The sequence below is a fragment of the Bacillus sp. 1735sda2 genome (assembly GCF_024159245.1).
GTDB lineage: Bacteria > Bacillota > Bacilli > Bacillales > Bacillaceae > Bacillus > Bacillus pumilus_O.
The window spans coordinates 1-115,343 of record NZ_JAMYWZ010000001.1 but is presented as its reverse complement, the minus strand read 5'-3'; the positions used below and the strand labels follow the sequence as shown (position 1 = coordinate 115,343).

Annotated in this window: 92 protein-coding genes, 16 tRNA genes, 12 rRNA genes, 1 other RNA gene, 2 pseudogenes and 1 other annotated feature (1 of these 124 running past the window's edge); of the genes and pseudogenes, 7 read left to right on the top strand and 116 right to left on the bottom strand. The window is 43.0% G+C overall.

Annotation, left to right across the window (positions count from 1 at the left end; all coding sequences use genetic code 11):
* The 72 genes and pseudogenes from ispF to metG all read right to left on the bottom strand — a co-directional run.
* On the bottom strand, window positions 1-32 hold the 5' end (the start) of the coding sequence (gene ispF / locus NKR21_RS00615) for a 2-C-methyl-D-erythritol 2,4-cyclodiphosphate synthase (protein ID WP_012008689.1). 445 nt of this gene lie to the left of the window's left edge; 32 of the gene's 477 nt are visible here — the first part of the coding sequence; it begins with the start codon at window positions 30-32; the stop codon falls past the left edge of the window.
* 3 nt (window positions 33-35) lie between these two features.
* Window positions 36-725 carry a 2-C-methyl-D-erythritol 4-phosphate cytidylyltransferase gene (gene ispD / locus NKR21_RS00610; protein WP_012008688.1) on the bottom strand — a complete coding sequence of 230 codons (690 nt, stop codon included), beginning with the start codon at window positions 723-725 and terminating at the stop codon, window positions 36-38.
* Window positions 726-738: 13 nt separating this feature from the next.
* A complete protein-coding gene (locus tag NKR21_RS00605) occupies window positions 739-1,839 on the bottom strand; it encodes a PIN/TRAM domain-containing protein (protein WP_012008687.1) in 1,101 nt (366 codons plus the stop codon).
* 153 nt (window positions 1,840-1,992) lie between these two features.
* Complete coding sequence (disA, locus tag NKR21_RS00600) at window positions 1,993-3,072, bottom strand: DNA integrity scanning diadenylate cyclase DisA (protein ID WP_144458035.1); 1,080 nt, start codon at window positions 3,070-3,072, stop codon at window positions 1,993-1,995.
* A gap of 2 nt (window positions 3,073-3,074) precedes the next feature.
* Entirely contained in the window at window positions 3,075-4,454 is a 1,380-nt protein-coding gene (gene radA, locus NKR21_RS00595) for a DNA repair protein RadA (protein WP_034620767.1), read from the bottom strand.
* A gap of 93 nt (window positions 4,455-4,547) precedes the next feature.
* Complete coding sequence (clpC, locus tag NKR21_RS00590) at window positions 4,548-6,983, bottom strand: ATP-dependent protease ATP-binding subunit ClpC (protein ID WP_003216969.1); 2,436 nt, start codon at window positions 6,981-6,983, stop codon at window positions 4,548-4,550.
* Window positions 6,980-8,071, bottom strand: coding sequence for a protein-arginine kinase McsB (mcsB, locus tag NKR21_RS00585; RefSeq protein WP_012008685.1), 1,092 nt, complete (start codon window positions 8,069-8,071; stop codon window positions 6,980-6,982). Before mcsB ends, clpC begins: the two co-directional genes overlap by 4 nt.
* A gap of 4 nt (window positions 8,072-8,075) precedes the next feature.
* A complete protein-coding gene (gene mcsA, locus NKR21_RS00580) occupies window positions 8,076-8,633 on the bottom strand; it encodes a protein-arginine kinase activator protein McsA (RefSeq protein ID WP_034665655.1) in 558 nt (185 codons plus the stop codon).
* Window positions 8,634-8,647: 14 nt separating this feature from the next.
* Complete coding sequence (locus NKR21_RS00575) at window positions 8,648-9,112, bottom strand: CtsR family transcriptional regulator (RefSeq protein WP_003217184.1); 465 nt, start codon at window positions 9,110-9,112, stop codon at window positions 8,648-8,650.
* A gap of 176 nt (window positions 9,113-9,288) precedes the next feature.
* Window positions 9,289-9,404 (bottom strand): 5S ribosomal RNA (rrf, locus tag NKR21_RS00570).
* A 61-nt stretch (window positions 9,405-9,465) separates the two neighbouring features.
* Window positions 9,466-12,396, bottom strand: a 23S ribosomal RNA gene (locus NKR21_RS00565).
* A gap of 182 nt (window positions 12,397-12,578) precedes the next feature.
* A 16S ribosomal RNA gene (locus tag NKR21_RS00560) occupies window positions 12,579-14,127 on the bottom strand.
* Between the two features lie 171 nt (window positions 14,128-14,298).
* Window positions 14,299-14,374, bottom strand: a tRNA-Ala gene (locus NKR21_RS00555).
* An 8-nt stretch (window positions 14,375-14,382) separates the two neighbouring features.
* Window positions 14,383-14,459 (bottom strand) — tRNA-Pro (locus tag NKR21_RS00550).
* Between the two features lie 7 nt (window positions 14,460-14,466).
* Window positions 14,467-14,543: transfer RNA gene (locus NKR21_RS00545), tRNA-Arg, on the bottom strand.
* A gap of 10 nt (window positions 14,544-14,553) precedes the next feature.
* Window positions 14,554-14,639 (bottom strand) — tRNA-Leu (locus tag NKR21_RS00540).
* Between the two features lie 12 nt (window positions 14,640-14,651).
* Window positions 14,652-14,723, bottom strand: a tRNA-Gly gene (locus NKR21_RS00535).
* 30 nt (window positions 14,724-14,753) lie between these two features.
* Window positions 14,754-14,836 (bottom strand) — tRNA-Leu (locus NKR21_RS00530).
* Between the two features lie 8 nt (window positions 14,837-14,844).
* Window positions 14,845-14,920: transfer RNA gene (locus NKR21_RS00525), tRNA-Lys, on the bottom strand.
* A 37-nt stretch (window positions 14,921-14,957) separates the two neighbouring features.
* A tRNA-Thr gene (locus NKR21_RS00520) sits at window positions 14,958-15,033 on the bottom strand.
* 33 nt (window positions 15,034-15,066) lie between these two features.
* Window positions 15,067-15,142, bottom strand: a tRNA-Val gene (locus NKR21_RS00515).
* 784 nt (window positions 15,143-15,926) lie between these two features.
* Window positions 15,927-16,042: ribosomal RNA gene (gene rrf, locus NKR21_RS00510) — 5S ribosomal RNA — on the bottom strand.
* 61 nt (window positions 16,043-16,103) lie between these two features.
* Window positions 16,104-19,034 (bottom strand): 23S ribosomal RNA (locus NKR21_RS00505).
* Between the two features lie 182 nt (window positions 19,035-19,216).
* A 16S ribosomal RNA gene (locus NKR21_RS00500) occupies window positions 19,217-20,765 on the bottom strand.
* The 16S, 23S and 5S rRNA genes sit together here with 9 tRNA genes alongside, the layout of an rRNA operon.
* Window positions 20,766-21,108: 343 nt before the next feature.
* Window positions 21,109-22,608 (bottom strand): lysine--tRNA ligase, encoded by a 1,500-nt coding sequence (gene lysS, locus NKR21_RS00495; RefSeq protein WP_012008682.1) that lies wholly within the window; start codon window positions 22,606-22,608, stop codon window positions 21,109-21,111.
* A 90-nt stretch (window positions 22,609-22,698) separates the two neighbouring features.
* Window positions 22,699-23,700 (bottom strand): tRNA dihydrouridine synthase DusB, encoded by a 1,002-nt coding sequence (gene dusB, locus NKR21_RS00490; protein ID WP_012008681.1) that lies wholly within the window; start codon window positions 23,698-23,700, stop codon window positions 22,699-22,701.
* Window positions 23,693-23,926, bottom strand: a complete 234-nt coding sequence (locus NKR21_RS00485; RefSeq protein WP_012008680.1) for a helix-turn-helix domain-containing protein — start codon at window positions 23,924-23,926, stop codon at window positions 23,693-23,695. The genes dusB and NKR21_RS00485 overlap by 8 nt, the downstream gene beginning before the upstream one ends.
* The gene (folK, locus tag NKR21_RS00480) at window positions 23,878-24,381 is read right to left on the bottom strand and encodes a 2-amino-4-hydroxy-6-hydroxymethyldihydropteridine diphosphokinase (protein WP_012008679.1); all 504 of its coding nucleotides are present in this window, start codon (window positions 24,379-24,381) and stop codon (window positions 23,878-23,880) included. Before folK ends, NKR21_RS00485 begins: the two co-directional genes overlap by 49 nt.
* On the bottom strand, window positions 24,378-24,740 hold the full coding sequence (gene folB / locus NKR21_RS00475; RefSeq protein ID WP_041815098.1) for a dihydroneopterin aldolase: 363 nt from the start codon (window positions 24,738-24,740) through the stop codon (window positions 24,378-24,380). The genes folK and folB overlap by 4 nt, the downstream gene beginning before the upstream one ends.
* Window positions 24,733-25,590 carry a dihydropteroate synthase gene (folP, locus tag NKR21_RS00470; RefSeq protein ID WP_144458107.1) on the bottom strand — a complete coding sequence of 286 codons (858 nt, stop codon included), beginning with the start codon at window positions 25,588-25,590 and terminating at the stop codon, window positions 24,733-24,735. Before folP ends, folB begins: the two co-directional genes overlap by 8 nt.
* A gap of 10 nt (window positions 25,591-25,600) precedes the next feature.
* Window positions 25,601-26,449 carry an aminodeoxychorismate lyase gene (gene pabC / locus NKR21_RS00465; protein ID WP_012008676.1) on the bottom strand — a complete coding sequence of 283 codons (849 nt, stop codon included), beginning with the start codon at window positions 26,447-26,449 and terminating at the stop codon, window positions 25,601-25,603.
* Entirely contained in the window at window positions 26,446-27,039 is a 594-nt protein-coding gene (gene pabA / locus NKR21_RS00460) for an aminodeoxychorismate/anthranilate synthase component II (RefSeq protein ID WP_012008675.1), read from the bottom strand. The genes pabC and pabA overlap by 4 nt, the downstream gene beginning before the upstream one ends.
* Before the next feature lie 13 nt (window positions 27,040-27,052).
* Window positions 27,053-28,471, bottom strand: coding sequence for an anthranilate synthase component I family protein (locus NKR21_RS00455; RefSeq protein ID WP_012008674.1), 1,419 nt, complete (start codon window positions 28,469-28,471; stop codon window positions 27,053-27,055).
* Between the two features lie 124 nt (window positions 28,472-28,595).
* Window positions 28,596-29,519, bottom strand: a complete 924-nt coding sequence (gene cysK / locus NKR21_RS00450) for a cysteine synthase A (protein WP_012008673.1) — start codon at window positions 29,517-29,519, stop codon at window positions 28,596-28,598.
* A 77-nt stretch (window positions 29,520-29,596) separates the two neighbouring features.
* Window positions 29,597-30,499 carry a peptidyl-prolyl cis-trans isomerase gene (locus NKR21_RS00445; protein WP_224925996.1) on the bottom strand — a complete coding sequence of 301 codons (903 nt, stop codon included), beginning with the start codon at window positions 30,497-30,499 and terminating at the stop codon, window positions 29,597-29,599.
* A gap of 52 nt (window positions 30,500-30,551) precedes the next feature.
* Window positions 30,552-31,427 carry an Hsp33 family molecular chaperone HslO gene (hslO, locus tag NKR21_RS00440; protein ID WP_012008671.1) on the bottom strand — a complete coding sequence of 292 codons (876 nt, stop codon included), beginning with the start codon at window positions 31,425-31,427 and terminating at the stop codon, window positions 30,552-30,554.
* Window positions 31,428-31,442: 15 nt separating this feature from the next.
* Window positions 31,443-32,219 carry a type III pantothenate kinase gene (locus NKR21_RS00435; protein WP_144458105.1) on the bottom strand — a complete coding sequence of 259 codons (777 nt, stop codon included), beginning with the start codon at window positions 32,217-32,219 and terminating at the stop codon, window positions 31,443-31,445.
* Between the two features lie 163 nt (window positions 32,220-32,382).
* A complete protein-coding gene (ftsH, locus tag NKR21_RS00430) occupies window positions 32,383-34,287 on the bottom strand; it encodes an ATP-dependent zinc metalloprotease FtsH (RefSeq protein WP_012008669.1) in 1,905 nt (634 codons plus the stop codon).
* Window positions 34,288-34,382: 95 nt separating this feature from the next.
* Window positions 34,383-34,922 (bottom strand): hypoxanthine phosphoribosyltransferase, encoded by a 540-nt coding sequence (gene hpt / locus NKR21_RS00425; RefSeq protein WP_003217950.1) that lies wholly within the window; start codon window positions 34,920-34,922, stop codon window positions 34,383-34,385.
* Window positions 34,919-36,341 (bottom strand): annotated as a pseudogene (gene tilS / locus NKR21_RS00420) (tRNA lysidine(34) synthetase TilS). Before tilS ends, hpt begins: the two are co-directional and overlap by 4 nt.
* Window positions 36,342-36,437: 96 nt before the next feature.
* Window positions 36,438-37,442, bottom strand: a complete 1,005-nt coding sequence (locus NKR21_RS00415) for a protein kinase domain-containing protein (RefSeq protein WP_144458103.1) — start codon at window positions 37,440-37,442, stop codon at window positions 36,438-36,440.
* Window positions 37,426-38,160: a vWA domain-containing protein gene (locus NKR21_RS00410; RefSeq protein WP_003217969.1), complete on the bottom strand. Its 735-nt coding sequence runs from the start codon at window positions 38,158-38,160 to the stop codon at window positions 37,426-37,428. The genes NKR21_RS00415 and NKR21_RS00410 overlap by 17 nt, the downstream gene beginning before the upstream one ends.
* A gap of 76 nt (window positions 38,161-38,236) precedes the next feature.
* The gene (spoIIE, locus tag NKR21_RS00405; protein ID WP_144458101.1) at window positions 38,237-40,720 is read right to left on the bottom strand and encodes a stage II sporulation protein E; all 2,484 of its coding nucleotides are present in this window, start codon (window positions 40,718-40,720) and stop codon (window positions 38,237-38,239) included.
* Window positions 40,721-40,993: 273 nt separating this feature from the next.
* Window positions 40,994-42,349: an IS1182-like element ISBpu1 family transposase gene (locus NKR21_RS00400; protein ID WP_253602405.1), complete on the bottom strand. Its 1,356-nt coding sequence runs from the start codon at window positions 42,347-42,349 to the stop codon at window positions 40,994-40,996.
* 104 nt (window positions 42,350-42,453) lie between these two features.
* Window positions 42,454-42,525: transfer RNA gene (locus tag NKR21_RS00395), tRNA-Glu, on the bottom strand.
* A gap of 26 nt (window positions 42,526-42,551) precedes the next feature.
* Window positions 42,552-42,625 (bottom strand) — tRNA-Met (locus tag NKR21_RS00390).
* Window positions 42,626-42,801: 176 nt separating this feature from the next.
* Window positions 42,802-43,200 carry a S1 domain-containing RNA-binding protein gene (locus NKR21_RS00385; RefSeq protein WP_003217901.1) on the bottom strand — a complete coding sequence of 133 codons (399 nt, stop codon included), beginning with the start codon at window positions 43,198-43,200 and terminating at the stop codon, window positions 42,802-42,804.
* Window positions 43,201-43,282: 82 nt separating this feature from the next.
* On the bottom strand, window positions 43,283-43,657 hold the full coding sequence (locus NKR21_RS00380) for an FtsB family cell division protein (protein ID WP_088000700.1): 375 nt from the start codon (window positions 43,655-43,657) through the stop codon (window positions 43,283-43,285).
* An 18-nt stretch (window positions 43,658-43,675) separates the two neighbouring features.
* Window positions 43,676-44,314: a spore cortex biosynthesis protein YabQ gene (gene yabQ / locus NKR21_RS00375; RefSeq protein ID WP_144458099.1), complete on the bottom strand. Its 639-nt coding sequence runs from the start codon at window positions 44,312-44,314 to the stop codon at window positions 43,676-43,678.
* Complete coding sequence (yabP, locus tag NKR21_RS00370; RefSeq protein ID WP_003217974.1) at window positions 44,311-44,619, bottom strand: sporulation protein YabP; 309 nt, start codon at window positions 44,617-44,619, stop codon at window positions 44,311-44,313. Before yabP ends, yabQ begins: the two co-directional genes overlap by 4 nt.
* Before the next feature lie 62 nt (window positions 44,620-44,681).
* Entirely contained in the window at window positions 44,682-44,954 is a 273-nt protein-coding gene (locus NKR21_RS00365; protein ID WP_144458097.1) for an RNA-binding S4 domain-containing protein, read from the bottom strand.
* Window positions 44,951-46,435 (bottom strand): bifunctional methyltransferase/pyrophosphohydrolase YabN, encoded by a 1,485-nt coding sequence (yabN, locus tag NKR21_RS00360; protein ID WP_144458095.1) that lies wholly within the window; start codon window positions 46,433-46,435, stop codon window positions 44,951-44,953. Before yabN ends, NKR21_RS00365 begins: the two co-directional genes overlap by 4 nt.
* Window positions 46,425-48,026, bottom strand: coding sequence for a putative polysaccharide biosynthesis protein (locus NKR21_RS00355; protein ID WP_144458093.1), 1,602 nt, complete (start codon window positions 48,024-48,026; stop codon window positions 46,425-46,427). The genes yabN and NKR21_RS00355 overlap by 11 nt, the downstream gene beginning before the upstream one ends.
* A gap of 194 nt (window positions 48,027-48,220) precedes the next feature.
* Window positions 48,221-48,757, bottom strand: coding sequence for a stage V sporulation protein T (gene spoVT / locus NKR21_RS00350; protein ID WP_003217990.1), 537 nt, complete (start codon window positions 48,755-48,757; stop codon window positions 48,221-48,223).
* Window positions 48,758-48,896: 139 nt separating this feature from the next.
* Window positions 48,897-52,430, bottom strand: a complete 3,534-nt coding sequence (gene mfd / locus NKR21_RS00345) for a transcription-repair coupling factor (protein WP_144458091.1) — start codon at window positions 52,428-52,430, stop codon at window positions 48,897-48,899.
* 67 nt (window positions 52,431-52,497) lie between these two features.
* Window positions 52,498-52,728 carry an anti-sigma-F factor Fin gene (gene fin / locus NKR21_RS00340; RefSeq protein ID WP_003217967.1) on the bottom strand — a complete coding sequence of 77 codons (231 nt, stop codon included), beginning with the start codon at window positions 52,726-52,728 and terminating at the stop codon, window positions 52,498-52,500.
* Between the two features lie 55 nt (window positions 52,729-52,783).
* Entirely contained in the window at window positions 52,784-53,350 is a 567-nt protein-coding gene (gene pth, locus NKR21_RS00335) for an aminoacyl-tRNA hydrolase (protein WP_012008658.1), read from the bottom strand.
* 139 nt (window positions 53,351-53,489) lie between these two features.
* Window positions 53,490-54,116 carry a 50S ribosomal protein L25/general stress protein Ctc gene (locus tag NKR21_RS00330; RefSeq protein ID WP_012008657.1) on the bottom strand — a complete coding sequence of 209 codons (627 nt, stop codon included), beginning with the start codon at window positions 54,114-54,116 and terminating at the stop codon, window positions 53,490-53,492.
* Between the two features lie 137 nt (window positions 54,117-54,253).
* Window positions 54,254-55,207, bottom strand: a complete 954-nt coding sequence (locus NKR21_RS00325; RefSeq protein ID WP_003217907.1) for a ribose-phosphate diphosphokinase — start codon at window positions 55,205-55,207, stop codon at window positions 54,254-54,256.
* A 22-nt stretch (window positions 55,208-55,229) separates the two neighbouring features.
* Window positions 55,230-56,600, bottom strand: a complete 1,371-nt coding sequence (gene glmU, locus NKR21_RS00320) for a bifunctional UDP-N-acetylglucosamine diphosphorylase/glucosamine-1-phosphate N-acetyltransferase GlmU (protein ID WP_119124314.1) — start codon at window positions 56,598-56,600, stop codon at window positions 55,230-55,232.
* Between the two features lie 198 nt (window positions 56,601-56,798).
* On the bottom strand, window positions 56,799-57,095 hold the full coding sequence (gene spoVG, locus NKR21_RS00315) for a septation regulator SpoVG (RefSeq protein WP_008357439.1): 297 nt from the start codon (window positions 57,093-57,095) through the stop codon (window positions 56,799-56,801).
* Window positions 57,096-57,320: 225 nt separating this feature from the next.
* On the bottom strand, window positions 57,321-57,698 hold the full coding sequence (ridA, locus tag NKR21_RS00310) for a 2-iminobutanoate/2-iminopropanoate deaminase (protein WP_012008655.1): 378 nt from the start codon (window positions 57,696-57,698) through the stop codon (window positions 57,321-57,323).
* A gap of 36 nt (window positions 57,699-57,734) precedes the next feature.
* Window positions 57,735-58,568, bottom strand: a complete 834-nt coding sequence (gene purR, locus NKR21_RS00305; RefSeq protein ID WP_003217919.1) for a pur operon repressor — start codon at window positions 58,566-58,568, stop codon at window positions 57,735-57,737.
* A gap of 55 nt (window positions 58,569-58,623) precedes the next feature.
* On the bottom strand, window positions 58,624-59,493 hold the full coding sequence (gene ispE / locus NKR21_RS00300; protein ID WP_144458089.1) for a 4-(cytidine 5'-diphospho)-2-C-methyl-D-erythritol kinase: 870 nt from the start codon (window positions 59,491-59,493) through the stop codon (window positions 58,624-58,626).
* 146 nt (window positions 59,494-59,639) lie between these two features.
* Entirely contained in the window at window positions 59,640-59,825 is a 186-nt protein-coding gene (locus NKR21_RS00295; RefSeq protein WP_012008653.1) for a small, acid-soluble spore protein, alpha/beta type, read from the bottom strand.
* A 162-nt stretch (window positions 59,826-59,987) separates the two neighbouring features.
* A complete protein-coding gene (gene veg, locus NKR21_RS00290) occupies window positions 59,988-60,245 on the bottom strand; it encodes a biofilm formation stimulator Veg (protein ID WP_003217979.1) in 258 nt (85 codons plus the stop codon).
* Between the two features lie 214 nt (window positions 60,246-60,459).
* Complete coding sequence (gene yabG, locus NKR21_RS00285; RefSeq protein WP_034665700.1) at window positions 60,460-61,344, bottom strand: sporulation peptidase YabG; 885 nt, start codon at window positions 61,342-61,344, stop codon at window positions 60,460-60,462.
* A gap of 130 nt (window positions 61,345-61,474) precedes the next feature.
* Entirely contained in the window at window positions 61,475-62,353 is an 879-nt protein-coding gene (gene rsmA, locus NKR21_RS00280; RefSeq protein ID WP_012008651.1) for a 16S rRNA (adenine(1518)-N(6)/adenine(1519)-N(6))-dimethyltransferase RsmA, read from the bottom strand.
* Entirely contained in the window at window positions 62,346-62,906 is a 561-nt protein-coding gene (gene rnmV, locus NKR21_RS00275; RefSeq protein WP_012008650.1) for a ribonuclease M5, read from the bottom strand. Before rnmV ends, rsmA begins: the two co-directional genes overlap by 8 nt.
* Window positions 62,907-63,066: 160 nt before the next feature.
* The gene (locus NKR21_RS00270) at window positions 63,067-64,269 is read right to left on the bottom strand and encodes a G5 and 3D domain-containing protein (protein WP_144458087.1); all 1,203 of its coding nucleotides are present in this window, start codon (window positions 64,267-64,269) and stop codon (window positions 63,067-63,069) included.
* A 244-nt stretch (window positions 64,270-64,513) separates the two neighbouring features.
* A complete protein-coding gene (locus NKR21_RS00265) occupies window positions 64,514-65,281 on the bottom strand; it encodes a TatD family hydrolase (RefSeq protein ID WP_144458085.1) in 768 nt (255 codons plus the stop codon).
* A gap of 81 nt (window positions 65,282-65,362) precedes the next feature.
* Window positions 65,363-67,363: a methionine--tRNA ligase gene (metG, locus tag NKR21_RS00260; RefSeq protein WP_144458083.1), complete on the bottom strand. Its 2,001-nt coding sequence runs from the start codon at window positions 67,361-67,363 to the stop codon at window positions 65,363-65,365.
* A 520-nt stretch (window positions 67,364-67,883) separates the two neighbouring features.
* Here metG and NKR21_RS00255 point away from each other — a divergent pair.
* Window positions 67,884-68,174, top strand: coding sequence for a transition state genes transcriptional regulator AbrB (locus NKR21_RS00255; protein WP_087975202.1), 291 nt, complete (start codon window positions 67,884-67,886; stop codon window positions 68,172-68,174).
* Between the two features lie 45 nt (window positions 68,175-68,219).
* Here the strand turns inward: NKR21_RS00255 and rsmI are convergent, their stop codons facing one another.
* The 25 genes from rsmI to tadA all read right to left on the bottom strand — a co-directional run bounded on the left by rsmI (window position 68,220) and on the right by tadA (window position 87,287).
* Window positions 68,220-69,098, bottom strand: a complete 879-nt coding sequence (rsmI, locus tag NKR21_RS00250; protein ID WP_144458081.1) for a 16S rRNA (cytidine(1402)-2'-O)-methyltransferase — start codon at window positions 69,096-69,098, stop codon at window positions 68,220-68,222.
* Complete coding sequence (locus NKR21_RS00245; RefSeq protein WP_144458079.1) at window positions 69,076-69,372, bottom strand: GIY-YIG nuclease family protein; 297 nt, start codon at window positions 69,370-69,372, stop codon at window positions 69,076-69,078. The genes rsmI and NKR21_RS00245 overlap by 23 nt, the downstream gene beginning before the upstream one ends.
* Complete coding sequence (locus NKR21_RS00240) at window positions 69,359-70,102, bottom strand: tRNA1(Val) (adenine(37)-N6)-methyltransferase (RefSeq protein WP_012008644.1); 744 nt, start codon at window positions 70,100-70,102, stop codon at window positions 69,359-69,361. Before NKR21_RS00240 ends, NKR21_RS00245 begins: the two co-directional genes overlap by 14 nt.
* Window positions 70,103-70,157: 55 nt before the next feature.
* Window positions 70,158-70,511, bottom strand: a complete 354-nt coding sequence (gene yabA / locus NKR21_RS00235) for a DNA replication initiation control protein YabA (protein ID WP_003217957.1) — start codon at window positions 70,509-70,511, stop codon at window positions 70,158-70,160.
* Window positions 70,512-70,525: 14 nt separating this feature from the next.
* Window positions 70,526-71,353, bottom strand: a complete 828-nt coding sequence (gene ricT / locus NKR21_RS00230) for a competence/sporulation regulator complex protein RicT (RefSeq protein WP_012008643.1) — start codon at window positions 71,351-71,353, stop codon at window positions 70,526-70,528.
* A 2-nt stretch (window positions 71,354-71,355) separates the two neighbouring features.
* Entirely contained in the window at window positions 71,356-72,345 is a 990-nt protein-coding gene (gene holB, locus NKR21_RS00225) for a DNA polymerase III subunit delta' (protein WP_088000677.1), read from the bottom strand.
* 11 nt (window positions 72,346-72,356) lie between these two features.
* Complete coding sequence (locus NKR21_RS00220) at window positions 72,357-72,797, bottom strand: YaaR family protein (RefSeq protein ID WP_088000675.1); 441 nt, start codon at window positions 72,795-72,797, stop codon at window positions 72,357-72,359.
* Between the two features lie 12 nt (window positions 72,798-72,809).
* Window positions 72,810-73,139, bottom strand: a complete 330-nt coding sequence (locus NKR21_RS00215) for a cyclic-di-AMP receptor (RefSeq protein WP_012008640.1) — start codon at window positions 73,137-73,139, stop codon at window positions 72,810-72,812.
* 79 nt (window positions 73,140-73,218) lie between these two features.
* Entirely contained in the window at window positions 73,219-73,857 is a 639-nt protein-coding gene (tmk, locus tag NKR21_RS00210; protein ID WP_088000673.1) for a dTMP kinase, read from the bottom strand.
* Complete coding sequence (locus NKR21_RS00205; protein WP_088000671.1) at window positions 73,854-75,263, bottom strand: aminotransferase class I/II-fold pyridoxal phosphate-dependent enzyme; 1,410 nt, start codon at window positions 75,261-75,263, stop codon at window positions 73,854-73,856. Before NKR21_RS00205 ends, tmk begins: the two co-directional genes overlap by 4 nt.
* 77 nt (window positions 75,264-75,340) lie before the next feature.
* The gene (locus NKR21_RS00200) at window positions 75,341-76,399 is read right to left on the bottom strand and encodes a toxic anion resistance protein (RefSeq protein WP_041815084.1); all 1,059 of its coding nucleotides are present in this window, start codon (window positions 76,397-76,399) and stop codon (window positions 75,341-75,343) included.
* A gap of 19 nt (window positions 76,400-76,418) precedes the next feature.
* On the bottom strand, window positions 76,419-77,033 hold the full coding sequence (locus NKR21_RS00195; RefSeq protein WP_012008636.1) for a 5-bromo-4-chloroindolyl phosphate hydrolysis family protein: 615 nt from the start codon (window positions 77,031-77,033) through the stop codon (window positions 76,419-76,421).
* 158 nt (window positions 77,034-77,191) lie between these two features.
* A complete protein-coding gene (locus tag NKR21_RS00190) occupies window positions 77,192-77,383 on the bottom strand; it encodes a sigma factor G inhibitor Gin (protein ID WP_012008635.1) in 192 nt (63 codons plus the stop codon).
* Between the two features lie 171 nt (window positions 77,384-77,554).
* Window positions 77,555-77,670: ribosomal RNA gene (rrf, locus tag NKR21_RS00185) — 5S ribosomal RNA — on the bottom strand.
* A gap of 61 nt (window positions 77,671-77,731) precedes the next feature.
* Window positions 77,732-80,662: ribosomal RNA gene (locus tag NKR21_RS00180) — 23S ribosomal RNA — on the bottom strand.
* Between the two features lie 98 nt (window positions 80,663-80,760).
* A tRNA-Ala gene (locus NKR21_RS00175) sits at window positions 80,761-80,836 on the bottom strand.
* Between the two features lie 14 nt (window positions 80,837-80,850).
* Window positions 80,851-80,927, bottom strand: a tRNA-Ile gene (locus tag NKR21_RS00170).
* A gap of 95 nt (window positions 80,928-81,022) precedes the next feature.
* Window positions 81,023-82,571, bottom strand: a 16S ribosomal RNA gene (locus NKR21_RS00165).
* Window positions 82,572-82,892: 321 nt separating this feature from the next.
* The gene (locus NKR21_RS00160) at window positions 82,893-83,156 is read right to left on the bottom strand and encodes a pro-sigmaK processing inhibitor BofA family protein (RefSeq protein WP_012009068.1); all 264 of its coding nucleotides are present in this window, start codon (window positions 83,154-83,156) and stop codon (window positions 82,893-82,895) included.
* 66 nt (window positions 83,157-83,222) lie between these two features.
* Entirely contained in the window at window positions 83,223-83,447 is a 225-nt protein-coding gene (locus NKR21_RS00155; RefSeq protein WP_003218088.1) for a YaaL family protein, read from the bottom strand.
* Between the two features lie 18 nt (window positions 83,448-83,465).
* On the bottom strand, window positions 83,466-84,062 hold the full coding sequence (gene recR / locus NKR21_RS00150; protein ID WP_003218094.1) for a recombination protein RecR: 597 nt from the start codon (window positions 84,060-84,062) through the stop codon (window positions 83,466-83,468).
* Window positions 84,063-84,077: 15 nt separating this feature from the next.
* A complete protein-coding gene (locus NKR21_RS00145) occupies window positions 84,078-84,401 on the bottom strand; it encodes a YbaB/EbfC family nucleoid-associated protein (RefSeq protein ID WP_008342011.1) in 324 nt (107 codons plus the stop codon).
* Between the two features lie 26 nt (window positions 84,402-84,427).
* Window positions 84,428-86,140, bottom strand: a complete 1,713-nt coding sequence (gene dnaX / locus NKR21_RS00140) for a DNA polymerase III subunit gamma/tau (RefSeq protein ID WP_144458534.1) — start codon at window positions 86,138-86,140, stop codon at window positions 84,428-84,430.
* 329 nt (window positions 86,141-86,469) lie between these two features.
* An RNA gene (gene ffs, locus NKR21_RS00135) (signal recognition particle sRNA large type) lies at window positions 86,470-86,734 on the bottom strand.
* Between the two features lie 76 nt (window positions 86,735-86,810).
* Complete coding sequence (gene tadA / locus NKR21_RS00130; protein WP_012009066.1) at window positions 86,811-87,287, bottom strand: tRNA adenosine(34) deaminase TadA; 477 nt, start codon at window positions 87,285-87,287, stop codon at window positions 86,811-86,813.
* Between the two features lie 79 nt (window positions 87,288-87,366).
* Between tadA and NKR21_RS00125 the strand changes: the two genes are divergently transcribed.
* The 4 genes from NKR21_RS00125 to NKR21_RS00110 all read left to right on the top strand — a co-directional run bounded on the left by NKR21_RS00125 (window position 87,367) and on the right by NKR21_RS00110 (window position 90,627).
* A complete protein-coding gene (locus tag NKR21_RS00125; protein WP_144458533.1) occupies window positions 87,367-87,921 on the top strand; it encodes a cysteine hydrolase family protein in 555 nt (184 codons plus the stop codon).
* A 99-nt stretch (window positions 87,922-88,020) separates the two neighbouring features.
* Window positions 88,021-89,268, top strand: coding sequence for a glycosyl hydrolase family 18 protein (locus NKR21_RS00120; RefSeq protein ID WP_236832378.1), 1,248 nt, complete (start codon window positions 88,021-88,023; stop codon window positions 89,266-89,268).
* 79 nt (window positions 89,269-89,347) lie between these two features.
* Window positions 89,348-89,971: a deoxynucleoside kinase gene (locus tag NKR21_RS00115; protein ID WP_012009063.1), complete on the top strand. Its 624-nt coding sequence runs from the start codon at window positions 89,348-89,350 to the stop codon at window positions 89,969-89,971.
* The gene (locus NKR21_RS00110; protein ID WP_012009062.1) at window positions 89,968-90,627 is read left to right on the top strand and encodes a deoxynucleoside kinase; all 660 of its coding nucleotides are present in this window, start codon (window positions 89,968-89,970) and stop codon (window positions 90,625-90,627) included. Before NKR21_RS00115 ends, NKR21_RS00110 begins: the two co-directional genes overlap by 4 nt.
* 88 nt (window positions 90,628-90,715) lie before the next feature.
* Here the strand turns inward: NKR21_RS00110 and NKR21_RS00105 are convergent.
* The 5 genes and pseudogenes from NKR21_RS00105 to pdxS all read right to left on the bottom strand — a co-directional run bounded on the left by NKR21_RS00105 (window position 90,716) and on the right by pdxS (window position 94,959).
* Window positions 90,716-90,808, bottom strand: a tRNA-Ser gene (locus tag NKR21_RS00105).
* Window positions 90,809-90,936: 128 nt separating this feature from the next.
* Window positions 90,937-91,272, bottom strand: a pseudogene (locus NKR21_RS21320) (methyl-accepting chemotaxis protein); the annotation flags it as partial.
* A 597-nt stretch (window positions 91,273-91,869) separates the two neighbouring features.
* Complete coding sequence (serS, locus tag NKR21_RS00095) at window positions 91,870-93,144, bottom strand: serine--tRNA ligase (RefSeq protein WP_012009060.1); 1,275 nt, start codon at window positions 93,142-93,144, stop codon at window positions 91,870-91,872.
* A gap of 49 nt (window positions 93,145-93,193) precedes the next feature.
* Window positions 93,194-93,410, bottom strand: a binding site (T-box leader).
* 53 nt (window positions 93,411-93,463) lie between these two features.
* Window positions 93,464-94,054 (bottom strand): pyridoxal 5'-phosphate synthase glutaminase subunit PdxT, encoded by a 591-nt coding sequence (pdxT, locus tag NKR21_RS00090; RefSeq protein WP_144458532.1) that lies wholly within the window; start codon window positions 94,052-94,054, stop codon window positions 93,464-93,466.
* 20 nt (window positions 94,055-94,074) lie between these two features.
* Entirely contained in the window at window positions 94,075-94,959 is an 885-nt protein-coding gene (gene pdxS, locus NKR21_RS00085) for a pyridoxal 5'-phosphate synthase lyase subunit PdxS (RefSeq protein ID WP_088004198.1), read from the bottom strand.
* A 245-nt stretch (window positions 94,960-95,204) separates the two neighbouring features.
* On the opposite strand from pdxS, the gene pdxR reads away from it, so the two are divergent.
* Complete coding sequence (pdxR, locus tag NKR21_RS00080; protein ID WP_144458531.1) at window positions 95,205-96,683, top strand: MocR-like pyridoxine biosynthesis transcription factor PdxR; 1,479 nt, start codon at window positions 95,205-95,207, stop codon at window positions 96,681-96,683.
* A 39-nt stretch (window positions 96,684-96,722) separates the two neighbouring features.
* Here pdxR and NKR21_RS00075 read toward each other — a convergent pair whose 3' ends face one another.
* Both NKR21_RS00075 and guaB read right to left on the bottom strand, forming a co-directional pair.
* On the bottom strand, window positions 96,723-98,048 hold the full coding sequence (locus NKR21_RS00075) for a D-alanyl-D-alanine carboxypeptidase family protein (RefSeq protein WP_144458530.1): 1,326 nt from the start codon (window positions 98,046-98,048) through the stop codon (window positions 96,723-96,725).
* Window positions 98,049-98,208: 160 nt separating this feature from the next.
* Window positions 98,209-99,675, bottom strand: coding sequence for an IMP dehydrogenase (gene guaB / locus NKR21_RS00070; RefSeq protein WP_144458529.1), 1,467 nt, complete (start codon window positions 99,673-99,675; stop codon window positions 98,209-98,211).
* A 121-nt stretch (window positions 99,676-99,796) separates the two neighbouring features.
* Here guaB and NKR21_RS00065 point away from each other — a divergent pair, with 121 nt between their 5' ends.
* A complete protein-coding gene (locus NKR21_RS00065) occupies window positions 99,797-100,765 on the top strand; it encodes a YaaC family protein (RefSeq protein ID WP_088004192.1) in 969 nt (322 codons plus the stop codon).
* An 11-nt stretch (window positions 100,766-100,776) separates the two neighbouring features.
* Here NKR21_RS00065 and rrf (NKR21_RS00060) read toward each other — a convergent pair.
* From rrf (NKR21_RS00060) to dnaA, 12 genes are all read right to left on the bottom strand, one after another.
* A 5S ribosomal RNA gene (gene rrf / locus NKR21_RS00060) occupies window positions 100,777-100,892 on the bottom strand.
* A gap of 61 nt (window positions 100,893-100,953) precedes the next feature.
* Window positions 100,954-103,884: ribosomal RNA gene (locus tag NKR21_RS00055) — 23S ribosomal RNA — on the bottom strand.
* Between the two features lie 98 nt (window positions 103,885-103,982).
* A tRNA-Ala gene (locus tag NKR21_RS00050) sits at window positions 103,983-104,058 on the bottom strand.
* A gap of 14 nt (window positions 104,059-104,072) precedes the next feature.
* Window positions 104,073-104,149, bottom strand: a tRNA-Ile gene (locus NKR21_RS00045).
* A gap of 95 nt (window positions 104,150-104,244) precedes the next feature.
* A 16S ribosomal RNA gene (locus tag NKR21_RS00040) occupies window positions 104,245-105,793 on the bottom strand.
* A 410-nt stretch (window positions 105,794-106,203) separates the two neighbouring features.
* Complete coding sequence (gene gyrA, locus NKR21_RS00035) at window positions 106,204-108,705, bottom strand: DNA gyrase subunit A (RefSeq protein WP_144457388.1); 2,502 nt, start codon at window positions 108,703-108,705, stop codon at window positions 106,204-106,206.
* 232 nt (window positions 108,706-108,937) lie between these two features.
* Window positions 108,938-110,854: a DNA topoisomerase (ATP-hydrolyzing) subunit B gene (gene gyrB / locus NKR21_RS00030; RefSeq protein WP_041816108.1), complete on the bottom strand. Its 1,917-nt coding sequence runs from the start codon at window positions 110,852-110,854 to the stop codon at window positions 108,938-108,940.
* A 57-nt stretch (window positions 110,855-110,911) separates the two neighbouring features.
* Complete coding sequence (gene remB, locus NKR21_RS00025) at window positions 110,912-111,157, bottom strand: extracellular matrix regulator RemB (protein ID WP_041815080.1); 246 nt, start codon at window positions 111,155-111,157, stop codon at window positions 110,912-110,914.
* 17 nt (window positions 111,158-111,174) lie between these two features.
* The gene (recF, locus tag NKR21_RS00020) at window positions 111,175-112,287 is read right to left on the bottom strand and encodes a DNA replication/repair protein RecF (protein WP_012008631.1); all 1,113 of its coding nucleotides are present in this window, start codon (window positions 112,285-112,287) and stop codon (window positions 111,175-111,177) included.
* Window positions 112,288-112,303: 16 nt separating this feature from the next.
* The gene (yaaA, locus tag NKR21_RS00015; protein ID WP_041815077.1) at window positions 112,304-112,519 is read right to left on the bottom strand and encodes a S4 domain-containing protein YaaA; all 216 of its coding nucleotides are present in this window, start codon (window positions 112,517-112,519) and stop codon (window positions 112,304-112,306) included.
* Window positions 112,520-112,669: 150 nt separating this feature from the next.
* Entirely contained in the window at window positions 112,670-113,806 is a 1,137-nt protein-coding gene (dnaN, locus tag NKR21_RS00010) for a DNA polymerase III subunit beta (protein ID WP_041815072.1), read from the bottom strand.
* A 196-nt stretch (window positions 113,807-114,002) separates the two neighbouring features.
* A complete protein-coding gene (gene dnaA / locus NKR21_RS00005) occupies window positions 114,003-115,343 on the bottom strand; it encodes a chromosomal replication initiator protein DnaA (RefSeq protein WP_012008628.1) in 1,341 nt (446 codons plus the stop codon).

Here is a 115,343-nt window from a genome sequence, read left to right as displayed (position 1 = left end):
TGTACATCAAAGCCTTGTCCTATTCTCAACATGATCTAGTACCCTCTTTCCGCATCCATAATTGCCTTGGCAACCAATAAATCATCCGGTGTCGTCAGCTTAATATTGGTATAATCTCCTTGGACAATATACACGTTTTCACCATGTAATTGTTCCACAAGACTGGCGTCGTCTGTTCCAAGGAAACCGGTCCGCTCTGCATATTCATGCGCCTCTTTTAAAATAGAATGACGAAAAGCTTGTGGGGTCTGGACTGCCCACAAGCTCTGACGTTCAATGGTTTGTTCCACTTTGCCTTCTTGAACGCGTTTGATTGTGTCTTTCACTGGTACCGCTACAACCGCGGAGCCCTTTTCAATCGCTGCTTTAACGAGCAAGTCAATCTGTGTATGCTTAATAAAAGGCCTTGCCCCATCATGAACAAGCACGATGTCTGCATCTTTCACAGCCTTTAATCCTTCGTATACACTTTGCTGACGTTCCTCACCGCCGTTGACAAGTGAAACAGGCGTTTGAAACGCGTGTACCTTGAGAAGCCTTTCAAAGTCTTGACGCTCCTCTTCATTGATCGCTAGGATCATGCGTTTGCACTGAGCATGAGCGTCAAACACCTTTAGTGTATGAATAATGACCGGCATTCTTTTCAGCTCAATAAAAAGCTTATTGCGGCCGGCCTTCATTCGTTTCCCCTGCCCCGCAGCCGGAATAACTACTTCATAATACATGTTCGTTCTCCCTTTAGAGCGCCTTCTCCAGAAGTTTTGGCTTCGCAAAAATCATTCTTCCAGCAGCAGTCTGCAGCACACTTGTGACGAGCACATCGATGTCTTTTCCAATGTAATTGCGTCCTTCTTCGACCACAATCATCGTACCGTCATCTAAGTAAGCAACACCTTGGTTATGCTCTTTCCCATCTTTAATGACCTGTACCTTCATTTCTTCCCCAGGCAGCACAACCGGTTTCACCGCATTGGCTAGATCATTGATGTTTAACACTGCTACTTTTTGAAGTTCGCATACTTTATTTAAATTAAAATCATTTGTCACAACAACACCTGAAGTTAATTTAGCGAGCTTCACAAGCTTGCTATCAACCTCTTGAATGTCTTCAAAGTCACCCTCGTAAATTTCAACTTTGATATCTAATTCTTTTTGAATACGATTTAAAATATCAAGACCTCTTCGGCCTCTATTTCTCTTTAATACATCAGAAGAGTCTGCAATATGCTGTAATTCCTCGAGCACAAATTGAGGAATGACCATGACGCCTTCTAAGAATCCAGTTTGACAAATATCTGCGATTCTTCCATCAATGATAACACTTGTGTCTAAAATTTTCAGCTTTTTATCTTCTATTTCAGGTTCATCATCAGCTGCTCCTTTTTTCTTGGTGACCTTTGCAGATCGAGAGAACAGCCCCATCATTTCATCCTTCTTCTTAAACCCTACCTGAAATCCAAGGTATCCTAAAAAGAAAGCCAGGAAAATCGGAATAATGGTACCAAAAATATGATATGGGATATTGTTTAGCGGAATCACGTTTACAATAAGATATGCTAGAATAAGTCCAAATACTAATCCGAAACTTCCAGAAATAAGATCAGGAAGAGGCGCCTTTAATAGAGAATCCTCGATCCATTTCACCCAATTAACCACATAACCTGTGCACCATTTGCCGATGATTAAGAACACAGCGGCTCCTATTAGTGCTGAAGAGTAAGCATTTGTAATGAAAGGTATGTCCTTTACATTTAACAGCAGAAATAACTCTGGAATGATAAAAATCCCTACAACTGCACCAAAAATGATAAAAAACGCCTGAACGATTCTTTTTAACATACCTTCACCTCCTTTATTATTCATCTGTCAATCCACCCTCACCTGACATTGATATATGTTTAAGTTTCCTATCGTGTTCAACAGAAAACAAAAGCATCATTAATATACCCATATTCATCCATTTTTAACCGTATTGAGAGAAAATTTCTCTTCTTACAGCTGTCGATCGATATAATGTTTTTCTTGCAACCTTTTTAATCCTTTTTTTATCTTTTTCGCTCTTACTTCTCCAATTCCTTCTACTTCATCCAAATCTTGTACATCCGCTTCCATAATTCGATCTAACACACCGAATGCTTCAACCACGTTTTCGACGATTGGCATAGGCAGTCTAGGGATTTTGTGAAGCAATCTGTAACCTCTTGTGTACACATATTCGTCAATATTTGTAGAAGCTGGATAGCCTAGTAACTTGTACAGAATGGAATCATCTAAAAGCTCAAAGCTAGACATATCTTGGAGCTGTTTAAGCAGAACATATGAATCTTTAATCTTTTCTTTCACGTAATCTTTAATAAATAAAGCCGCTTCCTGCTCCATATCTGTAATCAGTTCATTGACTTGCAGACGGATCAAATGTCCTTCAGTTCCAAGCTCTTTGATATACATATTGATTTCATTTTTGATTCTAAGCACCATCTCGTAACGATGCAGCACGGATAATACATCACCAAAGGTCACAAGCTCTTCAAATTCCAGGGCGCTTAACGCAGAAATGGCGTGATCTAAAATGGTTTTATATTTCTCAAGTGTTTGTATGGCTTGGTTAGCCTTCGTTAAAATAAAGCCAATATCTTTCAGCGTGTAACGACGATTTCCTTGGTATAAGGTAATGACGTTCCTCCGTTCAGAAATTGCAATGATTAAACAGCCAGTCTGCTTCGCTACACGTTCAGCAGTACGGTGCCTCATGCCCGTTTCCGATGAATGGATGGTCGCATCTGGCATAAGCTGTGTATTCGCATACAAGATCTTTTGACCAGAATCGCTTAAAATGATGGCTCCATCCATCTTCGCCAATTCATATAAGTGTGCTGGGGAGAAGGCAGAATTAATGTGAAATCCTCCATCGACAACACTCTTCACTTTGTCGTTATAACCAACAACAATTAGCCCGCCAGTATTGGCCCTCAGGACGTTTTCGATCCCAGCCCGAAGAGGTGTCCCTGGTGCCACAAACTGTACGATATCTAAGAGATCGAGTTCTCTCGCTCCTTTTTTCTCTTTTTCCATTTCTATGATCCCCCTAGTGAAATTCGAAGTGCCTCCGCTACATTTTCTACACCGACTAACTCAATCCCTCTCGGCTTTTTCCATCCATCTATATTTGCCTGAGGAATAAACATTCGTTTAAATCCTAGTTTCGCAGCTTCCTGCACACGCTGTTCAATTCTTGATACTCTTCTGACTTCTCCCGTCAGGCCGACCTCTCCTATAAAGCAATCCGCTTGATGCGGCGCTGCGTCTTTAAAGCTTGATGCAATGCTGACCGCAATGGCCAAGTCAATTGCTGGTTCGTCAAGCTTCACACCGCCTGCGACCTTTAAATACGCATCCTGGTTTTGCAGAAGCAGTCCAACACGTTTTTCTAAAACCGCCATGAGTAGTGACACTCGATTATGATCAAGACCAGTGGCCATTCTACGCGGATTTCCGAAGCTTGTCGGTGAAATTAATGCTTGTATCTCGACTAGAACAGGTCTTGTTCCTTCCATTGAGGCAACGACACACGAACCCGATACACCTGCCGAACGTTCTTCTAAGAAAATTTCGGATGGGTTTAATACTTCCGTGAGCCCTTCCTCTCTCATTTCAAAAATCCCTAGTTCATTCGTCGAGCCAAATCGGTTTTTCACCGCACGTAAGATACGAAACGTATGATGACGCTCGCCTTCAAAATAAAGAACCGTGTCCACCATATGCTCTAAAAGACGTGGGCCTGCGATCGAGCCTTCTTTGGTCACGTGACCAACGATAAAAATTGGAATCCCATTTGTCTTTGCAATCTTCATCAGCTGTGCTGTACATTCTCTCACTTGAGATACAGACCCAGGAGCTGACGTAATATCGCTTTGATAAACGGTTTGAATCGAATCCACCACGACAAAAGCGGGTTTCATCTCTTGTATAGCAGACGTTATATACTCCATATCGGTTTCAGCCAAAACATGTAAAGAGGTGCTTTTTATGCCGAGGCGGTCCGCTCTTAGCTTCGTTTGTTTAATGGACTCCTCACCAGATATGTATAATACATTCTGATTTTTATCTGAGAGCTGTGCTGATACTTGTAATAATAAAGTGGACTTCCCAATCCCAGGATCTCCGCCAATGAGAACAAGAGAGCCTTTGACAATTCCACTTCCTAATACTCGATTAAATTCTTCTAAATTCGTTTTGATTCGGGGTTCATCTGATGTTTCAATTGCAGATATAGGTGAAGGTTTTTGAATGGTTTGAACAGAATGGTTAAAAGCGCTTCGACGGTTTGCTGGCTCTTTACGAACGACCTCTTCTGTCATACTGTTCCACGTGCCGCAGCCTGGACATTTCCCCATCCATTTGGCTGACTCATAACCGCACGATTGGCATATAAATTTTGATTTCGTCTTAGCCATAGATTGAAGAATACAACTCCTTATACTGGTCAGAAAATAAGTAAAGGGAGGCATACAGCTTACTGGTATGCCTCACACTTTTGTCTTACTATATTAGTTCGTAGCAGCCGTCGTTTTTACGACAATTTCTCCATCTTCCACATCTAATACAATTTGTTGACCTTTTTCAATATTACCCTTCAGAAGCTCCTCAGAAAGTCGATCCTCCACATGCTTTTGAATCGCTCTTCTTAACGGACGCGCACCGTACTCAAGGTCTACACCTTCATCAGCAATCTTCGCTTTTGCTGCTTCTGTCAATTCAATTGAAAGGTCTTGTTCTTTTAATCGTTTCGTCAATTGATCAGACATGAGAGACACAATCTCTTTTAGATGTTTCTTTTCAAGTGAATGGAAGACAATGATTTCATCAATACGGTTGATGAATTCTGGTCTGAACGCACGTTTCAACTCGCCCATCACTTTGCCTTTCATATCCTTGTAATTTTGACCTTCATCCTGCACGTTAAAGCCAACATATTTATTTCGCTTCAGTTCACTAGCTCCAACGTTGGATGTCATGATCAAAATCGTATTTCTAAAGTCAACAGTACGCCCTTTAGAATCAGTCAGACGACCATCTTCTAATACTTGAAGTAAGATGTTGAATACATCTGGATGCGCCTTTTCAATCTCGTCTAAAAGCACAACAGAATAAGGTTTTCTTCTCACTTTTTCAGTCAGTTGTCCGCCTTCTTCATAGCCAACATAGCCAGGAGGTGACCCAACAAGTCTAGATGTAGAGTGTTTCTCCATGTATTCTGACATATCAATACGGATCATCGCTTCTTCATCACCGAAAATAGACTCTGCGAGTGCTCTTGCAAGCTCCGTTTTACCAACCCCTGTTGGGCCTAAGAAGATAAATGAGCCAATTGGACGTTTTGGATCTTTTAGTCCAGCACGCGCACGTCTCACAGCTTTTGCTACAGCGACAACTGCTTCATCCTGCCCAATTACACGAGAATGGAGTAATTGTTCCATATTTAGAAGCTTATCTGTTTCGGTTTGGGCAATTTTTGAAACAGGCACTCCCGTCCAGCTAGAGACAACCATTGCGATATCATCCACTGATACCTCTGAATTCTCCTGTCCTTGCTTTTCTTTCCAAGATTTCTTTGTGACCTCTACCTTTTCACGCAGACGCTGCTCTGTATCGCGAAGAGAAGCTGCTTTTTCAAATTCCTGACTTTGAACAGCCGCATCTTTTTCCTTGCGTACTTCATCCAGCTTTTGCTCTAGTTCTTTTAGGTTAGGCGGTGTTGTGAAAGAACGTAAGCGGACTTTCGAACCTGCCTCATCAATTAAATCAATCGCCTTATCTGGAAGGAAACGATCAGAAATATAACGGTCAGACAGCTTCACTGCCGCCTCAATCGCTTCATCTGTAATGGACACACGGTGATGTGCCTCATAACGATCTCTAAGTCCTCTTAAGATTTGAATACTCTCATCAACTGATGGCTGATCTACTTGAATTGGCTGGAAACGTCGTTCAAGCGCAGCATCCTTTTCAATATATTTACGGTACTCATCTAATGTTGTCGCCCCGATACATTGAAGCTCTCCACGTGCTAAGGATGGTTTTAGAATATTAGATGCGTCAATCGCACCCTCTGCTCCACCAGCACCAATCAGTGTATGAAGCTCATCAATGAAGAGAATGATATTTCCTGCCTGGCGAATTTCGTCCATGACTTTTTTCAAACGATCCTCAAATTCACCACGATATTTTGTTCCCGCTACAACGGTTCCCATATCAAGCGTCATCACTCGTTTATCGCGTAGAATTTCAGGCACTTCATTATGAATAATTTGCTGTGCAAGACCTTCAGCGATGGCTGTTTTACCAACACCAGGCTCACCAATCAGCACCGGGTTGTTTTTTGTTCTTCTGCTTAGGACCTCAATGACACGCTGAATTTCTTTGCTTCGTCCAATGACAGGGTCCAAGCTGTCTTCTTTCGCAATCGCTGTTAAATCTCTTGCTAAGCTATCTAATGTTGGGGTATTTGCATTGCTGTTAGAGCCAGCGGCAGATGCACCTGTTTCATTACTGCCAAGCAGCTGCAGGACTTGCTGACGTGCTTTATTTAAGCTCACACCGAGGTTATTTAAAACGCGGGCTGCTACACCCTCTCCCTCGCGAATAAGACCTAAGAGAATATGTTCTGTCCCTACATAGGAATGACCGAGCTTTCTTGCTTCATCCATTGAAAGCTCAGTGACCTTCTTCGCTCTAGGCGTATAATGAGGAATAGCTTGAGACACCTCTTGCCCTCTTCCAATCAAGCTTTCGACTTCTTTTTGGATTTTATCTGAAACAAGGCCCAGTGCTTCTAACGCTTTTGCGGCGATGCCCTCACCCTCACGTACTAGACCAAGTAAAATGTGTTCAGTACCAATGTTCTTATGGCCTAGGCGAATGGCTTCTTCTTGTGCAAGTGCTAATACCTTTTGAGCTCTTTCAGTGAATCTTCCAAACATCATATCGTTTCATCCTCCTGTCCATTCCTATGCATTTCTAAACGCAGTCTTTCTCTAATAATTGCTGCTCGTTTTATGTCTCGTTCATTTGGCTCCAAAGCTCCTCCAGAATATTGTTGAAGAAAGCCAGGCTGTGTCAAAATCATGAGTTCATTCAGTATATTACTTGAAAGCCCCTTAATGATACCTAAATCAATTCCAAGGCGCACATCTGACAGACATTTTGCTGTTTCCTTTGATTCAATCATGCGACAATTGGACAAAATCCCTAAGGACCGGTACACTCTGTCCTCAAGTTCAATCTTAGATGTTTGATATAACGCTTTTCGTGCAGATCGCTCTTGTTCAATAAGCTGCGCGGTCACGCTATTTAAATCATCTACAATATCTTCTTCTGATTGACCAAGTGTCATTTGATTTGAAATTTGAAAGATGTTCCCTATTGCTTCGCTGCCTTCACCATAAATTCCTCTGACTACAAGACCTAATTGATTAATCGCAGGAATAATCCGATTCATTTGTCTTGTGAGGGCTAAAGCGGGTAAATGCATCATGACTGATGCCCTAATACCTGTACCTACATTCGTTGGACAGCTTGTTAAGTATCCTCGCTTTTCAGAAAATGCATAATCCACTTGCTCCTCAATCCAGTCATCTATCTGGTTAGCTGCTTTTAATGCATTGGCTAGTTGGAATCCTGGGAATAAGCATTGGATCCGAATATGGTCTTCTTCATTCAGCATCACACTGATTTCCTCATTTTCAGACAGCAAACAACCGCCAAATCTTGATTCTGCTAAGTTTGGGCTGATCAAATGCTTTTCAACAAGTACCCTCTTTGCTAAAGGCTGCGTTTCATTCATTCGAATTAGAACAAAGTTTCCGATGTCCTTCACTTCCTGGCTAGCAAACTTTTGCTCGAATTGCTGGAGAACAGCTTGAGCCTCTTCCTGAGAAAACTGAGTTGGGAAACGAACATGCTCTAGGTTGCGTGCTAGCCTGATTCGACTGCTTAGAACAATGTCACTTTCGGGTCCTTTTTGTTTCATCCATTGACTTAAAGCGTCTTGAATAAAATGCTGGAGCGACATGTTGTTAATCTCCCTCCCTCTGCTGAGATTGCTCATGCTCTAATGCACGAATTTGATCTCGAACTTCCGCTGCTTTTTCGAACTCTTCTTGTTCAATTAACTGCTTCAGTTCTTGCTGCATCAACTCAAGTTTCCGGCGCACATGAAGACTGCCGGCAATCCGTTTAGGCACCTTTCCATTATGGACTGTATTTCCACTATGGACTTTCCGTAAAACAGGGTTCAAATACTGGTCAAACGAACGATAGCATTCTGCACAGCCAAAACGGCCTGTTTTTCTGAATTGTTGAAAGGTTAAGCCACACTTAGGACATTGATCCACTTCTCTTGCTTCTTGAAAAATAGATGATCCCTTATTCGCACTTGTCGTAAAGCTAGGATCAATATTCAATAAACCCGATAATAAGTTGTGAATAGAGAAACCTTGGTTTCCACTCATAGCATATGAATCACTGTTTTCTTTTGCACATTGTTCACATATGTGCATTTCTTGTTTTTCTCCATTTATAACTTTCGTAAAGTGAAAAGTGGCTGGTCTCTCATTGCATTCTTGACAAATCAATCTTTTCACCCGCTTTACTTTAATTTCAAAGCATTTAACATCGCTTTCATCATCCGAGCCCGCAATTCATCACGTTCAGGTAAATCAATGTGCAAAACAGAACGGTCCATGACACTGATCATCATCTTTGCTTCTCTTTCAGATAAAATGTTATTTTCGACAAGACGCATGATGATATGATCAGAGGCAGCCTGTGATAAACGATGATATATTTGGGAAATAATATTGTTCAATAAGTCGACTTCATCATTCATTTTGACTTTAATGATGCGGATATAGCCACCGCCGCCACGCTTACTTTCAACGATGTAGCCTCTCTCGCTCGTAAAGCGTGTATTGATAACATAGTTAATTTGTGAAGGTACGCATTGAAACTTATCTGCAATTTCATTGCGCTTAATTTCTAATATTTCTCGACCATTCTGATCCAAGACTTCTTTCAAATACTGCTCGATGATATCAGAAATATTTTGTGCCACTCCGCCTCCTCCTCCATTGACTTTGACTATATTTGACTTTAATCTTACTATAAATTTTTTCGGTCGATTTTTCAAGATAATCGCTCAACTAAGAATATTATTTCCACATTTATATGGTGTCAAACCTCTTAAAAACACAAAAAGACCAGTTCCAAATGGAACTGATCCTTATACAAGCTTGGCGGCGTCCTACTCTCACAGGGGGAGACCCCCAACTACCATCGGCGCTGAAGAGCTTAACTTCCGTGTTCGGTATGGGAACGGGTGTGACCTCTTCGCTATCGCCACCAAACCTGATGGAGAGAATGTTCTCTCAAAACTAGATAACAATGTTCAAACTTCACAATAGAATATAGGTTAAGTCCTCGATCTATTAGTATCTGTCAGCTCCACGTGTCACCACGCTTCCACCTCAGACCTATCAACCTGATCATCTTTCAGGGATCTTACTTCCTTGCGGAATGGGAAATCTCATCTTGAGGGGGGCTTCATGCTTAGATGCTTTCAGCACTTATCCCGTCCGCACATAGCTACCCAGCGATGCCCTTGGCAGAACAACTGGTACACCAGCGGTGCGTCCATCCCGGTCCTCTCGTACTAAGGACAGCTCCTCTCAAATTTCCTGCGCCCGCGACGGATAGGGACCGAACTGTCTCACGACGTTCTGAACCCAGCTCGCGTACCGCTTTAATGGGCGAACAGCCCAACCCTTGGGACCGACTACAGCCCCAGGATGCGATGAGCCGACATCGAGGTGCCAAACCTCCCCGTCGATGTGGACTCTTGGGGGAGATAAGCCTGTTATCCCCGGGGTAGCTTTTATCCGTTGAGCGATGGCCCTTCCATGCGGAACCACCGGATCACTAAGCCCGACTTTCGTCCCTGCTCGACTTGTAGGTCTCGCAGTCAAGCTCCCTTGTGCCTTTACACTCTGCGAATGATTTCCAACCATTCTGAGGGAACCTTTGGGCGCCTCCGTTACATTTTAGGAGGCGACCGCCCCAGTCAAACTGCCCACCTGACACTGTCTCCCTGCCCGATAAGGGCAGCGGGTTAGAAGGTCAATACAGCCAGGGTAGTATCCCACCGATGCCTCCACCGAAGCTAGCGCTCCGGTTTCCAAGGCTCCTACCTATCCTGTACAAGCTGTACCAACATTCAATATCAGGCTGCAGTAAAGCTCCACGGGGTCTTTCCGTCCTGTCGCGGGTAACCTGCATCTTCACAGGTACTATAATTTCACCGAGTCTCTCGTTGAGACAGTGCCCAGATCGTTGCGCCTTTCGTGCGGGTCGGAACTTACCCGACAAGGAATTTCGCTACCTTAGGACCGTTATAGTTACGGCCGCCGTTTACTGGGGCTTCAATTCGCACCTTCGCTTACGCTAAGCGCTCCTCTTAACCTTCCAGCACCGGGCAGGCGTCAGCCCCTATACTTCGCCTTACGGCTTCGCAGAGACCTGTGTTTTTGCTAAACAGTCGCCTGGGCCTATTCACTGCGGCTTCTCGGGGCTTTAACACCCTAAGAAGCACCCCTTCTCCCGAAGTTACGGGGTCATTTTGCCGAGTTCCTTAACGAGAGTTCTCTCGATCACCTTAGGATTCTCTCCTCGCCTACCTGTGTCGGTTTGCGGTACGGGCACCTCTCACCTCGCTAGAGGCTTTTCTTGGCAGTGTGGAATCAGGAACTTCGCTACTAAATTTCGCTCGCCATCACAGCTCAGCCTTCACGGGAAACGGATTTGCCTATTTCCCAGCCTAACTGCTTGGACGCGGATATCCAATACCGCGCTTACCCTATCCTCCTGCGTCCCCCCATTGCTCAAATGGTGAGGAGGTGGTACAGGAATATCAACCTGTTGTCCATCGCCTACGCCTTTCGGCCTCGGCTTAGGTCCCGACTAACCCTGAGCGGACGAGCCTTCCTCAGGAAACCTTAGGCATTCGGTGGACGGGATTCTCACCCGTCTTTCGCTACTCATACCGGCATTCTCACTTCTAAGCGCTCCACCAGTCCTTCCGGTCTGACTTCACAGCACTTAGAACGCTCTCCTACCACTGTTCGTTAGAACAGTCCGCAGCTTCGGTGATACGTTTAGCCCCGGTACATTTTCGGCGCAGAGTCACTCGACCAGTGAGCTATTACGCACTCTTTAAATGGTGGCTGCTTCTAAGCCAACATCCTGGTTGTCTAAGCAACTCCACATCCTTTTCCACTTAACGTATACTTTGGGACCTTAGCTGGCGGTCTGGGCTGTTTCCCTTTCGACTACGGATCTTATCACTCGCAGTCTGACTCCCAAGGATAAGTCATCGGCATTCGGAGTTTGACTGAATTCGGTAACCCGGTAGGGGCCCCTAGTCCAATCAGTGCTCTACCTCCGAGACTCTTACCTTGAGGCTAGCCCTAAAGCTATTTCGGAGAGAACCAGCTATCTCCAGGTTCGATTGGCATTTCACCCCTACCCACACCTCATCCCCGCACTTTTCAACGTGCGTGGGTTCGGGCCTCCATTCAGTGTTACCTGAACTTCACCCTGGACATGGGTAGATCACCTGGTTTCGGGTCTACGACCACGTACTCATGCGCCCTATTCAGACTCGCTTTCGCTGCGGCTCCGCATCTTCTGCTTAACCTTGCACGGGATCGTAACTCGCCGGTTCATTCTACAAAAGGCACGCCATCACCCTTTAACGGGCTCTGACTACTTGTAGGCACACGGTTTCAGGATCTATTTCACTCCCCTTCCGGGGTGCTTTTCACCTTTCCCTCACGGTACTGGTTCACTATCGGTCACTAGGGAGTATTTAGCCTTGGGAGATGGTCCTCCCGGATTCCGACGGAATTTCACGTGTTCCGCCGTACTCAGGATCCACTCTGGAGAGAACAACATTTCAGTTACAGGGCTGTTACCTTCTTTGGCGGGCCTTTCCAGACCTCTTCGCTTATATCGTTCCTTTGTAACTCCGTATAGAGTGTCCTACAACCCCAAGAGGCAAGCCTCTTGGTTTGGGCTGTTCCCGTTTCGCTCGCCGCTACTCAGGGAATCGCATTTGCTTTCTCTTCCTCCGGGTACTTAGATGTTTCAGTTCCCCGGGTATGCCTTCTCATACTCTATGTATTCAAGTATGGATACTACTCCATTACGAGCAGTGGGTTTCCCCATTCGGAAATCTCCGGATCAAAGCTTGCTTACAGCTCCCCGAAGCATATCGGTGTTCGTCCCGTCCTTCATCGGCTCCTAGTGCCAAGGCATCCACCGTGCGCCCTTTCTAACTTAACCATTTCTTACTTTAGAAAGAATCACTATGTGTGATGAACTTTGCATTGCATTCAATGTGAATGTATTACTTATTGTTATCTAGTTTTCAAAGAACAATCCTGTCTCGCTAGAGACATGTTTTGAAGGAATGATCCTTCAAAACTAAACAAGACGAAAACGCACGCTGCTCCATATATCCTTAGAAAGGAGGTGATCCAGCCGCACCTTCCGATACGGCTACCTTGTTACGACTTCACCCCAATCATCTGTCCCACCTTCGGCGGCTGGCTCCATAAAGGTTACCTCACCGACTTCGGGTGTTACAAACTCTCGTGGTGTGACGGGCGGTGTGTACAAGGCCCGGGAACGTATTCACCGCGGCATGCTGATCCGCGATTACTAGCGATTCCAGCTTCACGCAGTCGAGTTGCAGACTGCGATCCGAACTGAGAACAGATTTATGGGATTGGCTAAACCTTGCGGTCTCGCAGCCCTTTGTTCTGTCCATTGTAGCACGTGTGTAGCCCAGGTCATAAGGGGCATGATGATTTGACGTCATCCCCACCTTCCTCCGGTTTGTCACCGGCAGTCACCTTAGAGTGCCCAACTAAATGCTGGCAACTAAGATCAAGGGTTGCGCTCGTTGCGGGACTTAACCCAACATCTCACGACACGAGCTGACGACAACCATGCACCACCTGTCACTCTGTCCCCGAAGGGAAAGCCCTATCTCTAGGGTTGTCAGAGGATGTCAAGACCTGGTAAGGTTCTTCGCGTTGCTTCGAATTAAACCACATGCTCCACCGCTTGTGCGGGCCCCCGTCAATTCCTTTGAGTTTCAGTCTTGCGACCGTACTCCCCAGGCGGAGTGCTTAATGCGTTAGCTGCAGCACTAAGGGGCGGAAACCCCCTAACACTTAGCACTCATCGTTTACGGCGTGGACTACCAGGGTATCTAATCCTGTTCGCTCCCCACGCTTTCGCTCCTCAGCGTCAGTTACAGACCAGAGAGTCGCCTTCGCCACTGGTGTTCCTCCACATCTCTACGCATTTCACCGCTACACGTGGAATTCCACTCTCCTCTTCTGCACTCAAGTTTCCCAGTTTCCAATGACCCTCCCCGGTTGAGCCGGGGGCTTTCACATCAGACTTAAGAAACCGCCTGCGAGCCCTTTACGCCCAATAATTCCGGACAACGCTTGCCACCTACGTATTACCGCGGCTGCTGGCACGTAGTTAGCCGTGGCTTTCTGGTTAGGTACCGTCAAGGTGCGAGCAGTTACTCTCGCACTTGTTCTTCCCTAACAACAGAGCTTTACGATCCGAAAACCTTCATCACTCACGCGGCGTTGCTCCGTCAGACTTTCGTCCATTGCGGAAGATTCCCTACTGCTGCCTCCCGTAGGAGTCTGGGCCGTGTCTCAGTCCCAGTGTGGCCGATCACCCTCTCAGGTCGGCTACGCATCGTCGCCTTGGTGAGCCATTACCCCACCAACTAGCTAATGCGCCGCGGGTCCATCTGTAAGTGACAGCCGAAACCGTCTTTCATCCTTGAACCATGCGGTTCAAGGAACTATCCGGTATTAGCTCCGGTTTCCCGGAGTTATCCCAGTCTTACAGGCAGGTTACCCACGTGTTACTCACCCGTCCGCCGCTAACATCCGGGAGCAAGCTCCCTTCTGTTCGCTCGACTTGCATGTATTAGGCACGCCGCCAGCGTTCGTCCTGAGCCAGGATCAAACTCTCCGAGGTATGCAGGATGCATATCACACATGCGTTGCTACACGATGTAGCGAACTTAGCATGTGATCACATCCTGCCTCGTCAGCGTTTGACTGACTACCTATGAAACATCATAGGATTTTTTATAAAAACTCGAATTAACAGGTACGTTTTGTCTTGTTTAGTTTTCAAAGATCATATTGGTGGAGCCTAGCGGGATCGAACCGCTGACCTCCTGCGTGCAAGGCAGGCGCTCTCCCAGCTGAGCTAAGGCCCCATAAAAGATGGTCGGGAAGACAGGATTCGAACCTGCGACCCCTTGGTCCCAAACCAAGTGCTCTACCAAGCTGAGCTACTTCCCGATCTTAATGGCGCGCCCGAGAGGAGTCGAACCCCTAACCTTTTGATCCGTAGTCAAACGCTCTATCCAATTGAGCTACGGGCGCTTATTTATAATGCCGAGGGCCGGACTTGAACCGGCACGGTAGTCACCTACCGCAGGATTTTAAGTCCTGTGTGTCTGCCAATTCCACCACCCCGGCGTGGATGGTATAAGCGGAAGACGGGATTCGAACCCGCGACCCCCACCTTGGCAAGGTGGTGTTCTACCACTGAACTACTTCCGCATTACAGGATTTCTTTATTTTATTTGGCAATGCGGGTGAAGGGACTTGAACCCCCACGTCATAAAGACACTAGATCCTAAGTCTAGCGCGTCTGCCAATTCCGCCACACCCGCATGAAACATGGTGAGCCATGAAGGACTCGAACCTTCGACCCTCTGATTAAAAGTCAGATGCTCTACCAACTGAGCTAATGGCTCGCTTTAAAAGCGACTTGTCTATCTTACCATATGAAACTGGTGCCGGCAAGAGGACTTGAACCCCCAACCTACTGATTACAAGTCAGTTGCTCTACCAGTTGAGCTACACCGGCTTTATCTATCCTAACATTATGTAAGAATAAATATGGTGGAGGATGACGGGCTCGAACCGCCGACCCTCTGCTTGTAAGGCAGATGCTCTCCCAGCTGAGCTAATCCTCCATATTGTGTTGTCATTTCGAATGTCTCTCGATCCGACAAATAGTATTATATAACGATAAGATATTGTTTGTAAAGACTTTTTTAAAATAATTTTTGAATTTATTTTAATGTTGTTTTTTTCATCTTTTCGTTAAGGTACCTAAAGAAGTTTACCACTTGTTTCATCATTTTAAAAGTCTTTTTTGCATTTTTTTATGTTTTTTTGTTAAAAAGCGCTCTAATAAAGCTTTGTTGGTGTGAAATGACCCTATTCATGTTTTTTATACGCGTGTTTTATTCAATATATCTTCTCATACAAATCATCTAAAAAAGGGATTCTTTTGTTATTTTATTTTTCTGAGAAATCATTTTTATGTAAAAACATACGTAAATGATGCTGTTAGTTACGATCTTCATATTAAAGTGTTACTGGGGTAACAAGTTAGTTGTTGATTCTTTCTTGTTCTTGCTTAGAGCGGGCGTAAAAATTAACTGGAGGTGCTCTATGCTCTTTGGCGATACTCGGTTATCTAGTGTAACTCTAAACAGTCCTCTTTATCTGACTGACAAAGAAAATTTTATTGGCTGCTTTCTATATCTTCATCCTAAACACAATTGAATGATCCACCCAAACAACAACTGCGTTGTTCATTTAAAGCACATGTAAGTGAGACAAACGGAAGGATTACTGATCAATGAGTCTTACTACATCATCACTTCTCATTTTGCACAGCCATTAATATAGAATTGATTTTTTCAAAAACACAAAAAAGACCAGTTCCAAATGGAACTGATCCTTATACAAGCTTGGCGGCGTCCTACTCTCACAGGGGGAGACCCCCAACTACCATCGGCGCTGAAGAGCTTAACTTCCGTGTTCGGTATGGGAACGGGTGTGACCTCTTCGCTATCGCCACCAAACCTGATGGAGAGAATGTTCTCTCAAAACTAGATAACAATGTTCAAACTTCACAATAGAATATAGGTTAAGTCCTCGATCTATTAGTATCTGTCAGCTCCACGTGTCACCACGCTTCCACCTCAGACCTATCAACCTGATCATCTTTCAGGGATCTTACTTCCTTGCGGAATGGGAAATCTCATCTTGAGGGGGGCTTCATGCTTAGATGCTTTCAGCACTTATCCCGTCCGCACATAGCTACCCAGCGATGCCCTTGGCAGAACAACTGGTACACCAGCGGTGCGTCCATCCCGGTCCTCTCGTACTAAGGACAGCTCCTCTCAAATTTCCTGCGCCCGCGACGGATAGGGACCGAACTGTCTCACGACGTTCTGAACCCAGCTCGCGTACCGCTTTAATGGGCGAACAGCCCAACCCTTGGGACCGACTACAGCCCCAGGATGCGATGAGCCGACATCGAGGTGCCAAACCTCCCCGTCGATGTGGACTCTTGGGGGAGATAAGCCTGTTATCCCCGGGGTAGCTTTTATCCGTTGAGCGATGGCCCTTCCATGCGGAACCACCGGATCACTAAGCCCGACTTTCGTCCCTGCTCGACTTGTAGGTCTCGCAGTCAAGCTCCCTTGTGCCTTTACACTCTGCGAATGATTTCCAACCATTCTGAGGGAACCTTTGGGCGCCTCCGTTACATTTTAGGAGGCGACCGCCCCAGTCAAACTGCCCACCTGACACTGTCTCCCTGCCCGATAAGGGCAGCGGGTTAGAAGGTCAATACAGCCAGGGTAGTATCCCACCGATGCCTCCACCGAAGCTAGCGCTCCGGTTTCCAAGGCTCCTACCTATCCTGTACAAGCTGTACCAACATTCAATATCAGGCTGCAGTAAAGCTCCACGGGGTCTTTCCGTCCTGTCGCGGGTAACCTGCATCTTCACAGGTACTATAATTTCACCGAGTCTCTCGTTGAGACAGTGCCCAGATCGTTGCGCCTTTCGTGCGGGTCGGAACTTACCCGACAAGGAATTTCGCTACCTTAGGACCGTTATAGTTACGGCCGCCGTTTACTGGGGCTTCAATTCGCACCTTCGCTTACGCTAAGCGCTCCTCTTAACCTTCCAGCACCGGGCAGGCGTCAGCCCCTATACTTCGCCTTACGGCTTCGCAGAGACCTGTGTTTTTGCTAAACAGTCGCCTGGGCCTATTCACTGCGGCTTCTCGGGGCTTTAACACCCTAAGAAGCACCCCTTCTCCCGAAGTTACGGGGTCATTTTGCCGAGTTCCTTAACGAGAGTTCTCTCGATCACCTTAGGATTCTCTCCTCGCCTACCTGTGTCGGTTTGCGGTACGGGCACCTCTCACCTCGCTAGAGGCTTTTCTTGGCAGTGTGGAATCAGGAACTTCGCTACTAAATTTCGCTCGCCATCACAGCTCAGCCTTCACGGGAAACGGATTTGCCTATTTCCCAGCCTAACTGCTTGGACGCGGATATCCAATACCGCGCTTACCCTATCCTCCTGCGTCCCCCCATTGCTCAAATGGTGAGGAGGTGGTACAGGAATATCAACCTGTTGTCCATCGCCTACGCCTTTCGGCCTCGGCTTAGGTCCCGACTAACCCTGAGCGGACGAGCCTTCCTCAGGAAACCTTAGGCATTCGGTGGACGGGATTCTCACCCGTCTTTCGCTACTCATACCGGCATTCTCACTTCTAAGCGCTCCACCAGTCCTTCCGGTCTGACTTCACAGCACTTAGAACGCTCTCCTACCACTGTTCGTTAGAACAGTCCGCAGCTTCGGTGATACGTTTAGCCCCGGTACATTTTCGGCGCAGAGTCACTCGACCAGTGAGCTATTACGCACTCTTTAAATGGTGGCTGCTTCTAAGCCAACATCCTGGTTGTCTAAGCAACTCCACATCCTTTTCCACTTAACGTATACTTTGGGACCTTAGCTGGCGGTCTGGGCTGTTTCCCTTTCGACTACGGATCTTATCACTCGCAGTCTGACTCCCAAGGATAAGTCATCGGCATTCGGAGTTTGACTGAATTCGGTAACCCGGTAGGGGCCCCTAGTCCAATCAGTGCTCTACCTCCGAGACTCTTACCTTGAGGCTAGCCCTAAAGCTATTTCGGAGAGAACCAGCTATCTCCAGGTTCGATTGGCATTTCACCCCTACCCACACCTCATCCCCGCACTTTTCAACGTGCGTGGGTTCGGGCCTCCATTCAGTGTTACCTGAACTTCACCCTGGACATGGGTAGATCACCTGGTTTCGGGTCTACGACCACGTACTCATGCGCCCTATTCAGACTCGCTTTCGCTGCGGCTCCGCATCTTCTGCTTAACCTTGCACGGGATCGTAACTCGCCGGTTCATTCTACAAAAGGCACGCCATCACCCTTTAACGGGCTCTGACTACTTGTAGGCACACGGTTTCAGGATCTATTTCACTCCCCTTCCGGGGTGCTTTTCACCTTTCCCTCACGGTACTGGTTCACTATCGGTCACTAGGGAGTATTTAGCCTTGGGAGATGGTCCTCCCGGATTCCGACGGAATTTCACGTGTTCCGCCGTACTCAGGATCCACTCTGGAGAGAACAACATTTCAGTTACAGGGCTGTTACCTTCTTTGGCGGGCCTTTCCAGACCTCTTCGCTTATATCGTTCCTTTGTAACTCCGTATAGAGTGTCCTACAACCCCAAGAGGCAAGCCTCTTGGTTTGGGCTGTTCCCGTTTCGCTCGCCGCTACTCAGGGAATCGCATTTGCTTTCTCTTCCTCCGGGTACTTAGATGTTTCAGTTCCCCGGGTATGCCTTCTCATACTCTATGTATTCAAGTATGGATACTACTCCATTACGAGCAGTGGGTTTCCCCATTCGGAAATCTCCGGATCAAAGCTTGCTTACAGCTCCCCGAAGCATATCGGTGTTCGTCCCGTCCTTCATCGGCTCCTAGTGCCAAGGCATCCACCGTGCGCCCTTTCTAACTTAACCATTTCTTACTTTAGAAAGAATCACTATGTGTGATGAACTTTGCATTGCATTCAATGTGAATGTATTACTTATTGTTATCTAGTTTTCAAAGAACAATCCTGTCTCGCTAGAGACATGTTTTGAAGGAATGATCCTTCAAAACTAAACAAGACGAAAACGCACGCTGCTCCATATATCCTTAGAAAGGAGGTGATCCAGCCGCACCTTCCGATACGGCTACCTTGTTACGACTTCACCCCAATCATCTGTCCCACCTTCGGCGGCTGGCTCCATAAAGGTTACCTCACCGACTTCGGGTGTTACAAACTCTCGTGGTGTGACGGGCGGTGTGTACAAGGCCCGGGAACGTATTCACCGCGGCATGCTGATCCGCGATTACTAGCGATTCCAGCTTCACGCAGTCGAGTTGCAGACTGCGATCCGAACTGAGAACAGATTTATGGGATTGGCTAAACCTTGCGGTCTCGCAGCCCTTTGTTCTGTCCATTGTAGCACGTGTGTAGCCCAGGTCATAAGGGGCATGATGATTTGACGTCATCCCCACCTTCCTCCGGTTTGTCACCGGCAGTCACCTTAGAGTGCCCAACTAAATGCTGGCAACTAAGATCAAGGGTTGCGCTCGTTGCGGGACTTAACCCAACATCTCACGACACGAGCTGACGACAACCATGCACCACCTGTCACTCTGTCCCCGAAGGGAAAGCCCTATCTCTAGGGTTGTCAGAGGATGTCAAGACCTGGTAAGGTTCTTCGCGTTGCTTCGAATTAAACCACATGCTCCACCGCTTGTGCGGGCCCCCGTCAATTCCTTTGAGTTTCAGTCTTGCGACCGTACTCCCCAGGCGGAGTGCTTAATGCGTTAGCTGCAGCACTAAGGGGCGGAAACCCCCTAACACTTAGCACTCATCGTTTACGGCGTGGACTACCAGGGTATCTAATCCTGTTCGCTCCCCACGCTTTCGCTCCTCAGCGTCAGTTACAGACCAGAGAGTCGCCTTCGCCACTGGTGTTCCTCCACATCTCTACGCATTTCACCGCTACACGTGGAATTCCACTCTCCTCTTCTGCACTCAAGTTTCCCAGTTTCCAATGACCCTCCCCGGTTGAGCCGGGGGCTTTCACATCAGACTTAAGAAACCGCCTGCGAGCCCTTTACGCCCAATAATTCCGGACAACGCTTGCCACCTACGTATTACCGCGGCTGCTGGCACGTAGTTAGCCGTGGCTTTCTGGTTAGGTACCGTCAAGGTGCGAGCAGTTACTCTCGCACTTGTTCTTCCCTAACAACAGAGCTTTACGATCCGAAAACCTTCATCACTCACGCGGCGTTGCTCCGTCAGACTTTCGTCCATTGCGGAAGATTCCCTACTGCTGCCTCCCGTAGGAGTCTGGGCCGTGTCTCAGTCCCAGTGTGGCCGATCACCCTCTCAGGTCGGCTACGCATCGTCGCCTTGGTGAGCCATTACCCCACCAACTAGCTAATGCGCCGCGGGTCCATCTGTAAGTGACAGCCGAAACCGTCTTTCATCCTTGAACCATGCGGTTCAAGGAACTATCCGGTATTAGCTCCGGTTTCCCGGAGTTATCCCAGTCTTACAGGCAGGTTACCCACGTGTTACTCACCCGTCCGCCGCTAACATCCGGGAGCAAGCTCCCTTCTGTTCGCTCGACTTGCATGTATTAGGCACGCCGCCAGCGTTCGTCCTGAGCCAGGATCAAACTCTCCGAAAAAGTACAAAACCGAAGTTTTGTTTTTCGTCAGCGTTTGACTGACTACCTATGAAACATCATAGGATTTTTTATAAAAACTCGAATTAACAGGTACGTTTTGTCTTGTTTAGTTTTCAAAGATCATTTTCGTTATCGCTCGTAAGCGACTTTAATATCTTAACATTTCGTATCGGTTAAAGTCAAGAAGTTTTTTCGATTTCTTTTTTTAACCTCGTTGCTGTTTTGCGGCAACGAATAATAATATACCATCTTGATTCTTTCCTTGCAATAGTTTTTTTAAAAAAAGTTTCATTTCATGAAAAATAAAAAGCGCCATAGTTAAAATGGCGCTTTAATTGGTGTATTAGCGGTTTCTCATTTGCGGGAAAAGCAGTACATCTCTGATTGATGGAGAATTTGTTAATAGCATGATTAACCGGTCGATACCGATTCCTAGTCCGCCTGTTGGAGGCATACCATATTCTAATGCTTCAACAAAATCGTCATCCATTAGATGCGCTTCGTCATTTCCTTCTTCACGTTCTTTTAATTGAGCTTCAAATCGTTCTCTTTGATCGATTGGATCGTTTAGTTCTGTGAATGCATTAGCATGCTCACGGCGTACGATAAATAGCTCAAAGCGATCTGTGAAGCGAGGGTCTTCAGGATTTTTCTTAGCTAATGGAGAAATCTCCACTGGATGTCCGTAAATAAATGTAGGCTGTACCAATGTTTCCTCCACTTTTTGCTCGAAGAACTCATTGATGATATGACCTACCGTCATATTTTTCGTAATTTCAATTCCGTGGTCAGCTGCATGCTGCTGCGCTTCTTCTACAGACATCTCCTGCCAGAAGTCTACACCAGTTGCTTCTTTGACTGCTTCAACCATATGGAGTCTCTTCCATTCAGGCTTCAGATCAATTTCATCTTCTCCGTATTGAATAGTGGTTGTTCCTAGTACCTCTTCGGCAATATGAGCAATCAGGTTTTCAGTTAGGTTCATGATGTCTTTGTAATCTGCGTAAGCTTCGTAAAGCTCGATCATAGTGAATTCTGGGTTATGACGAGTTGATACACCTTCGTTACGGAATACACGACCAATCTCGTATACCTTCTCTAGACCACCGACAATAAGGCGTTTTAAGTGAAGTTCAATCGCAATACGCATATAAAGTGGCATATCCAGTGCATTGTGATGAGTAATGAAAGGACGTGCTGATGCACCACCAGGAATGCTGTGCATTGTTGGTGTTTCAACTTCTAGGTATCCTTTAGAATCTAAGTATCTTCTCATAGATTGGATGATCTTGCTTCGCATGATGAACGTCTGCTTACTTTCTGGATTTACAATCAGGTCAAGGTAACGCTGACGATAGCGTTGTTCGACATCTTTAAGTCCATGATATTTGTCAGGAAGCGGGCGAAGTGCTTTTGTGAGAACCTCAAAGCTAGTCGCTTTAATAGAAAGTTCGCCTACATTCGTTTTAAATACTGTTCCTGTTACACCGATAATATCGCCTAGGTCTGAGCTTTTGAATAATTCATAAGCTTCTTCTCCTACACTATCTTTACGAACGTAGATTTGGATTTGTCCTTCTAAGTCTTGGATATGCGCAAAGCCAGCTTTCCCTTTTCCACGCTTTGTCATCATACGTCCAGCGATCGTTACTTGTGCAGACTTTTCTTCTAAGTCTTCTTTAGAAAACTCATCGTATTCAGCAATAATTTGTGCAGATTGATGAGAACGGTCATATCGTTCACCGAACGGATCGATACCTTCTTCTCTCATTTTATTCATTTTGTCACGTCTGACCTGGAATTGGTCATTTAATTCTTCGTTATTAAGCCCTTCATTACTCATTTATATCACTCCAATAATGTATTTTGCAGAGAAAAGCAGAAAAACTGCCAGTACATGCACTAGCAGTGAGCTACAAAAAGAAAGATAGTTTTATCCTACTTTTATACTTTGAAGCTCTTTTGCCTCGGCTTCGATCGTAAAGTCATCAAGAACTTGTACAAGCTCCGCTCTCGTTTCACTTTGATTGATTTGATTTCTCACGTCCGCATTGCCTCGGACACCTTTTAAGTACCATGCTGCGTGCTTTCTCATTTCTCTGACAGCCACATGCTCCCCTTTTAGATCAATAAGTCTGTCTAAGTGAAGCTTACACACTGACATCTTCTCACGTACGTTTGGCTCTTCTTTCAGTTCACCCGTTTCTAAATAATGAACTGTTCGATAGATCATCCACGGGTTTCCTAGTGCCGCTCTTCCGATCATGACAGCATCTGCACCCGTTTCATCAAGCATACGTTTTGCATCCTGAGGGGTTTTGACATCTCCATTGCCGATGACAGGAATGGAAACAGATTGTTTGACCTCTTTTATAATATCCCAATTTGCTGTTCCTTCGTACATCTGCACACGTGTCCGTCCGTGAAGTGCAACTGCTTGTCCACCTGCTCGTTCAACAGCACGTGCATTGTCGATAGCGAAGATATGATCTTCATCCCAGCCCATTCTCATTTTCACGGTAACAGGTTTATCTACAGCATCTACAACAGCTGAGACCATTTCATAAATTTTGTTTGGATCAAGCAGCCATTTCGCTCCTGCATCACATTTCGTAATCTTCGGCACAGGACAGCCCATGTTGATATCAATAATGTCCGCTGTGGTATTCTGGTCTACAAACTTTGCCGCTTCAACGAGAGTGTCTTTTTCTCCTCCAAATATCTGAAGGCTCAAAGGCTTTTCCCGTTCATCAATGTATAGCATACCCATTGTTCTTGCATTGTTGATCAGGATCGCCTTATCACTGACCATTTCAGCGCAGACTAAACCTGCTCCAAATTCTTTCACTGTCAGTCTGAAGGCGGAGTTGCACACACCAGCCATAGGTGCGAGCACCACTTTGTTTTTAATGTCGATATCTCCGATTTTAAACATCATTTCCCCTCCTTTCTTCTTCAAGATTTGGTGAAAGTTCTTCCACCGTTATATTTAAAGCATCTGCTATTTGACCAACCAATTGGTTTGTTGGTAATCGATTGCCCCGCTCAATTTCTCCTAAGACAGAGACAGAGATGCCAAGTCTTTTCGCGAACCCTTCCTGAGTATACCCTTTTAGCTTTCGGTATGCACGAATTCTTCTACCCCACACGTCTTTTTCCATATGCTTACACCTTCTTGGTCTGTTACGGCATTTATTTGTACTTCGCCGATTTCCGGGCAAATCTCACTCATCGGAACGAGAACGAATAAACGTTCGTACATTCTAGGATGTGGCACTACGAGCTGTTCTGTTTCAATATTTTCACGATTATAAAGTAAAATGTCAAGGTCAGCCGTTCGTGGTCCCCATCTCACTTCTCTCGTTCTGCCTAACTCTTGCTCGATTTTCTGAGTAAGTGCCAGTAATTCATTTGGACGAAGCGAGGTGGAAATTTTCACAGCCATATTTAAAAAGTCATCTTGGTTTTCGTAACCTACAGGTGTTGTTTCATATATAGAAGAGATCGATTCTACTTGAACCTCTGGATGTTCGTGTAGTTTTTTGACGGCTTCTTTTAAATAAGTTTCCTTTTTCCCTATGTTCGAACCTAAAGCAATGTATGCGGTATTGTTCATGCGCGCGATCTCGTCATTTCAATGGCAACGGACTGATAGTGTCCTGGAATTGGCGGATCTGGTTTAATCACCTTCACAGTGCATTCCTGAACTGTCAGAAAGTCCTTTAACACTTGGCTTGCAATTCTTTCTGTTAGTGTTTCAACGAGGTTGACTGATTCACCCTCTACAATGCTTTTGCAGATTTGGTAGAGCTCCGCATAATTGATGGTCTCATTGAGGTCATCAGTTTGTCCGGCTTTACTTAAATCAAGTGAAGCTGTTAAATCCACGCGGAACCGCTGTCCTAATTTATTTTCTTCTGCAAATACGCCATGGTAGCCGTAAAATTCCATTCCATTTACATATACTTTATCGATGATAAGCGCCTCCCTTATTCAGCATGGCATCCATCATTTTTGCCATTCTTGCGATTTCTTTTACATCATGTACCCGAACCATCGCACTGCCTTTTTGAATTCCAAGGCAGACCGTCGCCCCCGTTCCTTCAGTACGCTCTTCCGGTGGCAGGTCTAAGACAGCTCCGATGAATCGTTTTCGAGATGTAGCTAAGAGCAGTGGATACCCGAGCTGACAAAAATGTTCAAGCTCATTCATGACCATCAGGTTGTCCTCTTTATTTTTCGCAAACCCTACACCTGGGTCTAATATGATCATGTCATCACGGACACCCGCTTGTTTTGCAATTTGAACACTTTCATTCAAATCTGCGATCATATCTGAAATTAGATGTGTGTAATTTCGTTCTGGCCGATTGTGCATTAAAATAATTGGCACATTGTGCTTCGCTGCTACGTGCGCCATTTGAGGATCTGCCTTCGCTCCCCATACATCATTAATGATGGAAGCTCCAGCTTTCACTGCTTCATCTGCTACATGAGCTTTATACGTATCAATAGAAATTGGAACATCCAATTCTTTTGTGATCTTTTCGATGACGGGAATGACTCTTGAAAGCTCTTCTTGTTCTGAGACAAATGCCGCTCCTGGGCGAGTCGATTCTCCGCCTATATCAATGATATGTGCCCCGTCCTCTATCAGCTGTGCTGCATGAGCCAGCGCTTTATCCACTTGATTAAACTTTCCTCCATCTGAAAAAGAGTCAGGTGTGACATTTAAAATGCCCATGACCAATGTCTTTTCTTCATAACTAAGGGTGTGGTGCTTGGCTTGTATGACTTTAGGCTGCTTTATCACTTGTTGTGTCATTGTGGTCCACCTACTCTTTATAATCTAGACGTTCTTTTGTATATTGAGTTCTCAATTTTGTTGAGAAGATTCTGCTGTTATGGGAAAAGGAGATGTCTCCTATACTTCTGAAAGGCACAATCCCTTGAACAGAATTGGTCATCCATGCCTCATCAGCTGATAGCAAATGGGAGACTGGATATCGCCCTACTTTTAGTGAAGCCTCCATCGTTTGGAGTGTTTCGATACAATATCGTCGAGTAACCCCATTTAAAATGCCTGTATCAAGTGATGGTGTATACATCACATCGCCTTTTCGCCAAAATACATTGGAGGTAATTCCTTCTGCCACATCATTTTCTTTTGTTAAAAAGATACCTTCTACCTTCGGATCATTTCCCACTTCTCTTTTCGCGAGCAGGTTGTTCATATAATGGTGAGACTTGAGACGCCTCGAACCTTCCGGGGTATTTCTCCTCGTTTGAAGAATAACTCCCTGTTTCTCATCTAAAACAGATTCGGGCCGGAATGGAGAGATCATGACAAACACGACAGGTTCTTCATAAGGATCGGCAGAAAATCCATTGCCCCTGCCCGCGGATACATTGAAGCGAATTCTCGCATGACCGCCGGCTATGTCGTTTTTATTTAGTAAAGTATGAATGATGTCGAGTACAAATGGTTTCTCTATTGTGGATTCGATGCAAAGGTCACGCAATGATTGATTGAGCCTTTCAAGGTGCCAATCTAACAGAAAGACTTGTCCTGCCAGGCTGGTAAATGTTTCGAATACACCGATGCCATATAGAAAACCATGATCAAAAGGAGAAAGAGTCGCGTCTTTCTCCTCTATATACTGACCGTTCAGATAAATGATCATGCGTTTACTTCATGCCCCTTTTTACGATAGGTTTCAATGAAATTTTTAAGCATTTCTTTTCCGAAGGACGTCATAATCGATTCAGGATGAAACTGTACACTTTCAATTGGCAGCTCTTTATGGCGAATGGCCATGAGCTCGCCTTCTTTTGTGCTGGCTGTTGCGTCAAAGCACTCTGGCAGCGTCTCGTTTTTGACAATTAATGAATGATATCTCGTTGCGACAAGCGGATTTTGGAGTCCAGTGAAGACACCTTTTCCGTCATGTTCAATCTCTGACGTTTTACCATGCATTAAGCGTTCAGCACGAACGACATCCCCTCCAAAGACTTGCGCAATGGATTGATGTCCTAGGCATACACCGAAAATCGGAATACTTCCCGCAAAGTGCTTGATTGCTTCCATACTAATTCCCGCTTCATCAGGACTGCATGGTCCTGGAGAAATCATGAGAAAATCAGGCTTGAGTTCTTCAATTTCTTGAATGGTTACTTGATCATTCCGTTTCACGATCAATTCTTCTCCAAGCTCACCTAAATACTGGACCAGGTTGTACGTAAATGAATCATAATTATCAATCATTAATATCATGCTCTGCTCACCTCTAACTCAAAATAGTCTCTTCTTTGCTCAACTGTAATGCTTTTTTCACTGCATAGGCTTTTTTAATCGATTCTTTGTATTCGTGCTTTGGTACAGAATCGATGACAATCCCAGCACCCGACTGCATAAAGGCTTTGCCTTCAGTGCAGTACGCCGTACGAATGACGATGTTAAAGTGCATATCTTGATTGAATCCAAACCAGCCTATAGATCCAGTATAAAGCCCACGCCTTGTTGGCTCAAGCTCTTCTATGATTTCCATTGTTCTCACCTTTGGAGCACCTGTAATTGTGCCTCCTGGGAATACGGCTCTCATGACATCTACTGCATCACAATCATCACGCAGTTCCCCCTGTACGTTGGATACAATGTGCATTACGTGTGAATATTTTTCAATCGCCATAAATTCGTTCACTCTTACTGAGCCATAAGTGGACACGCGTCCAAGGTCATTCCGCTCAAGATCCACGAGCATCACATGCTCCGCGCGTTCTTTTTCATTTTCAATGAGCTCTTTTGCCAGCGCGTGATCCTCAGCCTCGTCTTTGCCTCTTGATCTTGTACCCGCAATCGGTCTTGTTTCTAGTTGAGTTCCCTTTTTCTTAATCAACAGCTCTGGAGATCCACAAACAATCTGGAAATCAGGCGTGTGCAAATAAGACATATAAGGGGATGGATTGACTTGACGTAACGTTTTGTATAATTCATACGGATGTGTGTGGAGCTGTTCATCTTGTCTGATGGATAAATTCACTTGGAACACATCACCGCTTGCGATATATTGCTTAATCTTCTCTACTGCTTCTCCAAAGGTTTCTTCGGTAAAAGGCGCTGCTGGTACAAATTCTACAGAAGGTTCATGAACAGGTGATTGCACTGATTCATTTGCAGAGCTTGTCCACTTTTGCTTTAAATCTTCGAGTCTTTGATGAGTGTCACTCACAGGTTCCGCTCCCTCTGTGTGAGTAATCAGCCACAGCATGTTTTCTTCATGATCAAAGACCGCAACATCATTAAACACGAGAAAATAAAGATCTGGTGTTTTCAGGTCATCAATGGACAACATCTTAAAATGCTCAATATATCTAGCATAATCATAGCTTAAAAATCCAATCGCCCCGCCTTGAAAATCAGGGTATTCCTCATTCGTTTCAGTTTGAAGGGTTTGGAACCAATCCGTAAACGCTCTGAATGGATCACCTTCTTTGAACAGCACCTCATCTTGATAATGGATGGTTGTCATCCCGTCTTTACCCTTCGCTTTAGCAATTGGGTGAATACCAGCAATGCTGTAGGAACCACCGCGAGCACTTTCAAGCAGAACATGGTGTGTTACGCCAGCAGTTAATTGTTCGTATCTTTTCAAGAATGCATCTTTCGTAAAAGGAATTTTGATGCCCATCGGCCTGCGTTGTGTCATGTTATCATCCTTTTTCATTTTCATTAATCTTATTGTAATGCAATCCAATTTATTTAGAAAATAGTATTTGCTTTCCATCTACAAATTTCATAAAAAAACCCCAGCAAATGCTGGGGTAATTGGTTTAATCGAATTGATAAAGAGGTGTGCTGAGGTAACGCTCCCCATTACTTGGGATGATTGCGAGAACCTTTTTCCCTTTACCAAGTTTCTTCGCTGTTTGAAGTGCTGCATAAATGGCTGCTCCTGAAGAAATACCGCCAAGGATTCCTTCCTCTTTCGCTGCTTTTCTTGCAAGCTCAAATGCATCTTCGTTTTTCACTTGGATAATACCATCGTATACTTCCGTGTTCAAGATGGAAGGAATAAAACCTGCTCCAATCCCTTGGATTTTATGCGGGCCTGGCTTTCCGCCTGATAATACAGGTGAATCTGTCGGCTCTACCGCATAAAGCTGAATTGATGGGATGGCTTCTTTTAAGACTTCACCAGCACCTGTAATTGTGCCGCCCGTCCCAACACCTGCAATAAATGCATCAAGCTCGCCGTCAAACTGTTCAAGAATTTCTTTTCCTGTCGTACGACGGTGAATCTCTGCATTGGCTTCGTTGCTAAATTGCTGAGGCATGAAGTAACCGTGCTCTTCTGCCAATTCTTCTGCCTTTTTGATGGCGCCTTTCATTCCTTCTGCACCCGGTGTTAATACAAGCTCTGCACCATAAGCGCGTAAAAGGTTGCGACGCTCCTGACTCATTGTGTCTGGCATCACTAGAATGGCGTTAATTCCTTTAGCTGCCGCTACCATTGCAAGACCGATCCCAGTGTTTCCGCTTGTTGGTTCAATGAGCGTGTCGCCGGCTTTTAAAGTACCTTTCGCTTCAGCATCTTCGATCATCGCTAACGCAATACGATCTTTTACACTGCTGCCCGGGTTCATATATTCAAGTTTCAAGTAGACATCCGCACTGTCTTCATCTACTAAACGGTTTAATTTAACGACTGGTGTATTTCCTATTAGTTCAAAAACTGAATTTGCAATACGAGCCATCACTAACACCTCTATCTCCGAGTAATTTTATTGTATTAATATTAAATTATCAATTTCGAAAAATTTTGTCAATGCTTTTAGTCCTGCTCGCCATCGTAAAACCATGTGACTTTTGCTTCTTTCCACAGGGTTTTGACATTCGCCTTTTCACCTAGATCTTCCATGGCAATCTGCCTTTTGATCTGATTTTTGACTTCTTCATACGAGAAGGAGCGGCCATCTAATTTTTCTTTCAATTGAATAATGGCATACCCGTTTTTGGTCTCGATCGGTTCTTTTGTCCATTCATCTGGCTGAAGCTTTTGAGCTTCTTGTATGTATAGGGCTGGGATACTTTCTTGTTCTTCTGTCACAAACCCAAGATCTCCGCCATATGGAGAGGTGTAGCGGTCAATGGAGCGTTCAGCTGCCACCGCTTCGAAGCTAGATCCGCCTTTCAGATCCTTCAATACATTTTCAGCTTCGCCTTTTGTCTTCACGACGATATGACGAATACGGTATGAATCATCATATTGATATAAGTCCTTGTTTTTTTCATAAAAGGATTTCGCTTCTTTTTCAGAAACGACAGCATCTCTCGTTAAAAGCTGCTCTAATAAAATTTGATAACGAATCTGTTCTGTCCAGTCCTTTTCACTCGTATGTCCATCTTCGTAGAAATTATTAGATACTGCTTTAAGCATCAACAATTCACGATTGATTTCTTTTGAGGACACCTCAAGCTTGTTTTCTTTCGCAAGCTGATTAACCACCTTTTGATTAATCATTTGCTCAAGTGTTGCCTTTCCATAGCGGTCTTCCATCTTCTTTAACCATTCTTGACGTGTCACCTTTTCTTTTCCAATCGACGCAATTTCTTCACCGCTCTTCCCGTTTGAAGAAGCCTGTGACATTTGCGACTTTGTTAATACATATGCAATAACAACGGCATTGATCATAAGCAACACGAGAATAAATGTCCATACCACTCTTGCTTTCAGTCTCATCTTTCGTCTCCTTTCCATTCTAAAAAGAAAACCCGCTGCTTAGAGCTTAGCGGGTTATTTCTTCACGTAGCTCTTCTAGCTCTTCTTTTGTAAATACATACGTTTCGTTACAAAAATGGCATTGAGCTTCTGCTTGTCCGTCTTGTTCAATCATATCGTCAATTTCGGCTTTCCCTAGGCTGATAATGCCATTAGCAAAACGTTCTTTTGAGCAGTTACAAGAGAATTCGACAGGTACAGTTTCTAAAATTTGAGGTTTTTCTCCGAGTACTTCTTCTAAAATTTCTTCTGGTGTCATCCCTTTTTCAATGAGTTTAGAAATGGGTTCAATGGTTGAGAGACGCTTTTCTAATCTTTCAATGACAGCATCTTCTGTTCCAGGCAGCAATTGAATGATGAAACCGCCAGCTGCAAGAATCGAGTTATCTGGATTGACGAGAACCCCTACACCTACAGAAGAAGGCACTTGCTCAGAAGAGACAAGATAATAAGTGAAGTCATCTCCAATTTCGCCTGAAACGATCTCCGTTTGTCCTGTAAAGTGATCTTTCAGCCCGATATCTTTCACAACACTTAACGTTCCAGATGTCCCGACTGCACGTCTAACATCCAGTTTGCCATGTTCATTTAGGTCAAAGTGGACTTGTGGATTTGAGACATATCCGCGCACCTGGCCCTTTGCGTTTCCATCAGCAATGATGGCACCGATTGGTCCACCGCCTTCAATTTTGACCGTTAATTTATTTTCACCTTTCAGCATAGCACCCATCATGACTGTGGCAGTCATTGTTCTGCCAATCGCTGCTGATGCTGTTGGCCATGTATGGTGTCTTCTTTGTGCTTCGTTGATTGTATCTGTTGTGTTTGCAGCATATGCTCGAACTTTTCCGTCATATGCTAACGCTTTAACTAAGTAATCCATTCGATTTTAAACCTCCTATAATACACCGACACGATTACGTTCATAAATGAGTTGAAGTCCCTTTAATGTTAAGAACGGATCGACAATATCAATGCAGTCTGATTCATTTCCAATCAATGTCGACAAACCGCCTGTTGCAATGACTTTCGGTGTTTGTTTCGCTTGCTGCTTCATCCGTTTCACTATTCCCTCGACTTGCCCAACATATCCATAAAGGATGCCAGATTGCATCGCACTAATGGTGTTTTTTCCAACAATGTGATCTGGACGGACAATTTCAATTCTCGGCAGTTTTGCCGCTCTTGTATATAAAGCCTCTGTTGAGATGGTAATACCAGGTGCAATCGCCCCACCCATGTATTGTTTTTGTTCATTGATATAGCAGTAGGTTGTCGCTGTACCAAAGTCTACGACAATGAGCGGTGCCCCATAAAGGTGAATCGCCGCTACGGCATTCACAATTCGATCAGCCCCGACTTCCTTTGGATTGTCACACATAATGTTTAATCCAGTCTTCATTCCAGGCCCTACAATTTGGGGAGTTATGTGAAAGTGCTTCTCGCACATTCTTTCTAATGCAAACATCATTGGCGGGACAACAGACGATATGATAATGCCTTCTATTTGGTCAAACATTAGGCCGACATAATCAAATAAAGACCTAATGGCCATACCAAATTCATCTTCTGTTTTATGACGGCTTGTTTCAATTCGCCAATGGTAGTTTAGATCGCCATTATGATAAACACCTAAAACGGTATTTGTGTTCCCTACATCTATCACCAGTAACAACTTCATCACCACTTTGAATAGTTTCTCAAAAAGAGCATTTTTCGACTTTCTATCATACCATACACGAATTGAGTTCCATTTGTAAACAATTCGAAACCGATCCATTCAGGAATTGAAATAAAAAAAAGCTGCCGGTGATCCCGGCAGCTTTCACAGAAGGAGATTAGATCTCCTCGTCTTCTTCTTTTTTCTTAATGTTTACTTTCACATCATCATTTTTCTCTTCGTCATCTGCGTATACACGCTCTGGAAGCTTTCCAGTTTCGTAAAGAGATTTAATTTGCTCAGCATCTAATGTTTCAACTTCTAGAAGAGCTTGTGCGATAATTTCTAACTTATCTTTATTCTCAGTGAGAATTTGTTTCGCACGTTCGTAGCTTTCCTTGATGAAACGCTGAACTTCTTGGTCAATTTCGTAAGCGATCGCTTCACTATAATTCGGCTCGTTGTTGAAATCACGGCCAAGGAATACTTGACCTCCTTGTGCTTGACCGAATTGTAGTGGACCAAGTTTATCAGACATACCGAACTCTGTGACCATTCTTCTTGCAATGCCAGTTGCACGCTGGAAGTCGTTATGAGCGCCTGTACTTACTTCGCCAAACGTAATTTCCTCTGCAACACGACCGCCGAGCAAGCCGACAATTTTATCAAGAAGCTCAGGCTTCGTTTGGAAATAACGGTCTTCTCTTGGAAGCATGACCGCATATCCGCCTGCCTGACCACGAGGAACGATCGTTACTTTATGCACCATGTCCGCTTCGTCTAGGATAAGACCAATGACAGTATGACCTGCTTCATGGTACGCCACGATATTACGTTCTTTCTTCGAAATGACACGGCTTTTCTTCGCCGGTCCAGCGATAACACGGTCAGTCGCTTCGTCGATATCACGCATATCAATTTTCTTTTTGTTATGACGGGCAGCAACAAGTGCTGCTTCGTTTAGTAAGTTCTCAAGATCTGCTCCAGAGAACCCAGGTGTTCTGCTTGCAATGGCTTTCAAGTTCACTGTGTCATCAAGCGGTTTGTTTTTCGCATGAACCTTCAGTACTTCTTCACGGCCAATGACATCTGGGCGGTCAACCGTAATTTGACGGTCAAAACGTCCCGGACGCAGCAATGCAGGATCTAGGATATCTGCACGGTTTGTCGCAGCGATGATAATAATACCTTCGTTCGCACTAAAACCATCCATTTCAACAAGAAGCTGGTTAAGCGTTTGTTCACGCTCGTCATGACCACCGCCAAGACCTGCTCCACGCTGACGACCCACTGCATCAATCTCATCAATAAAGATTAAGCATGGTGCATTCTTTTTCGCATTTTCGAATAAATCACGTACACGTGATGCACCGACACCGACGAACATCTCGACGAAGTCAGAACCACTGATGCTAAAGAAAGGAACGCCTGCTTCTCCAGCAGATGCTCTCGCAAGCAATGTTTTACCTGTACCTGGAGGTCCTACTAGTAAAACCCCTTTAGGAATTCTTGCGCCAAGCTCCGCGAATTTACGTGGATCCTTCAGGAATTCAACCACTTCTACAAGTTCTTGCTTTTCTTCATCTGCACCGGCAACATCTTTAAATTTCACACGTTTCTTCTCTTCTGTGTAAAGCTTCGCCTTACTCTTACCAAAGTTCATGACACGGCTTCCACCGCCCTGAGCTTGGTTCAATAAGAAGAAGAACAGGATAAAGATGATGATGAACGGAATGATGGTTGTCAGAACTTGCAGCCATCCATTTGTTTCAGGTGCTGGTTCTACTTTTACATCTGTATTCTTCAGTGCACTGTAAATCTGGTCAACACCTTGACCATCTGGAACATGGGTAATGAAGTATTCATCTTTCTTCGCGCCATCTAATTGACCACGAATTTCATAAACCCCTCTTACAGGCTGAATGGAGATACTCTCCACTTTTCCCGCACTTAGATTTTGCGAAAATTTGCTGTAAGACATGTTCTCAGGCTTTTGATTAGGGGATCCTAACCAACTGACTACCCCTATCACAAGTAATAAAATAAGTATATAAAAAATCGTATTACGAAAAACCCGATTCATTCCTTACCTCCTCCCACAGTAAGCACAACTATGTTCAATAGTATCATAGAAAATCATTCCAATACAACCAATAACCTCATGTATACGCATGCCGATTAGCCCTCGTAAACAGATGGTTTTAACACTCCAATATACGGGAGGTTTCGGTAACGTTCAGCGAAATCCAATCCATAGCCGACAACAAATGCATCTGGTACTTCAAATCCAACATAATCTGCTTTGATGTCTGCTTTACGACCACTTGGTTTATCAAGCAATGTCACAATTTTTATGGAGTTTGCTTTACGGTATCGGAAAAGCTCTACCAGATAGCTCAAAGTTAACCCACTGTCGATGATATCTTCCATAATTAAAATATCTCTTCCTTCAACAGAAGTATCTAGATCTTTAATGATCTTTACTTCTCCTGAAGATACGGTAGATTTTCCGTAGCTAGATACATCCATAAAATCAAGTTCTAAATATGTATCAATGTGTTTGATCAGGTCTGCCATGAATGGAAGAGCCCCTTTCAAAACACCAATAGCCAGGGGAAATTTACCATCATAATCGCTGGTTAATGTTGCACCCAGTTCCTTCACTTTTTGCTGGATCTCTTCTTCTGAGATCAAAACCTTTTCAATATCTTGTTTCATGCTTTTGCTTGCCCCCTACAAATTTTCATGCTGTCTATATTGTAATACAATGAGATCGCTGTTTGTCATATCAATTTCTTCAAAAACGGATTTTTTCAGACCTGGGATCCAGATGATTTGATGATCCGAGTCAGTGACGATCGGCCAGCTGTCTCTTTCTGCAAGAGGCACTTTTTTATCAATAAATATATCCTTCACCTTTTTTGATCCATTCATCCCTTTAAGTTTGATTCGATCACCATTTTTTCGTGAGCGAATGATCAAAGGGAAACGAACACGATCTTTTTGAAGCAAGAAAAAATGGTTTCCGTTCCGTGCATCCTTCGGAACATGATTTGATACCACGATAGACTGCCCATTTGGAAGGAAAAGCTCCTCTCCAACCTCACCCTTTAAGTGAAGAGCATAAGACTGGTCTAGTACAAGCGATCGTTCAAAGGTAAACATACAGTAATCATAAGATTTGACAGCTTGTAAACCTTTTGGCAAATCTAATGATCCAGACGGTTGTTCAGTATGAGATAACCAGTCCAAAGTCCCTAGAATATGCTGGTTTGAAAACGCTGATTGAGTGTTTTCATAAAGATAGTTTAATATTAGTTGAATGCCTCTTCTTTGTAAAGGCAAAGGCAGGTCAAGCAAAGGCTTCGTTTTAATCTTAATTTGCTTAGGCGATTGATTCGTTATCACTTGGTTCATTTGTTCCTTTGTTAATGCCTGCAAGTATTGCTCATCTTCAGTCAGCATGTCACTTACAAACTGAAAGCTTTCATGTACATGAGGTGCCTCTTCTTTTAACACGGGAAGAATGTGTCTTCTTATCCGGTTTCTCAAGTAGTCATCTGTGTGATTACTTTGATCAATGACATAGGGAATATGTGCTTGTTCACAAGCGGTCAGCACGTCATCCTTGGAATATCCAATGAGCGGCCGAATCAGCCACCCATCTTGATAAGGACGTTTTGCTTGGATACCGGCGAGACCTATTCCAACAGTCCCTCTCGCAAGCCGCATCATCATTGTTTCTACTTGGTCGTCCCCATGATGTGCAAGCGCTATAAATTGAGCTTTATATTGCTCCATCAATTGACGAAAGAAAGCATATCTGCACTCTCTTGCAGCTGCCTGTTTGTTTAAGTGGTTTTCTTTTGCATATTGGGTAACTTGTATTCGGGCCGATTCAAAAGGAATTCCTTGCTCCTTGCAGTATGCCTCAACAAATGCCAAATCAGCAAAGGATTCTTCTCCTCTGAACATGTGATCTACATGGGCTGCAATCAGCTGAAAGGAATCTTTGCGACGTTTGTTTAGTTCGTGCAGTAAAAGCATGGAATCTGGTCCGCCAGAAACCCCGACAATGACTGTCGTATTTTCAAGGTAAACATCATGTTTTTTCAAAAATGATTCAATTCTATTCACAACTTCCTCCTCACAAAGAGCAGGTAATTTAAAGATATACATATCCTATCACTTTCAGTAGCTCCAAGCAAAGATGAAGCCTGCTTTTTTACAGGTCTATAGCAGGAACAAAACGACATATGCACAGTAAAGAGCAAGTACACTGCACACGATAAGAATCGTTTCAAAAAGCCCACCTGATTTTTTGCGAACTTGTGTTCTTTTTGCTACTACTCTCGATCGTGAAGTCACCTGTTGGTTTTGTTGAGTAGCTGGCCTTTGTCCATTTTTTTGCTGTTGCTTCTTTTGACTCGCTTTTCTTGAAGCGATCAGCTGGCCTTCTTTCAGCATCGCACTCTTCATTGCCGCCGCTGATTGATATTTACCTTGTAGAGCAGCCTTTAATACCCTTTCATATCGCTTTAATAAAGGATGTCCTTCAATGGCTCTGTAAAGCTGCTTTTCCGGTTCTACTCCTTTTTTGAATTCTTTCTTATACGCACAATTCACCATCACCATGCTTAAGGCAAATAGATCATAGGATGGTTCTGCCTTTCTTGTACCGAATCCCCAATAGCCTCGATCAAAAAACTCTGTATATTCCTTGATTGCTCTGCCTGCTTTTGTCGTTCCCCCTACATCAATGCACCGGATCGCGGCTGGGGGACCTGACACGATGAGATTGTCTGGCTTCAAGTCACCAAAGATCCACCCTTCTTGATGTAAATGAGCTAGGTTAGATAAAAGCTGAACCATTAAAACGACGATCCACTCATCACCTTTTTGTTTGACAAAATCAAGCAGTAATGGGCCTCTGACATACTCCATCACATAAAAGGAACGCTTTTGAAGCATGCCGGGATAAATCGCATCATCCATATCATAAAAAGAAGGCCCCATGGTTTTCACAGGAGCCTTAGAAAAGGATTTTAATACATTGACTTCAGATGCAATGAGCATACTGTCATCACTCACTTTAAGGGCTACTTGACCATTTGGCGATTCGGCTAGATAGACAATACCGTTCGCCCCTTTTCCCAGCTCTTTTACAATGCGGTAATGATGGTGATGCCATTTCCCTTGAATCACCGTGCCTAACGGAATGTTAGAAACCGAATTCATCATGCTCTTCCTTTGCTTCAAGCAGCCCTTTACGCGAACGAACTGATTTGAAATGCTGGAGTGCTTCTCGAAGCGCTGGTCCAGTTGGGGTGATTCCCCCCGTGGTCAGTTTCGGGAAAATAGATGATAGTGAATCGAATCGAGGCGTCCAATTCAACACAATTTCAGCATCTGAGTTTTTCCCGGGAAATATACACATTCCAAACTGATTTTCACCAATTCTTGAATTTAAACTAATGGAGAGATCAATGAGTGCTTCTTTAACGGTCGGAAGCTTCGGTTTCATACTTGCACTTGTATCAACAAGCACAAGCACTTGAAGATGAACCGTCTCTCCTAACTCATCAACTACTTCCATCACTTCCCCACGCTTATCAGGCGGAAGCTCTTCAATTTCAGTATCCTTGCCAAGTATTTGCTGCAATTCTTTATTCACAACACCTTGCAAGGTTTGTGTCATCGCTTTTTTTGTAACCATTTGTACCGTTTGAGATAACTGCTGGACGTAGACCACTTGATGAATGCCTCCACCTGCGAGAGCAATTCCTTCAACTTCTTTCATTGCTTCATGATCGTGTCTGTTTTCCTCCATAATGCCAATAACATTGACTGTAATCCCTTGTTCCTTTGCCAATGAGGCAATCGCAAGTGGATCTTCCCCGTGATTTGAGCAGCCATCTGTAATCAATAAGATTTGGTTTACGTGACCTTTTCGCATCTTCATTCCTCCTGGGATCGTACTGAATGCTTTATATCCCCATCATCGCCAGAAGAAATTCATATTATACGATATTTCAAGAAATCTCTTGTTTCTCAAGATAGAATGTACCTGTCGGAATGGATGCCCATTTAGGCGTATTGTGATCAAGCCTGATGACAACAACCGTCATATCGTCATCGATTTGACCCGATCTTGTTCGAATGACCTCTTCCATTAATAAATCAGCAATCTCTTGCGGATCTTCTGTTTTAAAGCTTTTCATTTTGCGCTTCACCCAGAGATCATGATTTTCAATATGCTTTGGTCCTTCAAAGATGCCATCGCTCATCATAATCAGCAGATCTCCTGCCTTCATCTGTTCACTCACAACCTCCACTTCAAATTCATCAATAATCCCAATCGGTAAATTACTCGCTTGTACCTTCATCACCTGATCACCCCGTTTAATAAAGCTGGGTGTTGAACCGATCTTAAGGAATTTACAGCTCGCATCCTGTAAATCAATAATGGATAAATCTAATGTTGAATAGATTTCATCTGTCGTTCGTAAAGATAAAATACTATTAATGGTTTTAATCGCTACTTTTTCATTGATACCTGAAGCTAATATTTTTTCTAACAGCTTAATCGTTTCATTGCTTTCAAAGTGAGCCCTTGCTCCATTACCCATCCCATCACTAATAGCTGCAGCATATTTGCCCGCACCCAGCTCCATCATGCTGTAGCTGTCTCCAGACACTAACCCTCCGCCTTTCGCTGCATGCGCTACGCCTGTAGCTACTCGATATGACTTTGCAGAGCCAAATACAACGTGACAATAGCCTGTTGGGTGCTCTGCACACTGCTCTGCCTTGACTAAAATCTGCTCTTCTAAAATATCTGAGAGCATAGGGGCGATGATTTTCTCACATTCCCCATGTCCTTGGCAATAGGGGATTCTCATTTCAATATCGACATTCCCCTGCTCCAAGCTATAAATTTCTACTTGTTGAATTTCAATTCCAAAGTGCTGAAGTGCTTCTATCATCTGCTCTTCTTGAATAAAATGCTGTTCTCTTTCCCGTTTTATTTCCCGGGAAAAATCCTCCATCACTTGTGAGACGCCCATCAGCTGTTCAGCTACAAGTCGTCTGCTGTCTTGGACCTTTTTCTTCAAGGTCTGGTTGGCTTTATAGTAAGCGATCTCCTCTTCAATCAATTCCTCAACATGTTTTGATTTTGAGCAGTGCTGGCTAAATTTCTTCTTCAATTTCCGGTTTTGCTCGTAGGTTTTTTCATCAGATTCATGCATAACTTGTTTCATCAGTTCATAGGTTGTATCAAAGTTCTGCACCCAGCATTTATTTTTCTTATAGCACGTTTGACAGGATCGTTCTGTGATCGTACTTAAAAAAAGATCTACATCCTCTTCCTGTTTCTTTTCTTCAGGAATAGATTCGTAAAATGTCGCAAAACTCTCAGACAGCGCATGAAATACATTAGAAAATTGGTCTACCTTTTTTGCTGTCACATCTCGTACTTTCCGGGCGTATTGCTGCTGCTCCTGCACATGCTCTACCGTACCAGGAATATATTTCGCTACCTTAGAGGTTACGGATTGTGGCGTGAGCAAGAAGAGCACAACCGCAATCAGCGATTCATATAGCGTAGTCATGAGTCCTGCTGATCCTTCTCCGTACAATGAAATCAGTAAGGAGCCCACAATTAAGCCAATGGCTGCGCCTGCTTTCTTCCCCTCTTTCAGCAATCCCCCTAATAAACCTGAAAAGGCAAGGAGACTCATCTGATAAAGGTTTCCGATGTTAGCGAGACCGAGAATTAATCCAGTCACGACACCAACTGTACAACCAATACTCGCTCCTCCAATAAAGGCAAAGCTCAATACTACATATCGTGACAAAATATGTTCTGCCTGCATTCCTTGAAATGTGATCCCAGCCAGACCTGTTAAAACTGAGGCAATTAAAATCATAAAACAAATAATTTCTTCAACCTTTAAGGAGTGTTTGATTTTCCTAACTGTAAAAATCGGCAGGCTTTGAAGGAAAATCAGTGTCAAAATGAAGGCAAGTCCTGCCTCGACACCCGCCATAACGTAATCGTAGCTTTGCACAGCACCTTGCTCTAGGTAAACAAATGCTCCTCTGGTGATCAGCATTGACAGTACAATGACAACCGGCAATGTTTTCACTGGATCTTTGATGATGAAAGAAACCACCTTGGACATAAGGAGGAAGACGATCAGCGACGCAAACACAAACAATGCATTTTGAGGTGATATCGTCATGGCTCCAGCAAGTAAAGCGAGACAAGCAATCATGGCCTTGTCTCTTTTGATAAGCAGCATGGACCCAAAGAAAGGCAAAGCAAATGGCATGATTTCAGATAATATAAAGGCTCGTCCTAATAAAAAGCCTAGAATGACATAAATAAACCCTTTATAGAAAAAAAGAGAATGCGTATGATGAAGAAACAGGTTTTTCATCTTCTTTAACCCTGCACTGATTCTTTCAAACCCCGCTCCTGTTAAATCAGTTCTTCTTTCTAGTTTTTCCATCTTTTCATCCCCCACCTGATATTCGTTGCTTGTCATTATAGCGAAGGTGAAAAAGAAATTTTGTCAAAAGAAGTTGTCGTTTCCATAAAACGTTCGACGCTTTATTCGTCAAAGAGGCATACTTTCATGAAAGTCGATGTCTTTCATCAGAATTTTACGAAGACACAAAAAAACAGCTTTCCTAAAGAAAGCTGTTCAGACCGTAGACAAACCCCACCTTTACTTCAAGTAAAAGTGGGGTTTTCACATTTTTTTTGAAAAACATCATGTGTTTTACGCTGGACATGGTACTTTCCATGTCCAGTTTGCTAGTTTTTTAAGGTTCATGGCAGCGAAAGTAAGCATCGCTTGCATTGAAACTTTTTTTAGTCCACGAAGTTTCGTCCAACGCATACCATGCTTTTCTTTTGCATCCGCAAAAACGCGTTCAATCGTTTCTTTCCGTTTTGCGTAGATGCTCTTATTTATTTCAGTGAGTCTCAGATTGTCTGCTTCATCTAGATAATCCTGCCAAATATGCCGATGAATTTGTTTGGTGTGGTTTTGACTTTGGGTACAGTTATCTAAAAACGAACAGGACTCACATACTTCTGAATCGGATGCATATTGCTTATAGCCTTCTCTAGTCGTTGTACGATAAGAGAGAATTTGCCCGTTGGGGCAAATGTAACAATCAAAATATGCATCATATACGTATTCATTCTTTTTCAAATAACCAGCTTTTGTTCTTGGACGAGTGTAGGGCATGACAGGTCTTATCTCTTGATCCATTAAGAACTTAGCGATGTAAGGTGTTTTATATCCAGCATCTACTGCGACTACATTTGGTTTTCCGACTTTCTCTGTCACTTTTGATACGAGTGAATCCAACATACGACTATCATGAACATTTCCGCCTGTGACCAGCGAGCCTAAAATAAATCCTTTTGAATCACACGCTGTATGAAATGAATAAGCAAATGACTTTTCACGTTCATCCTTTACATAATAGCCACTCTCTGGGTCAGTTGTACTGACCTTGATTTCTTTTGTTTCTTCTTTATTCTGTAGGGGTAAGGGCTTTTTTCCATGTTCTTCACGATCAATATTGATCTCTTCATGAAGCTGATTTTGATAACTTCTTGTCTCAACTCGAACGATTTTCTTTTCAAGTTTTTTCTTATTGGCGTTCGCTTTGACATGAGTCGAATCAATGAAGGCGATAGACGGGTCAACGAGCCCTTTTTTCATCGCTTCTCTTAAGATTCGATAAAAAATTTGTTCGAATAAATCTGTATCGTGGAAGCGTCTCACGTAGTTTTTACCGAAGGTAGAAAAGTGCGGAATTTTCTCCGAAAACCCATATCCAATAAACCAACGATAAGCCACGTTGGTTTCAATTTCTTTAATGGTTTGACGCATAGAGCGAATACCAAATAGATATTGGATTAAGACCATCTTAATGAGAACAACAGGATCAACACTTGGTCTACCATTATTAGAACTATAATGATCTTTGACAAGATCATAAATGAAATCGAAATCGATTGCTTGTTCAATTTTCCGCACAAGATGATCTTCAGGCACTAATTCATCTAAAGCCACTACTTCTAATTGATTTCTTCTTTCTTCTTCACGTTTCGATAACATGTTTATCCCCCACAGATTATTGTTATTACCCTTATTATACAAAAAAGCTTGTAGACTTTGTCTACAAGCTGAACAGCTTTCCTAAAGAAAGCTGTTTTCGAAGATGACCCGTACGGGATTCGAACCCGTGTTACCGCCGTGAAAGGGCGGTGTCTTAACCGCTTGACCAACGGGCCTTGCTTTTATGTTCTAATCAAAAGGATAGCGGCGGAGGGGATCGAACCCCCGACCTCACGGGTATGAACCGTACGCTCTAGCCAGCTGAGCTACACCGCCATAATAAAAATGCGCTAAGAAGCACAAGATCTATAATACAAAGGAATCGCTTGTCCGTCAATAGGAAGTTTTAAATTAAATGGCGAAATCTCAAAAAATGTCGGATGAATTAAGAAAAAAACACCTGCGGACAGCAGGTGCTTTGTTGTGAAAGATATATAGAAAGCAGCAACAAGTTAACCTCTTCTTGCTCCGCGTCCCCCACGTTTTGATTCCGTGTTACGTTTTAAAGATGTTAAGCGGTCTTCACTATCTTTTAAGAATTTGTTCATTTTTTGCTCAAACGATTCCTTCGGACGGAAATCATTTCTGCTTGGTCTTGATTGTTGTTGTTGAGGACGATCTTTTGCTTTTTTAATGGACAAGCCGATTTTACCGTCTTTTTCAACGTTAATCACTTTCACTTCAACTTGTTCACCGACTTTTAAATGCTCATTAATATCTTTTACATAGTTATCGGCTACCTCACTGATATGAACGAGACCAGTTGAACCGCCTGGCAACTCCACAAAAGCTCCAAAATTTGTAATGCCCGTAACTTTCCCTTGTAACTTGCTGCCAACTTCAATCGACATAAAAAAAGTGCTCCTCCTTAGACTTATAAAAAAATCTCATTTGTTCAATTATACATAAACTGAATTTTAAGTGTCAACAAGGCTAATCGCTCTTATTGCCCACATCAAAGATTTTTTCGCCTTTTTTGGACATATAATAGTCCCGTCGTGCCAGTTCGAGTACGTATTCTTTGCTTTTCAGCTTTTTAATTTCATCAGAAATATCTTCCTGCTTTGTTTGTAATTGCTTCAATTCTTTTTCAAGCGCAACCTTCTTCTCTTCTTTTTCCTTTAATGAGGACGATTGCGACCAGAGGGCACTTGTCACCAAGACAACAAACATGAGCGCAATCACACCAAACACGGTAAGCCTTCTAAGGAGTCCACGGCGTTTGCGTTTTAAGCGCTGTGCTTGCTGTTCCATTTGTTTTTGGTAATCATTTTGAATTTGTGCGATATTTCTTTTTCTTTTGTTCAAGGTTGAAGGCCTCCTCTCTTACTTTGTCCAGAATTGTTTCCATTTCGTTTTGATGGTACCAGATAATTTCTTGGTCCCTTGTAAAATTCCTGCTCCTTTAGAGAAAAACAATCTCATTGATGTTCGCCATTTTTCGGGAATCCGATGAATAATGGTCACATTGAGTAACCAGATGAGCGGATAACAGACAATGGACAGCACCTTCCACACGAGCCGAAACGTAAAATGAACAAGACGTAAGAGCAAGTGGAGCAAGAACATAATAGCACTTATGATGAAGGAAATCAGCCAGCGAATTGGCTGGAAGACGATGGACATGACCAGCCGTTTCAGAATGAGAACGGCCTGATACACACACATCACCAGAAACTTGAGAATGTTCATATACAGCTGTTTCATCAATGCCTGATACATCGAGAAACCTAGTGCAACGGCTAGAAAGATATAAACCCTGAATTCTCCCTCATTTGTCAGCAACAGAACATAAAAGAATAAGAGACCCTGTACGAACCAAAAAAGGAGATCGTGTATGATCAAAAGCCATTTTGCTGTCTTTTCCCGATTCACAAACAGCTTGTACGTATCAAGCGATGCGCCCAGCCAGATGCCCATCGCTACCATCGAAAGCATCGTATAAAACTGGACTGTCAGCGTCATTTAAACAGCTTGCTAAAAAATCCTTTAGCTTTCTCCCCGTGCTGCTCATCTACATAAATTAAGTCAAAGACACGTCCTTTAATCGACACAACGCCTTTTTCGACATCTAGATTTTTCATTTGCAGATTTTCTCCACGAATCGCGAGAATCCCCATGACCGTCTCAAGCAGAAATTCTTCATTATCGAAGCTTTCCACCTGTTTGACACCGGTAATATCTAAATGCTTTCTGTTTCGCATTGTGATATTGTGTTCTGCTTCTGATGACAGCTTCGTGCCTTGAGGTTGATTATAATATTGATTCATTTATACATCCCCCATATCTCATACTTGCATTGTTACTGCATTGTATGTGACAGGAGGATCATTTAGAACAAGCCCCATTCTGCTGTTTTTTCTTCTTTTAGCACAGTATACATGCCAGCAGCTTCTTCTTTTTTCGTTGTGTCCTTTAACTCGTTGACTTGCACCGTCACGAGCTTTTGACCAAAACGGATTTTAAGCTCGTCTCCTTCTTTCACGTCAGAGCTGGCTTTCGCCTGTGTGCCGTTAATAGAAATTCTGCCTTGATCAGCGACTTCTTTTGCCAATGTTCTTCTTTTAATTAAACGGGACACTTTTAAAAATTTATCTAATCTCATGTATGATCACCTCTTTCTATACGTTTGGCATCGTTCCATAGATCGTCCATTTCCTCTAGTGTTAATTCTTCTAATGAACGTCCCATGTCCTTTGCTTTTTGTTCAATATGCTGAAAGCGTCGCATGAATTTTGTGTTGGCGGAAGCGAGCGCCGTTTCAGGCTCTAGCTGATAGAACCTTCCAATGTTGACGAGAACAAATAAAAGATCTCCAAATTCATCTTTCATCTGCTTCGTTGCACTTTCGTCCGGCTTCTCTGCCACTTCAACGAGAAATTCCTGCTTTTCTTCTTCGTATTTGTTCCAAATATCGTTCACATCTGTCCAATCAAAGCCTACTTTGGCGGCTTTCTTTTGGAGCTTATATGCCTTCGTTAATGCTGGAAGCGTCGCAGGGATGGATTGCAACATAGAGGCTGCCCGCTCCGGCTTCTCCAACTGCTTGATTTTTTCCCAGTTGACGACCACGTCTTCTGCTTCAGACACATTTGTGTCACCAAACACATGGGGATGTCTACGAATCATTTTCTCTGTGACATGCTGGATGACATCATCAATGGAGAAAAAGCCATCATCTTCACCGATTTGAGCATGAAGTAACACCTGTAGCATCACATCTCCGAGCTCCTCCACCATATGGTCTGGATCATCTTCATCTATCGCTTCAAGCAGTTCATAGCATTCTTCAATTAAATAGGGTTTAAGTGACTCATTGGTTTGTTTTTGATCCCATGGACAGCCGCCCGGACCTCTTAATGTACGGATGACGTCACGGAAGGTGTCAAATTGTTTGTAAAGCAGCTTTTCATCTTGAATCGGAGGTACATAAACACTCGTTAAGTTATTTATCGACACATCTCGATCAAGTTCAAATAAAGGAACGGCAGTAATCTGTTCCAGGCTGCTTCCAGCCGCAGTCACTATATAGACTTCATAATCATCAGGAAGCTTTTCCATCAGCGTGAGTTTCACATTCGAAGCAGTGATCTGATCATATACCTGACAAATGAGGACATGCTGGGTCAATTTGAGATCGTCCGCTCTCATATCTCCTGCATCAACGAATTGCAATCCCTCGATTGGGTCGATCTGCAAGGAATTAAACGTCGCATCCAAAAAGCTTTGTCCACCAGCAACAGACACCTCAATCCCACGCTCTTGCTGCTGAGAAACTAATAGCTGAACAGTCTTTTCTGCGACAAATGGATGACCTGGTACTGCGTACACAATCTCCTTTTCCGCTGCCTCTTTAAATAAAATTTCTGTGATTTCCTGATAGACCGAATCAAACTGATCGTGCTTTTCATAAATCTCATCAAAAAAGGTCAGTGACGGGACCTCCTGCATCAACTCTGCGGTAAGCGGGTGGTCCTGCGTTCTCATAAATACTTCTTTCGCCTGCTTCAGCTGCTTGTATACACCGAGCGTCAGCTGATCCATGTCGCCTGCCCCAAGACCGACGACGGTAATCTTACCTGCCATTTTGATTCCCTCTCATCTGTTTAAAATATAAAATCTTTTCTCCTAATGGAATGAGTCTCCATTCCTCGTCCGTAAATACTTCTAGCTTAAGAATACTATATAAAAAGGCGAAACCACCAATAAAAACTGACGTCAGGCTCTCTAAAACGGAAAAAGGACGTTTTTCAAAGGGAATGGCCCAAGAAAACAGTGCCTGATACCCTATTAAGACGATGGCCATGAAAGCGGCCGATAAAAGAATTCTCACTGGGAACAGCTCTCTCAACGAAATCCATCCTTTGTGCCTCAAATAAAAGGCATTGAGCAGAGCAGCAGCGAGGAAACCGCACACAGTTGACCATGCCGCACCGTAGATGCCTAATAGCGGCACAAGTGCAAGCGTGAGTATCCATTTCACCAGTACACTGAGAAGCACCACAACAGCCGGATACACAGTATGCCCGAGACCTTGAAGTAAAGCTGCTTGCGTAATCGCAATCGAAGTAAATGCGATGGAAATACAGAATATTTGCAGCGCATCGGTACCTAAATCATTACGAAAAAGCATGATGTTGACTGACGAAAGAATACAAATCAGCCCAACTGCTGAACCAATCCCTAAAACCGATGTAGTCTTAATCGATGTACGTACTTTTTGCCTGATCGCTTCATGCTCTCCATTCCTCATGGCAGAAGATAAAAATGGCACAAGAGAGGTTCCAATGCTAATGGCAAACACCGTCCCCAGCTGTAAAAACGGCTGCCCTCGGTCATATACACCTTTTGCCGCCTTTGCCGCGGCTTCACTCAGACCCTCACTGCGTAGCAACGCATACAGATGAAAGGCATCAATCATTTGCATCCATAAAATGAGCAGTCCGCTGACACAAATCGTGAATGTATATAGCACCAAACTCTTCAAAACATCCTTTTTCCGGAGTGTCGCCTGCTTGACTGTCATAGGTGCAGAAGACTGTTTTCGGTAAGTGAGCCAAAGAAAAAGAAGCAGGATAAGCGAGGCCGCACTTCCGGCTATGGAGGAGAAGACCGCGCCCGCTCCTGTTTCATAAAGCGAATAGCCGTGCCTGACAAAATAGAAGGATAAAACAAGCAAGACGCCTACCCTAATAAGCTGCTCCACCAATTGAGAAACAGCCGTTGGAAGCATCATACCGTCACTCTGAAAAACGCCTCTCAGCATCACGGTAAGCGGCAGGAATAAAAATACGAAAGCACTCATTTGAATGAGCAGAATTAATTGACTGTCCGCCATAAGGCTCGCAATTCTGCCTGCTCCTATGTAAAGACAAAGAAACAAGACCAGGCTCAGTAAAGTGATATAGACCAAGGAGACCCTTGTAATGATCCGTCGATTCTCTTCCCCATGTTCACTCAAAAGCTTGGACACCATGACAGGAAATCCTGTGGTGCCGAGCATGATCGCAATACCAAGGAAGGGATACACTTGCTGATAAATATAAAACCCAGTGTCTCCTACGATGTTCTGGAACGGAACACGATAAACGGCACTTAGTACCTTTGATAACAACCCTGCGATGGTTAAAATCACCGCACCTTGGAAAAGCCAATGCGGCTGATTTACATTTTTCATGGATGGCTCCTTTAAAAATAGATCTACAGTTAAACGCACTCATTATATCATACGTCAATGAAAAGCCGTTTCTTTCTAAGGAGTAGACGACACATTCCCCGTTTTGTTTCATCCCATATAAAAAAACGCCGACAAAATCAAATGATTTCATCGGCATTCTTTCGTTTTATCAAAATGATATAGAATTATTAGACCTAATGTTCCATTTGACGGGCTAAGAAGCCAGCTGCTGTTTCTGCTGCTTTATGCTCCACTTCCCCCATTGAACGCTCTTTAGAAAATAAGACGACGGCGCCAATCGGATCTCCGTTTGCAACAATAGGTGCAATGGTATAAGCAGATACGTCATCATCAATACCATCGACAAGTTGAATTTCTTTTTTGCTTTCTTCTAAAACAGAATTACGCTGGTCCATTGTTCGTTCAAGTAAATCACTGATGGATTTGTTTAAGTACTCTTTTTTCGAACTGCCGGATACAGCAATATACGTATCTCGATCACAAATCAGGATGGAATGACCCAAACTGTCGAATAATGCATCAGCATATTCCTTTGCAAAGTCTCCTAGCTCACTAATCGGCGAATACTTCTTCAAAATTACTTCTCCATCGCGGTCGACGAAAATCTCAAGCGGATCTCCTTCCCGGATGCGCAATGTTCTGCGAATCTCCTTCGGAATAACCACTCTACCTAGATCATCGATGCGGCGTACAATTCCAGTTGCTTTCATTCACTGCTGCCTCTCTTTCGTTTGATGATGTGTTGGGTGAATGGAGCAAAAGCGTCCACTTTATGCAACATTCACCACTTGACCCTGAGATTAGTATCCGTCACATCAAACGTAATATACACGAGAGACAAACAAATTTTTATGAAGATGGAATGGTTTCTTTTTTCACATCTTGAAGGCCTCGAAGCATATTCAGAACGATTTCAAGCCATTCCTCCGTCTTCTTGCCTTTCGTCTGGACAGAAATAATTAGCTTGCTGCCTTCCATTCCTAAGCCAATATCACGGCCATATTTACTGCCGAGCGCAAATAATTTTTGACCGTCGATTTCACCGCTTGCTTGCTCTTCAAGGGTGAGCCTGACAATGCCTTTCTCCATCTTGATTAATTCGACATGTTCCTGCACTGCGTATACTTTCATTGTCGCAATCGTGAACAAATCCGCCACTTCTTGCGGATATTCACCGAATCGATCGATCATTTCATCTTGAAGCTCTTTTCGCTCTTCAATGGATCCAATCGCTCTGAATTGTTTATACATCTCAATCTTTTGCTTTCCATCCGAAATATAAGTGTCTGGGATATAGGCATCGATTTGCAGATCGATTTCCGGTTCAAATTTATCTTGAGCCGTCGTATCGCCTCTTCTTTCTTCAATGGCTTCTTTCAGCATTTGAGAATAGAGATCGAATCCAACAGAATCAATGAATCCATGCTGCTGTGCACCAAGTAAATTTCCTGCTCCTCGTATCGTTAAATCTCGCATCGCAATTTTAAATCCTGATCCGAGCTCTGTGAATTCTTTAATGGCTTGAAGTCTCTTCTCTGCTACTTCAGACAGAACTTTATCTTTTCGATACGTGAAATAAGCATATGCGACACGATTTGAGCGTCCTACTCGTCCTCTTAGCTGGTACAGCTGAGAAAGCCCCATTTTATCCGCATCATGGACGATGAGCGTGTTCACATTCGGAATATCGACTCCCGTTTCAATGATGGTGGTACTGACCAATACATCTGATTCACCTTCAAGGAAATTGATCATCACTGATTCCAGTTCGTTCTCACTCATTTTCCCGTGTGCATAGCTGACTTTCGCATCTGGGACTAGCATAGAGATTTCATCTGCTTTACGTTCAATATCCTCGACACGGTTGTACAGGAAGTACACTTGACCACCACGTGCTAGTTCTCGCTCAATCGCTTCTCTAACTAAAGCGCCATTGTACTCGACCACATAGGTTTGAACAGGGAAACGGTTTTCAGGCGGTGTTTCAATAACCGATAAATCCCGTACGCCAAGCATAGACATATGCAGCGTACGCGGAATTGGCGTAGCCGTTAATGTCAGAACATCAATATTGGCTTTCATCTGTTTAATTTTCTCTTTATGCGTCACACCAAAACGCTGCTCTTCATCAATAATCAACAGACCTAAGTCTTTATAAACAATATCTTTCGAAAGCAAACGGTGTGTACCGATCACCATATCTATCGTTCCATTTTTCAACCCTTTTAACGTTTCAGTTGTTTCTTTTCTCGTACGGAAACGGCTCAGCTGAGCGATTTTAACAGGATAGTCTTGGAATCGGTCCATAATCGTGTCAAAATGCTGCTGCGCTAAGATGGTTGTCGGCACAAGCAGTGCAACCTGCTTCCCGTCAGCAATTGCTTTGAAGGCGGCTCGAATCGCCACTTCTGTTTTTCCATATCCCACATCTCCACAAAGCAGGCGGTCCATAGGACGTTCCCGCTCCATATCTTGTTTGATTTCATGAATCGAACGGATCTGATCATCTGTTTCCTGATAAGGGAACGCTGATTCAAACTGGCGCTGCATCTCATGATCAGGCGAGAAGGCATACCCTTTGCTTGCCTCACGTTCTGCGTACAGCTTAATGAGATCATCTGCGATGTCCTGTACAGAGGACTCCACTTTTTTCTTTACACGTTTCCAATCGCTGCCGCCTAGTTTGTACAGCTTTGGTTCTTTACCTTCTGATCCAACATATTTCTGCACCTGATCAATTTGTTCAACCGGTACATAAAGCTTGTCGCTTCCTTGATAATGAATATTTAAATAATCTTTATGAATGCCGCCGATTTCAAGCGTTTCAATTCCTAAATACTTACCAATCCCGTGGTTAATATGCACCACATAATCGCCGACTTGAAGCTCTGAATAGCTCTTAATTCGCTCTGCATTGGTCAGCTTTTGCTTACGTGCCTGCTTCTTCACACGCTTTTTGAATAGCTCGCCTTCTGTGATCACGGCAATTTTCGATAACGGTAGTTCAAAGCCTGTTTGCAGCTCACCTTGTAAAATATACACCTGTCCGCTTACAAGCTCTGCGTCCGGCTTAGCAAGAGCGGCTTCAATGTCATAATCATGTAAGACAGAAGACAGTTTGTCTGTCCGTTCTTCATCCGCACCTAAGAAAACAACTGTGTATTGTTGTTTTTTGTAGCGTTCTATTTCACTTGCAAGCACATTCATCTGCCCGTGGAAATTCTGCATTTGCTTACTAGAGACATTGACGATATTTTGCGGATTTGTCTGCTGGACATGTCTCAGGAACAAGGAGTAGTACAGAATTGACCGGGATTGCTGATTGATCAGTTGTTGGAACGGGAAAGAAAGGGTTAAATCATGAAGGATATTGCCTTCTTCAAGCAGGCTAATGGTCCAATCCGCTTCTTCCTGCTCAAGTTGTTCTTCCATCTCCTGAATTCTGCTTATTTCATCTAAAATAATAATCGTATCCTGTGAAGTGTAATCTAGCAAACTAGCAGGTTTTTCATAGAAATAGGACAGGTACTTCGTCATTTCCTGTGTCACGATACCTTCTAGCAGCTTCTCTCGATCAGCAGTAATATGTTGATGCAGCAATTCTTTTTGCTGGTCCGAGTTGAATTTCTTTAAGCTATTCGCAAGTCCTTGATCAAGCTGTTCAATGGCTCTCACTCGTTCAGGGCCTCTGACAATAAGCTCTTTTGCGGGACCGATTTTAATTTCTTGAAGTGTTTCTAATGAACGCTGTGTATCCGAATGGAACGTTCGAATTGAGTCTACTTCTGTATCAAACAGCTCAATACGGATCGGATGATCTTCCGTTAACGAATAAATATCAATGATTCCTCCGCGCACACTAAAATCTCCGGGCGCAGCAACCATCGACGTCCGGTCATAACCGATTTGCACAAGCTGTTTTGAAAACGCCTCCAAATCAATTTCTTCACCAAGCTTTAAATGAATCTGACTCTCCTTCCAGAGCTCAACTGGCGGAAGCATTCTGCGCACCGCAGCAGCCGGGGTGACGATAATGGGGTTCTCTCCATTCGCCAGCCGGTTCAGCACATCTAGACGCTGTGCTCTGAGCTCAGGACTCGCCACGGCAATTTCTGAAGCAATAAGTTCATTCACAGGATAAAGAAGGACCGAGCGATCTGACATCACACTGGCAAGATCATCTGTTACCTTCTGCGCTTGATACAAGTTGTGAGTCACAATAAACATCGGCCGCTTAAGTTCGTCTGATATAGCGGCTGTAAATAAAGATCTGACGGAGCCTGATAGTCCGGCGAGCAGTTGTTCTTTTAAACCTTCCTTTAGCCCATTAAAAATGGACTGAAAATCATCACTTTGTTTGATAAATGATTGTATATTTTTCATTTGGCTCCTCCTCCCTGCTTGTTTAAAACAGAAAAACGCTTTGGTCTATTATCTACACCAAAGCTTTTTATTGAATAAAGGTATGATACTGATGGTAATCAGGATTTCTTTCGAGCGCCTCTTGGCAATCCTCACAAATGGTTTGCACATGTAAATCACCATTTTCCCTATAAGAAATCATATCGTTTCTTTCCTCATTTGTTAAGTGATGAAATCCGAGTGCTTCACTTTGAACAGCAGATTCATCTAGACTGCCAACCTTTACACCACAGTGCCGGCAGTAATAATGCAAAGCCATACGTGATCCTCCCATGCTGAGATTTTATGATCAGTATGTGCTTTGCTTCTCATTCTTATACCTTTTTGTTAAAATCATTCATCACTTCTAAAAATGGCTTTGTTAAAGCCGCCTCACAAGCTTCGACAGACGCCTGAATGGCTGATGCGATATCTGGCTGCTCCTCTTCAGAAAAACGTCCTAGTACGTAATCGACGACCTTCATGCCATTTTGAGGACGTCCAATACCGATACGGAATCGGTCAAACTCAGGTGACCCTAAATGCTGAATCAACGATTTGATTCCATTATGCCCGCCTGCACTTCCTTTTGTACGCAAACGAATTCGGCCAGTTGGCAAATCAAGATCATCATAGATGACTTTCAAATGTTCAAGGGGAATATCATAGTAATCCATTAGTGGACGCACGCATTCTCCTGATAAGTTCATATATGTAAGCGGCTTTACAAGTAGAACCTTTTGCCCTGAAACAAACCCCGTTCCAAATTGTCCATGGAACTTTGATTGATTTAAAGGGATGTCCCATTTTTTCGATAATTCATCTATTGTCATAAACCCGACATTATGTCTTGTTTTTTCATATTCTTTTCCTGGATTACCTAATCCAACAAACGCAATCATGAAACCAAAAACCTCCTTTGTCACAAAGCACACGCCTAAAAAATGAGCCAATAGGATTGCCTCATGTAAAACGTATGAATTCTTTTCATTCTAGCACAAAAGACGCAACCGCGGGAGGGTTACGTCTCTAAATGACCAGTTATTCTCCATCGTTATCCTTTTCTTTAATAGCCTCAGGTTCTTTTGGTTCCTCTTCGCTATCCGGTTCAGGAACCTCTGATTGCTGAGGTGGTAAAATGGATGCCACGACTTCTTCTGGATCGTTATTCACTTGATATGATGACTGAACAGGCAAATCAGCGACTGTTAGGACATCATTCACTTCTAAGTTTGTAATATCTGCTTCTATATGCTGTGGGATATCTTTTGGTTTCGCTGTAATGGATAGTTCAAATAGTGGCTGCTGAAGCACACCGCCATCTTTAACTCCTTTAGATTCGCCAATCAACTGAACAGGTACATCCGCTTCAATTTCACGCTGCAAATCGACCACTTGGAAGTCTGCATGGACAAGCTCATTTTTTAGCGGGTCTGTTTGTAATTCTGTGACCATCACGGATTTTGTTTCACCGTTCACGTCTAATGTGATGATTGTATTCTTCCCTTCATCACGTAAGGTCTTTAATAAATCGATGCTGTCTAGTGAAACAGCCAGGTTGTCTGTATTTTTTCCGTATATGACACCAGGAACGTGTCCTGAATGACGGATTTTTTGCAGTGTGGAACGTTTGAAATCAGTTCTTTTATTTGCTTTTAAAGTTGCCATATTCAGCACCATCCTATTTCTTTTTTGTCACTACTCTCATAATTACCCATAACCGAATCATTTTAAACCTATTTACCGTGAATGATGATAGCAAAAAGACCCCAAGCGGATGCTTAGGGCCTTTTTCAATCAGAAAATTAGCTAAAAAGGTAGCTCACAGATTCTTCTTCATGTACACGGATGATGGCTTCTGCAAGCAAAGGCCCAACTGAAAGCGGAATGAATTTCCCAACTTTCTTGTCATCTGTTAAGTGAATACTGTTTGTCACAACTAATTCTTTAATTTTAGAGTTTGTGATACGTTCTACTGCTGGTCCAGACAATACTGGGTGAGTACAGCAAGCATAGACTTCAGCTGCTCCATTTTCCACAAGTGCATTTGCAGCAAGTGTAATAGTACCAGCTGTATCAATAATATCATCGATGAGAATCGCCGTTTTGCCTTCAATGTTACCAATGATGTTCATGACTTCAGCAACGTTTGGCTTTGGACGACGTTTGTCGATAATGGCGATTGGTGCTTTCAGACGATCTGCCATTTTACGCGCACGTGTCACACCACCGTGGTCAGGAGACACAACGACGATATCATTCAAGTTTTTCTGTTCGAAATAGTTTGTTAAGATTGGCACAGCCATTAAGTTATCGATTGGAATATCAAAGAAACCTTGGATTTGCGGCGCATGAAGATCAAGTGCAATGACACGTGTAGCACCTGCTGTTTCAAGTAAGTTCGCAAATAGCTTCGCAGTGATTGGCTCACGAGGTTTTGCCTTACGATCTTGACGTGCATATCCGTAATAAGGGATCACAATATTGACCGTTTTCGCAGAAGCGCGTTTTAGTGCATCTACCATAATAAGCAGCTCCATAATGTGCTCATTCACTGGCGCACTAGTGGATTGAATGACATAACAATCACACCCGCGGATACTTTCTTCAATATTGATTTGGACTTCACCGTCACTAAAGCGTTTAACAGAGCTCTTTCCTACATCAACTCCGATACGATCGGCAATTTCTTTAGCAAGTTCAGGGTTTGAATTCAAAGAGAAGATCTTTAAATTCGCATCAGCATAACGATTAGACATGGTAAACCTCCGGGTATTTGGATTATTTTTTATGAATATTTTTCACATAATCTTCTTTATTGACTTGTCTTGCTCTAGCAATAGACAATGCATCCTGCGGTACATCTTCTGTAACCGTTGAACCAGCTGCAACATATGCCCCTTTTCCGACAGTGACTGGTGCCACGAGATTTGAATTACAGCCAATAAATGCGCCATCTTCAATCTTCGTTAAGAATTTGTTCTTCCCATCATAATTGACTGTAATCGATCCACAGCCAAGGTTTACATCAGTTCCGACCTCTGCATCTCCAATATAGCTTAGATGAGATGCTTTGCTGCGGTCTCCGAAAACCGTTTTCTTGATTTCGACAAAATTCCCGATTTTCACTTCATCGCCAATTTTCGACAACGGGCGAATATGAGCAAACGGCCCAATTGTCACATCGACTCCAACCTCACTATCGCAGACGACAGATTGCTTAATCACTGTGCGGTCTCCGATGATGCTGTCAACAATTTCAGTGTTTGGCCCAATAATGGCGTCTGCACCGATTTTTACATTCCCTTTGATGACCGTCCCAGGATAAATCATTGTATCTTCACCAATAACTGCATCAGGTGAAATATACGTATTCTCAGGATCAATTAAGGTCACACCATTTTTCATATGCTGATGATTAATACGTCGCTTCATGAATTGCTCTGCTTGTGATAGAGCGATACGATCATTGACTCCAAGTGTTTCCTCAAATTGCGGAGTTTGATATGCTGCAACTGTTTGCCCTTCATTCTTTAAAATTTCAATGACGTCTGGCAAATAGTATTCACCTTGAGCATTTTCATTCGATACTTGCTCAATCACACGGAAGAGATCTTCATTTGAAAAGCAATAGGTCCCTGTATTAATTTCATTCACTTGACGTTCTGCATCATTCGCATCTTTATGCTCCACAATTTTCACAACAGCACCGGTTTCATCACGAATAATACGACCATAACCTGTCGGGTCTTCCGCACGTGCTGTTAAAATAGTGACTTTCGCTTGATGTTTTTGATGCTCGCTCAACATAGCTTCCATTGTTTCCGCTGTCAATAATGGCGTATCACCACAAATGACAATGGTTGTTCCCTTTTCCTGCGCAAGGAACGACTTTGCTTGTTTGACGGCATGTGCTGTTCCCAGCTGTTCTTCTTGAAGTGCATACTCACTTCTGTCTCCAAGCTGCTCTTTGACGTCCTCTGCTCCATGACCGACAATCGTCACTAGCTTGGCTAAAGAAAGCTTTAACGCTTCGTCTGCCACATGCTCGACCATTGGTTTTCCGCAAACTGGATGAAGTACTTTGTATAGCTTTGACTTCATTCTCGTTCCTTTTCCCGCTGCTAAAATCACTGCGAACCGCTTATCCATTGATTGGCCTCCAATATCCCTATTATCCATAGAAAAATATATCCTAAATAAGGACTGATTTCAAGGATACAAGAGGAAGTGCATTAATTTTCTAATGAATGGGAGACATAAGGAACAAGAGAAAAAACGCAAAAAAGACAGCATTTAAAAGAAAACATTCATTTTCTCTTAAAGCTGTCTTTTTAGGTTCACATATCTTTAAGAAGCTCCAGCTTCTTCATATTCAATTGTCTCTTCCTCTTCACCTAAGCGATGATACTCATTTAAAACAGCATCTTGAATTTTACCTCGAGTGCTTGAATTAATTGGATGTGCAATGTCGCGAAACTCTCCATCAGGCGTGCGTTTGCTAGGCATTGCAACAAACAAGCCATTGTTTCCATCAATCACACGAATATCATGAACAACAAATTCGTGGTCCAGCGTGATGGATGCAATCGCCCTCATGCGACCATCGGTATTCACGCGGCGTAATCTTACGTCAGTAACTTCCACAGTAGTTCACCACCTTTTCCCAATATAAAAGCATTACTTAGGTATTCAACGATTGTGGTGATTCTCCTGCTCTTTTTTTAAACTTTTTTTGAAATATCGGGATATTTATACATTTTTTGTCATATTGGTGACGGCGCTTACATTCTCTTCGCGAAAAAAAGACATCATGATGATGTCTTTTCCTGCATATGATGAAACTAAACGGCTTTCGTTAAGATTGCCTGTTTACTTGACTAATGCAATCACTTCAATTTCTACGAGTGCATCCTTAGGAAGTCTTGCTACTTCCACACAAGAACGAGCTGGCTTATGTGTATGGAAATACTCACCGTACACTTCATTTACTTCTCCGAATTGTTCCATATCTTTGATAAAAACTGTCGCTTTCACGACTGTCTCAAAGGAAGCACCTGCCGCTTCAAGTACGGCATTAAGATTACGGAACACTTGATGAGTTTGTTCTTTAATATCTCCATTTACAAAGTCTCCAGCTGCCGTTAATGGAATCTGCCCGGAGCTGTAAAACATGTTATTGACTATAATCCCTTGAGAGTAAGGTCCAATGGCTGCTGGTGCATGTTTGGTTTGAACAACTTTTGTCATATCAATCTCTCCCATTCAACTACATGTTTTCAATTCTTAAGCTTTCGAATGAAAAAACTCGTGGAAATTGCCTTCATTAATCTCAATGATCTTCTGCTTCATATCAATGGTTGAAAGCTTTAAAAGCGATACATATTCATCAACGAGACGTTCATCTACGCCTTCGTCTTCTAAAAGAACACCGATCCCTGCAACATTTGCATTAAATTCCTCAAGTAAATTCACCATGCCGTTAATGGTTCCGCCAGCTTTCATAAAGTCATCAATGATCAGGACATTGGACCCTTTATCTAAGCTCCGCTTTGCAAGTGACATGGTTTGAATTCGATTAGACGAACCTGACGCGTAGTTAATACTTACAGTTGATCCTTCAGTTACTTTATTATCTTTTCTAACGATCACAACCGGCACATTTAAATAACCTGCAACAGAATAGGCAATTGGAATACCCTTTGTCGCAACAGTCATGACGACGTCAATCGCACGGTCTGCAAAGATGGTCGCAAATAGCTTACCGATTTTCGCAAGGATTGATGGATTACCTAAAACATCGGTTAAATATAAATAACCGCCAGGAAGTACACGTTCAGGAGTCGATAGAGCTTCTCCGATATCGTTTACTACGTCGTCTGCTTCTTTTAGGTGAATCTTCGGAATATATTTCACTCCGCCAGCAGCACCAGGTACAGTAAGCAATGTGCCTATTCCCTGCTGTTCGAAGGTCTGTTTGATAATCGTTAAGTCTTCACTAATGGAGGACTTCGCAGATTGATATCTTTCTGCAAAAAAGGTTAACGGTACTAGTACGTGCGGGTGGGCTAACAAGTAATTTGTTAAGTCCACCAATCTGCCGCTTCGACGAAACTTCATGAACTTACCCCCAGAACCCGAATAATTTATGATAAATATAACTTAATATACGGATTTAATCAAGGGCATTTTGTTCGCCGATCATGCGGACAGCGTATACTTGATCACAAAACCCTCTCAGTCCGTTATATATTCTTTGTACCTTCGATTCATATTGAATCAAACCAAATACTGTAGGGCCGCTTCCACTCATTAAAACAGCGTCAGCACCGAAACGCTTCATCTGTCTTTTGATCATATCTACTTCTGGATACATCTTTAATGTCACAGACTCAAGAACGTTTCCGAGCGAGCCGCACATTTCTTTATAATCTTTCGCTTCAATCGCTTCAATCATACGCTCTACATTCGGGTGTTCTACTTTGCTTGCGTCATATTGTCTATAAACTTCTGCTGTAGATACCCCAATCACCGGCTTCGCTAAAATCACCCAGCAATGCGGCGGTGTCGCAATATGCTTCAGCTTTTCTCCACGTCCTGTCGCTAGTGCTGTGCCTCCGTGTACACAAAAAGACACATCTGAGCCGATCTCCGCCCCAAGCTCAGCTAGTTCATCTAACGTGAGGTTCAACTTCCACAAACGATTTAAGCCGCGAAGTGATGCTGCTGCATCACTGCTGCCTCCAGCCAAACCTGCTGCTACTGGAATTGTTTTTGTGATGACAATGGATACACCTTTTTGAATACCGAACCTTGTTTTAAGTAATTTAGCCGCCTGATATGCCAAATTACGCTGATCATCTGGCACGAATCGATTATGAGATGATACACGGATTTCATCCTTGTCCAGCTCCGTCAACTCTAGTCGATCTGCAAGGTCTATTGTTGTCATCACCATCTCCACTTCGTGATATCCATCCGGTCTTTTTCCATGAACATCAAGTGAGAGATTAATTTTTGCCGGTGCTTTTTCTAAAATACGCAAACATTTCACCTACTTCTCCATCTAAACATAAGTATCAATATTGTATCACATTTGATGGATCTGATGAATATAGGCTTTTACGCCGAGCACACTGACTTTTTCATCAAAAAAAGCCAGAGACACCTGAGGTATCCCTGACCGTTTTTCTATCGTTGATTCTCATCCTGAGCCATGTGCTGTTGAGCTAATTCAATGGCACGTTTGACCATATTACCTGCGTCACGCGCTCGAATTTCTCCCCAGCCTCCATTTTTGACGGTATCATAAAATCCAAGATCCTTCGCCAGCTCGTATTTGAACTCATCTGACATAATCCCTCGGCGTCTACCCAAACGAAACAGCCCCTTTAGTCGAGAATTCGAATCAGTGCCACCGCTTGGGTGGCTTTCTTATTTTGTATCGAATCCTTTCTTTTACCCCTTTCAAAAAATGGACAGGCTCCCAATCAGAAAAAAGGCAAAACAAAAAGCAGTAAACAAAAAGTTCACTGCCCATTAATAGGCGACTGAGCTAGCGGTATCATCGAACGTTAATTCGACCGTCTCAGTCAGTATATCTGCATAACTATAAGAAACTCTTTCAAACGAATTCTCATCTTGATCTAATTGAATCACAAATACAGAAGGGTACGTTTCAGCTAAAATGCCCGAACGCTCAATTGTTTTACGGCGGCCCCCGTTAGCCTTTAACGTCAAACGTTTACCTAAGTTACCATCAAGCGATCTTTTGATGTCGGACAAAGTCTTCGCCATTGCATCCACCTCACTGAGATAATTATACAACAACGGCCCGTTTTTGTCAAATAAAAATTAAATTATATCAACCAACACAAGCCATTGTCAACAAAATAATTTTGACAAACTTCTACCTTTTCTTCTCCCTATTTTTCTCAAATTCCGGTGAATTATGTATCCTTTTGCAAATTCTTTTTGAACATAAAAAAAAACCAGACTGAAATCAGTCGGGTTATGTCGATTCATGGTCTCTTTTATATGGCATACCTACCCTTAGAACACCCTTCGTCTCGATGCCTCCGAGCCCTTTTTCTCTTGTTAATGTATTACGGAGCACATCCCACACGTTGATTCGATCTACAAATGGAGTGAAGCTGATCTTCGCAACGATATAAACGGGGTCGAGCGCATGGATATTCACACGGGAAGGCGAGCTCGCAAAATTGGCACCTGCTTGGATCAATGATTCGAAATGAGATTGACAGGCACCAGCAAAGATCACAAGCTGATCTAAATGAGGGATTTTTCGTCTGGCTTTTTGAACCGTTTCAACAAAATGACGAGAATGACGATAGGCACCGATATCATGTACGCCGCCCTTTTGCTTTGAATATGCATCATGTCCTGTGATAACCAATATATCTGGTCGATACTGATCAATTAACGAGTCAATCATGCTTGGCATTTTCTTCTCATGGCAATGCACCCCATACACAGGTACACCAATTCGTTCATATACATCTAAACATTTCTTTAAGTATGAAGCATCTCCATCTAAATGAAGGACCTTTCCAGGCATGTGAAAATACTGCTCCTGATGCTGATATTGTCCTGACGTATGATACTCTTGTTTTTCCCGCAGCAGCTGATAATCCTGTCTTAGTAAATCGAGCGATTCATTGATTTTTCGTTCGTCATTTTTCTCTCTAGTCAGCTGTTCCTCTTTTTGAACCTTGACGAGATCTGACAACTTGGCATCAGCAATTAACCTCACTTCATTCCCATGCAATATGGCGGTGGCTTCGTGCTGATCGGTCTCATCAATTCGAATGATTCGAAACAAAATATCCATTTGATAGGATGCCCTTGTCACCATATCTCCTATTTGAAATTGCATGCTTTTCACTCCACAATCAGGCTCATATCCTGTTGGTATCGTCTTGCACTAAATATGTTCGTCTTTCATATGTGCTGTTCTTTCTAGCCTATGCCCGAACAAGCGAAGTGGTGAAAAACAAAAAAAGCCCTTAAAACAGGGCTTTTTGTAAAACATTCGACAAACGGGCAAATTCCTCAATGGATAATGACTCGCCGCGGCGCTTTCCATCAATGTCTGCTGTTTGAAGTGCTTCTTCAATGATCGCTTTATGTTGCTTTCCATCAGGTAAGTTGTTCATGAGGTTATTCATCAATGTTTTCCGGCGCTGACCAAAGCTCGCACGAATCAATTGAAAGAAAAATTCATCATTTTCTACTGATACGGCAGGCGTTTCACGAACGGTCAACTTGATCACAGCCGAATCGACATTTGGCTGTGGAACGAAAACCGTTTTAGGCACAACCATCACTGTTTTCGCTTCTGTATAGTATTGAACTGCGATAGAAAGCGAATTGTATTCCTTTGATGAAGGAATAGCGGCCATACGATCTGCTACTTCTTTTTGAAGCATGACCACAATCCCTTTCAATGGAAGGTTTTCTTCAAGCAGCTTCATAATAATCGGTGTCGTCACGTAATATGGAAGGTTGGCGACCACCATCACTTCTTTACAATCAGCAAAATTTTCCTCGATGACTTTTCCCACATCTGCCTTTAATACATCTTGATGAATGATCGTGACATTATCATATGGAGAAAGCGTATCGTTTAAAATAGGCAATAAACGCTGATCGATTTCAAAAGCGGTGACCTTCTTTGCACGCTTAGCGAGCTGCTCGGTCAATGCACCGATACCAGGCCCAATCTCAATCACGCCAGTCTCATCTGTCACCTCTGCGTGATCGACAATACGATCGAGTATATTTGTATCAATTAAAAAGTTCTGCCCCAAGCTCTTTTTAAAAGAGAAACCGTATTTCTTCAGTATTTCCTTCGTTCTGATGGGTGTCGCTATATCTTTATTCATCGGCTTCCTCCTGCATGACGGTCTTTAAGGCCGCAATAAAATCATGTTTGGTTATTTGGAACATGTGAAGGCGCTTATGCAGCTGCTTCGCATTGGTATATCCTATATTTAAAAGCACACCTAGTCTTTCGCGGCGACGTTTCGATGATTCGCCTCCGATAAGGCCTGCGTCAAATAAGTCATCTAATGTAATATCACTTTCCGTTACTTCCATTTCCTCATGGACATGGGCAAGGCATTCCCGAATACTGTCCAAAGAAGCATGCTCGACACCAATTCCTTTGTCCCGCTTCGCCTTCGCAAGATGTTTTGGCAAAAATGCGTGCTTACAGCCAGGAACCGCTTCTGCGATGGTTTTCCGGATCTTCTCCCCAGGGAAATCAGGATCAGTTAAAATAATGACCCCTCTCGTCTCCTGAGCAAGACGCACTTGTTGAATAACTGTATCGCCAATGGCTGATCCGTTTGTTTCGATCGTATCTGCATCAACTGCCATCTTCACTCTCGCAGTGTCGTCACGACCTTCCACCACAATGATTTCTTTGATTTTCATGTATTCCTCCGCTTGCAAAAACAATAAACAATTTTTGGTTAAAAAACGAAACCTTTTATGCTGTTTTTGCGTCTAATTAATTAGAAAACAGTGCTTCTATTATAACCAAAAAAACAGAGGGTGCGCAAAGCCCTCTGTTCATATAAATGATTTGATGTGTTTATTTGAGCACTCTAATTTTCACTCGTTTATTTCCCCATTGATAAGCTGCCGACTTATTTGGGACGAACACATCAATTTTATTCCCTTTTATAGCAGATCCAGTGTCTGATGCAACGGCATATCCATAGCCTTCCACATACACTTTAGAGCCTAGCGGAATGACACTCGGATCAACTGCTATGACCTTTGCATCTGGATTTGATTTTAAATTATAGCCTGTTGACGTTCTACCGGTACATCCAGCACAGCTCGCTGTATAAGCTGTCGACGTCACATAAAATTCTTTTCCTGACGATTCATTGCTTCTTGAAACGGCAGGTGTCGCTTTAGGCTCTTCTTGGGACTCTTGTGTACCAACGGCCACTAAACGATCCTTGCTATCTTTTTCAGTCACTTCTTTAATCAATTCTTTAGACACCACTTTGCCGTTTTCTTTCACAATGGCATAGTGCTTCTTCAATTTACCTTCTTCACCTTTTTTAAGCACCTTCTCTTTTCCTTTTTCAAGAGAACGATCCTTTTTATGTTTGGTATCAAAAGCAATTTTCTCTTCCACTACATCGGTGACTTTTTCCACCCGAGTGATCTGAATATCTGCGCTTTTTTTAGTTATATGACTATGTAACGCAGGTTTGATCTTATCGTGCTTCTTGAGCTTCAGCTCTTGTTGCTTTAAAAAGTCAGCGACCGTAGTCGAAGTGGTCCACACTTTTTTCTCTTTCCCTCCATCATTTACACTGACCTCGAAGGCCTGCTCAACCACAAGATCCATATCTTTTTTAATCTTGTCATTTTTTCCTGGAGTTACTTGATCGTGCTTCCCAATATCTATCTTCTCATTCTTCAATAATGCTCCAACCGTCTGATCTGTTGTCCATATCGTTTTCTCTTTCCCATCTAGGGTTAGATGAACCGGTATAGCCGCATCATACACAATGTTCATGTTGTCTTCAATCTTTGTATTTAGACTTGGAGAGATATGATCCTCCGCCTTGGTTTTTATTCCAAGGTCTGAAAGCAGCTGTGCTACTGTCTCTTCATGTGTACGAATTGTCTTCTCTTTACCATTGATTGAAATGGTAATAGACTGCTTAGTGAGCTCATGCGCACCGTAAGCCGTCCCAGTTCCAGCTAAAAGCAAGCAAACAACTAGTAATAAAACCTTGCCTTTTCCTAGCTTTACAGAAAACAGATTTTTCATTTTTTGTACGATGAAAAACGCCTCCTTCTCCTCGGAGAGATTATATAGAGTATCTCAAAACCTGTCAACCCTTCCACCCACTGTACAAAAATGCTCGATTGTACCCCTATTATGGGAGTTTAATGGAAGGAAGGGAAGAAAGACTTATCGACAACTTATCCTATGAAGAGGCGTAATCGTGTAGAACATTTTCGTTATGTTTCACAAATGGACAAGCTTAAACAAGGATTGACATCATATACTGTCAGTTTATACCGAAAACTTTTTTTGCATTTTTTGTGGTCAATTCAGCAAGCTCTTCAAAGCTTATTTCTCGTAACTCCGCGATCTGTTCTGCAATATATTTCACATAACTCGGCTCATTACGTTTTCCTCTAAATGGCGCTGGCGTTAAGTATGGGCAGTCTGTTTCAATCAAAAGCCGGTCACTTGGTATGTCCTTGACCACTTCTTTCGGTTTTTTGGCATTTTTAAATGTCACAGGTCCACCGAATGAAATATAAAAATTCATATCCATACACGCTTTTGCGATTTCTAGGCTACCAGTAAAGCAATGCATAATCCCTCCAACTTCAGCCGCTCCCTCTTCCCTTAAGATCGTCACGACATCTTCCGTTGCGTCACGATTATGAATAATAATTGGAAGATTCACTTCCTTCGCAAGAGCAATTTGGCGTCTAAAGACCTCTTTTTGCACATCTTTTGGCGACTTGTCCCAATAGTAATCGAGACCCATTTCTCCAATCGCAACGACTTTTTCATGTTGAGATAATTCTTTGATCCATAGCAAATCTTCATCTGTCATATCAACGGCATCGACTGGGTGCCAGCCAATGGCTGCATAGATGAAATCATACGCTTCAATTAATTCCATCGCTCTCGTAATTGTCGGGCGGTCAAACCCTACCACCACGATTTTTTCGACTTTTTCACTCTTCGCTCTTTCAATCACCTGCTCTAAGTCTTCATTATATTGTTCTGCATTTAAGTGGGCATGTGTATCAAATAACATCGTTGATTTCTCCTTTCGACAATTCTTCTAAAAAACAAAAGGTGTTCGACGAAATGTTACACGTGGAACACCTTTGTTGATTTATAAAATTTTTGTTCCATTTGCTAGAGATTGATCCACTTCAAGAACTTGCAATTTCCCACCAGTCTCTCCAGTTAAAATCATTCCCTGGGAAATTTCCCCTCTGAGTTTAACTGGTGTGAGATTCGCTACACAGACGAGCTTCTTCCCTACTAACTCCTCAGGTTGATAATGCTTGGCTATCCCTGAAACAATTTGTCTCTTTTCAAATCCAAAATCAAGCTGCAGCTTTAAGAGACGATCTGCTTTTTTCACTGGGGCTGCTTCCAGCACCTGTGCGACTCGAAGATCAACTTTTGAGAAATCATCAAAAGCAATTTCTTCTCCCAGCTCAGGTAATTCTGTTTCTTCTATTTCTATTTTCTCTTCTTCTACCTTTGGTGCACTTCCCTGCATTTTCTCTTTAATATATGCTACTTCTTCTTCAACCTCTAAACGCGGGAACAAAGGCTCTCCCTTTTGTACCGTCGCTTGTTGAATCGCACCGAAAGATAGAATGCTATCCCAGCTTTTAAGCTTTTCTTCTTCAATGCCAAGCTGGAAGGAGATTTTCTCAGGTGTTTTCGTTAGGAAAGGCGTTAAGAGCACTGCTGTGATACGCAATGATTCTGCTAAATGATACATGACAGAATGCAGCTCTTTTCGTTTTGATTCGTCTTTTGCCAGCACCCAAGGAGCTGTCTGATCAATATATTTATTCGTTCTGCTGATTAATGTCCAAACATTTGAAAGAGCCACCGAGAATTCAAGGTTTTCCATCGCTTCTTCATAGGCTTTGACTGTTTGCTCTGCTACTGCTTTAAGCTCCTCATCAAACTCATTAACTGGACCCTTATAGCTGCTTAATGTACCGTCAAAATATTTTTGAACCATTGCCACTGTACGGTTAAGCAAGTTACCTAAATCATTGGCAAGGTCATAGTTTACACGTTCCACGAATCCTTCTGGTGTAAACACACCATCCGCACCAAAAGGTACTTCACGAAGGAGATAATAACGAAGGGCATCAAGACCGTAGCGATCTATTAATGTGACCGGATCGACTACGTTCCCTTTTGATTTAGACATCTTGCCATCTTTCATCAGTAGCCATCCGTGTGCGAATATTTGTTTTGGCAGCGGCAGATCGAGTGCCATCAGCATAATTGGCCAATAAATCGTATGGAAACGCACAATTTCTTTCCCTACGAGATGCACGTTAGCAGGCCAATATTTTTTATATTTTTCATCCTGATCTGTTCCGTAACCAATCGCAGTTAAATAGTTGAACAACGCATCAATCCATACGTAGATAACGTGCTTTGGATTGTTTGGAACTTTAATTCCCCAATCAAAGGTTGTTCTTGATACAGCCAAATCCTCTAAACCTGGTTTGATGAAGTTATTAATCATTTCATTCTTTCTTGATTCAGGCTGAATGAACGTTGGATTCTTTTCGTAATAGTCTAGTAAACGATCTGCATACTTACTCATACGGAAGAAATATGATTCCTCTTTAATTAATTCGACAGGATGTCCGCTGTCAGGGCTTTTCCCACCAGTGACTTCTCCTTTTTCATTGCGCTCCACATCCACAAGCTGTGTTTCCGTATAGAATGTCTCATCTGGAATACTGTACCAGCCTTCATATTGATCTAAATAAATATCACCTTGATCAAGTAGCTTTTGAAACACTTGCTCAATGATTATCGTATGTCTTTTTTCTGTTGTACGGATGAAATCATCATTGGAAATGTCGAGTTTCTTCCATAGTGATTGAATGTCTGCTACGACCGGATCTAAATACTCGATCGGTGTGATGTTTTGTTCTTCAGCTTTTTGCTGAATTTTTTGTCCGTGCTCATCTGTACCCGTTAAATACATCACATCATAGCCTTGAAGACGTTTATAACGAGCCATAGCATCCCCTGCTACTGTCGTATAAGCATGTCCAATATGTAATTTTCCGCTCGGATAGTAAATAGGTGTTGTCAGATAGAACGTTTTTTTCTTTTCCGGCATGTTGGAACCTCCTGCGTGTGTGTAAATGTCAAAAACTCCCGCCCAATGGACGAGAGCGGTTATTATCATTACATGAAAATGTGTTAGATCCATTTATTAAATTTTGCACTTGTGCTTTCTCTATGATACCATCTTAGCCTTTAAGATCAAGCATATATACATAGAACAAGATGAAATGATCGAAAAAGATGAGTTTTTCGAAAAAAACGACAAACCTGTCGACATTTTGTCGAATATTGTCGTATGAAATCTATTTCCAGATTTACAATTGTCTAATTTAGGGCAAAAGTCTTGTTAATCTGAGTTCGTCATTTCTTATATTTTCATAGAAAAAAGCCTCAAAATCCTTATAAATCAGTAGTTTCAAGGTCTTTTGACTTTAAGAGTCATATTTTACAAACAATAGTAAACAAAATGATTGACGATTTATGGAAACCTTGTTATGCTATGAATGTAAGGAATTTGTCGAATAATGACGAAGATAATATTATATTAAGAATAAGAACTCTTTGGGAGGAGAATGAAGATGAAATCTACAGGTATTGTACGTAAAGTTGACGAATTAGGGCGCGTGGTGATTCCAATCGAACTTCGCCGTACTCTAGGAATCGCTGAAAAAGACGCTTTGGAAATTTATGTTGATGATGAAAAAATTATCCTAAAAAAATATAAACCAAACATGACTTGCCAAGTTACAGGTGAAGTATCAGACGATAACCTTAAACTTGCTAATGGTAAATTAGTTCTTAGCCGTGAAGGTGCAGAGCAAATCATTAACGAAATCCAAAACCAACTTCAATCACAAAAATAAGTTTGATATAAAAAAGGTTCTTGCACCGTTTGCAAGAACCTTTCTTTATTGTTCAATATGATAAGCATCGTATATGGTGCGTTTTGGTACTCCACGTTCGACGGCTGTACGCTTAATGGCTTCCTTTGACGTTAATCCTTCTTCTATGTAATGGATCACGTGTTCTTTTTCTGATAAGGACTTCCACCAAACTTCTTCATTTCGCTCTTCTTCATCTTGATCGTTCCCTTGTACGACAAGACAGAATTCACCTCGGATTTGATTTTCTGTCGCCCATGTCAGCACAGACTCTAAATCTCCACGAATAAACTCTTCAAATTTTTTCGTTAGTTCTCTCGTAATGGCGATATTCCGGTTGCCCCACACTTCCTTCATCAAAGTCAGCGTTTCTTTTAACCGATGAGGCGCTTCATAGAAAATGATGGTTTCTTGACGCTTCTTCAAAGCTTCGAGCTGTTTTTTCTTTTCCTTTTTTTGTCGGTCGAGAAATCCATAAAAGAAAAATGGCTGCGGCGTAATCCCTGATGCAATGAGTGCTGTAAGTGCAGCATTTGCTCCAGGTAATGGAACGACATAACCGCCGATATTAGTAAAGTCTCGGACCACTTCAGCACCTGGATCAGAAATCGTCGGTAAACCAGCATCGCTCACAAGTGCGATGTTTTTTCCTTCTTTTAACCATTCGATCAACTTGTGACCGCTACTGTCTTTGTTATGCTCATGATAACTCGTCAATGGCGTATCAATTTCATAGACATGGCAAAGCTTTTTCGTTTGTCTTGTATCCTCTGCGGCAATATAGTCTACATCTTTTAATGTTTGTATGGCTCGAAACGTCATATCTTCTAAATTGCCAATTGGGGTTGGGACGAGATATAGAATCCCCATATCTGATTGACCATCAAAGCTTTTTTGTGTGTTCATGTGTCGCCTCCTTTTCAATACGCATTTCTTCTATATAAAGATCTTTCTTTTTTCGTGTCCACGTTTTGAAACGATATTCTTGCTGCATCGCTTCTCTTTTGGTTGCAAAACATTCATAATAATACAGCTCAACTGGCCGTCTGGCTCTTGTATACTTTGCTCCCTTCCCACTATTGTGGGTCATCAGTCTTTTTTGTAAATCATTTGTATAACCTGCGTATAGGCTGCCGTCAGCACATTTCAATACATAGAAATAATGATTATGCTTCTCCATACAGTATCGTCCTGATTTCCTCTGTATACTCTTGATCATCTCCATAAACAAAAAGAGGCGGGAGAATTTTCAGATCAGGTTTTCCATCTTTTATCCCCTCTACTAAGATGGTATTGGCCTCTTTTCCCTGTTTGGGATAAACAAATTGAATTCGTTTTGGCTCAATTCGGTACTTCTTCATTAATTCCACAATCTCAAGCAGACGTCCTGGCCGATGAACCATCGCCAGTTTCCCTCCTTGCTTCAGAAGCGTAGAAGAAACGCGAATAACATCTTCCAATGTACAATGGATTTCATGCCGAGCAATGGCCAAGTATTCATTCTCATTAATCTCTTCCTTAGATGGTGTCTTAAAATATGGCGGATTACATGTGATGACATCTACTTTGTGATTACCGTAGCGTGCTGGCATATCATTCAGATCGCCATGAATCAGTTCTATCTGCTTTTCAAGTTGATTATACGCCACACTTCTTTTTGCCATATCAAACAGCCGATCTTGAATTTCAACTCCCGTAATGGATGCCTTAGATCGAGTCGAAAGCAGCAATGGCACAATGCCATTTCCTGTACAAAGATCAATGATTTCTCCTTTTTGGATGGGCACATACGCAAATTTTGCTAATAAGACTGCGTCCAATGAAAAGGCGAAAACCGTTTTACTTTGAATAATCTTCATATCTTCGGCGAGCAAATAATCTAATCGTTCATCTTCTCTTAACGAAACCATGATGTATCCTTTCTTTTCCTGTGAAAAAGGCTTCCGATTCAGCGGAAGCCTTTTCTCATTTTTTATTTAAAAATGACAGACAGAACAAACAGTCTCCCTCTTTACGTATGCTCCCATAATGTACATTGCAAATATGGAAGCCCTCCTGATATAACCGAGCCAGGTTATCATGACCTTCTCCTATATCAGAATGACCTGGCTTCTGAGCAGAATCATTCTCTGTCTCAGAGGATTTGTCCCGATCGGACTGATCCAGACGTTCACGCAAGTGCTGATTCTCCATCTGCAGCTGATGATTTTCTTCAATCACTTCACCGATATGATTTTTCAAATCACCTAACTGGCGATAAAGAGAACCGATTTGTTCTTCTAAATTGATTACCGTATCAAATAGTTCCTTTTTATCCAAGGTGGCACACCTCGTTACTCAGTTGTTTGTGCAGATACAACGCCTTCTTGTAATAATTCTTCCCAAGTATATTCTATCACTTTTTCTTGCCCGGTTAATTCAACTTGTAAAATTCGTTCTAAAATGTTGAGCCCTACTACCTTTGCAGAGCCACTAGATGTTTGAATCGTTTCACCGATATCCGGCAATTGTTCTTTCGCCGTTTCATACTCATCGTTCTCATATTTCAAGCAGCACATCAAACGACCGCAAAGCCCTGAAATTTTTGTGGGATTTAGCGACAGGTTTTGATCTTTTGCCATCTTAATGGATACTGGTTCAAAGTCTCCTAAGAATGTCGAACAACAAAGCATTCGCCCGCAAGGTCCTATGCCACCCAGCATTTTTGCCTCGTCTCTTACACCAATCTGGCGAAGTTCAATTCTTGTTTTGAAGATCGATGCAAGATCCTTCACTAGTTCGCGGAAATCCACTCTGCCATCCGCTGTGAAGTAGAAGATGACCTTGTTTCGGTCAAATGTAAATTCAACATCAACTAGCTTCATTTCAAGACCATGTTCACTTACCTTCTGAAGACATGTATCAAAGGCTGTCATCGCTGCTTCTTTGTTTTCCTCAACGATGAGCCGATCTCTTTCATCTGCTACACGAATCACCTTACGCAGAGGAAGAACGACATCGTGTTCATCTACTTTTTTATTAGCGATGACCACTTGTCCGTACTCAACTCCTCTGACCGTCTCTACAATGACACAACTATCATTTTCTATATGAAATCCATTAGGATCGAAATAATAGATTTTGCCCGCTTTTTTAAAACGAACACCAATTACGTTGTACAAGCTTATCCCTCCTGCAACATCAACACCAATTGCTCCATCAGCCCTTGGGCATTCACGTTGGATTGAAGTCTCTTTTTCGCTTCTAATACAGCAAGGATCTGGTTCGTCACCATCTGCTGTGTGGAATGCAGCGCATGCTGCTTCATTGTCTGGAATAAGTCTTGATAAATGACTTTATCTTCATTTCCTATTTGAATCGACAATACATCACGATATATAAATAAAAGCATATCCAGACCTGTTTCTTGAAGGTCTTTCTCTTTGAAAAAAGGCATCCATTGATCCTGTATATAAAAAAATGCATGTTCTTTTCGCTGGTGTAAGACTTCATACAATTTTATCACTTTCGCTCTAGACTCTGCAAACTGATCATTTCGACTTAATTCGAGTGCTTCTGCTAAATTGTTGGTTAAATTCGACAAAAGCCTTGCAAGATGCTGAGATACGCCTTCTTGTAATAGCTGCTGCTCCAAGGATTGAGGCTGCAGTGGCTGAAAGCTAAGCATCTGACATCTTGAAATAATCGTATCCAGCATTTTATGCGATTGCTCAGTAATTAAAATTGCCATCGTTTCCCGGTTAGGCTCCTCTAGGAACTTCAATAAACTGTTCGCAGCGTTGACCGTCATTTTGTCCGCATGAAGAATGATATACATTTTTCGGTGAGATTCCACACCTGCTTTTGTAAACTCCTCTTGCAATGCCTGTACTTGCGCTTTCTTAATTGACTGACCATCAGGCTGCATGAGATGTAAATCGGGATGGTTTCCTGACTCAATCCTCTTACAATTTTGGCAGGATTCACACGGTTTCACTCCTGATTCCAAGCAAAAAAAGCTCTTTGCTAGTAGCATCGCAGCATCCTGCTTACCGGTCCCTTTTTTTCCTTCAAATAAGTAGGCATGCGCAAGTCGGCCTTTATCAATACTATTAAAAATCAGCCGCATGACGCGCGGCTGTAACTCATTCATGTCATCCCAGCTAATTGCCATGTTATCACTCTCTATGTGTAAAGGTTAATTAATAAACCTTTTATTTCTCCAATACGTTCAAGCAAATCGATAGATGGTTTCTCTTGATCCATCATATCCTCTGTTAATTCAATCAGCTTTTCATCTAATGCTTTGACTAAAGCGAGTGTACGCGTGTTGCCATAAATATCAAAGCTTCTTGATGTTTCTATATTTAATCCATTATCGACTGTCTCTTTCACAAAGCGCTTCACAAGTCCTTTAAACCTAGCCAAGTCCTTTAAATTTCGTGACTTTGCCAGCTTTTTACCGAATACTTCGATATCACTCAGCATAACCGTCAGCTGCTCTAAGCGCATTTTACCGCTTTGCGTCTCCATCGAAGCTTTAAAGGAGGCAGATGTTTGGCTTCCCTTAATGCCTTGAAGTTCACGCTTTTCTAAAAGCAGCCGCATATCTTGATTAATTTTCACAGCAACCCATCCTTAGAATTGATGAAATTGTTCAACTGGCAGAATAAAGACAGTAGCTCCACCAACTTCAACCTCAACAGGGTATGGTACATATGAATCTGCGTTACCACCCATTGGAGATACAGGTGCAATCATTTGATCACGTTTGCGGCAATTTTCTTTTATAAGCTGCAACGCTTTATCCACTCGGACATCATCACAACCAATGATAAAAGTCGTATTCCCAGACTTTAAAAACCCACCAGTTGAAGCTAATTTTGTCACGCCGAATTGATGTTCAGTCAATATTTTCAACAACTTGCTACTATCTTGGTCCTGTACAACGGCAACAATTAATTTCATTTGATTGGCCTCCTTTGTTTTAGGCACAGGTGACATGCCGATGTCTTCCTTTATATTATAACAACGATTGGGAATGAGGTCATATTTGATTTTTCTTTAATGTGTCCTGAATCACTCGAAGTACTTCTTCATAGACATCCTGCATCGGCTTAGAAGCATCCACAACGCGGAATCGTTCTGGTGATTGCGCAATAAGAAGTTCATAGCCTTCTCTAACCAACTGGTGAAAATTCAGTGTCTCCATATCTAATCGGTTCTTTTCTCTTCCTTGATTGGCGTGAATTCGCTTTAGCCCTTCCTCAGGTGTAATAGAAAAGTAAATCGTCATTTGCGGCATCGTGCCATCAATAGCAAAGTCGTTTATTGATCTGACTTGGTCAATTCCAAGCCCTCTCGCATAGCCTTGATAAGCAAGAGAGCTATCAACAAAACGATCACATAAGACAGTCTCTCCTCGCTGCAATGCCGGTTCTACTTTTTCAGCCAAATGCTGCCTTCTTGCTGCTGCATACAACAATGCCTCTGTTTTCGCATCCATTTTTGTATTTTTTTCATTTAAAATGACTTCACGGATCTGCTCAGCAATGTCAATGCCGCCCGGCTCGCGTGTTGCCATCACTGCATATCCTTGACGTTCCATTTCTTCGTACACTTTTCGTATCACTGTCGTTTTTCCGGCACCCTCTGGCCCTTCAAACGTAATAAACATACCGCTCATAGTGTCTCCTCTTCTATATAAACATATAATTTTCTCTGATGAATGACCTGACTTGCTTGAATATGAACCTCGTGACCAAGCAAACGGCTTAACGCCTCAATTTGTTCTTTTTCAATACGCTCTCCCTTAATCATCAAAGGAATTCCAGGTGGATAGGGAATAATGGATTCTGCACTCACCCTGCCTGTTGCTTGTTCAAATGGGACAGCCTCTATGTCTTGATTTAATATATCAGTCTCAAGAGATACCGTTTCATTTTGGATATATTTTTTCCCTTTGAGCAATGAATCACTTTGCTTAAGAGCCTGATCGATCTGCTTGAAAGGGACGTCCTTCCTCTGTTCTAGGCTAAGTACAAGTAAAACCTGATGTTCGTCCGCAAGCTCTGGATGAACATCCACTGATTCAAGTACCTGCTTTAGTTCGTACCCTGTCAGTCCTTTTGTAGATCGAATGACGCATTTTAATGGATCGGAATGCAATGATTCTGGCTCAACCACTTCAAGGTGAGTCAGACGGTTGAACTGATCTTTCAGCTCTGTCAGTTCTTTCATGATTACATCCAATGTCCCTTTTTCTTTGATCTCCTCGACATAAGCTCTTGCTACATCTAATGAGGCCATAATGGGATAAGAGGGCGAGCTACTTTGAAGCATGGTGAGCAAGGTTTTCAATCTCTTCGCATCGATTCGGTCCCCTTGAAGATGAAGATAGGAACCCATCGTCATTGCCGGAAGGGTTTTATGTGCTGATTGTACCACCACGTCCGCTCCATAGGAAAGAGCCGATGGAGGGAAGCCCCCGCCTAATACAAAATGCGCACCATGTGCCTCATCAACCAACACAATCATACCTGCTTCATGACACATGTGAATCAGCTTTAATAAATCAGCTGTATGTCCGTAGTAGTTCGGATAAGTCAAAATGATTGCCCTGCAATGAGGATGTTTTGCTATGGCTTTTCTCACTGTATCTTCCGCCACATGTGTTGGAACGTGCAAGTGTGGGTCTATCTCAGCGTCTATCAAAATAGGCGTTGCCCCTGCAAGTTCGATCGCATGAAAGACAGACTTATGGCAATTTCGCTGGACGAAAATTTCGTCTCCCGTGCGGCATGCTGTCATCACCATCGCCAAGTTTCCGACTGTTGTACCATTCACAAGGAAGAAGCTTTGATCTGAACCATATAGCTTAGTTAATAAATGTTCTGCCTCTTGGATGACCCCAGTCGGGTGATGAAGATCATCAAGACCTTCAAGCTCTGTCACATCCAGCTGAAGAATTGAAGCATAGTGAGACCGTGCCTCATCAAAAAAGACATCTCCATTGTGATGTCCTGGAACGTGAAAAGAATAAGGCTTCTTTTCCGCATGCTGTGCTAATGCTGTATATAAAGGTGTTTTCAAACAAATCGACCCTTTTCACTTTAACGATATCTTATGTCTATTATAACGTTCAAATAAGTGAACCGAAAGATGGTTTCTCATTCCTTTATTGGATTTGCCAACTGCTGCTCTGCCTCATACATACTGTTTTTCAATTGAGCCCGTTCTTGGCTTCCATGCTCTTTCACCTGTAACGTTTCCTGTAATGTTTCAGCTAATTGACGTTGAACCTGTTTCAATGTATCTACAGGGGATAAAGATGCCTCTTCAAGAATCTGCCCCTGCTGCTTTGATACATTTTCATATGTTTTTTGAATTCGGCTCTCTAGAGCTGAATTGGCCCGCTGCTGTATATGCGTTAATGCAATCGACATTTGGTTGATCCATAGAGGAATAGAGGCTGAAACTGTTGATTGAATGTGATTAGCCAATGTATGATTCGTATGCTGGATCATCCGAATTTGAGCATTACATTGCAATGCAATCTGCCGGCTTAACAGCAAATCATACTTTCGTTCCTTTAGTCTCTCCATATACTCTTCTACATTGACTTCTTGACTCATCAATTGCTCCTCTAACGTCCGTTCAACAGAAATTTGCGTTTCTGAAAGAGGCTGCTGCTCTAACATGGTTATTTTCTCTTCAACTGCTGCAACCTGCAGCGTCATCTCTTGGAAATACGTTTGATTTTCTTCAAATAAACGCTCTAATAACATATGGTCCGAGATTAATACGCCTCTTGCATATTGAAGCCTTGCTGACAATCTCTCGATCTGTGATTTTGCATGTCGAAAACGTGATATGGTCTCCTGAGTAGATCGCTTATCGCGTTGAAACCATTTCAAAAAAAAGCCCTGTTTCTTCGGCACCAAATCCTCTGGCTCCACTACATGTAACTGCTGCAAAAAGGCCTCAAGCACGTCTCCTATTTGATCGATATCTTTTTTCTCAACATATTTCATCATCTGTTGTGATTGTTCCAATAATCGTTCCTGCACACGTGTACCATAGAAAAGGAGCTTTTGCGGATTGTCAGGGATCTGCTTAGCACGCTGAACGGCTTCCCTTTTCTCTTCATCAGATAAGGTATCAAACAACCGAAACTGGAGATCAGTAGTGGAGGCAGGTGATGTTGTGGCGCGATCTTCCGATTTCATCGTGTTTGACTCCTTTCATCTATTTCTTCATCATTTTATCTGCTACTTCAAGCTCAATATGAAGAGCTTCTATATCTCTTCCTAACACTTGTTGCAAATCATTCGTCAATTGCTTTTGCAGCTCTGTCAATGTCACTCGGGTTTGGCTTAATGTCATTTCCAGCTCATGGCTACGATTAGGCTGATTATACAACAGTGCATATTTCTCAGTTAGTTCAACGACGGAATCCAAACTTTCAAAATAAAAGCGCTGTGCATCATAAAATCGATTTGGCTCTTTTTTTGTTATTGTATAGATTCGTCGTGCAAGCCGAAAAACTTCATAATTATGTTTGATCGTTTGTACGTTTTTCACAGCAAATAAAGCTTTTTTTAAACGCACAAGCTTTTGCCCTGCTTCTTTTAAATGCTGTTTGATATATACATAATCACTACGAGACAGTCCGTGTTTCTTTAAAAACAATTGGAAAGCAGTCCATCTGCTCCCTACAAACAACACACCCCACCCAATCATCGCATACAGTATCGATAATCCAGCATGATGATGGAAGACCCCTATACTGACGGTTAAAATCACAAGCGAAAAAAAAGTAGAGAGGATGGACCATATAAAAGTATAAAAGATTGATTTCATGTTTATCGACTCCTATGAATAATCAGGCTCTCTGTTTATCTTATTATGAATTACGGCTCTCTGTTTATCTTATTATGAATTACGGATGATGTCCAAACTAAGTTCCAAAAAAACAGGCCCAATCCTTCATAGCTCATAAAAAAAGACCATCTAGTGGTCTATGAATACAAAGGCGGCGTATGAAGATTTTTAAGCTTTCTCACATAGTCGGAATAGCTAGGATCCGAGGTCGATGTAGATATTAACTTTCGCTCACAGTCTCGGCACAAAAACTGATGATATAAATAAATTCCTTTTGTCTTTTTCTCTTCACAAATCAAACAAATCGCTTCTCGCTCTTTTTTGTCCATTGTGACACCTCCACTTATAGCTTCAGTATGCCCTAGCGCTTTCAATTGTATACAAAATTAAGAATGTTTTAGATGGTAGTTTAGTATATGTATCCATGTCAGATCGGGTGTTTGTTCCTTTTCTTAAAAAACAAAAAAGACCAGTTCCAAATGGAACTGATCCTTATAGAAGCTTGGCGGCGTCCTACTCTCACAGGGGGAGACCCCCAACTACCATCGGCGCTGAAGAGCTTAACTTCCGTGTTCGGTATGGGAACGGGTGTGACCTCTTCGCTATCGCCACCAAACCTGATGGAGAGAATGTTCTCTCAAAACTAGATAACAATGTTCAAACTTCACAATAGAATATAGGTTAAGTCCTCGATCTATTAGTATCTGTCAGCTCCACGTGTCACCACGCTTCCACCTCAGACCTATCAACCTGATCATCTTTCAGGGATCTTACTTCCTTGCGGAATGGGAAATCTCATCTTGAGGGGGGCTTCATGCTTAGATGCTTTCAGCACTTATCCCGTCCGCACATAGCTACCCAGCGATGCCCTTGGCAGAACAACTGGTACACCAGCGGTGCGTCCATCCCGGTCCTCTCGTACTAAGGACAGCTCCTCTCAAATTTCCTGCGCCCGCGACGGATAGGGACCGAACTGTCTCACGACGTTCTGAACCCAGCTCGCGTACCGCTTTAATGGGCGAACAGCCCAACCCTTGGGACCGACTACAGCCCCAGGATGCGATGAGCCGACATCGAGGTGCCAAACCTCCCCGTCGATGTGGACTCTTGGGGGAGATAAGCCTGTTATCCCCGGGGTAGCTTTTATCCGTTGAGCGATGGCCCTTCCATGCGGAACCACCGGATCACTAAGCCCGACTTTCGTCCCTGCTCGACTTGTAGGTCTCGCAGTCAAGCTCCCTTGTGCCTTTACACTCTGCGAATGATTTCCAACCATTCTGAGGGAACCTTTGGGCGCCTCCGTTACATTTTAGGAGGCGACCGCCCCAGTCAAACTGCCCACCTGACACTGTCTCCCTGCCCGATAAGGGCAGCGGGTTAGAAGGTCAATACAGCCAGGGTAGTATCCCACCGATGCCTCCACCGAAGCTAGCGCTCCGGTTTCCAAGGCTCCTACCTATCCTGTACAAGCTGTACCAACATTCAATATCAGGCTGCAGTAAAGCTCCACGGGGTCTTTCCGTCCTGTCGCGGGTAACCTGCATCTTCACAGGTACTATAATTTCACCGAGTCTCTCGTTGAGACAGTGCCCAGATCGTTGCGCCTTTCGTGCGGGTCGGAACTTACCCGACAAGGAATTTCGCTACCTTAGGACCGTTATAGTTACGGCCGCCGTTTACTGGGGCTTCAATTCGCACCTTCGCTTACGCTAAGCGCTCCTCTTAACCTTCCAGCACCGGGCAGGCGTCAGCCCCTATACTTCGCCTTACGGCTTCGCAGAGACCTGTGTTTTTGCTAAACAGTCGCCTGGGCCTATTCACTGCGGCTTCTCGGGGCTTTAACACCCTAAGAAGCACCCCTTCTCCCGAAGTTACGGGGTCATTTTGCCGAGTTCCTTAACGAGAGTTCTCTCGATCACCTTAGGATTCTCTCCTCGCCTACCTGTGTCGGTTTGCGGTACGGGCACCTCTCACCTCGCTAGAGGCTTTTCTTGGCAGTGTGGAATCAGGAACTTCGCTACTAAATTTCGCTCGCCATCACAGCTCAGCCTTCACGGGAAACGGATTTGCCTATTTCCCAGCCTAACTGCTTGGACGCGGATATCCAATACCGCGCTTACCCTATCCTCCTGCGTCCCCCCATTGCTCAAATGGTGAGGAGGTGGTACAGGAATATCAACCTGTTGTCCATCGCCTACGCCTTTCGGCCTCGGCTTAGGTCCCGACTAACCCTGAGCGGACGAGCCTTCCTCAGGAAACCTTAGGCATTCGGTGGACGGGATTCTCACCCGTCTTTCGCTACTCATACCGGCATTCTCACTTCTAAGCGCTCCACCAGTCCTTCCGGTCTGACTTCACAGCACTTAGAACGCTCTCCTACCACTGTTCGTTAGAACAGTCCGCAGCTTCGGTGATACGTTTAGCCCCGGTACATTTTCGGCGCAGAGTCACTCGACCAGTGAGCTATTACGCACTCTTTAAATGGTGGCTGCTTCTAAGCCAACATCCTGGTTGTCTAAGCAACTCCACATCCTTTTCCACTTAACGTATACTTTGGGACCTTAGCTGGCGGTCTGGGCTGTTTCCCTTTCGACTACGGATCTTATCACTCGCAGTCTGACTCCCAAGGATAAGTCATCGGCATTCGGAGTTTGACTGAATTCGGTAACCCGGTAGGGGCCCCTAGTCCAATCAGTGCTCTACCTCCGAGACTCTTACCTTGAGGCTAGCCCTAAAGCTATTTCGGAGAGAACCAGCTATCTCCAGGTTCGATTGGCATTTCACCCCTACCCACACCTCATCCCCGCACTTTTCAACGTGCGTGGGTTCGGGCCTCCATTCAGTGTTACCTGAACTTCACCCTGGACATGGGTAGATCACCTGGTTTCGGGTCTACGACCACGTACTCATGCGCCCTATTCAGACTCGCTTTCGCTGCGGCTCCGCATCTTCTGCTTAACCTTGCACGGGATCGTAACTCGCCGGTTCATTCTACAAAAGGCACGCCATCACCCTTTAACGGGCTCTGACTACTTGTAGGCACACGGTTTCAGGATCTATTTCACTCCCCTTCCGGGGTGCTTTTCACCTTTCCCTCACGGTACTGGTTCACTATCGGTCACTAGGGAGTATTTAGCCTTGGGAGATGGTCCTCCCGGATTCCGACGGAATTTCACGTGTTCCGCCGTACTCAGGATCCACTCTGGAGAGAACAACATTTCAGTTACAGGGCTGTTACCTTCTTTGGCGGGCCTTTCCAGACCTCTTCGCTTATATCGTTCCTTTGTAACTCCGTATAGAGTGTCCTACAACCCCAAGAGGCAAGCCTCTTGGTTTGGGCTGTTCCCGTTTCGCTCGCCGCTACTCAGGGAATCGCATTTGCTTTCTCTTCCTCCGGGTACTTAGATGTTTCAGTTCCCCGGGTATGCCTTCTCATACTCTATGTATTCAAGTATGGATACTACTCCATTACGAGCAGTGGGTTTCCCCATTCGGAAATCTCCGGATCAAAGCTTGCTTACAGCTCCCCGAAGCATATCGGTGTTCGTCCCGTCCTTCATCGGCTCCTAGTGCCAAGGCATCCACCGTGCGCCCTTTCTAACTTAACCATTTCTTACTTTAGAAAGAATCACTATGTGTGATGAACTTTGCATTGCATTCAATGTGAATGTATTACTTATTGTTATCTAGTTTTCAAAGAACACGTTGGTGGAGCCTAGCGGGATCGAACCGCTGACCTCCTGCGTGCAAGGCAGGCGCTCTCCCAGCTGAGCTAAGGCCCCGATTTAATAGAAGATGGTGGGCCTGAGTGGACTCGAACCACCGACCTCACGCTTATCAGGCGTGCGCTCTAACCAGCTGAGCTACAGGCCCATCTTTCATATCGAAGATATGATGTTGTAGGATCTTTTGCAAGTTCCTTCAAAACTAAACAAGACGAAAACGCACGCTGCTCCATATATCCTTAGAAAGGAGGTGATCCAGCCGCACCTTCCGATACGGCTACCTTGTTACGACTTCACCCCAATCATCTGTCCCACCTTCGGCGGCTGGCTCCATAAAGGTTACCTCACCGACTTCGGGTGTTACAAACTCTCGTGGTGTGACGGGCGGTGTGTACAAGGCCCGGGAACGTATTCACCGCGGCATGCTGATCCGCGATTACTAGCGATTCCAGCTTCACGCAGTCGAGTTGCAGACTGCGATCCGAACTGAGAACAGATTTATGGGATTGGCTAAACCTTGCGGTCTCGCAGCCCTTTGTTCTGTCCATTGTAGCACGTGTGTAGCCCAGGTCATAAGGGGCATGATGATTTGACGTCATCCCCACCTTCCTCCGGTTTGTCACCGGCAGTCACCTTAGAGTGCCCAACTAAATGCTGGCAACTAAGATCAAGGGTTGCGCTCGTTGCGGGACTTAACCCAACATCTCACGACACGAGCTGACGACAACCATGCACCACCTGTCACTCTGTCCCCGAAGGGAAAGCCCTATCTCTAGGGTTGTCAGAGGATGTCAAGACCTGGTAAGGTTCTTCGCGTTGCTTCGAATTAAACCACATGCTCCACCGCTTGTGCGGGCCCCCGTCAATTCCTTTGAGTTTCAGTCTTGCGACCGTACTCCCCAGGCGGAGTGCTTAATGCGTTAGCTGCAGCACTAAGGGGCGGAAACCCCCTAACACTTAGCACTCATCGTTTACGGCGTGGACTACCAGGGTATCTAATCCTGTTCGCTCCCCACGCTTTCGCTCCTCAGCGTCAGTTACAGACCAGAGAGTCGCCTTCGCCACTGGTGTTCCTCCACATCTCTACGCATTTCACCGCTACACGTGGAATTCCACTCTCCTCTTCTGCACTCAAGTTTCCCAGTTTCCAATGACCCTCCCCGGTTGAGCCGGGGGCTTTCACATCAGACTTAAGAAACCGCCTGCGAGCCCTTTACGCCCAATAATTCCGGACAACGCTTGCCACCTACGTATTACCGCGGCTGCTGGCACGTAGTTAGCCGTGGCTTTCTGGTTAGGTACCGTCAAGGTGCGAGCAGTTACTCTCGCACTTGTTCTTCCCTAACAACAGAGCTTTACGATCCGAAAACCTTCATCACTCACGCGGCGTTGCTCCGTCAGACTTTCGTCCATTGCGGAAGATTCCCTACTGCTGCCTCCCGTAGGAGTCTGGGCCGTGTCTCAGTCCCAGTGTGGCCGATCACCCTCTCAGGTCGGCTACGCATCGTCGCCTTGGTGAGCCATTACCCCACCAACTAGCTAATGCGCCGCGGGTCCATCTGTAAGTGACAGCCGAAACCGTCTTTCATCCTTGAACCATGCGGTTCAAGGAACTATCCGGTATTAGCTCCGGTTTCCCGGAGTTATCCCAGTCTTACAGGCAGGTTACCCACGTGTTACTCACCCGTCCGCCGCTAACATCCGGGAGCAAGCTCCCTTCTGTCCGCTCGACTTGCATGTATTAGGCACGCCGCCAGCGTTCGTCCTGAGCCAGGATCAAACTCTCCGAGGTATGCAGGATGCATATCACACATGCGTTGCTACACGATGTAGCGAACTTAGCATGTGATCATTTCCTGCCTCGTCAGCGTTTGACTGACTACCTATGAAATATCATAGGATTTTTTATAAAAACTCGAATTAACAGGTACGTTTTGTCTTGTTTAGTTTTCAAAGAACTTGTTTACCGCTTCAGAAGCGACTAGAACATCATACCATATTTAAATTGTTAATGTCAACAACTTTTTTTGCTATTATGTTTTTTCGTTTCTTCGTCATCAGCGACGTATATTAATTTACCACCATACAGAATCAAAGTCAACAATATTTCTCATTAAATAATAAATTTTTCAATTACAACTAAAGCTGCTACGCCTGGAATGCCCAATAAACCACTGATGCCACTTGTTACAGGGTTAATAGATACATGTAATCCTAGACTCTCTCCAAATAGATTAAGACAAAATAAAAATAGAGCACCTGCCACAAACTTTATTCCAATTAGCCCTAACCACTTGAAGGGGTTCGCTTGAACACCTGACATAAACAACAATAGTACAGCTAGCAAAATTGACCCGATCACAATAACAGGTTCCATAATCCTCTCATCTCCTCTTCATATGAATAGTACAAGCATATGAGAGGACTATGTAAAATAGACCTGCTATCTCCAGTTGTTTAAACGTAAATTTCTCTTTTTCGCTTCTCTTAGATAGAAAAAGTACTTCGCTTGAGCAAGCTTTAATTCGAATAGAATGTCCGGTGAAGGCTCAACGCTATTTGCGACAAGCTTTTTTTGTCTGTTCCATTCTTCCTTTTGCTTAAAAAGCTGTTGAATTAATTTCTCATCGAATTCTTTTCGAATTGATTTTCTGCGAAGAAAACCCATGTACCGTACTTCTCCTTCCTACATCTCACGTCTGCCCTCTAGAGCTTTAGACAGTGTGACTTCATCTGCATACTCTAAGTCTCCACCTACTGGTAGTCCGTGAGCAATACGAGAGAGTTTAATTCCTGATGGTTTCAACAATCTAGAGATATACATGGCTGTAGCCTCTCCTTCAATATTGGGATTGGTTGCAAGGATTACCTCTGTCACTTGATCGTCTTGCAATCTTTTTAGCAGATCAGGAATTTTAATATCCTCTGGACCAATACCATCCATTGGCGAAATAGCACCATGAAGGACATGATATAAGCCGTTGTATTCTTTCATCTTTTCCATTGCGATCACATCTTTTGGATCTTGTACTACACAGATAACAGATTGATCTCTTCTTGTATCTTCACAAATATAGCAAGGATCTTGATCTGTGATATGGCCGCATACTGAGCAATAAGTTAAATTACGCTTTGCATTAACAAGCGCCTTCGCGAAATCTAGCACGACATCTTCCTGCATGCTAAGAACAAAAAAAGCCAGACGGACCGCAGTTTTCGGTCCGATTCCTGGCAATTTCATAAAGCTATCAATCAGCTTTGATATTGGTTCAGGATATTGCATCTTCAGTTATTCCTCCTAGAATAAACCTGGCATGTTCATTCCTTTTGTGAATTGACCCATTGTTTCATTTGTTAACTCATCAACTTTTTTCAATGCATCATTTGTCGCTGCAAGTACAAGATCTTGAAGCATATCGATATCTTCTGGATCAACAACTTCTTCATTAATTGCTACATCGACAACTTCTTTTTGTCCATTTACTTTTACAGTGACCATACCGCCACCAGCTGTACCTTCAAGGACTTTTTCTGCAAGCTCTTCTTGAGCCTTAGCCATATCCTTTTGCATTTTTTGCATTTGTTTCATCATTTTTTGCATATTTCCCATTCCACCGCGCATATGAACACCACTCTCTTTCATTTTTATTAATCTTTAATTTCAATTAAATCGGTTCCTACTAACTTCTTTGCTTCTGCAATCAATGGATCCTCTTCAGCAGGAGTCCCCTGACCATCTGCCTGTTCATCTGGCTGATGATCTCTTAAAAATTCTTCTCTTATTTTACCCCATTGAGCGTCAGGAACGCCAACTAATTCCACTCTTTTCCCTAACATAGACTCTAGTAGCTGCTCAAGGTTAGTTCGAACACCGCTTTTATCTTCAGCAACCATTTTACAATGTATTTCAAACTTGAATTTTAAAACAAAGGCATGAGTAGCCGCAGCAACTGGTTCACTATCCGTTAATAGTGCAGCGTGAGACACCTTATTCTGCTGTTTCAAGTGGGCAAGGAGTTCTCCCCATTTGCCTTTAATTTTTTCTAACTCTGGACGTTTTGCTTCTTTTAGAATCTCGTGAATTCGGCCGACAGGTGCACGATATCCATTTTTGTTACTCGTTTGTGGTCGAGGTGCTTCCTTTTTTTCTTGAGGATGTTGAGAATGAGACATTGGCACACCCTCAGCTTTGATCCTAGATAGCTCCTGTTCCAACCTGTCTATTTTATCCGTTAGCGTCGTTAAATCAGCGTTAGCATGAGCTTGTGGTATTCCAGCCGTTGCCTGACATAGCTTGACAACAGCTACCTCAAAGAAAATCCTTGGATGATTCGTCCACTTCATTTCTTGGTGACTTTTATTCAGCACTTCAATTGTTTCATATAGAAATTGAGGTGTCACACGATCCGAAAGCGTCACGAAATTTTCATCGACCTTTACCTTTTCAAGGACCCCTTCCAGATCTGGTGCTGTTTTATAAAGCAGCATATCTCTAAAGTAAAAAATCATGTCCTCTATTAATTTAGCAGCATCTTTCCCCTGCTGAAGTAATTCATTTAAGGTATCTAACGCCATGGCAATATTTTGATCAAAAATTGCTTCGGCTAACTGACTAATGAATTGCTGAGAAACAGCTCCTGTAATGAGCAGCGCATCATCAATTGTCAGTTGCTCACCACTAAACGAAATGGCTTGATCTAAGAGGCTTAATGCATCACGCATACCGCCATCAGCTGCACTAGCGATAATCTCGAGCGAGCCCTCTTGTACATTTAGGCTTTCTGCATCTACAATTTTCTGCATTCTTCCAACAATATCTTTTGTCGTGATTCGTTTAAAATCAAATCTCTGACAACGAGATATGATCGTAAGAGGAATCTTATGAGGCTCTGTGGTAGCTAAAATAAAGATACAATGAGCAGGCGGCTCCTCTAACGTTTTAAGAAGGGCATTAAACGCCCCGATAGAGAGCATATGTACTTCATCTATAATATAAACCTTATATGTAACAGCCGAAGGAGCAAATTTCACTTTATCACGTATATCACGGATTTCATCTACCCCGTTGTTTGAGGCAGCATCTATTTCGATCACATCTGAAATTGAGCCATTTGTAATCCCTTTACAAGCATCACATTCATTACAAGGTTCACTCACAGGTGACTTTTCACAGTTCACTGCCTTCGCAAAGATTTTAGCAGCACTTGTTTTACCTGTTCCTCTAGGACCTGAAAATAAGTAAGCATGAGAAAACTTCTTCTGCAAAAGGGCATTTTGCAACGTTTTTGTGATGTGTTCTTGTCCAACAACATCCTCAAAAACTTGAGGTCTGAACACTCGATACAAAGCTTGATAACTCACAAATACGCCCTCCTCCATTTATCATCTTTTTTATTATACATGATGCACCGATCAATTCAAAAGCACACCTTTATTTTCTAATAAACGAAAATGATGATTTCAACTATAGGTTTTCTACTTTCTATGAATCAAAAACCTGTTTTTTAGATGTTCGAATTGATCTACAAAACCAACAAGAACACTCGTTCTCATTCCGAAAATAAAAAACAAAAAGGACTCTAAAATGTTTTTTTGGCTATTTGTATAAAAAAAGCAGCTGAATTATTCTTTAAACAGCAACAAAAAACTCACCTAGATTAACTAGATGAGTTACATTTAATATTGATTTACCGTGCACCTTCTGTCGATTCGCTACCCCAAGCGTTACTTAAACAGTTAGCTCGGCCCAGGCAACCCTGCGGCACATGAGAGGTTTCACTTAATGCTGCTTCCTTCCGGACCTGACATGGTTCATGAATTCCCATTGCGCAGGACCCAGACGTCAACACCACTTATTTAAGGCAGACCTTGAAGTAAACGAACCTTGAGAAGGGATTCGGCCTCGCTAGAGCGGATTGCGAGTACAGGGCACCGCTACCTCCCCGCTTAGCACGGCAAAATGAATATTAAATTGTTAGTGACGCAGACATAAGTATACCTTCTTATAGTCGAAATTGCAAACTTCATCCATTCATTTACTTTTGGCTTGTTTCTTTCGTTGACGGAGATTTCGGAAGAACTGACTTAGCAACTCACCACACTCATTTTCAAGTACACCACCAATGACTTCAGACTGATGATTGAATCGTTCATCATCCAGTAAATTCATTAAAGTACCTGCACATCCACCTTTTGGATCGTATGCACCAAAAACGACCTTTTTCACTCTAGAAAGAACAATCGCTCCCGCACACATAGGACATGGTTCAAGCGTCACATAAAGTACAGCATCTTCTAAACGCCAGCTTTCAGTTGTTTTACACGCTTCATCAATAGCAAGTAATTCTGCATGCGCAATTGAACGTTGCTCTGTTTCCCTTAAATTATGAGCGCGGCTCACAATTTGGTCATCAACAACGATGATCGCACCGATTGGTACTTCTCCTATTTGTTCTGCTTTTAAGGCTTCAGAAATAGCTTCTTGCATAAACTGTTCATCTCTCGTCATAGCACGGCTCTCTTTTCATGTTTTTTAAAAGGATATTGAGGTTAACATATTAGCACAATCTTTTAAAGGGGGTCTTACTTTGCAAAAGCACCAAAAGGCACTGCTGATTATTGACATGATTAATAATTTTGACTTTGAAATGGGACATGTACTCGCTGAAAAAACAGAGCAAATGACCAATAAGATTTTAGCTCTTAAAGATCATGCTTTCAAGGAAAATTGGCCGATCATCTATATCAACGACCACTATGGTCTCTGGAAGGCTGATATTCAAGCTGTGATGGAAACATGCAAAAACGAGAGAAGCTCCGCTATTTTAGAGAAAATGGCACCATCAAAAGATGATTATTTCTTAATTAAACCGAAGCATTCTGCCTTCTATGGTACTGCATTAGAGACACTCTTAAATGAATTAGGTGTACAAGACATCATTTTGACCGGAATTGCAGGAAACATTTGCGTTCTATTCACTGCAAATGACGCATACATGCGAGAATACAACTTAATTGTACCTAAAGATTGTATCGCATCAAATGACGACAGAGACAACGAATATGCTTTAACGATGATGGAAAACGTTCTACTTGCAAAAATCACCACTGCTAAAGAGATCACGAATGAAAATCAAACATGATTTATCCATAACCCTCATAAATTGTTAGCAATAACAAAGGGGGCGTTGACTATTCAAATTTATGTTGTCAAAAGAGGAGATACTTTAAACGAAATTGCCATGCGTTTTAAAACAACAGTCAATGAAATCATCCGGACCAACGATATTGAAACACCAAATCAACTCGTCATTGGACAAACAATTGTCATTCCAATTAGAGGACAATTTTATGAGGTCAAACAAAATGACACACTTTATCAAATTGGAAGACGATTTCGAATTTCAGTGGAAGAGCTGGCACGTGTGAATAGAATACGGCCTGAAGCCATACTTCCTATTCGCTTCTTGCTCTATATCCCTCAAAGACCTAAAAGGAACATTAATTCGAATGCTTACATTGAACCACGGGGAAATCAAGTGAGTGAAAACTTAAAACAAGCAGCTAGAGAGGCCTCTCCATATTTAACGCATTTAGGCGCTTTTAGTTTTCAAGCACAAAGAGATGGAACACTGAAAGAACCACCGTTAGATCAGCTACCTCAAATAGCCGCTCAGAGCAGAACCGTTTTATCTATGGTGGTGACTAATCTAGAGAATGATAAATTCAGTGATGAACTTGGGCGAATTCTTTTGAATAACCAATCTGTCAAAGCCACATTTTTAAATGAAATCGTTCGTATTGCAAAAAAGTATCAATTTAAAGAAATCCATTTTGATTTTGAATATTTACGTCCCGCTGATAAAGAGGCTTACATTCAATTTTTAAGAGAGGCAACGACCCGCTTCCATCAAGAAGGATGGACAATATCTGTTGCACTTGCCCCTAAAACAAGTAGTCAGCAAAAGGGAAAATGGTATGAGGCTCATGACTATGGAGCTATTGGGAATATCGTCGATCATGTTGTCTTAATGACCTACGAATGGGGATACAGCGGCGGCCCTGCGCAAGCAGTCTCTCCCATTGGACCTGTCCGCCAAGTCATTGAATATGCACTGACCGTTATGCCAGCCAATAAAATAGTTATGGGTCAGAACTTATACGGCTATGATTGGACGCTTCCTTACGTTCAAGGCGGGCCTATCGCTAAAGCTGTCAGTCCCCAACAAGCGATTGCCATTGCTAGAAATAATAATGCCTCCATTCTATATGACGAAACAGCTCAAGCACCTTATTTTCGTTATACAGATGCCAATAATAAAGAGCACGAAGTATGGTTCGAAGATGCTAGATCGATTCAAGCAAAGTTCAACCTCATCAAAGAGTTAAGCTTGAACGGGATTGCTTATTGGAAATTAGGTCTATCCTTCCCTCAAAATTGGCTCTTATTATCAGATCAATTTAATATTGAAAAAAGAACGACATCGTAATCCGTTCGCTCTATCTCTCGGAAGGGGTATGGTACAATATACATTGGTTTGACAACTTTATAGATAGAGGAGAACGCCTATGTATCCTGCCCCTTTTATTGCAGTGGAAGGCCCAATTGGAGCCGGAAAAACAACTTTGGCTACAATGCTTGCGAAGGAATTTCAATTTCCTTTAGTAAAAGAGATTGTAGAAGAAAATCCATTCTTAGATAAATTTTATGAAGATATGGAACAATGGAGCTTTCAGCTTGAGATGTTCTTTTTATGCAATCGGTTCAAACAGTTAGAATCGATTCAAGAAAACTATGTGAATCATCAGCAGCCGATTGTCACTGATTATCATGTATATAAAAATATGATATTTGCAGAAAGAACATTATCGAAAAAGCACATGGACAAATACAGAAAGATCTATCACTTGCTAACAGATGATCTTCCTAAACCCAATGCCATCATCTATATAAAAGCCAGCCTTCCTACCTTACTTGAAAGAATACAGATGAGAGGACGCTCTTTTGAAGAAGACATTGACCCAGCTTATTTAAAAACACTCATTGAAGATTATGAGCTGGCCATTGAACATTTAAAACAGACTGACCCAGGGCTTCCTATCATTACAATTGAAGGAGATCATACAGACTTCGTTTCCTCACAGCAAGATTACCAGCAAATTGTACAGAACATAAAGGAGCAAGTGCTATGAACAATATCGAAATACCAAAAGATGCAGTGATCACAATTGCCGGGACTGTTGGTGTCGGAAAATCAACTATGACTAAAACGATAGCGGACAAGCTAGGCTTTCAAACCTCTCTTGAAAAAGTAGATGATAACCCATACTTAGAGCCCTTTTATTCTGATTTTCAAAGATGGAGCTTCCATTTACAAGTCTATTTCCTTGCGGAGCGTTTTAAGGAACAAAAGCGGATTTTTGAATCTGGTGGAGGATATGTGCAAGATCGTTCAATTTATGAGGACACGGGCATATTCGCAAAAATGCATGCGGACAAAGGTACGATGTCTGAAGTAGATTATGAAACGTATACAAGTCTATTCGAGGCAATGGTGATGACACCTTACTTCCCTCACCCTGATGTTCTCATCTATTTACACGGGGATTTAAATCATATTTTACATCGTATCGAGGAACGCGGCAGAGAGATGGAAACTCAAACGGACCGAGCCTATTGGGAAGAAATGTACACTCGATACACAGAATGGATCGAACAATTCGATTTATGTCCAGTGATTAAAATTAACATTGAAGATTACGACTTACTTCATGATGAAAGCTCACTTGATCCCATTCTTCATGAAATAGCTTCTGTCATTCAAAAAAATCGCTCTAAAACAAAATAAAAAAAACCGCTGCATTCGCGAATGCAGCGGTTTGACAATTCCAATTTTTATGCTTGCGTTTCAATTTAACTAAGGTAAAAAATCAATATGGCGGAGGAAGAGGGATTCGAACCCCCGCGGGCTTTGACACCCCTGTCGGTTTTCAAGACCGATCCCTTCAGCCGGACTTGGGTATTCCTCCGTATCGACAAGAATTAATATACCATATCGTTTTATTTCAAGTCAACATCTTTTCGAAAAAAAATTCAATAAGTTATTTTGCCATGAAATCTACCCATAAAAAAGCAGCCATCGACGGCTGCTCTTGATCTATTTTGTATCCTGTCTAATCTCTTCAATAAAATGATTCATCTCTTCTTTAAACTCATTTAATGATTCGATAATTTTCGTAAAATCTGTCACTTGTTTGGCTTGTTCATTTGTTGAGCTGCTGATTTGTGAGATATTTTCAGACAATGTACCAATGCTGTCTTGGATCTCTTTTAAGAAGGTATTAATGGTTTCCGCCGCTTCCTTTGAGCCATCTGATAATTTACGAACTTCATCAGCCACGACAGCAAACCCTTTTCCATTCTCTCCTGCCCTTGCTGCTTCAATTGCAGCATTTAGGCCTAGCAAGTTGGTTTGTCTAGCAATACCGCCAATGGTTTTGACGACTTCTTCAATGTTTGCTGATTTCTCTTCCGCTCTTCCTGCCTGTTCACTTATTTCTAAACTTGTGGCAGCTAGCTCTTGTGAATGCGCAGCAATTTGCTCAATTCCACTTTGGAGTTCTTTTGCTACACCATTGATATGCTCCATATAACCGCTTAATTTCTTTTCACGATGATGTGAAAATGCCACTAAAAAAGAGCCAATTACTTTTCTATTTTCATCGAAAATCGGGTAACCTTTTACTGCAATTTCATAACCATATAAAGACTCTGGTAAATGACCGTCATATTCTTGTCCTCTTAATGTCGTCGCCACGTTTTGGTCTTCTGGGTTCAATGGGTCCCCAACCTTCATGCCAAAATCTATTGTGTTAGACGGATAGTAGCAAAGCACCTTTTCTGTATCAGTGATGCCGAAAAGAATACTTTCATCTAGAACTTTTCTAACTAATTGAGCCATTTCAACATAATAGTCAAGCCTATTCAAGGTTATTCCTTCTTTCCTAGAAGCTTTTAGTATTTCTATCGGCTAAATTTAGGAAAACTGTAGGACTTTTGGTAAAAATAAATAAGATGCCATAGCGGCATCTTATTTCATTACTTCTTTATTTCCCATATAAGGACGCAGTACTTCAGGAATGATCACAGTGCCGTCCTCTTGTTGATAGTTTTCTAAAATAGCCGCTACGGTTCTTCCTACTGCTAAACCAGATCCATTTAATGTGTGCACATGCTCTGGCTTGGCTTTAGGCTCTGGACGGAATCGAATGTTTGCGCGTCTTGCTTGGAACGCTTCGAAGTTACTGCAAGAAGAAATTTCACGATACGTATCTTGGCTCGGAATCCATACTTCGATGTCGTATTTTTTCGCAGCTGTGAAACCTAAATCTCCGGTACACATGCTCATGACACGGTATGGTAGGTTTAGTAGTTGTAGGACTTTTTCTGCTTGATTTGTTAGTTTCTCTAATTCTTCATAAGAATCTTCAGGTCTAACAAATTTCACAAGCTCTACTTTATTAAATTGATGCTGACGGATGAGTCCACGTGTATCTCTGCCGGCAGATCCAGCTTCTGATCTAAAGCAAGCACTGAATGCTGCATAATTGATTGGCAGTTGTTCCCCTTCAATTATTTCATCACGGTGCATGTTGGTAATAGGTACTTCGGCTGTTGGAATGAGGAAATAATCTTCTTCACGGATTTTAAAGGCATCCTCTTCGAATTTTGGAAGCTGCCCAGTCCCTGTCATACTTGCTCTATTGACCATGTAAGGTGGGAGCACTTCAGTAAAACCAAACTCATCTACGTGTAAATCGAGCATAAAGTTATATAGTGCGCGCTCTAAGCGTGCGCCAAGCCCTTTATAAAAAACAAAACGGCTTCCTGTAACTTTGCCTGCGCGTTCAAAATCGAGAATGTTTAGCTCATCCGCTACGTCCCAATGTGGCTTTGGCTCAAAAGAGAATGCCGGCTGTTCGCCCCATTTTCGCACTTCCACGTTGTCATCTTCTGTTTCCCCAACTGGTACCGTATCATGCGGGATATTCGGAATAGAGAATAAGATGTGCTGCAAGCTTTCTTCTACTGTTCTTAGCTCATCATCCAGCTTCTTAATCTCATCTCCTACCTCACGCATTTCTTGAATAATGTGATCGGCGTCTTTCTTTTCTCTTTTTAGAACAGCCACTTGCTGTGATACTTCATTTCTTCGGCTCTTTAATACTTCTGTTTTTCCGATTAGTTCTCTTCTTTTTTGATCCAGCTCACCAAACTTATCAAAATCCGCTAAATCTTCGCCACGGTGTGCTAGTTTTTCTTTGATTTGATCAAAGTCCGTGCGCAGTTGTTTAATATCCAGCATGTGTAACACTCCTTTTTTTATCGAAAAATAAAAAGAGCCCTCATCCCATGAAAGGGACGAGAGCTCTCGCGTTGCCACCCTGATTGAAAACATGCAGAAGCATGCTTTCCTCTTTCCTCTGTAACGGTATCACCGTAAATGCTTACTTCTCGTGTTTCAGCATTTCGCTCAAGGATGGATTCAGACTGCATCTTTCACCGATTCGCACCAACCATCGGCTCTCTGAGAAAGAGGGGCTTCTTACTATTTCCCGTCAACGCTTTTTCGATCTTTGATTGTGATTTTAATGTACTATAAGTTTTATCTCTTTTCAACCGTTTTATACAGCGAGCTTCGTTTTATAGGTCTTCACCATTTCAACAAACAGTTGTGTTAATCGGTGGTCGTCTGTCAGCTCTGGATGAAAAGAACAGCCTAAGATATTGTTTTCTTTCGCCATCACAATCCTACCATCATATTCAGCCATGACCTCTACGCTCTCATCTGCACTGATGATATGAGGCGCACGGATGAACACTCCTGTAAACGGGGCATCCAGTCCTTTTACTTCTAAATCTGCTTCAAAGCTGTCTACCTGTCTGCCAAATGAATTCCGTGCAACAGATACATTTAACAGTCCAAGATGAGCATCATCTCGATCTTCTATATGCTTTGCTAGCATAATCAAACCTGCACAAGTCCCGAAAATCGGTTTCCCTTTTGCAGCGAACGCTTTGATCGGTTCAATGAATTGATACGTATCCATGAGTCTTCTCATCGTCGTGCTTTCTCCACCAGGGATAATAAGACCGTCAACACATGCTAGCTCTTCTGCTCGTTTGATGATCTTCCCTTCTGCGCCACAGGCTTCAATCGATTGAATATGCTCTCTCACAGCTCCTTGAAGCCCTAGTACACCAATTGTTAGCATGTTCGTTTGCGCTCCCTTAATTACCAGCCACGCTCTTGCATACGCTCTTCTGGCAGTAGATTTGAGATTTCAATTCCTTTCATGGCTGTTCCAAGCTCTTTTGATAGATCTGCAATGAGACGGTAATCTGTGAAGTGAGTCGTTGCTTCAACAATTGCTTTTGCAAATTTCGCTGGATTGTCTGATTTAAAGATACCAGATCCAACAAATACACCGTCTGCTCCAAGCTGCATCATTAACGCAGCATCTGCTGGTGTCGCAACGCCTCCCGCTGCAAAGTTAACAACTGGGAGTTTGCCGTCTTTTTTGATTTGAAGCAATAATTCATACGGTGCTCCTAGGTTCTTCGCTTCTGTCATCAGTTCATCTTCACTCATTGCTGCCACTTTACGAATCTGAGCATTGACCTTTCTCATATGACGGACAGCTTCTACAATGTTGCCTGTTCCAGGCTCTCCTTTTGTACGAAGCATAGAAGCTCCTTCTGCAATACGACGGGTTGCTTCACCTAAATCACGGCAACCACAGACAAAAGGTACTGTGTATTCATTTTTATTTAAATGGAATTCCTCATCTGCGGGCGTCAGCACTTCACTCTCATCGATATAATCAACACCAAGTGCTTCAAGGACACGAGCCTCGACGATATGGCCGATACGTGCTTTTGCCATGACTGGAATCGTTACTGCATTTTGTACTTCTTCTACGATTCTTGGGTCTGCCATACGGGCAACACCGCCGGCTGCACGAATATCAGCTGGTACTCGTTCTAGTGCCATAACTGCCACCGCACCTGCTTCTTCTGCGATCTTTGCCTGTTCAGCGTTGACGACATCCATAATGACGCCACCCTTTTGCATTTCTGCCATTCCACGTTTCACTCGTTCAGTTCCCTTATTGCTCACAATAGTTTCCTCCCATTTGTCAATTCGATTGATTTACCCCTTTATCATACAAGCGAGACAGTATAACAATAAAGAGAATAGTATAACAATTCAATCAGCCAACAAAAAGGCTTAACCCCTTGTATATAAACGATTACTTGCTAAAAATATGTCATTTTTTCTTTGAAGTATCATTTACATGCTATAATGCAACTATAACAATTCAAATTCATGTATAACAATTTTGCACGCAATGGAGGTTTCTCATGCATATTGATATCCATCGACATTCTGATACATCACTTTCGAATCAGATTTACTTTTCAATCATTGATCATATCCAATCGGGTTTGCTTCAACAGGGAGATAAGCTGCCAACTGTACGTGATTTAGCAAAGCAGTTGAATGTGAGTCTTGTCACGGCAGCAAAGGCATACACTCGGCTGAAGGACGACGGATATTTAACGACTGTGCAAGGAAAAGGGACGTTTGTGGATGAGCTGCAAAAGCAGTCAGAAATTCCAGTTCTGTCATCTACCTCTTTTGATTGGCAGTTATCTATCCCGGATTATTTACCACGGTCTCAATTTGCTCAGTATCACTATGTCGAAGAAGCGATCAACCTCTCTTCCTCTATGATCGATCCAGGGCTTTTGCCAAACCGGTATTTAGAAAAAGAAATGCAGCATGTCCTAGCCAGACATCCTCAAATCATGTCAAAGTATGGGGAAATTCAAGGGGATCTTCAGCTTCGGCAAGTCATTCAGTCTTTTTTAGAAAAATTGGATGTGCCTTCTACTCCTGAAAATATTCTTGTAACTAGTGGTTCTCAGCAAGGGCTTGATTTGGTTGCACGTGCGTTTATCGGTCCTGATGATGTAGTGGTCATGGAAGCACCAACCTATCCAGGCGCCATTGATGTCTTTATGGGCAGAGGGGCAAGAATTATTACAGTCCCTGTTGATCATGAAGGAATGAACATGAAACAGCTTCAAAGCATTTGTGATAAGTATAAACCAAAGCTCATCTACACGATTCCTACTTTCCACAGTCCGACAGGCGCCAGTATGTCAATGAAACGCAGAAAACAACTTCTCTCACTGGCACAAAGTATTGATTGTCTCATTGTAGAGGATGATCCTTATCGTGAGTTATATTTCGAAAAGAAGCCGCCAGCACCTATTAAAAGTCTGGATCATGATGGACACGTCATTTATTTACGAGGTTTAAGTAAAACACTTGCTCCAGGATGCAGAATTGGGATTATCACTGCTTCAGGCTCGATATTTAATCGTTTATTAGCTGCAAAGGCCAATAATGATTTAGGCAGCCCTCTTCTCACACAAAAAGCCATTTTGCCATTTCTGACTTCAAAGAAAATGATTGATCATACGAAAAAGCTGAGAACCGCCTTAATTGTGAGGCGTGATTTAATGATAGATGTATTATCGAAGCATGCACCAAAAGATGTGACATGGCAAATTCCTCAGGGCGGACTCAATTTATGGCTTAGCTTTCCTTCCTGGGTCGATACACGTGCACTTCTGCATGAGGCACGCAAACAGCAAATCACCTTTCTGCCTGGCTCTGTGTGCTATCCTGGAGAGCCGAAGCAAAACTATATCCGCCTTAGCTTTTCTTATATGAATGAAAAGGCGCTGATAGAGGGCGTGGAAAAATTATGTGGTATTTTTCAGCAAGCCTTGTCCACTCCTCAAAATCACAAACAATCTCTTTTCTTTTAACGATAAAAAACTGCTCTCATGTATAGAGAGCAGTTTTTATTAGAACCAACCTTTTACTGTGTCAACGATTCCGCCCCAAATGCCAGCGAAGAACCCACCTACGCTACGCATTGTAAGGATGAACCAGTTTGCTTTTTCATCGCCTGTTTTCGTTATAAGCTCAACACCTGATTGATCTTTATTCAAATAGCCGTAGTCCTTCTCATCACCTGAGTAAGAAGTCGTCAGCATGCCAACCTTCGTTCCTTTTTTAATAGGAGCTTCGAGTTTCGTTTTCTCGATATTTACTTTTGCTTTAAAGCTCTTTTCGTCGCCATTTTTGACTGGCACAGAGAATGCTTCTTTCGTAACGACGGGTACTTCTTTGTCTTTGCCTTTGTCGACTTCGATGTTTTCATGTCCTTTGATCTGTTGACCTTTTTTGTACATTTCTTTCATCGTGAAGTTTTTAAACGCATAGTCGAACAGTTTTTTCGCCACATCGAAACGTGCTGTATGAAGATTACCTTTCGCATTCAAAATCACTGCGATAACACGCATGTCACCTTGTTTAGCCGTACCTGTGAAGCTAGAACCAGCTGAATCTGTAGAACCTGTTTTTAGACCGTCTACACCTTCATATTCCTTCACAAGTCCTTTAAGCATGAAGTTCCAGTTAGGCATGTCCATTTCATCGTCTGTGCCTTCTCTGAACTTTGTTTTCGCAATACTTGATGTTTCAAGGATTTCTGGATGGTCTTTGATGAGATGCTGTGCAAGCAATGCCATATCTTTCGCAGATACTTCACTTTCTTCATCAGTACCTGTACCTTTTGGCTGTTTGCCATGTAAGTCTTTATTTTCTAAACCAGTTGCATTCACGAATTTGTAGTTTGTTAAACCTAGTTCTTTTGCTTTGGCGTTCATTTTTTCAACGAACTTCGATTCTGATCCAGCAATCACTTCTGCTAAGCCAATTGCTGCTGCATTTGCCGAATAAATAGCCGTTGCTTGATAAAGTTCTTTCACTGTATACGAGCCATCTTTTCTCAAAGGAACGTTTGATAAACTGCGGTCCTGAGAAATTTCGTATACATAATCATCTGGCGTATACGTTTGATCCCATTTCACTTTGCCTTCAGCAATCGCCTCTAGTAATAGATACTCTGTCATCATCTTTGCCATACTTGCAATAGGCAGTCTTTGTTCTGCGTTTTTACTATAAAGAATCTTACCTGTAGAAGCTTCAATTAGGATCGCTGCTTTCGCATTCACATTGAATGGATCTTCAGCTGCTTTTGCTTTGGACATTGGTGTAAATGCTGTCACAATCAATGCCAGTGCAAGGATAGAGACCATAAGCTGTTTCAATATCTTGCTGTTCAATCGTCATACCTCCGTTATCATCTTTTTTCGACATATTTCATATATATTTAATCCACAAGGGCTTATTTCAACACAACAGTATAAATTTTATCACAATAAAGACAAAAAAAATAGACAGAGTCATAGACCCTGTCAAATGTAATTTGATTGTCACAATTTATCAAGAAATTGTGTAGTTTGGTGATTCTTTTGTAATTTGTACATCATGTGGATGACTCTCACGAAGTCCTGCACCAGTCATTCGAATGAACTGTGCTTCTTCTCTAAGAGAGCGTAAATCTTGTGTTCCACAATAGCCCATACCTGAACGGATACCGCCAACTAGTTGATACAATGTATCAACGACTGGTCCTTTGTATGGTGTACGGCCTTCAATACCTTCTGGAACGAATTTTTTATTATCTTCTTGGAAGTAACGATCTTTACTTCCTTTTTCCATTGCAGCCACTGAACCCATACCGCGATAAACTTTGAATCGTCTACCTTGGAAAATTTCTGTGTCTCCTGGGCTTTCAGATGTACCAGCTAGAAGGCTTCCAAGCATAACAGCATGTCCACCAGATGCTAGAGCTTTTACGATATCACCTGAATATTTAATTCCACCATCTGCAATAATAGCTTTACCATGTTTTCTTGCTTCTGTTGCACAGTCATAGATCGCTGTGATTTGTGGTACACCAACACCTGCTACAACACGTGTTGTACAGATAGATCCTGGTCCGATACCAACTTTCACAATATCTGCTCCTGCTTCAAACAATGCTTTAGTTGCTTCAGCTGTTGCAACATTTCCAGCAATGATATTAAGAGAAGGATACGTTTCACGGATTTTCGATACAGTGTTTAGAACACCTTGTGAATGACCATGTGCCGTATCAATGACAACGACATCCACATTGGCTTCGACTAATTTTCTCACACGAGTCATTGTATCGCCAGTGACACCAACAGCAGCACCAACAATTAAACGGCCATGTGCATCTTTAGAGGAGTTAGGGAATTCGATCACTTTTTCAATATCTTTGATGGTGATGAGACCTTTTAACGTTCCTTCGTCATCTAAAAGAGGTAATTTTTCAATTTTATATTGCTGTAGAATTTTTTCAGCTTCTTCTAACGTTGTACCCACCGAAGCTGTCACGAGTTCCTCTTTTGTCATCACATCGCTGATCTTCATTGAATAATCCGAAATAAAACGAAGGTCACGGTTCGTAATAATACCAACAAGCTTTTGATCTTCTATGTTATTTACAATCGGTACACCTGAAATACGGTATTTACCCATTAGGTGCTCTGCATCAAATACTTGATGCTCAGGTGTTAAGAAGAATGGATTTGTAATAACGCCGCGCTCTGAACGTTTTACTTTATCCACTTGCTCTGCTTGTTGCTCAATAGACATGTTCTTATGAATGATACCAAGACCACCTTGACGTGCCATTGCAATCGCCATTTGTGACTCTGTCACCGTGTCCATTCCTGCACTGATCACGGGAATGTTTAGTTTTAATGTGCTTGTTAACTCAACTGATAAATCGACATCACGCGGAAGTACTTCAGACTTAGCTGGAACAAGCAAAACATCGTCAAACGTCAAACCTTCTTTTGAAAATTTACTTTCCCACATTAGTAAATCCCCCTCTTTTCGGCAAAATATTATATGTAGATTATCAACTAGCAAACAGCATGTCAAGGAAGCAACAAACAGTTGCAATTTTTAGAAAATATAAAGAGAGTTGAGGAAGAAGATGAAAAGTTCAGGATGGAAGGATTTAAAACGTTTTTACTCACTCGAAACTTCCCAAAAGTTTCTATATCAACAATATGAGAAACGGAGCATTCAAGATGCAAACCAGCAAGCCTATAAAAACTGTGAACGGTTTATTTATTTTTTAAAGCATGGTCATACATTCTATGAACAGGCAGCTATCGCTCCACTCGAACTGAAGCCCATTTTATTATTTTATGGAATGGCTCAGTTGCTAAAGGCATGCTTACTGACAGTTGATCCTTACTATCCTTCTCAAACTTCTGTTTTGGCACACGGTGTAACATCGAGAAAGAGAAAGAAGCAGCACTACCGTTTTAGTGAAGATGAAGTGAAAATTCAGCGAAATGGACTATGCATGCATGTGTTAAAGCATCTATTTCATTTAAATGGACTTGAAGATGAGCGATTTACGATGATTCACCTCCTTTCAAAGATACCTGAGATGAGTCATATTCTGGAGTTTCAAAAGCAGCCCTCGACATTAGTTAAAGTAGAAAAAGACAATGGCATGATGATTCAAGATCATATTCCATTGCTTTATAACATGTCTGCTGAACGTTTTATTGAATATTTTGAGTTCCACACAAGTTGGAAACTTAAACAGAGAGAAGCGAAAAAACTGGCGTTTGATGTGTCTCTAGAAGAAAACCCAGCGTTTGCTACTCATCTTCATTATGATTTAGAAGCGAATCAATGGTATATTCCGTCAACGCGTGATTCATTTTTGGGGATTCCTGAGATCATCAGCCATTACTTATTGATGTATAACCTCAGTATGATTGCCCGCTATGAAACAGAATGGTGGTACGAACTGCTATCTCAATACATTAGTGATGATTACGTCATGATCGAACGCTACATGGAGATTGCTGAAGAGAAGTTCCCAGCATATATCATGATGCTATTAGAGGAAAAAACAAAAAAGACCAGTTCCAAATGGAACTGATCCTTATACAAGCTTGGCGGCGTCCTACTCTCACAGGGGGAGACCCCCAACTACCATCGGCGCTGAAGAGCTTAACTTCCGTGTTCGGTATGGGAACGGGTGTGACCTCTTCGCTATCGCCACCAAACCTGATGGAGAGAATGTTCTCTCAAAACTAGATAACAATGTTCAAACTTCACAATAGAATATAGGTTAAGTCCTCGATCTATTAGTATCTGTCAGCTCCACGTGTCACCACGCTTCCACCTCAGACCTATCAACCTGATCATCTTTCAGGGATCTTACTTCCTTGCGGAATGGGAAATCTCATCTTGAGGGGGGCTTCATGCTTAGATGCTTTCAGCACTTATCCCGTCCGCACATAGCTACCCAGCGATGCCCTTGGCAGAACAACTGGTACACCAGCGGTGCGTCCATCCCGGTCCTCTCGTACTAAGGACAGCTCCTCTCAAATTTCCTGCGCCCGCGACGGATAGGGACCGAACTGTCTCACGACGTTCTGAACCCAGCTCGCGTACCGCTTTAATGGGCGAACAGCCCAACCCTTGGGACCGACTACAGCCCCAGGATGCGATGAGCCGACATCGAGGTGCCAAACCTCCCCGTCGATGTGGACTCTTGGGGGAGATAAGCCTGTTATCCCCGGGGTAGCTTTTATCCGTTGAGCGATGGCCCTTCCATGCGGAACCACCGGATCACTAAGCCCGACTTTCGTCCCTGCTCGACTTGTAGGTCTCGCAGTCAAGCTCCCTTGTGCCTTTACACTCTGCGAATGATTTCCAACCATTCTGAGGGAACCTTTGGGCGCCTCCGTTACATTTTAGGAGGCGACCGCCCCAGTCAAACTGCCCACCTGACACTGTCTCCCTGCCCGATAAGGGCAGCGGGTTAGAAGGTCAATACAGCCAGGGTAGTATCCCACCGATGCCTCCACCGAAGCTAGCGCTCCGGTTTCCAAGGCTCCTACCTATCCTGTACAAGCTGTACCAACATTCAATATCAGGCTGCAGTAAAGCTCCACGGGGTCTTTCCGTCCTGTCGCGGGTAACCTGCATCTTCACAGGTACTATAATTTCACCGAGTCTCTCGTTGAGACAGTGCCCAGATCGTTGCGCCTTTCGTGCGGGTCGGAACTTACCCGACAAGGAATTTCGCTACCTTAGGACCGTTATAGTTACGGCCGCCGTTTACTGGGGCTTCAATTCGCACCTTCGCTTACGCTAAGCGCTCCTCTTAACCTTCCAGCACCGGGCAGGCGTCAGCCCCTATACTTCGCCTTACGGCTTCGCAGAGACCTGTGTTTTTGCTAAACAGTCGCCTGGGCCTATTCACTGCGGCTTCTCGGGGCTTTAACACCCTAAGAAGCACCCCTTCTCCCGAAGTTACGGGGTCATTTTGCCGAGTTCCTTAACGAGAGTTCTCTCGATCACCTTAGGATTCTCTCCTCGCCTACCTGTGTCGGTTTGCGGTACGGGCACCTCTCACCTCGCTAGAGGCTTTTCTTGGCAGTGTGGAATCAGGAACTTCGCTACTAAATTTCGCTCGCCATCACAGCTCAGCCTTCACGGGAAACGGATTTGCCTATTTCCCAGCCTAACTGCTTGGACGCGGATATCCAATACCGCGCTTACCCTATCCTCCTGCGTCCCCCCATTGCTCAAATGGTGAGGAGGTGGTACAGGAATATCAACCTGTTGTCCATCGCCTACGCCTTTCGGCCTCGGCTTAGGTCCCGACTAACCCTGAGCGGACGAGCCTTCCTCAGGAAACCTTAGGCATTCGGTGGACGGGATTCTCACCCGTCTTTCGCTACTCATACCGGCATTCTCACTTCTAAGCGCTCCACCAGTCCTTCCGGTCTGACTTCACAGCACTTAGAACGCTCTCCTACCACTGTTCGTTAGAACAGTCCGCAGCTTCGGTGATACGTTTAGCCCCGGTACATTTTCGGCGCAGAGTCACTCGACCAGTGAGCTATTACGCACTCTTTAAATGGTGGCTGCTTCTAAGCCAACATCCTGGTTGTCTAAGCAACTCCACATCCTTTTCCACTTAACGTATACTTTGGGACCTTAGCTGGCGGTCTGGGCTGTTTCCCTTTCGACTACGGATCTTATCACTCGCAGTCTGACTCCCAAGGATAAGTCATCGGCATTCGGAGTTTGACTGAATTCGGTAACCCGGTAGGGGCCCCTAGTCCAATCAGTGCTCTACCTCCGAGACTCTTACCTTGAGGCTAGCCCTAAAGCTATTTCGGAGAGAACCAGCTATCTCCAGGTTCGATTGGCATTTCACCCCTACCCACACCTCATCCCCGCACTTTTCAACGTGCGTGGGTTCGGGCCTCCATTCAGTGTTACCTGAACTTCACCCTGGACATGGGTAGATCACCTGGTTTCGGGTCTACGACCACGTACTCATGCGCCCTATTCAGACTCGCTTTCGCTGCGGCTCCGCATCTTCTGCTTAACCTTGCACGGGATCGTAACTCGCCGGTTCATTCTACAAAAGGCACGCCATCACCCTTTAACGGGCTCTGACTACTTGTAGGCACACGGTTTCAGGATCTATTTCACTCCCCTTCCGGGGTGCTTTTCACCTTTCCCTCACGGTACTGGTTCACTATCGGTCACTAGGGAGTATTTAGCCTTGGGAGATGGTCCTCCCGGATTCCGACGGAATTTCACGTGTTCCGCCGTACTCAGGATCCACTCTGGAGAGAACAACATTTCAGTTACAGGGCTGTTACCTTCTTTGGCGGGCCTTTCCAGACCTCTTCGCTTATATCGTTCCTTTGTAACTCCGTATAGAGTGTCCTACAACCCCAAGAGGCAAGCCTCTTGGTTTGGGCTGTTCCCGTTTCGCTCGCCGCTACTCAGGGAATCGCATTTGCTTTCTCTTCCTCCGGGTACTTAGATGTTTCAGTTCCCCGGGTATGCCTTCTCATACTCTATGTATTCAAGTATGGATACTACTCCATTACGAGCAGTGGGTTTCCCCATTCGGAAATCTCCGGATCAAAGCTTGCTTACAGCTCCCCGAAGCATATCGGTGTTCGTCCCGTCCTTCATCGGCTCCTAGTGCCAAGGCATCCACCGTGCGCCCTTTCTAACTTAACCATTTCTTACTTTAGAAAGAATCACTATGTGTGATGAACTTTGCATTGCATTCAATGTGAATGTATTACTTATTGTTATCTAGTTTTCAAAGAACACGTTGGTGGAGCCTAGCGGGATCGAACCGCTGACCTCCTGCGTGCAAGGCAGGCGCTCTCCCAGCTGAGCTAAGGCCCCGATTTAATAGAAGATGGTGGGCCTGAGTGGACTCGAACCACCGACCTCACGCTTATCAGGCGTGCGCTCTAACCAGCTGAGCTACAGGCCCATCTTTCATATCGAAGATATGATGTTGTAGGATCTTTTGCAAGTTCCTTCAAAACTAAACAAGACGAAAACGCACGCTGCTCCATATATCCTTAGAAAGGAGGTGATCCAGCCGCACCTTCCGATACGGCTACCTTGTTACGACTTCACCCCAATCATCTGTCCCACCTTCGGCGGCTGGCTCCATAAAGGTTACCTCACCGACTTCGGGTGTTACAAACTCTCGTGGTGTGACGGGCGGTGTGTACAAGGCCCGGGAACGTATTCACCGCGGCATGCTGATCCGCGATTACTAGCGATTCCAGCTTCACGCAGTCGAGTTGCAGACTGCGATCCGAACTGAGAACAGATTTATGGGATTGGCTAAACCTTGCGGTCTCGCAGCCCTTTGTTCTGTCCATTGTAGCACGTGTGTAGCCCAGGTCATAAGGGGCATGATGATTTGACGTCATCCCCACCTTCCTCCGGTTTGTCACCGGCAGTCACCTTAGAGTGCCCAACTAAATGCTGGCAACTAAGATCAAGGGTTGCGCTCGTTGCGGGACTTAACCCAACATCTCACGACACGAGCTGACGACAACCATGCACCACCTGTCACTCTGTCCCCGAAGGGAAAGCCCTATCTCTAGGGTTGTCAGAGGATGTCAAGACCTGGTAAGGTTCTTCGCGTTGCTTCGAATTAAACCACATGCTCCACCGCTTGTGCGGGCCCCCGTCAATTCCTTTGAGTTTCAGTCTTGCGACCGTACTCCCCAGGCGGAGTGCTTAATGCGTTAGCTGCAGCACTAAGGGGCGGAAACCCCCTAACACTTAGCACTCATCGTTTACGGCGTGGACTACCAGGGTATCTAATCCTGTTCGCTCCCCACGCTTTCGCTCCTCAGCGTCAGTTACAGACCAGAGAGTCGCCTTCGCCACTGGTGTTCCTCCACATCTCTACGCATTTCACCGCTACACGTGGAATTCCACTCTCCTCTTCTGCACTCAAGTTTCCCAGTTTCCAATGACCCTCCCCGGTTGAGCCGGGGGCTTTCACATCAGACTTAAGAAACCGCCTGCGAGCCCTTTACGCCCAATAATTCCGGACAACGCTTGCCACCTACGTATTACCGCGGCTGCTGGCACGTAGTTAGCCGTGGCTTTCTGGTTAGGTACCGTCAAGGTGCGAGCAGTTACTCTCGCACTTGTTCTTCCCTAACAACAGAGCTTTACGATCCGAAAACCTTCATCACTCACGCGGCGTTGCTCCGTCAGACTTTCGTCCATTGCGGAAGATTCCCTACTGCTGCCTCCCGTAGGAGTCTGGGCCGTGTCTCAGTCCCAGTGTGGCCGATCACCCTCTCAGGTCGGCTACGCATCGTCGCCTTGGTGAGCCATTACCCCACCAACTAGCTAATGCGCCGCGGGTCCATCTGTAAGTGACAGCCGAAACCGTCTTTCATCCTTGAACCATGCGGTTCAAGGAACTATCCGGTATTAGCTCCGGTTTCCCGGAGTTATCCCAGTCTTACAGGCAGGTTACCCACGTGTTACTCACCCGTCCGCCGCTAACATCCGGGAGCAAGCTCCCTTCTGTCCGCTCGACTTGCATGTATTAGGCACGCCGCCAGCGTTCGTCCTGAGCCAGGATCAAACTCTCCGAGGTATGCAGGATGCATATCACACATGCGTTGCTACACGATGTAGCGAACTTAGCATGTGATCATTTCCTGCCTCGTCAGCGTTTGACTGACTACCTATGAAACATCATAGGATTTTTTATAAAAACTCGAATTAACAGGTACGTTTTGTCTTGTTTAGTTTTCAAAGAACTTGTGTGTCACTCTCTTAAAGCGACCACTTAAATATATCATATATCTCTATCAACAGTCAACATTTTTCTTAAAAAACATTTTGTTTTTCTAAGAAGTTTTCACTGAGGAATGAGATAAAAAATAGAGCCTCTTTTTGCTCCTTTGAAAGATTAACACATATCTATGAAAAAAGCATTATTAATTTCAAAAAAAGTGAAGTTTTTTCAAAAAAAATAAAGCCGGTGAAAAAACCGGCTTTATTTTACTCAGATTGCTCTTGATCTGACTCTACGTTTTCTACGTTCTCTTCATTATCTTCATCGTCTTCTGGTGATTGTTCAACTAATGCCACTGTTGCGACATGTTCCTCATCACCGAGACGGATTAGACGAACACCTTGAGTAACTCGACCTGTTGTTGAAATGTCAGAAACGGCCATACGAATGATTACACCGCTTCCTGTAATAATCATCAAGTCTTCTTCGGCTTCAGCATTCGTTGCTTTCACTGCGACAAGTGGACCGTTATTGTCAGTGATTTTGCACGTTTTAAGACCTTTACCGCCACGACTTTGAACACGGTATTCTTTTTCAGGGGTTAGTTTGCCGTATCCTTTTTCAGTTACAATCAAGACGTTTGCATCTGGCTCAAGGATTTCCATACCTACGACAATGTCATCTTCGGAAAGTGTGATCCCTTTCACTCCAGCTGCCGTACGTCCCATTTCACGAACATCTGTCTCGTCAAAACGGATCAGCATTCCTTTTTTCGTTCCAATGATGATTTGTTTTTCTCCATTGGTTAAACGAACAGCCATCAGTTCATCCTCGTCACGAAGGCTAAGTGCAATAAGACCGTTGTTTCGAATGTTAGCGAACTGGGACAATGTCGTCCGTTTTGATACACCGTGTCTTGTTGTAAAGAAGAGATAAGAATTTTCATCAAATTCGCTTACTGGAATAATGGCGTTAATCCATTCTCCCTTTTCTACTTCAAGAAGATTAATGATCGGAATCCCTTTCGCCGTCCGTCCGAATTCAGGAATCTCGTACCCTTTCGCACGATAAACCTTCCCTTTATTAGAGAAGAAAAGAATCGTATCGTGGGTCGATGTTGAAATCAACTGTTCAACGAAATCATCTTCGTTGGTTCCCATTCCTTGGACACCTTTACCGCCTCTTTTTTGGCTGCGGTATGTAGAAGCTGGGAGACGCTTGATATAACCATTATGCGTGAGCGTAATCACGATGTTTTCAACAGGAATCAAATCTTCGTCTTCAATTGTTTCGATACCCGCTGTCACAATTTCAGTACGGCGCGTATCATTGAAGCGTTCTTTAATTTCTGTTAATTCTTCTCTAATGATTTCAAGTACTTTCTCATTGTCTGCTAAAATGGCTTTTAATTCAGCAATCAAATCAACAAGTCCTTTATATTCATCTTCTATCTTTTCTCGTTCTAGACCAGTCAAACGCTGAAGTCGCATATCAAGAATAGCCTGTGCCTGTTTTTCAGACAAGCTATAGTTTTCCATCAAACCATTTCTCGCAATTTCCGCAGTTTGAGAGCCTCTAATTAAAGCAATGACTTCATCTAAGTGATCAAGTGCAATTCTAAGACCTTCTAAAATGTGTGCTCTTGCTTCTGCTTTACGCAGCTCATACGCTGTTCTTCTGCGAATGATCACTTTTTGATGCTCTAGATAATACTCAAGACATTGTTTGAGGGACAAGACTTTTGGCTGTCCATCAACAAGTGCTAATAAGTTGATACCAAATGACGTTTGAAGTGTCGTTTGTTTATAAAGATTGTTTAATAGAACATGGACGTTTGCGTCTCTACGCAGTTCAATGACAATACGCATACCATTACGATCTGATTCATCACGCAAATCTGTAATGCCATCAATCTTTTTATCACGCACAAGATCAGCAATTTTTTCAATTAAACGGGCTTTGTTGACTTGGTAAGGAATCTCATTGATAACAATGCGCTGTTTACCGCTAGATGTTTCCTCAATATTCGATTTTGCTCTTAATGTAATAGAGCCGCGCCCTGTTTCATACGCCTTCCGAATACCACTTCGGCCAATGATTTGACCTGCTGTTGGGAAATCTGGCCCTGGAATAATGTCCATAAGCTCCTGTGTAGTCATTTCTGGATTTTGACTGATAGCCAATACCCCATCAATCACTTCACCTAGTTGGTGCGGCGGAATATTGGTCGCCATTCCTACAGCAATTCCTGTCGCTCCGTTGACCAACAAGTTAGGGAATCTTGCAGGCATCACCATTGGCTCTCTTTCACTGCCGTCATAGTTATCCTGATAATCAATGGTATCCTTAGTGATATCACGGAGGATTTCCATAGAAATCTTCGATAGACGTGCCTCGGTATAACGCATCGCCGCTGCTCCGTCTCCATCGACTGAACCAAAGTTTCCATGACCATCTACTAACATATAACGATAGTTGAAGTCTTGCGCCATACGAACCATCGCTTCGTATACAGCACTGTCACCATGAGGGTGATACTTACCGATAACTTCCCCGACGATACGTGCAGATTTCTTAAATGGTTTATCACTTGTCATACCTAGGTCATTCATCGCATACAAAATTCTTCGATGCACGGGCTTTAATCCGTCACGCACATCTGGTAATGCACGCGACACAATCACACTCATTGCATAATCTAAAAAAGACGTACGCATTTCCTGACTAATATTCACTTCGCGTACATTTGGTGTATGTTGTTCACTCACTATAAGAACCTCCCTTTACGTATCACATGAAATAAATTATGTGGGAGTAAAATATGTATTTATCTTCACAAGACTATTCTCCATTATATCAATAATCTCGTCTTTATACACATTTATTTACTAGAAAATCAACGAAAACACGGAAAAACAGGACATTGGTTACACGCTCCTATTTCTTGAAAAACAACCTTATTCCAAACAAGAAATAAGGTTGTTCTCAGTAGGGAGCTATCTAAATATCGAGGTTTTTCACGTATTGCGCATTTTCTTCGATAAAGTTTCTTCTCGGCTCTACTTTATCTCCCATGAGCATTTCAAATGTCTCATCAGCATCGATTGCATCCTCAAGTGTCACTTGAAGAAGTGTTCTCGCATCAGGATCCATTGTTGTTTCCCAAAGCTGAGCAGCATTCATTTCTCCAAGACCTTTATAACGCTGAAGTCCAGGTTTTGGTGTTTGAGAAAGTGATTTCAACAGCTCGTCTAGCTGTTTATCGTTATACACGTACTCAACACGTTTTCCTTGTTGCACTTTATATAAAGGCGGCTGTGCAATATACACATAACCGTTTTCAATGATTTCACGCATGTAGCGATAGAAGAATGTTAGAAGCAGCGTTCGAATGTGCGCTCCATCCACATCGGCATCGGTCATAATCACAACTTTGTGATAGCGAGCCTTCTCTAAATTGAAGTCTTCTCCGATTCCAGTTCCTAATGCTGTAATCATTGAACGAACCTCGTTGTTCGATAGAATTTTATCTAGTCGCGCTTTTTCAACGTTTAGGATCTTCCCTCTTAACGGTAAGATGGCTTGGAAGTGACGATCACGACCTTGCTTAGCAGATCCGCCCGCTGAATCTCCCTCTACGATATAGAGTTCAGAGATGGATGGGTCTTTAGAAGAACAGTCCGCTAGTTTCCCCGGTAAGCTGGAGACTTCCAGTGCGCTTTTACGTCTTGTCAGCTCACGTGCCTTTTTGGCAGCCATTCTTGCACGAGCTGCCATCACGCCTTTCTCCACAATTTTCTTTGCCGCATCAGGGTTCTCTAAGAGGAATTTCTCAAGTGCTTCAGAGAAAAGGGAGTCGGTAATGGTTCTTGCTTCTGAGTTCCCAAGCTTTGTCTTCGTTTGCCCTTCGAATTGAGGATCTGGATGTTTGATAGAAATAATGGCTGTTAAGCCTTCTCGCACATCTTCACCGCTCAAATTCGAGTCTCCATCTTTGAATACGCCATTTTTACGAGCATAATCATTGATCACACGCGTCAGACCTGTTTTAAAGCCTGCTTCGTGTGTTCCGCCTTCATACGTGTTGATATTGTTGGCGAAGGAATAGATGTTGCTTGTATAGGAATCGTTATATTGTAATGCCACTTCAACCGTAATTCCGTCTCTTTCACCTTCGATGTAAACAGGTTCTTCATGAACGACTTCTTTTGAGCGATTTAAATGTTCTACATAGCTCTTAATACCGCCTTCGTAGCAGTATTCATTTCGTCGTTCTTTACCTTCGCGTAAATCTTCAATAATGATGTTTACACCTTTTGTTAAGAAAGCTAATTCACGTACACGGTTAGCAAGTGTGTCGTAATCAAATTCAATGGTTTCAGTAAAAATTTCTGGATCTGGCACAAAATGAGTGGTTGTCCCTGTAACATCTGTTTCACCAATGATCTCTAAATCTCCAACTGGAACACCGCGTTTGAATTGTTGATAATGAATTTTCCCATCACGATATACGGTCACGTCTAAGGTCGTAGATAACGCATTAACAACAGATGCCCCTACGCCATGCAGACCGCCAGATACTTTATAACCACTGCCGTCAAATTTACCGCCAGCGTGAAGAACAGTCATAATAACCTCTACAGCAGGACGTCCCATTTTCTCATGAATCCCAACAGGAATTCCGCGGCCATTATCTTTCACTGTAATGCTATTATCCTTTTCAATTTGCACCGTAATATCTGTGCAATATCCAGCTAAAGCCTCATCAATACTGTTGTCGACAATTTCCCATACAAGATGGTGAAGTCCTTTTGCACTGGTTGACCCAATGTACATTCCTGGACGTTTTCTAACAGCTTCTAGTCCTTCAAGCACCTGTATCTGATTTTCATCATAACTATTATGTTGCTGTTCCATTGCCACGTACATTCACCTACACTTTTCTTAAACGATATATTTATATGAATTGAGCTTTTAGACTTCAATTTCAATCACAAATGAAGCACGTTTTTTGAGCGTGCTTGAGGAAAGAGGAGAGTAATAAACAGATTTAGTTGTGACGACGATGGATTTGGGTGTCCCTTGTGATAACGAAATGATTTGTCCTTCTTGTTTTTGAAGAAACTCTTCTACAACAGAAGACGACCTCATTTTGTAATCAACAATTGCGACAATCTCTCGTGTAGAAACAACACAATCATCACCTAAATGAATATACAAGACCCACACCTCATTTATCAGTCAATTACTTTTCCACTGGCTACTCTGAAAATTTCCGCTTCTTTCAAGGTAGCGTGATCGATACCTTCAACACTTGTTGTGGTGACGAAGGTCTGTACACGTCCCTGAATGGTATGGAGCAAATGAGACTGTCTGTAATCATCAAGTTCAGATAAAACATCATCGAGTAGAAGAATGGGATATTCTCCGATTTCTTCGTGTATCAAGTCGATTTCTGCCAGCTTTAGTGAAAGAGCTGTTGTTCTTTGCTGCCCTTGAGAGCCATATGTCTGAACATCCCGACCATTCACAAAGAAAAGTAGGTCATCTCTGTGAGGTCCCCACAGCGTCACTCCTCGGTCTATTTCTCTGTCTCTTAGTTTCTGAAACGATTCTTCATAGCTATTCTTTATTTTCGACAAGTCTGACGCTTCTGATACCTCTATCGCCGTGTGGTATTGGAGCGTGAGTGTTTCTAGCTCTCTAGAAATGCCAAAATGCAACGGCTGCGCCCATTTTTCGAGCTGTTTCGTAAAAGTCAGTCGTCTTTTGACAACCTTCGCTGCCGCATCAATCAATTGCTCTGTTAAAACCTCCAGCATCGCTTGATCCGTTTGCTTTCTAGTCTGCAATTGTTTCAAGTAATGATTCCGCTGAGAGAGAATTTTTTGATAGAGCGATAAATCATGCAAGTAGACAGCAGAAACTTGTCCAATCTCCATATCGAGGAATCTTCTGCGGATTTGCGGGCTGCCCTTTACAAGACTTAAGTCCTCTGGTGCAAACATGATGGTGTTTAGCGCACCAACATAATGACTGAGCTTCTGTTGTTCAATGTGATTGACCTTGCCCTTTTTCCCTTTTTTTGAAATCACGAGCTGCATTGGGAGTGGACCATTTTTTTTGATGACTCTACCTTCTATTTTAGCATAGTCTTGGTCCCATCGGATAAGTTCTTTATCATTTGACGTACGATGCGACTTTGCCATCGACAATACATAGATCGCTTCCATCAAGTTGGTTTTACCTTGGGCATTCTCACCGATCATGACATTCACCTTGTTGTCGAATTGAAGCTCGGTGTGTTCATAGTTTCGGTATGAAGTTAACGCCAGACTTTGAATGTACATGTATTGTCACCCATTTCTAATTCACAACTTGAAATGTGCCATAACCTTCTATCTCGACAACATCTCCTGGGTATAGTTTACGTCCCCGTCTATTATCTGGCTCTTGATTAATGAACACCTCATGTTCACTCAAAAACCATTTCGCCATTCCGCCAGATTGGATGACTTCGGCTAATTTCAAAAATTGCCCTAATGTAATCATTTCTTTCTCAATGGTTATAGGATTAGGCATTATATCGACCTCTTTCAATATCACTAATATCTAATTGTACTAAAAAACAAGACAAGAAGGAAAGGGGGAAAGCGAACTGGGATGAAAGAAAGCATGGTAAACGAGAAGAAAAGCTGCTATGCACTCACACAGCAGCTATTTTAGATTGAATTAATATGTTCTGACTGGAAGAATCAACTGCAAGATTGAATCATCATTTGGCGTACGCAACAGGAACGGTCTCATGGCACCAGTAAAACTTACATGAATCTCTGTTCCCTCTAATACTTTTAATGCATCTAGCATATATTTTGGACTAAAGGAGATTTTAAGGTCCTCCCCTTTAATGTCATCTGCTTGAACCGTTTCGACTACTTTACCGATTTCAGGTGAATTAGAAGAAATCTCAAGGCTTTGTTCAGGATCAGCTGACAGCTTTACGACATTATTGCGTCCTTCTCTTGCCAAAAGTGATGCACGATCAATGGCTTGAAGGAATTCCTTTGTGTTGACCACAACATCCGTTTTACTTTCCTGCGGGATCAGGCGAGCTGTATCTGGATAATTCCCATCCAGCAATCTTGAGAAGAACAACACGTTTTGTGCTTTAAAGAGAACTTGAGTTTCTGTAATCACGATGCTCACAAGATCTTGTCCATCATCAAGGATTCTACTTAGCTCTGTTAAACTCTTTCCAGGAATGACGACATTGTATGAGCTTTCCTCATCAATATCCAACTTCGCTTTTCTTAAAGCAAGACGGTGGCTATCCGTCGCTGTGCATATTAATTCACCTTTTTCTACCTTCCAGTTTACACCTGTCAAGATAGGTCGTGTTTCTGAGGTGGACACTGCAAAAACAGTTTGACGAATTAAGTTTTTAAGCAGATCTGTCGGAATTTGAAATGCATGATGCTCTTCAATTTGCGGAAGATGTGGATACTCTTCAGCATCTAAGCCGTTTAAGTTAAATTCTGCTGAACCAGAACGAATGATGGTGAGGTGATTTTGTTCTACTTCAATTTCGACAGTAGCCATTGGCAGTTTCTTCACAATTTCACTAAAGAAGCGAGCCTGAAGCACAATACTTCCTGGACGATCAATCGTAATTACTTCTAAATCTCCATCTCTTTGAGGAATAAAGGATTCAATTGAGATATCAGAGTCACTTCCTGTGAGAGAAACCCCCTCATCAGATGCAACAATTTTTATCCCTGTCAAAATAGGTATCGTTGTTCTAGAGGATACGGCCTTTAATACATCTTGGACACTTTCGACAAGACGATCTTTTTGAATCGTGAATTTCATAGTGGTCCTCCTAAATTTTCTTAATGACATGTATATATATTTTATTAATAAAATTCGTAGAAGTAATAGTAGGGCTTGTGAATATGTGGATAAGTCGGTAAAAAGAAAGGAAAGACAGCCTATCCACATGTGGACAGACTGTGTATGACTATGCTCTAGTTATTCACATTTTCCCGTACTTATTATATCAGCTAGGTTATTTTAATTGTTCTTTTATTTCTTTGACATGCTGCTGAAGCTGTTCATCCTCAACCATTAATTTCGAAATCTTCTCATGAGCATGAATGACAGTCGTATGATCACGACCTCCAAATTCTTCCCCTATTTTAGGCAGAGAGGAATCGGTCATTTCCCTAGAGAGATACATGGCAATTTGTCTTGGATAAGCAACTGACTTCGTACGTTTCTTCGCTTTGAAATCCTCTAATCGAATATTAAATTGCTGCCCTACAATTCTTTGAATATCTTTAATTGTAATGACCCTTGGCTTCGACGAAGGAATGATGTCCTTTAACGCCTCAGCTGCTAGATCCGCATTGATGTCTTTATTAATTAAAGAAGAGTAAGCCACGACACGAATCAAAGCACCCTCCAGTTCACGAATGTTGCTGTCGATTTGATTGGCAATATAGAGCATCACTTCATTCGGAATGTCTAATCCCTCTGCTTTTGCCTTTTTTCGTAAAATCGCAATACGCGTTTCTAAATCTGGCGGGGTAATGTCTGTGATTAGGCCCCATTCGAATCGAGAGCGTAATCTGTCTTCAAGTGTCGGAATTTCTTTCGGCGGCCGGTCACTAGAAATGACGATTTGCTTACTTTCTTCGTGAAGTGTGTTGAATGTATGGAAAAACTCTTCTTGTGTTTGTTCTTTTCCTGCTAAAAATTGAATATCATCTATCAAAAGCACATCGACATTCCGATAGCGATTACGGAAATCGACAGCTTTGTTGTCTCGGATTGAGTTGATAAATTCATTTGTAAATTTTTCAGATGATAGATAGACCACTTTGGCTGATGGATTATGGTCGATGACATAATGACCAATGGCATGCATCAAGTGAGTCTTTCCTAAACCAACGCCCCCATAAATAAAGAGCGGATTATATGCTTTTGCTGGTGCTTCCGCAACTGCAAGTGAAGCGGCATGCGCAAATCGGTTGCCTGAACCAATAACAAAAGTATCAAATGTATATTTTGGATTCAGCATATTTTGTGGAATATCGACGGGATCTTCTTTAGACATCTTTTTAATTGGAGACTTTGGCATAGCTTCCACTTCATCCTGATTTTGAGGAATAATAAATTTAATGCTGAGCTCTTCACCTGTCAGTTCGTAGATGGTATCAGCAATTAAGTGGAGATATCTTGATTCCAACCAGTCTCTAGCAAATTCATTAGGTGCCGTAATTGTGAGCGTGTCACCTTGAAGAGAATGGGCTTTTGTCGATTTCATCCATGTCTCAAAACTAGGTTTGCTCAACTTTGTCTCTATTTTTTGAAGTGCTTTATTCCACAGATCCAAAATATTTTCCAT

Coding starts and splice junctions, on each gene's coding strand:
- tmk (WP_088000673.1), bottom strand. CDS start 73,857: ATGAGCGGTATGTTTATTACGTTTGAAGGGCCAGAGGGTGCCGGAAAA.
- NKR21_RS00120 (WP_236832378.1), top strand. CDS start 88,021: ATGCGTTTTAAAACAACAGTCAATGAAATCATCCGGACCAACGATATT.
- rsmI (WP_144458081.1), bottom strand. CDS start 69,098: ATGAACACACAAAAAAGCTTTGATGGTCAATCAGATATGGGGATTCTA.
- NKR21_RS00410 (WP_003217969.1), bottom strand. CDS start 38,160: ATGCGAAAAGGTCACGTAAACCAAATCTTATTGATTACAGATGGCTGC.
- NKR21_RS00400 (WP_253602405.1), bottom strand. CDS start 42,349: ATGTTATCGAAACGTGAAGAAGAAAGAAGAAATCAATTAGAAGTAGTG.
- NKR21_RS00200 (WP_041815084.1), bottom strand. CDS start 76,399: ATGAAATCGGAAGATCGCGCCACAACATCACCTGCCTCCACTACTGAT.
- NKR21_RS00110 (WP_012009062.1), top strand. CDS start 89,968: ATGAACAATATCGAAATACCAAAAGATGCAGTGATCACAATTGCCGGG.
- yaaA (WP_041815077.1), bottom strand. CDS start 112,519: ATGCCTAATCCTATAACCATTGAGAAAGAAATGATTACATTAGGGCAA.
- pth (WP_012008658.1), bottom strand. CDS start 53,350: ATGATTGCGTTTGTTGGATTAGGTAATCCAGGAAAAGAATATGAAAAA.
- ispD (WP_012008688.1), bottom strand. CDS start 725: ATGTATTATGAAGTAGTTATTCCGGCTGCGGGGCAGGGGAAACGAATG.
- NKR21_RS00325 (WP_003217907.1), bottom strand. CDS start 55,207: ATGTCTAATCGTTATGCTGATGCGAATTTAAAGATCTTCTCTTTGAAT.
- NKR21_RS00195 (WP_012008636.1), bottom strand. CDS start 77,033: ATGAAATCAATCTTTTATACTTTTATATGGTCCATCCTCTCTACTTTT.
- NKR21_RS00245 (WP_144458079.1), bottom strand. CDS start 69,372: ATGGAGAAGCATAATCATTATTTCTATGTATTGAAATGTGCTGACGGC.
- serS (WP_012009060.1), bottom strand. CDS start 93,144: ATGCTGGATATTAAACAACTGCGCACGGACTTTGATCAAATCAAAGAA.
- ridA (WP_012008655.1), bottom strand. CDS start 57,698: ATGACAAAAGTTGTTCAAACCAAACATGCACCAGCAGCCATTGGACCT.
- ftsH (WP_012008669.1), bottom strand. CDS start 34,287: ATGAATCGGGTTTTTCGTAATACGATTTTTTATATACTTATTTTATTA.
- dnaA (WP_012008628.1), bottom strand. CDS start 115,343: ATGGAAAATATTTTGGATCTGTGGAATAAAGCACTTCAAAAAATAGAG.
- spoIIE (WP_144458101.1), bottom strand. CDS start 40,720: ATGGAAAAACTAGAAAGAAGAACTGATTTAACAGGAGCGGGGTTTGAA.
- folP (WP_144458107.1), bottom strand. CDS start 25,590: ATGACACAACAAGTGATAAAGCAGCCTAAAGTCATACAAGCCAAGCAC.
- radA (WP_034620767.1), bottom strand. CDS start 4,454: ATGGCTAAGACGAAATCAAAATTTATATGCCAATCGTGCGGTTATGAG.
- purR (WP_003217919.1), bottom strand. CDS start 58,568: ATGAAGTTTCGTCGAAGCGGCAGATTGGTGGACTTAACAAATTACTTG.
- NKR21_RS00415 (WP_144458103.1), bottom strand. CDS start 37,442: ATGAATTCGGTTTCTAACATTCCGTTAGGCACGGTGATTCAAGGGAAA.
- NKR21_RS00265 (WP_144458085.1), bottom strand. CDS start 65,281: ATGTTATTTGATACACATGCCCACTTAAATGCAGAACAATATAATGAA.
- NKR21_RS00355 (WP_144458093.1), bottom strand. CDS start 48,026: ATGAAAAATGTAAATCAGCCGCATTGGCTTTTCCAAGGTGCGGTGATT.
- pdxT (WP_144458532.1), bottom strand. CDS start 94,054: ATGCTAACAATTGGTGTACTAGGGCTTCAAGGAGCTGTGAGAGAGCAT.
- NKR21_RS00160 (WP_012009068.1), bottom strand. CDS start 83,156: ATGGAACCTGTTATTGTGATCGGGTCAATTTTGCTAGCTGTACTATTG.
- tadA (WP_012009066.1), bottom strand. CDS start 87,287: ATGACGAGAGATGAACAGTTTATGCAAGAAGCTATTTCTGAAGCCTTA.
- NKR21_RS00365 (WP_144458097.1), bottom strand. CDS start 44,954: ATGAGATTAGATAAATTTTTAAAAGTGTCCCGTTTAATTAAAAGAAGA.
- lysS (WP_012008682.1), bottom strand. CDS start 22,608: ATGAGTAATGAAGGGCTTAATAACGAAGAATTAAATGACCAATTCCAG.
- pdxR (WP_144458531.1), top strand. CDS start 95,205: ATGCATATTGATATCCATCGACATTCTGATACATCACTTTCGAATCAG.
- metG (WP_144458083.1), bottom strand. CDS start 67,363: ATGCCGGAAAAGAAAAAAACGTTCTATCTGACAACACCTATTTACTAT.
- NKR21_RS00385 (WP_003217901.1), bottom strand. CDS start 43,200: ATGTCGATTGAAGTTGGCAGCAAGTTACAAGGGAAAGTTACGGGCATT.
- dnaN (WP_041815072.1), bottom strand. CDS start 113,806: ATGAAATTCACGATTCAAAAAGATCGTCTTGTCGAAAGTGTCCAAGAT.
- yabP (WP_003217974.1), bottom strand. CDS start 44,619: ATGAATCAATATTATAATCAACCTCAAGGCACGAAGCTGTCATCAGAA.
- NKR21_RS00255 (WP_087975202.1), top strand. CDS start 67,884: ATGAAGATGAAATCTACAGGTATTGTACGTAAAGTTGACGAATTAGGG.
- NKR21_RS00270 (WP_144458087.1), bottom strand. CDS start 64,269: ATGAAAAATCTGTTTTCTGTAAAGCTAGGAAAAGGCAAGGTTTTATTA.
- NKR21_RS00485 (WP_012008680.1), bottom strand. CDS start 23,926: ATGGAAAAAGACGTGTGGGGTAGAAGAATTCGTGCATACCGAAAGCTA.
- NKR21_RS00115 (WP_012009063.1), top strand. CDS start 89,348: ATGTATCCTGCCCCTTTTATTGCAGTGGAAGGCCCAATTGGAGCCGGA.
- recF (WP_012008631.1), bottom strand. CDS start 112,287: ATGTACATTCAAAGTCTGGCGTTAACTTCATACCGAAACTATGAACAC.
- spoVT (WP_003217990.1), bottom strand. CDS start 48,757: ATGAAAGCAACTGGAATTGTACGCCGCATCGATGATCTAGGTAGAGTG.
- rsmA (WP_012008651.1), bottom strand. CDS start 62,353: ATGAATAAAGATATAGCGACACCCATCAGAACGAAGGAAATACTGAAG.
- veg (WP_003217979.1), bottom strand. CDS start 60,245: ATGGCGAAGACTTTGTCCGACATCAAAAGATCGCTTGATGGTAACTTA.
- fin (WP_003217967.1), bottom strand. CDS start 52,728: ATGGCTTTGCATTATTACTGCCGGCACTGTGGTGTAAAGGTTGGCAGT.
- glmU (WP_119124314.1), bottom strand. CDS start 56,600: ATGGATAAGCGGTTCGCAGTGATTTTAGCAGCGGGAAAAGGAACGAGA.
- hslO (WP_012008671.1), bottom strand. CDS start 31,427: ATGGATTACTTAGTTAAAGCGTTAGCATATGACGGAAAAGTTCGAGCA.
- NKR21_RS00215 (WP_012008640.1), bottom strand. CDS start 73,139: ATGAAATTAATTGTTGCCGTTGTACAGGACCAAGATAGTAGCAAGTTG.
- cysK (WP_012008673.1), bottom strand. CDS start 29,519: ATGGCTCGTATTGCAAATTCAGTTTTTGAACTAATAGGAAATACACCA.
- rnmV (WP_012008650.1), bottom strand. CDS start 62,906: ATGAAAATCAAAGAAATCATTGTGGTGGAAGGTCGTGACGACACTGCG.
- clpC (WP_003216969.1), bottom strand. CDS start 6,983: ATGATGTTTGGAAGATTCACTGAAAGAGCTCAAAAGGTATTAGCACTT.
- dusB (WP_012008681.1), bottom strand. CDS start 23,700: ATGTTTAAAATCGGAGATATCGACATTAAAAACAAAGTGGTGCTCGCA.
- pabA (WP_012008675.1), bottom strand. CDS start 27,039: ATGATATTAATGATTGATAATTATGATTCATTTACGTACAACCTGGTC.
- holB (WP_088000677.1), bottom strand. CDS start 72,345: ATGGCAATTAGCTGGGATGACATGAATGAGTTACAGCCGCGCGTCATG.
- guaB (WP_144458529.1), bottom strand. CDS start 99,675: ATGTGGGAAAGTAAATTTTCAAAAGAAGGTTTGACGTTTGACGATGTT.
- NKR21_RS00240 (WP_012008644.1), bottom strand. CDS start 70,102: ATGGTTTCGTTAAGAGAAGATGAACGATTAGATTATTTGCTCGCCGAA.
- hpt (WP_003217950.1), bottom strand. CDS start 34,922: ATGAAACAAGATATTGAAAAGGTTTTGATCTCAGAAGAAGAGATCCAG.
- yabG (WP_034665700.1), bottom strand. CDS start 61,344: ATGCAATTTCAAATAGGAGATATGGTGACAAGGGCATCCTATCAAATG.
- NKR21_RS00065 (WP_088004192.1), top strand. CDS start 99,797: ATGAAAAGTTCAGGATGGAAGGATTTAAAACGTTTTTACTCACTCGAA.
- mfd (WP_144458091.1), bottom strand. CDS start 52,430: ATGAAAAATATACAATCATTTATCAAACAAAGTGATGATTTTCAGTCC.
- mcsB (WP_012008685.1), bottom strand. CDS start 8,071: ATGTCGCTCCAGCATTTTATTCAAGACGCTTTAAGTCAATGGATGAAA.
- recR (WP_003218094.1), bottom strand. CDS start 84,062: ATGCAATATCCTGAACCAATATCAAAGCTGATTGATAGCTTTATGAAA.
- NKR21_RS00455 (WP_012008674.1), bottom strand. CDS start 28,471: ATGACACAACGCAGGCCGATGGGCATCAAAATTCCTTTTACGAAAGAT.
- NKR21_RS00155 (WP_003218088.1), bottom strand. CDS start 83,447: ATGGGTTTTCTTCGCAGAAAATCAATTCGAAAAGAATTCGATGAGAAA.
- gyrB (WP_041816108.1), bottom strand. CDS start 110,854: ATGGAACAGCAACATAATAGTTATGATGAAAATCAGATACAGGTGCTT.
- folK (WP_012008679.1), bottom strand. CDS start 24,381: ATGAACAATACCGCATACATTGCTTTAGGTTCGAACATAGGGAAAAAG.
- NKR21_RS00145 (WP_008342011.1), bottom strand. CDS start 84,401: ATGCGCGGTGGAATGGGAAATATGCAAAAAATGATGAAACAAATGCAA.
- yabQ (WP_144458099.1), bottom strand. CDS start 44,314: ATGACGCTGACAGTCCAGTTTTATACGATGCTTTCGATGGTAGCGATG.
- NKR21_RS00605 (WP_012008687.1), bottom strand. CDS start 1,839: ATGTTAAAAAGAATCGTTCAGGCGTTTTTTATCATTTTTGGTGCAGTT.
- NKR21_RS00190 (WP_012008635.1), bottom strand. CDS start 77,383: ATGGACAAAAAAGAGCGAGAAGCGATTTGTTTGATTTGTGAAGAGAAA.
- pabC (WP_012008676.1), bottom strand. CDS start 26,449: ATGATCATTTATCTGAACGGTCAGTATATAGAGGAGAAAGACGCGACT.
- NKR21_RS00330 (WP_012008657.1), bottom strand. CDS start 54,116: ATGGCAACTTTAAAAGCAAATAAAAGAACTGATTTCAAACGTTCCACA.
- disA (WP_144458035.1), bottom strand. CDS start 3,072: ATGGAAAAAGAGAAAAAAGGAGCGAGAGAACTCGATCTCTTAGATATC.
- yabN (WP_144458095.1), bottom strand. CDS start 46,435: ATGGCAGGTAAGATTACCGTCGTCGGTCTTGGGGCAGGCGACATGGAT.